Source organism: Blastopirellula marina, assembly GCF_002967715.1.
Lineage (GTDB): Bacteria > Planctomycetota > Planctomycetia > Pirellulales > Pirellulaceae > Bremerella > Bremerella marina_B.
Map to the genome: position 1 here is coordinate 115,343 of NZ_PUIA01000026.1, position 115,343 is coordinate 230,685.

Consider the following 115,343-nt stretch of genomic DNA (forward strand, 5'->3'; position numbering starts at 1 on the left):
TTGCCGTATCGCAACGAGCGTTTTTGCTGTTTTACGCAAAGTCGGCAACGATCAGATCGACCGCCCGGCGGAAGTCATCCTCTCTTCTTCGAGCATCTTCTTGGCGACGGCGTCCTCACGACGTCTAGGTTCGTCTCCAGGTCGCGGCCCACCAGGTTGATCTGGTCGCGGGTCTCGACGGTCGAGCACCTCGAGAAGTTCTTGATTGGTCGTGGGAACTTCGTCAGCCAGCAGATTCACACGGGCATCAATTCCCGCTTCAACCTCCACGTTATCGTTTGGATCGTTGGAGAAAACAACAATGCGTTCGATGCCGCTGTAGGTGATCAACTGGTTGTTCCATTCAATGGTGCCCTCTCCGATCACGATCGAATCGACACCAGGCCCCGTGGCCAAGACCAGCACGTCACCTCGTCCTGCTTGTCCTTGAATCACAAAACCACCATCCATCGTGGAAACAAGTTGACTCAAGTCAAGCACGAACACATCGCGTTGAAAGTCTTCGCCGACCACTTGGATCTGACCAACGTCGGTGACAACGTTGGTCTCGCTGGTGGTCCCGCTACGGTCGGTCTCCTGAATGGTGATTTCATCTCCCGTACCAGTCACCCAGGTCACTTCCGATCGTCTCTCAGAGGCATCATGGATCCAAACCGCAGCATCAAAAAAGACATTCTCCTGTAAGGAAGTGATGCCGGTGTTGCGAGTAATGATATCGCTGAGCGACGTCTGCTCGATTGCTTCCAACGGGCGTCCCGAAAACAGGCTCTGATACCAGAAGCGGTCTCCGTCACGCAGCCGCGTGAACTGATCTGCAATGATTCTGCGGAAGAGTTCCCCCATGCTGGCCCCGGTAACATGATCTTCGGCCAGCCCTCCAACCCACAAGTCGATGTCATCAACGGAGTCATAGGTTGCTTGAAGCGCCGCGATGACATCCGGGTTCGATGAGATCTCATCAAACGAACTGACGGGGTCTAAACCATAGGCAACACGTGTCGTGTTGTAATCGGCCAGGCCGTGATCGCGACCTCTTTGAATGTTGAGCGACGCCAGATCAAACCCGCCTGCACCTGGAGGGCCAAACAGGAAATTTCGGACATCGTCGACCAGCATGTTATCGATTTCCTGGGCCTGTTGTGAGGCAAGTCCCAAAAGCAGCGAATCAATTCCGTTGTCGATGATCTCTTGCGGGTTGAAAAACATTTCTCGTAGCGACAGCGAGCCTTCCTCGGCAACGGTTCCATCGTTGTTGAGTCGCAGCACTTCGCCTGACAACATGCTGTGTCCAAACCGATAGGCGGCCGTTGCAAACTCATTGGCGATACTTGGATCGACCGTCGAGTCGTAACCTTGATAAGGCGCAATGGCATCGGGACCGAGCAACGCAGGCAGAAACTCGTTGAACGTAATTGCCTGGATCTCGGCAATGACAATCGCACGGGCCTGTTGATAGATCTGTTCATCGGTTAGATCAGGGTTTGCCGCTGTGATTTCATCGGCCAGTCGATTGTGCTCCCGCAGAAAAAGGGTGTGCATCGCGGTCAAACCAACTTGCTCGTTGGCCCTGACATCGCCTGCTACGAAAAAGATGGAGCCTGCCGCATCTTCGTAGACGTCCCCTTCCATTGGCAGCAAGTCTCCGACGCTCGTCTTCAGGCGTCCACTTTCAAAAGTTCGCAGTGCTGCTGCCCGCGAATCATCGGAACCGTAAATCATCGAACCATCGATGAATGCGGTGATCGAGTTGATCTGTTCACGAGGGTTATCCACCGAGATCCCCGTCGCTGGGTCGTATTCGCTACGACTCAGCGAAATGGTTGCCGTGCCGGTTTCGTTCGGATCAAAAAAGATATCCCCAGTCGGCACCTCAATCGGCAACGACTCGTGTGGACTCGCTTCGCCTGTCAGGTCGATATCGTGATCCAGAAACTGCCCCCACTGCCACACGAAGTCGGTCAGAAATCGATCGTTCTCTATCGAAGTCGACTGTGCTGCGATGTTGTTACTGATTTCCCGGGCACTGAGGCGATCTTCGCCGGAAGCTTCCGAAATGCCATCGGCATAGTCTGCGCCTACAAAGCGAATGAACGCCGTCTCCGTACTTCCCAACGTGGGGACGGCCAAGTTGTTTCCGGTCCCATCGATCGATCTTATCTCCTCGAACACCGAGTCGATAACGACCGAGAGATCACTTGCCAACAACTGACGTTGTTCTAATTGCTCTCCACCAAATCGATTCTTTCGCGCATCTCTTTTTAGTCTTTTGAAGTTTCTCATTGTGCTCTCTCTGTTCGTAGTTGCCCTGCCATGATGAGTCAGGCTATGCAGAAAAGTGGCTGGCATCGTGGCGACAAAGCAAACGGGAACGCTCCGTATTTCCCTACTCGCCTTGAAGTACTGCTTAAACAGTAGATAGCGATTTCAGAGATGACAAGCAATTTGCGAAAGTAGAAGGCGACATCAGAATGTCCGCCAAATTTCGACAAACAATTCCGTCTTTAGAAGGCCATTAGGATGGTAAGAAATCGGCCCGAACGAGCCGCCCGCCTTCGACCTTCCAGTAGTAACAGTAAAGATCTGGTGCAGGCTCATCGACGCGAAACACTAACTCTAATCGGTTGGGTGTCACCGATTGAAGAAGAGCCGAATTCAGCAATTTGTGTTCGGAATTGATGCTGAAGCGATGCAACGGTTCGTGATTTACATCTTCTAAGAGGATCTGAACACCTGGGCTAAACCCACGATGCATCGAAGTCGTTTCGAAGACATAGACGAAATACGTTTCGCCGTTTTCACATTGCCAGCAGTGCTCGGAATGAAGTCGGTAACCAGGCTCACAGAAATCATTCGTTTGGCGTCGGAGCCATTCTTTTCCGCCATCAGCGATTTTGCGGAGCGACGATTCATAAATTACCCCAAAGGCAATGAGAACTGCACACACGAGTGCAATTGACTTGATACTTTTGGCCATAAAGCCCCCCTATCAGCCAAATTCTCTGTCCCAAATCTACGGTGCTTTGTTACCGTAAGCTAATTCTCTGAATGCGCCCATTTATTTTACAAAAAAGGCATTTTCTCTCGCATTTATTCGCATAGGGACCTGGGAACCCGGGCGCACGCTAGCCTGGCCATTACCAAATTTCCACGGAGTTAGCGTTCGATTCGACCTTGAATCGATACCGCTTCCCCGGTATTACTCTCCAGCCCTCGCCTGAGCCTCTAATGCAGGCACCAACAGGACGATTGAGAGCACTTGATGGTTCTCAAGTTTCTGACACTGCCAGAATGTAGAAATCGGAAATCAATGCTACGCGACGACTTACGACCGCTGATTTTGCCAGAACTCGGCCTGACCGATATCTTGGTTCGTACCAGTCTTTGGCTTGTACCGCGTGGTTCGTTCGTCCGTGAAGGAGATCGAGTTCTAGAAGTGCTTGCTGGCGAAGTAACCTTCGACGTCGTATCCCCAGCCTCTGGCGTGCTTTACGATCTGCACACCGAAGAAGACGACATCGTGAGCGAAGGCCAGGTTCTGGGCCATATTCGTGTTGGCGCTTAAGTCGTCAGAAGTCATTGACAGAACACTAGTTCTGCGAGAGCGTATCAATCTTCTCGATGCGACGCTCATGACGCCCACCCTCGAATTCAGTTGCCAGCCAAGCATCGACAATCTTCAGGACGTCTTCTTCGGCGGTCATTCGCTCGCCGATGGAAATCATGTTCGCCTTATTGTGTTGACGTCCGAGCTTAGCCGTCTCGACATTCCACGTCAGAGCGCAACGAATGCCGTGGATTCGGTTTGCGGCGATGGCTTCTCCATTTCCCGAGCCCCCCAGAACAATACCGCGCTCGCACTGCCCTGCAGCAACCGCTTTTGCTGCTGGAATGATGAAGTCGGGATAATCACATGCCTCGGCAGAATCGGTCCCAAAATCGACCACCTCGTGCCCGAGCTTTTCGAGATGCTCGACGATGATGGTCTTGTAATGATACCCAGCGTGGTCCGAAGCAATGGCAATCTTCATGGGAACAGCAAACGCAGAAAGTGTTCTACGATTCGAGTGGAAAACTTAGGAGGTCCACATAAGGGAGGCGGACCGACCGAAAAACCAAGCGATTCATGATACTCAATCCGTTTGCGTTTGCCATGTCCCTGCGGACTGAGGGAATTTTCATGCTTCCTGCCGATATCACGCGGATTAGCGCATCGGTAAGACGTCGATGGCTGGGAACCACGGCGGATCGTAGTCAAAAAGTCTCGTGGCTACATTTGCCGCAACTTGAGTGGACGCCACTAGTTGACCTTGCTGAAGCGTTTGTTGGATAGGCAAATCACCAAGGATTAAGCGGACAAGTTGGGCATGCGTTAGCTCCAAATAGCTACGTCCCAGCTTTCCATCGCTGAGGGAACCTTTTCGCTTACCCAAGTGAATGCAGAATTTCTCTCCTTCAATCAACAGCCCCAAATCGAGTGGCAGCTCAAGACCGCGCGACTTGGCCCGCTGATGAAGCGTCGCCGCCAACTCTGCCAACTGCTGGATGGGATTGGGCATACGAACGAGAATTTCTTCCCCAGGCAGTGTACTCTTGGCCTTGGGAATATCCTTCAAAAGGTCGTGTACCGGATCGGTTGCCGGTGCCTCGAGATGAAATTCCGGATGGCCCGTCTCGTAGAGATCGCTACAAATCCGATTGATCAGTGGAAGCTTCACGCCTTTTTCGTTTGGCTGAGTAACTACCTCTAAGATCTTCTCGTCTTTGACGACCGCATAGCCGGCGATTCGGTCGATGGCATCATCCAAGGCCAGCTTGTTGCCGCCTCGAATGGCGACATACAACGCATCGAAAGCCTTGCGTCGCAATAGCCAATCCCACATCACTGCCGAACGAGGCGTGCCGATCTGGTTGGATTGAAATGAATTTTCATACAGCGACACCAAAGCTTCCGCTTCGACTTGCCGCATCAGGCGAATCCAGAGACCCGATTCACTGCGTGACGGCAGCAACGGCGCTGGTTCAATCGATGCGCCGCGAACGGAGGCCAAATAGGGTTCCGTCGCCGCTTTGCTGCGGAATTTGCTCGACAACGTTACCCATCCAAACCGGGCCAGTCGCTGGGCCATTGCCGCACTCGTGCGGTGCATCATGAAAGCACCAGGGTAACGATCAAACGTCTCATCGAGACAGCTGAAGAATGCATCGACATTCTTCAGGTCGACGTGTTCAGGGGCCAACACGAATTCACTTGCTCGCAGATATGGCACCAAGGTTCCTTGCAGCCAAACTTGCTGCGGCACACAACGAATGTGGCCGACAATCTGATTGCCAAGTCGGAACGTGAGCCGTTCACGGGCATCGTAATCGGGGCGTTCCTGCTGGGAATGAAACTCGTTTTCGTCGTAAGCGAAAAGACAATGCTTCATCAATTGCAAGATGGCGAACTGTTCGCCTTCCTGACTAGATGTGAGACAAAATTGGGCCGCATCTCTGCGAGAGAGACTCGCATGAGAGGAAGATTCGGGCGGCTGAATCAGGGGCGAATAGGTCGATGATACGACGCGACGCATTCAATCCGACTCCGTTCAATAAAGACAAATCCCTTTGCGAAGTGAACTCTCCCCTTAGATTAAATCTCTTTTTCAGCAAGGTCCAGTAGCAAATTTCGCAATCCCTCCTTAGAGAAGAGCAAAAGCGAGTATTCGCGCGACGTCAGCAACTGTTTCTGATGCAGTTGACCAGCAATCTGTTCGCGCTCAATTCGAAGGCGCGCAACAGGTTCCGCAATTTGACTTCGCAGCTTCGAATTCACTTCTTGTAGCTGTCGATGCCACTCAGCTTTTTCAGAAATTTTTGGAACATTGGTAAGTAAACTCGACTTTTGTTCGAGAAGCAATTGCCAAGAAGGGTCCTTCTCCAGGGCATCATCGATCGCGCGATCAGGATTGAATTCGGCATCGCGCAGTCGAGCATCGATTGCTTGAAGATCGTCATGGCTTACCGGTTGAACATCAATCGGTAACTGCGCCGTCGCTGTGGCTGTTACATACGCTGGCGGATCTAAACTCAACAAACGATGATTGATCTCATCGGTGACCTGATCATATTTTGCTCCACCAATTCCATGAATAAAAAGTTCGGACGCCACCAGACGCAAAATGGTTGTCGTCATCAATGCCCGAGGACGAACACAGATCCCCTGAGAGGTCAACTCTTGCAGATGCAGTGGTAATTCTTGGTCGCAGGATAAGTCGATCTGCCAGCCTGCTCGATCGGAGAGCACCACCTGCGACCTTGAGCCCGAAACCCAAAGCCTGCGCCGACTTGCGTTCTCTTTCGTCCAAACCCAGAACGGCACTTCCACCCAGTTATCATCCATTTCCAGGTCAGGCACCGGATGGGATGCACTACGGATCTTATGAACGTTTCGATATACCTGCACACTCTGGTTGTAGATCTCGCGGTAGTGCTTTGCGTTCGTGAAAACAAAGCCCATGATGCGACAAAACCACTCGGTTTGGCATAGCTTACTGAGCGGAACATCCAGGATCTGAAGCCCGCAAGATTCTTCCAGGCAATTACGAGCCACCGAAAAGGCCATGCCTAGCGGCTGTCCCGCCTCAACTTCTTGAACAACTTGCGGCCAGAACTGCGTTACCAAGGGATGGGTAACAAACGGCTCAATCGTTTCCGCAGTTCGTTTGGCAAAGGATCGCAGCGTTTCCATCGACTCCACATGCGTCATTTCCCAAGCAACACGTGGCCCTGGTTGGTCGTAGGCAATCCGTGTCGGCCGCGGTTCACTTGGCGTGCCGCTAAGTGCCGAAATCGAAGGTGCCGGTGCGACGTCATTGTCGATAATTACATTGATCGCAACGCCTTGCACGCGAGATGCGATTCGGTCTACCAGGAAGTTTTTAAACCATACCCCAGGATGATAGAGCGCCGGCTGGTGCCCGGTCATGATCACCGGGCCTTTCGAATCAGGCACATTCGAAATATCTCGATAAGAGGAAACATGCTCACGAGCGATTCGTAGCATCTCTGCGCGGGCCTGGCTGCGTAGCGTGGCGAGATCGAGACCGCCGAAGCCCAACGAACGCCCCCCAGCCGCGGCCAACCTTGCACGATTCTCGTTTAACAGGGCCTCGACATTCAGGGGGCTGGGCTGAACAAGGACTTCACCGTGACTGCGGGGCGCACGAATTGGTTGATACCGGATTCCAGATTGCTCGGCAGTCATAAGAAGAGCTACTTTGGCGAACGTTTTCAGCAGGAAGCCATCGTCTGGGCATCGTTGCTGGTCAAGCCGCTACGAGCAAGGCTGCGATCCAAGACGAAGTGATAATAGTTCAGACGCGTGCTACCGTCATCCAAAGCACCTCCAAAAGAACGGTTCTCGTCCAGGTAGATCAAAGGAACAGGCAGCTCGACGATATTCAATCCCGCCTTGGCGGCTTCGACCCAAAGTTCGAGTGGCATAGCATAGCCCGTCTCGGTAACGTCGAGCTTCTTCAGAGCCTCGACACGATAGGCTTTAAATCCACAAAACGAATCGGTCAACTGAAAACCAAGCAGGCGATTCAACTCGGAAGTGACACGACGATTGATGAAAAGTCGCTGCGCTGGGGGCTCGCTCTGTCCCTCGAATTGCTTGAGGTATCGGCTGCCTGACACAATGTCGACCGAGCGACATGCCTTGATGAACTTGGGAATCAGCTGTGGTTCATGCTGACCATCGCAGTCCATCGTCACAACGATATCGAAACCATGGTCTTCAGCGTATTGAAACGCGGTAAGCAACGCAGCGCCATAGCCAGAGTTCTTCTCGTGCGTTACGACAATCACGTCGTCGCGCTGCTGAAGAAGCTGAAGCGTATCGTCGGTCGAGCCATCGTTGACCACCAGCACTGGATGTCCGTACCCGACCACTTGGTCTAAGACCGCATTGATGGTGCTCGCTTCATTGTAGACCGGCAGGGCGATGAGTGACTTATCGCATTGTTTCATATAGTTCGCCAATCGTGCGCCAAGTTAATTTACCAAGGGGCTTTGATAACCATTTTGTGAGGAAGTCAACGCAAGTCGAATCCTTCGATGGATCGCCCCTCAGACTACAGACAATAATTGCCAGCTCATGGTTTTCCCTAACCATTGTTACCTAAAGGCGTTAGATCGACAAACCCTCTCGCCGTAATCGACGTAACTTGGGTTGTAAAACGCATTTGAGGACACAACGGTTGTGGCAACGTTAGTTTGGATGCCGATTATTAATTGACGTTGCACAGCCAAGGGCAGATTTTTAGGCGAAGTGAATCGGGTCCGCTTCTTGCCGACTGCTCCACGCATTAACCGATGGAAATGCTTCCGCCAGAATCGTCGCTAAATTCTCGACGGCAAATCGCTCACTGGCATAGTGCCCTACGAGCACGAGAGCGACGTTTTGGGCTTTTGCTTCCAGGCATGTGTGGAAACTGGTTTCCCCCAGGATCAGGCAATCGACCTTATTCTCGATCGCCGCAGAAAGAAGTTCGCCGGCCGATCCGCAGCCAACGGCGACCGTTTCGATCTCGGCCGTCCCCCGCCCCACAACCTTGACCATGGAGGCCCCAGTCACTTGCTTGGCCGCCTCAGCAATGCGTGCCAGGGGCATGCCTCCTTCGGCAAACTTCCCCCGGCGCCCCGTGCCGACTTGGGATGTCAGTCCCGAATCCCCCAAAAGGTCAACCGGAATCAGCGGCTGGATATCGGTCAAGCCGATGCCCTTTGCCAGTTGAAAGTTAATCCCTTCGGCGCATGAATCAAAAGCCGTGTGCGGGCTGTAGACCGCAATGTTGTTCTGAATCAGCTTCAAGAGCATCTGCCCCACGGTGCTGTCCGTAGTAATCTGCTTGAGAGGGCGAAAGGGCATTGGGTGGTGCGTCACGATCAAATCGGCACCTGCCTCGACGGCTTCTTCGACAACTTCCGGCGTGACTGTCAGGCAAGTCACGATGCCTTCGATAGACTGTTCCGAGTCCCCTACAAGCAGACCAACATTGTCCCACGATTCGGCCAACTGCCTGGGGGCGAATCGCTCTAAGAACTCGCAGACGCTCGTTAGATTTAGTTTTTCAGCCACGGGACGCTCTTGCCTGGATAGTTAAGGGAACAAACGGATCGACCCCTTAATCGTCAACTTCCACGCGGTGATTGAAAACCCGGGTACCGCCGATTTCTCGCAGTCTCAGCAGGATTGTACTTCCCTTCAGGTCTTCCGCATCAGGAATCCGATAGACAATCGACGTACGCCCCAAGCCGAAGTTCATCACACGTTGACGCATTTGCCGGCGGCCTGTGGCATACAACAAACAGTCGAATGAAATGAGCTGCTCTTCCAGATTATGGATAGTCGCCTCGATAACCAGTTCACCAGTTTCTTTGTCGAATGACGCCGTTGATTCGACTTGCATCATGCCGCTGCCGACAAGGATATCGCGATACACGCTGAACTCGAATTCCTTGTCCGCACTGACCTGAAAATCAATTCTTACCGGCTGAAGACCACTATCGGCATCCGCCCGTAGCAAGACCTTGTAAGGGGACTTCAATTCGCCCCCGCGAGTCAGTTTGAATCGGAGGATGCCAGGGTTCACATTCCAGACGTCAGGAGCTACTAGCCGTGCCACCCCGCTGATCGCCGTGGGGAAGGTGTTCAGTACCGTCGCATCGATATGTTGGGTACGCCCAAAGTCGCTCTCTAGCTCAGACGGCGAGAACTTAAATGCGAGTCGCATCTTGGCGACGCTGTCATTCAATCCAATCAGAAACTGTGGAATCGGTCCGACTGGAATGACTTGCTTGTTGCCCTCTTGCTGGGGCGAAACTTCGCGTCCCCACAAGTCAATGATTTTGACGTCGTCCCCGAGATACAACGTTTCGTTCGTCTCGCGCGAGTTCCACACGAGCATGACAGTACGATTGCCCCGAGCAAACACATGATTATGACTTTTATTGGGTAACTGGATCGCCCCCAGGTATTCCGTTCCCGAAATCAGGCGAGCAGTCGTTCGCCATGGCAAGAGCAGTTCCGACGGCGAGCCGTTCTCGTTCATCAGACCGTATTCGCTATCGAACGGCTTGGAAATAAACGCGGCATCTGCTCGGTGAATCTTGGCGGCCACCATCTTTTCAACCAGATCGCGTGCGCGTTCCTCCGTGGTGTACTTAGAGCGAGGCAAAGGATAGATCGTGGCGAAACGCGTGGTCTTGCCTTGCGACTTATCGAGATAGATGCCAAGCTCGTCCTTAGTCATCGGCAACAAGTCGTCCAAGCTTCCGCTCGGAGGCAGAATGGAGTAGGCGAGAAAGCCGTAGGGAGCATCTCTTCCCTCAGGCGTTTCGGCCATCCATCGCCACGGAATCCCCAGTTCAATGTCTTGGCCGCTGGTACGAAGTTCCTGGCGAATTTGCCGAAGCTTGTCCTGCAGGTTCGTATAGCCGACAAAGCTCACGTCGTCATCGGCACCCAACTGCCAATAATGTACGGTGAGCGAAAGCCGCGTGAGAATCGGCTCGACGTAGGGTCGCCAGAGCAAAGGTTCAGCAAAGACATTTGCCACCAACATTGTTTCCTGTTCGCCGAACAAGTTTCGGATGTCAGCCGGTGGTTTATCAATCACCGCCACCACGTTGATATTGTGTTTATTCAAACGCTCGGCAAAGCGGGCAATGTTGTTAGCCCGCTCAAAGTCGTCATCGTTATACCACACGGGAAATTTCACCCAGTTCACACCGGCGGTAACCAGAAGATCAAACATCCGCTGAAAGTCGAGCGGCTGTTCACCATCAGGAAGTGACCAACCGAACTCGCCTTTTTCTGGTACCGTATCGTGAGAAACGACGGCGACCGTCATCACGCGGCGATGCATGAGTCCTGAACTACCCATCATTGTAGCGCGAATTTCGTAGTATCCGTTCTGGTCGATGGGGGGCTCCCACTCGATGTCGCCTGCGTAGCCGACATCCCAATTCTCGTCCTGGTATGCCTTCTTACCGAACAGCTCCGATATTTTTTCCGTCTTGCGTGCTACAACCTTCCCTTCCAGCTTGCTCTCTTGCCGCGCAAGGGATTGACGGCCAACGTCTACGAGTTCAAAGATCACCGTTGGATCGCGTTCCAGAATTCCAGAAACATTGCACTTCACTTTGATCTTTTCGTCGTCATGGTAAACGCTGCCGCCATCGGCCGTCTCCAATGTCATCTTCGGGAGACGAGCAAACCACAGATCGTCGAAGTGGACATTTCCCGTCAGATCCTCATCAACCTCTCCTTGTGGTCCTACGTGCAGTCCGATCACGGCCAGGTCGAGGTTGGTGTTCTTTGGGGCAATCGGTCCGATTCGGACTTTCACCCAGCCACCAGTCTCCTTGAACTTTTCCGAATAGTACGTCTCGACTGGTTGCTGTTTGTCATTGAAGAAGGTGAGCGAAATGTAAGCCTTGTCGAATTCGAGCCCCTCGGTTTTGATTTGCCCTTCGAGCACGTAACTGAAGATATCCCGCACGGCGATGGGGGGGCTATAAGCCGTGGCTGCACCTCCATCGAGTCGGATATTCAGTGAACGGTCCTTACTGACCGCATCCTGATCGGTGATTTCCACATCCACATAGCGTGGATAACCCGGACCAGACCGGCGAGTCCATTGATCGGGCCACAGATCGTAATTGAGATCGGTATCTTCTTCAAAATCACACTGAAACAGCTCGATCGCCTCGGGATGACGCTCTTCGATGGGCGCATCCTTCCAGCCTGCGGCCAGAACCATCAGAGGTATTAAAGCGAACGACATCATCGGCGAAGTGCCAGGCAAGTGGTTTCAGCGAATATTATCCCGCGCATAACCGAGCGCAGTCCGCTAAACTCTTGCTCATCAATAAGTGATCGCTGGCACACCTTGCGAAAACTACGATTCACCATCACGATAAAAACCATACAACCGTCATAATCATCACGTTGAATCGTTCCGTTCCCTGTTTATCTCAGCCAATAACTGTCCATGATTCCACTGAGCGTCCAACTTCGCAGTCTTCGACAACCTCTGCGCAAGGCCCTGCAAACGGCTGGCGAATTGAAAGCCAATGCTGTCGAAATCGACCTCCGCAACGAAGTTCGCCCGGAGGAACTCACCCAGACCGGGATCCGCCATCTCAAAAAGATGCTGGCGGACTACAACCTGAAAATTGCCTCGGTCAGCTTTCCGACCCGTCGCGGTTACAACGTCCTGGACGATCTCGATCGACGCGTCGCCGCCACCAAGGCCGCAATGACTTCCGCCTATGACCTGGGTGCTAAGGTGCTGGTCAATCATATCGGAGGCATCGACCCCGAGATCTCGGCCGAGAGCAACTCTCGACTGCTGGAGGTCCTGCACGATCTGGCACGCCATGCGGATATCTGCGGCGTGACTTTTGCCACCAAGACCGGACAGGTCGACGGCACTGCCATGAAACAGTTCCTGGACCAACTTCCTGAAGGTTCGATCGGAGTCGACTTTGACCCCGGAGCCCTCATCATCAATGGCTTCTCGGCCGACGAATCGTATCAGGCTCTTGCCAAGTATGTCGTCAATGTCCGCGGCAAGGATGGCGTGAAAGACTTGGCTCGAGGGCGAGGCATTGAGGTCCCGATCGGGCGAGGCACGGTCGATTTCGCGATGTTGATCGCCTCTCTCGAGGAAGCCCGTTACCGCGGCTTTATCTGCGTCGAACGCGAACATCCCGAGTATCCCGTGCAGGAAGTCTCTGACGGGCTCGAATACCTGCGAAACATTCAGATCCCCTGATCTTGTTTGGCGGACGTCTCAGATAACGCTACGATTAACCGTATCGAATCCTCGTTCGCCCCACTTCGGAGATGTCCTATGTCGCGTCTTGCCTGCCTGTCGCTACTCATTGCCGTGGTTCTTAGCCCAACCCTTTTTGCCCAGGAAGAGAATACGCCGAAGGAGAGTGACGTCCAAGCCAAGCGTTACGCACTGTTCGAGAAACGGCTCAACAATGTTGCGTTGATCGGCTCGTTTACCATTTCCGGTAAAGAAGATCAGGCACCTAAACCGGAACGCTACGAAATCAAAAGCGTTCGCAAGCTGGAAGAAGGAGATATCTGGCTGATCAATGCTCGGATTAAGTATGGGGACAAAGACGCTCAACTTCCGTTGCCATTGGAAGTGAAGTGGGCCGGAATGACGCCGGTTATCTCGCTCGACAAGACAACCATCCCTGGCATGGGGACGTTCAGTGCGCACGTTATCATTGAAGAAGACAAGTACGCAGGCACCTGGACTCACGGCGAAGTAGGCGGAGCACTATTTGGTCGCATTGAAAAGCTCAGCAGTGAGTCCGACGCCCCCTAAGGCCTCGGTAAAGCCGTCACCAGCGTCGCCATTGCCAGTGCTGCTGTCTCGACACGCAGAATTCGCGGTCCGAGACTGACAACCTGGCAACCATGTTCGGCGGCTGCTGCGACCTCTTCATCGGTGAAGCCCCCTTCGGGACCGATGATCGCCAAGACTTCACTTGCCGGCAAAATTGCATCGTGATGTATTGTTTCACCACTGGGGTGAAGCAGGAAGGAAGCTGCTGGTCTCGAGACCAACAACTCTGCCAACGATTGCCCCTCTTCGACGACCATCAGGTGATTTCTTTCACACTGTTTACTGGCTTCGATCACCGCGCGTCGGAGCCGTTCGATGGCCTTCTCGACCGGCTGGGCGACACCTCGTTTGGTAAGTAGTGGAATCAATCGAGCCACCCCCAGTTCGACACACTTCTCGACCAGCCAGCGCTGACGATCTCCCTTCGGAAGCGCAACGGCCAGGGTCAAATGACGTGCCGCTTCACGCGAAACCTCAGCTTGGTTTCTAACCGTTCCGACAACCTTTTTCTTGCCGACGGTAGTTAGCTCGATCTGATATTCGATTCCCCTGCCGTCAAAACCAATAACGATATCACCTGCATTGGCCCGCATGACTTTGGCCAGGTGCTGCGATTCGGCTTCATCGAAGGTAACTTCCGCGGCCGTCGGTGGATGCTCGATAAAAAAACGTTCTGACATTGCGGGTTTGCGTGAGCGAGGATCAGGAATGCATGAAGACTGCGGGCGGATTCTACCGAAACAATCCCAAGGCAGGAATGCCCTGCGCGTTGGTGCTAGCATCGACGCGAACAGCTAGCAGCCCTCAATTGATTGTCGCCCGTATGAGTCCATTTTTCGAGAGCCCAGCTTACCTGGAAGCCGTCGCACGACTGGAGTACGCTCTGGCGCGCCGCGATCGCGTGGCGGTACTGACCGGGCCTCTGGGAAGTGGCAAATCGTCGCTCCTCGAAAAGTGGACCACCAAGCTTCGCCGCGACGGATCGATCGTCCCCTATTTGCAGACTCCTGGGACGTTCGAGCAAGACTTCCTGTGGGAACTTGCCATCCAGCTAAAAGCCGATGTTGGTTTGGCTACGACACCAACGGAGCTATGGTTCCGGATCCGCGAACAGTTAACGACTTACGCACTCGAAGAACGCTCGGTCGTGATCGTGGTTGACCATGTGGAAGAAATGGCCCAGGAAACAGCGGATATTTTGCTGACCTTGGCTCGCTTGCACTGCGGTTCAACGGCTGGCGGTTCGCTAATCTTGTCGGTCGATAGCGCGAAACTCCGCTCGTTTGACGTGCGGCTTTTGAAGATGGCCGATCTGAAGATCGAACTCGAAGCATGGACCTGCGAAGACGTCGCTCACTTCACACGAACCTATCAGGCCGCTTTCCCGAACTCTCCCCTTACGCTTGACGAAGCCACAATTCAGGCAGTCTCGCAGCATTCGGAAGGGCTACCACGGGTTATATCGCAGATTCTTGATCTCTCGCGACTTGCTCTCGAAGCGAGTGAGTCCCAATCGGTATCGCCAGAGACGGTCGAGGCAATTCGCGAAGAACTTCTTTGATTCCCTGGGGCGTTCAACACTAGCCCTGGCTCCTAAAGCCTTTGCCTGTACTCACTTTACGTAGGCTCCTTGCCGAAACTCCCCCCACAACTGGCCTGGAATCCAGGGCGTATTCGGCTAAGATTGGGAGATTACCTACGTAGAAAATTCTTACCGGTTTAACTCTATGTCGAATGATGCCGGGTCTGCTTCCCCAGCAGCGGACCAAGATCCTTTCGCCCCTATCCCAGTGGATCTGAAGAACCCCACGACCGCCATCTTCCTGGCATGGTTAATCCCCGGCGCGGGACACCTTTATCAGGGTCGCCGCGGTAAGGGGATTTTGTTCTTGGTTTGCATTCTTTCGATCTACTTCCTAGGCCTGTCGATGGGCGGAGGCCGGGTTGTTTACGCAAAATGGGACAATGAAGAAAAGCGACTTCCCTTGATCTGCCAGCTGGGCGTTGGTCTTCCCACGCTTCCGGCGTTGGCCCAATCGCTTCTCGTCCGCCAGAAAATGGATCCAATCGAGATCGCCGGCGTCCGCTTCATGGCACCACCGATCGATGGCGAAATGGCCGAGCTACATCGTACATACGGCTACCTGTTTGAGATGGGTACCCTGTACACAATGATCGCAGGGCTACTGAACGTGCTGGTGATTTACGACGCCGGAGCAGGGCCTGTGTGGATGGTGCCTGATTCGGAAAGAAAGAAGAGAGCCAAGGACGAAGACGAAGACGATAAGTCCGAGCCTGGTGTGAAGAAATCCGAGTCGAAAGAAAGCTCCGCGTCCGCCTAAAACGCCTACCGCAAGAGAGTGTCACCCATGTTCGATCTCATCCTGTTTGCCATGTTTCCAGGCGCTCGGATGCTGCTTTACGCCTTCCCTTTGATTGTGGTGGTGAGCCTCGTTTATGGTGCCACACGCCACGAATTGTGGCCGGCCATTCTGAAGCATGCCTGGGACACCGCCGTGTGGATCCTTGGTTTTATGGGGGTGGTATTTGTGGTGATTCTTCTGGCAGGCTGGTCTCTGTAGGTTTCCACCTGGGAGCAAGCTTCTTGTATTCCCCATCCATCCAAAGCGGCACGTCGCTCTTGTAGTACCAAGAGAAGCGACTTTCACATGGCCCGCCCGGCAAATTTGTCCAGGCTTCGTCCGTATTCATATCGGTGACGAAGTGGTAACTAGGTGCAAAGGTCGACTCGCGAGTCGCCGTTTGCAATACGTGCCCCTGGAACACCGTCGCATGGCACCCAGGCATCGGATACCTGGGACTATCAAATCCCAGCAATCGTCCTACCTGACCGCCGCCAAAGAAACGATCGGTGAAGTGAAAGTTATTGAATTCGCCCCAGTTCATTTCTGGTTCTAACAAAGCCTTCTCGCCAGCCGTACGAATCATCTCTCCCTTGTCACGCGTCTGCCACCAGAGAGAAGTCTCCTTCTTCAGTATCTGGTCGCAAGCCGCGATAATCATGCTCGAAAACCCCGCGCGTGTGACCAGATACAACGTGCGCCGCGGCCCCATTCCTCGTTCATGGCCGAAGATCTCCAGTAGCGTGTTTCGATAGAATCGCTGAAATAAAACCGCTTCGGTGCTATCGGGTTCATACCGGTAGTCCCAACCAGCCAACTTTTCTTTGAGCGTGTCGGATGCGTAAGGCAGCAAAATCGGAAGGATCTCACGTGCCTGAATACTCAACAGATCGTATTGCAGCGTCTGCATTTCTTCTGGGGTGATTTCACTCAGTTCCTCTAATCGTTCGACAATCCGCCGCTTCCGATAGTCAGGCAACGTCTGGCTGACAAACTGCGGCTTGCCCGGCTCATTAATGTTTTCATTTGCCGTAGCGATAAAGCCGCACTCCGGATTGTAGATGCGCGGCAACTTATCCGTGGCAATCGCGCCTTGCCAGTGATTGCGAGCATCCCACGCCGCTACGGGACCAAGGCCAGACACCTCGTTCCGGCGACGGGGGAATCGTCCGTTGCCTTGCATGCCGATGTTGCCGTAAATGTCGCTGACCACCCAGCAAAGTGTCGGCTGAGGACACTCCCTGGCAACATCCAATGCCTCCGCGGCATTTCCGGCCTGCAGCATATCGAGCCACGAGGCGATCGCCATACCAGAGTGCGGAAATGATCCGGTCCACGCCAATGAGAAATAGTACCCATCGCCAAACTTCTCTGGATCGACCTCCAGGGCACCTTGCGGGTTCTCGAACACACGCATCGTTTCCGGTGGCTTACCCTTGCAACCGATCGCCTCTTCACGAATCTGATAGTCAATCCAATCGTCTTCGCGACGGTACTGCCAGTTTCCATCTTTCGACTTGCGAACATCTTCAATGAAGAAATCGGTCGTATCTCCTTTCATGTAGGTGACACCCCAACTGACCTTCTTCGTGCGTCCTACGGCAAACAACGGGCAGCCTGGCAGCGTTGCTCCGATTGCGTAGTTTCCGTTCCATTTCAGTACCGCTTCGTACCAGATCGCCGGTAGACGATTGGTTTCTAAATGCGGATCGGAGCAGAGCAGGGGACCTCCACTTTTCGACTTGGAGGGCCCGACGACCCAAGCATTGCTTCCAGCCAAACGCGGCAGATCCATCAACACTTCCAGTGCTTCGTCCGACATGCGGCGCACGTGATGAACTTTCTGCACCAGATCGAAATCGACGTGTTCTAACCGGCCAGGAAAGAGCTCCCGTAGCGCCGCCTCATCACCGCGGGCCTGGATAAGCTCGATAACAATCCGCTCGTTTTCTAGCTGGCTAACCGCCAAGCCACCAAAGCTGAGCAAGTTGCCAATGTACAAAACGGAAACAGGCTCCCAGGGACTGGCCTCAAACCCGATGGCCCACATCGGCAAAGTATGCCCCACAGCTTTCATCGCGTCGTTCACGCCAGAGCAGTAATGCTGGACCTGTCTCTGCGTTTCTTCGGGCCAATAGTCACGCTCTCGTGGCTGATTTCGGTGCAGTCCAACACGACGAAAAAAACGATCGGTCTCCAATAACTCGTCACGGGCCGCAATCGTTTCCGCTGCCTGCCCCGAGGCGATTGCCCGGGCAAAAAGAATCTGCGTTAGCCGATCAGTGGCATGCATATACCCCAGGCCGTACAGGGCGTCATCGAGGGTCTTGGCGCTTACATGGGGTACGCCCGCATCGTCACGCTCAATCGAAATATCTCTCGCTAAACGGGGGAATTCCATTCGTTCTCGATCCGTTTCAACTGGCCCAGCCGCTGATCGCGAAAAGTTCATGAAACCAATAGCGGCCTACTGACATCGTAGCATGGTTCTGCACCCCGTTTGTCGCCGAGGCCTAAATGTGGCATCGTAAGGGATACGTCACTCACGTATGTTCGGAATAATCCGACACAGATTACCAGTACGACGACAGGGAATCCAGAAATTCATTCCCCTCTGAAAAACGGCACGAATTAAGTTTTGCGACATCAAGCGGACACCTCCGGTAGCGCCGAAACGGCATCGCGAGAATCGCGTCGCCGATGGCGTTCATGGTTTACCGCAGCCGGCTTTGCAGGTCCCTGGTTGTTGGGACTCTTAGCATTGTTCATCTATCCCTTTGTCGTTTCGCTGTATTGGAGCTTTTGCCAGTACGACTTAATCAATCCTCCACGATTCGCAGGGCTCGATAATTACGAGCAGTTGGCTAGTGAATTCGCTACCGGCACCGGTATTGCACATGCATTGTGGAATACCAGTTACTACGCCCTGATCTCGGTGCCACTGTCCATCGTTTTGGGGGTAGGCTTGGCGACGCTTCTTTCGTGCGATATCCGTGGGCAATCGATCTTTCGCACGCTGTTTTATCTGCCATCGGTTATTCCGGTAGTCGCTGCCAGTATCTTGTGGATGTGGCTGCTGAATCCGGCCGATGGGCTGGTGAACTCGGTCCTGGGCTCGCTTGGACTTTGGCAACCGCAATGGTTCGCCTCGCCGGCCGAGCTAGTTTCGCCTGATTCCTTTACGGAAGCGGCGTGGGCCAATAACTCTGCGCCAATCGGCTCGAAGGATGCCCTCATTCTGATGAGCTTGTGGGGTATGGGCAATTTCATGGTAATCTACCTGGCGGCAATTGGTGACATTCCGAAATCGCTTTACGAGGCAGCTCGGATCGATGGAGCTGGCCCCATCCGTCGATTCATCAATATTACTCTGCCGTTATTAACGCCTATCATTTTCTTCAATCTCGTGATGGGCCTGATTCAATCGGTGCAAGCTTTCACGCAGATTTATATCGTTAGCGAGGGACGCGGTGCTCCGGCTGACTCGACCCTCGTCATTAGTTTGCACCTGTTTCTCAGTGCGTTTCAGCACTTGAACATGGGTTACGCTTCGGCAGTGGCGTGGCTGCTGTTTGTCTTGCTGGGGATTGCAACCTGGTTCTTGTTTACAACATCGCGGCGCTGGGTCTACGAGGGGGTACGCTGATGAATACCTACTCGTCGATTCGCGGGATGCTTGTCATCGCTTCACTTTTCGTACTTGCGATTGGCCTTTTAGTTTCTCAGCAACTTCTGACCGCGAGCGATACCCAGGTACCTGACGAGCGTGAAGAGGTCGTCTTCTGGCACTTCTGGGGCGGGGCCGACCGGGCGATTGTCGAAGATGTCGCCAGACGATTCAACGAGTCGCAGAACGACTACTTTGTGCGTCCTATCGCTATGCCCGGAAATAACCTCGACCTGAAGTTCTTCCTAAGCGTCACCGGTGGCGATCCGCCTGACCTGCTGAACATAGACGACCCCGTGATCGCCGACTGGGGACATCGCGGGGCAATCCTGGCACTAGATGAAGTGGCCACGCCAGATGAAGTCGAGCGACTTGAGGCGTGGCTTTTCCCGGCCGCGCGCCGGCTAGTTACCTATCAAGATCGCCTGTACGGCGTACCTAATGGCCTCGATATCCGAGCGCTGTATGTCAATAAAACAATGCTCGCCCGCTACGGACTTTCTCCACCGAAGACGATCGCGGACCTGGACCATATCGCTGAAACGATTGCTCCGCCTGGACAGCCTGCTGCCTTCCAGCATCATGGCTACCTGCCGGACTCGCGACGCATTTGGGCTTGGGGCCCCGTCTTTGGCGGTCAATTCTACGATTCTAGCGATGACCACGTCACGTTAACGACTCCCGAGATCGAGGCCGCGCTGAAGTGGATGGTCAGCTACCGTGACCGCTACGGCCCTTCCGAGATTGCGCGCTTTCGACATGGTGACCAATCGCTTCCAGGAAAAACTTTCCCGCTGTTCGCCGAGCGATATGCAATCGTCATGGATGGGCAGTGGCGCGTCCGCGATATCCGCGCGTTTCAGAAGTCGCAGGCAGACAGGCGAGAAGAAGTCGCTCAGTTCGATGCAATTCCATTACCGATGCCACCTGGTGGCAAGCCAAACGCCGGCTGGGTGAACGGTAACAACTTTGTGATCCCACAAGGAGCGAACGCTTCACGTGGGGCCTGGGAGTTCATCAAGTTCTGGTGTGGCTTCGATGGACAAGAGGCATCCGCAGCCCACACTTGCGTGGCCGGCGGCTGGATTCCCGTTTCTCAGCACGTGGTGGATGAGCCATCGTTCCAGGAGTTTCTGGCCGAGGAACCCCTCTTCCGCACGTTCATCGAACTCGCCGGCAGCGAGAATCAATATCCGGTTCCTGTCATCCCTGGGGCTCCGTACTTCAACAACGAGATCAAAAATTTGGCCGAATCCGCGATGTCGAGTTCGACCGAGCCTGATCTTCCCCAAATGCTGAAAGAGGCAGAGACCAGGATCCAATCGCACATAGATCGCGCGAGGAACGAGCAATGACCTGGCTGCAGAAGTCGACGATCTACGTGCTACTGATCTTCTTCGCGGCGATTTACAGTCTGCCGCTGCTGGTGATGCTCTCGGGGTCGCTCAAGTCTCCCACCGAGATTCAGGCAAACCCCAACCAATTGATTCCGCAGTCGTGGCAATGGGAAAACTACGTGGCGGCGATCGGGGCGATGCCTTTCTGGCAGTACCTTTCCAACACGCTGGTGCTTTGCCTGGGATCCGTCGCCGGAACGCTCCTTTCGTGTTCGATGGCGGCCTACGCGTTTGCCAAGCTGAAGTGGTGGGGACGCGATAAGCTATTTGCCGTGCTGATTGGAACAATGCTGTTACCCTGGCACGTCACGATGATCCCTCGCTTTTTACTCCTCCGAGAAATCGGTCTCTACAACACTCTCGGGGCGTTGATCGTGCCGACATTTCTGGGAGATGCATTCTCCATTTTCCTGCTGCGGCAGTTCTTTCGCACGATTCCGGAAGAGATCAGCGAGGCTGCTCGGATCGACGGGCTCTCGGAATGGGGCATCTATTGGCGGATTATCCTGCCCATGTCGGTGCCTGCCCTGGCGACCGTTGGCCTGTTTCAATTTGTGGCCGCCTGGAACGACTTCAGTGGTCCGCTCTTGTTCTTAAGCAACAAAGACAAGTTCCCGCTGGCATACGGTCTCGAGCAGTTTGTCAGCAGCTACGCCGACCAGACCCACCTGCTGTTGGCAGCGGCAACACTATTCACACTGCCAATCGCGGTTCTCTTCTTCTTCGCCCAGAAGACGTTCCTGAAAGGAATTGCCACGACAGGGCTGAAAGATTGACGCTAGAGAAGATGGTTCAAACCACCCAATGCACGCACAAGCCTTCAATTCGCTTGGGCGCGCAGAAAGAAATGCCGCTGCCCGATTAACTTAGGCAACGGCGGAATTGACGGGGTGGGCAGTTGTAGGGGAGACACGTCCTAGGACGGCTCACCGCAATTACTTCTTGCGATGACGGATCTTTGCACGCATACGTCGCTTCTTGCGTCCAATCTTCCGTCGACCCTTACCAGTTTTCTTCGTTCCCACGAAACTCTCCGTTACGTATCCGCTATTAAACTAAGTCAAAAATCCCCAGACGGGGAAATGAATTCAGGTGGAAACCGCGTATTCTACCAGAGAGTCCGCCACATTGGCAAGCAAGCCCCGGCGAATCGACTAGATGAAACCGATTGTTGGCAAATCAAACCTATGATTCGGTCCGTCCGATCACCAGGAGCTTGATCGATAGGGGCAAGATAACCAGGTTTCCGACAAGCCCCCCCAGCATGGTCAGCCCTACCAGCACGCCGAAGTAAATGGTAGGCACAAAATCACTTACGCACAGTACGCTGAAACCAGCGATAAGCGCAAACGTGGCGAAAATAACCGCTTTCCCTACGCTTTGCTGCACCTCGACCAGCGCCTGACTGGGGGTCATCCCACTGGCAATGCTACGCTGGAAACCATAGATGTAATGAATCGATGCATCGACCCCTAGTCCCATCGAAACCGCCGCGATCATGGCTGCTCCCATATTGATTCGGTAGCCGAGTAAACCGAAGACCCCGGTTACCATCAAAATGGGGAGCACGTTGGGAATCAGGGCCAGCAAAGCCATCTTCACGCTACGAAACGCGAGCGTCATTGTTATTCCGATACCCACGATCGCCAACGCGAACGATTGCCACTGGTCGCGGATCAGGCTGTCAATGAGATGGGTCAGTAGCACAAAAAAACCGCTGACAATCGGCTCGCCGTTGTGGACGGCATTCTCTTGCTCCTTATCCACCGTCTCGGCTGCGGTTTGCTTTTCTGCGTAGTATTCCGCCACAACACGTCGCACGGCCTCAATCGTCTCTTGTTTGGTCTGAGCGTCTTGCCGTTCCTTCGAGAGTAGCATGATTCGGAACCAATACTCGTCTGGGTTTTCGGGGTCCTGGGCGTAGAGCGAATTGAGCGTCTCCGGCAACTGGGCATGCAGCGATTTCATACCGACTCGCATCAGAGCGAATTTTGGAAGTCGGATGAAACTCTTCTTCTCGGCAGCTTCCATCATCGCCGAGACCACATCGGCCAGACTTAACACCTTCGATAGTTCTGGAACTTCCGTTCGAAGGCGATCTTCTAGGTCCTGGACTTCCTGGATGTACTCCCAGGTCAGGTGCTCTGGAGCCGGAATAGCGACATCCCACACACCGGCACCACCCAGTTCATCCTCGACAAACGCATACGCCTGGACGATTGGCGTGGTATCACGGAAGTTCTTCGTGAAATCACTTTCGACTTGCAGCCAAGCAGCTCCTCGCAGCGAAACAGCAAATGCAAATAAAATCACACAGGTGAGGATCACATGCTGATTCACGATCGAGTTGATCGTTCGTGACAAGCCGGAACTCAGCTTCGCATCTCCCCAGGGACTAGCCGGATCAACCATCCAAGGACTGCCAGCCAGGACAAGCCCTGGCAAAAACACCAAAACGGCTGGCAATACGAGCATGGCTCCTACGGCCATCATGATGCCAAAATCATGCACTGGTCCAACGCTGGTAATCAGCAGTGCTGAGAATCCAACCGCGTCGGTCGCACATGCCCAAAATACGGGAACCAATAAGTACGAAGACGCAGACGCCAAGGCATCCTTCGGGTCTTGCCCTTCGTCGCGATACTGACGGAACCGCAGGATATAGTGGACGACCGTAGCGACGCCAATAACAGTCACAATTGCCGTGAGCATTGAACTCACCATGCTCAGTTGCAAACCACTGATGGCCAATGCTGCATGGGTCCATTGCAGCGTTACCTGAACGACGACGATCGCGATTACCATCCAGCGGAGGTTGCGAAATACAAGCAGGATTACAGCCGCTAGCAGCAGGGATGTTGCCCATCCCAGTCGATCCCCATCCTCCTCGACGTACTTGAAACCATCGACAACCATAACTGGCTCGCCGGTAATCATTCCTCCAGGAAGCTGATCAAAAATCGCCCGAATCTTACTGATCAGTTCGATGCGACTGTTGGTCGATTCACTTTTCGGGGTCAGTTGAATTGGCAAAGCAACGATGTTGCCTTGTTCGTTGTGTGTATAGCCTGCGAAGAGTTCCTTCAGCTTAATGCCCGCGTCGGACGCAGGATCGAGCACGAACCCTCGTGTCAGATCGCGATCGAGGGTTAGGACTTCTTTCACGCCGTCCAGTTGTTCGATCTTTTTACGCACCTCGCGCACGCGATTCAGGCCGCTGCCGTCCTCGGCAAACAAATGGTCGTCCTGGTAGACGCCAAGAATGACCTCGTTGCCGCCGAAGATTCGATTGAATCGCTCGTGCGCTTGAATGAGGGGATCTTCCGCGGCAAACATGTTCTCGATAGAACGATCAAACGAAAGCCCTTGCCCGAGATAGACGGCCCCGATCGTCAGGGCAATTCCGATAGCCAAGAGCAGCCAGCGTAGGGCGATCCATCTTTCGAATAGTTTCTTCACTACGATTCCTAGTTGGGGGCCCTCATCGTCATCCGGGTGCCGCGTCTGGTATATTCTACGAAGTCCCCCTGATCGTACGAGTCGGCTTCTAATGATCGGTCACCGAGATGGATTCTACGAGCGATGCCTCTCCTACTTCGCCTCGTCGCGAAAGCGTCTGGTTTGATTGGCAATGGTACGCCATCCTGGTCGTAGCGTTGCTGATCCGGGGCGGTATCGGGTATCTGCAGTACGAGAATTTTTCTCAGGATCCCGACAGCTATCGACGGCTGGCCGACAATATCGTGCGCATTCACTCTTTCACACTGGACGACCCTGCCGAACCAACCGCATTTCGGCCTCCCCTTTATCCGCTACTTCTGGCGATCACTAGCATTTCTCGCCATATTTTGCCCAGTGAAGTATTGCTGCTGCACGTTGTCTTGGGTGTTGTTACGGTGGGCCTCACCTTCTTTTGGGCTATTCAGATGGGCCTGGAGAAATGGCGAAGCATGGCCGGCCTGCTGGTGGCCATCGACCCCATCCTGCTGAATCAATCGACCCTTGTGATGACCGAGACGCTGGCAGCCTGCCTGGCAATTTTGGCGTTGGTTGCTGTTTCGTCGCTGACCGCGAAGAACCTCTCCAACGACTCCCAACGAGGTAGCCGCGATGCCACCATTAGCGCCGTGAATATCGCCGGAGCGGTCGGACTTGCCATATTTTGTCGCCCTACATTTCTAGTCTGGGCGGCACTGCTGCCCATCGCGATTTGGTTTTGCTGTCGCGGTTGGAAACTCCGACTGTCATCGGTGCTGGCCTACGGCTTAACGCTTATGTTCCTACTGGCACCCTGGGTCGTTCGTAATCTACTTGTGTTTGAAGCTCCCGTACTGGGGACCACCCACGGCGGACACACGCTGCTTTGGGGAAATAACGAGTCGTATTACGAATACCTAAGAAGTGGCAGCTCGCCGGTTTGGGACAACACCGAGTTCCATCAGCGATTTGCCCGTCGCAACCCCAATCTGGGGACTTCCGCTAGCGAGCTAGCTCGCGACAGAGCCGCGTACCGGGAAGCGATCGACACGATGAAACAGAGCCCGGACATGGCCGCTTATAGCGCGTTGGTTCGTTTCACTATGTTTTGGCGATTGTTACCCAATGCCCTTTCTGAAGATGAAACTGGTAAGCAAACGCTCGTCCGTTACACAATCGGCGTGTGGTACCTGGTACAGCTTGCCCTGGTAATCTCTGGACTTATTGCCCTGGGCAAGGACCTCTCGAAGCCTGGCTGGATTGCGGCATTGATGCTGCTAGCAAGCTTTACGCTGGTGCATCTCTTCTTTTGGAGCAACATGCGAATGCGTTCGCCACTGGTTCCGATTCTAGCCGTGCTAGCTTGCGCAGGAATCGAGTTGATCTGGAATCGGCTGGCTAAGCGGTAATCAGGCCGAAGCTGGCTTGCTCTGGTCTGGACGCATCCCTATAATCCGCCCCGCTTTAAACCCTCGGGTTGCGAAGGATTACCTCGCACGCGGCCTGAGAATTACCTACAAGTCAGAGTCAACCGGCAAGGAAGCCAGGACCCTGTTTCCCCCTCACAGGACAAGTCCGAAGACGCGCCAGTCTAGTACCTGGTGCGGTTTTGCGTGCTTCACGCGTGCGCTGAAGATGTGCGCTGCGTGGATTGTGCTTGGGCTCTTATCGGCAACTTCCAGCGCCGAAATTCACCTCCCTCAATCCGACGCGACACGCCCGATCTACGTCCGAGCCAACGACGCACGGCATTGGCAAGATGGCGAACAAGAGGTTTGGATCCTTCGCGGCGATTGTGAGATTGTCCAAGACAAAACGGTGCTAAAGGGAAAAGACGCTGTCCTGTGGATCGAGTACGCGCAACCATTTCGTCTGGTCCCGCACAAAGTCACCGTTTACCTCGAGAACCAAGTCAACGTTTCCTACCGCGATGCCGATACCGGCCAGGTTCAACTGCAAGACGCCTCTTGGCTAGGCCAACTTTATACGACCTCACGCATTCAACTGCCTGTCGATCCGACCAAGGCTCCTCCAGCGGTTGCTCCAGCTATCTACCATCGAGGCCGTAACGCACAGCCCTTGGACGAAGGTTTCGCCCCCAAAGAACCTATCCAGGCACCGATCCAGCAAATTCAATTCGAAGCTGGTCAGCCGATGCCGCCTGCGATTTCGATTGCCCAGCCGCAAATTCGCGTTCGTCTCCTGCAGCGATACTCGAACGGCTACCAGCTCGAAGTCGATACCGATCCCAACACAGGCGAAACGATCGCCAAGTTCGACGCCGGCATGAACTTGATCGTCGAGGGACTCGGCGAACTGGATACCGTTAGCCTTCTTGCCGACCGAGCCATTGTCTGGTCGAAAAATGGCATCGAAGGGCTGACCGGCCCCGAGGGGGTCACAGGGGACGGTGCTTATGAACTGTATCTGGAAGGAAACGTTGTCTTCCGCCAGGGCGAGCAGGTCGTCTATGCCGAGCGTATGTATTACAACGTCGCCGAAGAATACGGCACGATCTTGAACGCCGAACTGTTGACGCCAGTTCCGGAATACCAGGGTCTGGTTCGCTTAAAGGCCGATGTCCTGCAACGCGTGAATCGCGAGCGATACCAGGCGTTTGGTGCGGCCATAACGACCAGCCGCATGGGTGTACCTCGCTATTGGTTTCAGTCGAATCTAATCGAGTACACCGACCAACAGTCGACCGTCATGAATCCCATTACCGGCGAGGCCCAGATCGATCCCCTAACGGGGCAACCGAAGATCAACCACAAACGCCTCGCCACGTCGCGCAACAACACCCTGTATTTCGGTGAATACCCAGTCTTTTACTGGCCGGTGCTTTCCGCCGACATCAATGATCCCGTTTTCTATCTGAATAAAATCAGCTTCAAGAACGATAGCGTCTTCGGGTTCCAGGTCCGCTCCGAATTCGACAACTACGAAATCTTCGGTATCGACGAACCCTGGGAAGGTACCGAGTGGGTCACCGACCTCGACTATCTATCGGAACGAGGGGTGGGTGTCGGCACTCGTTTCAACTTCGATCAGACCTATTTCCCATTCTTCAATAATCCCGCAACCGGTTTCCTGGATGCCTGGGGCATCTACGATACCGGCACCGACAACCTTGGGGCCGATCGGCGCGACCTCACGCCCGAGACGGACCTTCGCGGCCGTGTCTGGGGACGTCACCGCCAGATGACCTTTTTCGACTGGCAATTCACCGGCGAACTCGGACTGATTTCCGACCGCAATTTCCTTGAGTCTTACTACGAGAAGGACTGGGACACTCAGAAGGACTTTGACACGTCGTTCGAGTTGAAGAAGCTGGTCGACAACCAGAGCTTTAATATCTATGGCTCGTCGCGCGTGAACGACTTCTTCATGCAGACCGAGTGGATGCCTAAGCTCGATCATTACATGCTTGGACAACCGCTGCTATTCGATCGATTAACTTACTTCTCGCACTCTTCGGTCGGCTATGCCCGGCTCAGACCTTCGACCGCCCCAGAAGACCCAGCCGACGCAGCCACCTATGCTCCACTTGCCTACGAAGTGGATGTGGAAGGCCTGGTAGGCAGCACGCGGCAAGAAATCGATCTGCCCATGGAATTGTTCGGATCGAAAATAACGCCGTATGCGTTAGGGGACGTCACCTATCAAGGACAAGACATCAACGGCAACGACCTGCTTCGTGGATATGCCCAAGGGGGTATTCGTGGCAGCATCATGGCCTGGAGTGTCAATCGAGACGCACAAAGCCAACTGCTGAACATTAATGGCATCGCCCATAAGGTCACGCTCTACGGCGATCTCTACTACGCCGATTCGAGCCAGGACCTTTCTCGCATGGCAATCTACAACAATATCAACGATGACTCGCAGGAGGCCTTTCAGCGTCGGTTCAAGTTCAACACTTACGGTCTACCGGCTGGCACGCCTGTGCCTGACGCCGTCGATCCGCGCTACTACGCGTTTCGCACCAACCAGCAGGGCTGGGTGACATCTCCGGTGGGTGAAATCGCCGACGATGTCTCAGCAGCCAATCTGCAGTTGCGGCAAACCTGGCAAACCAAACGCGGCGGCCCCGGAAACGAGAAGATCATCGACTGGATTCGGTTTGATGTCGGCGGCACCGTCTTCCCTGATGCCGATCGAGACAACTTTGGCGAGACCGTGGGCCTGTTGAACTACCAATTCAACTGGCAAGTCGGTAATCGCTTGAGCGTTTTCTCCAACGCCTTCTGGGACCTGTTTGACGATGGTCTGCAAACCGTTACCGTCGGCAGCTATATCAACCGTACACAGATTGGCAATCTATACGTCAGCTACACTAATACGATCCAACCATTCGAGTCGCAGTTGATCATTGCTTCGCTGCAGTATCGCCTAAGTGAAAAGTGGTTCGGCGGCTTGGGCACTGCCTATGACTTGAAAGATAATACCAACCTGGGTCAGAACATCTTCCTGACGCGAATTGGCGAGTCGAGCTTGTTTACCTTGAACTTCAATGTCGACAACAGCCGTAACAATGTCGGCATCGGCATCAACTTTGAACCTCGGTTCTTCGCGACCGGACAATACAGCAAGATCAACGGCGAGCCCCTGCCACCACTGGGTGCCTACGGGCTCGAGTAATACGTTCGCCAGAGGATCAGATCCGCGATGAAGAACGAAATGACCCTTCGCGGCTGGCTTCGCAAGTTCGGCCTGGCTTTCTCGGGACTCGCATGGGCCATTCGCAACGAAGGCAGCTTTGCCGTTCACCTACCAGCGGCTGCCCTTGCCTTCTCAGGAGCAGCACTGCTGCAATTTGATTACGGCCGCTGGGCGGTCTTAGTACTGACGATTGGTGTGGTCATCGTCGCCGAACTGTTTAACACGGCCCTTGAGTGCCTGGCCAAAGCGGTTGATGACCAACCAAATGAGCACATCCGCTTGGCATTGGATATTAGCAGTGCGGCTGTGCTGAGCAGTAGCCTGTTCGCCGTTGGTATTGGCTTCTTTCTGTTCTGGCAACCGTTCTGGTTCTGGTGGAGTCCACCGCTGCCAAACTAACCAGTGGTCAGTATCACCTTCAAGAAAAACAGTACCCTGCAGTAGGGTGAATACTGCAGGGCACTGTCTAAGTAGCAGTCAAGCAATAGATATTTGCTAAGCCGAGTCCATCCCCAAATAGTTACCTGACTGGTTTCAACATCCTGCTGGATATCGCATGGTTGCGTGTGGGCTAATGCGACACGGTCTGCCGGTGACCTGTCGAAAAACTAAATCCATCATGTTTTCGATTGCTGCCCCAGAGGAAGTTCCCTCTCGCATGGGGAACAACTTATCGATATTGATTTGATTTGCCTAGTCTTTTTCTGAAAATTCTTAACTGTAGCTGCATCAAGTCTTTCGAATCACCAGAACCTACCTAAAAAGCGCATAAAGAAAGCCGCAAGGAACATACCTGCGGCTTTCTTATTGATGCTAATTCGCGTAGTTACTTAAGCAACGATCTCGTTGATCTTCACTTTGGTGTAGAGCTGGCGATGGCCAGTCTTACGCTTGCTGTTCTTACGGCGGCGGAACTTTTGAATGGTCAGCTTTTCGCCTTGTACGACGCCCAGCACTTCCGCTTTGACCGAAGCGCCATCAACAGTTGGCTTGCCGATTTTGACACCGTCTTCGCCCGACACCAACAGAACGCTGTCGAACGTCAACGCATCGCCTGCGCTTGCCTCGAAGCGGAAATCGATCCGCAACTCTTGGCCTTGTTCGACTTTAATTTGCTTACCGTCTTCTTGAATGATCGCGTACATCCGATTGAATCCAATCGAGTTTTATATTTCTGAACGGCCCCTAGCGGGGCGAATGACTTCAGGGGAAACCACACAATTTACCGGGCGAAGTGGTAACTGTCGAGGGCGCGGAGGCCGATTTCTTGGAAGTTGACCTCAATGCTTGTAAAGCCTGCTATCGCTCGGTCATATCAAGGCGAGGCAAACGAACCATGCCTCACCCTTAACTTATTGCAGCAAATGGACTTACCGACGTCCATTCCGGGAGGCATCGTGCGGGTCGGTCATGTAAATTCGGCGACCTTCCGCATCCTTGCATTCCACTTCGACATGCTCAGGGAAGACCGATTCGCTGCCGATGATATGCACAACCACCCGGTTATCGTCTTCGATGACCGCTATCTCTCGGCGCTTCTTATTGTTTAAGTAAGCCGCCACTTCCTCGTTTACCCGGCAATTGATCTGGCTGGCCTTGGGCTGCTGGGCGGCAGCAATCAGGACGCGGGTCACCTCAATCGCCATGCTCTCAGACGACTTTACGACGCCGCGGCCGCTGCAGCATGGGCAATCGCGGAAGATGCTTCGCTTGAGGCTTGGTCGAACGCGTTGACGCGTCATCTCGATCAAGCCAAACGGGCTCGTTCGCAGGATCTTTGTCCGGGCTCGATCTCGCTTGACGGCATCCTTCAGGGCTCGCTCGACGTTGGCCCGATGCTTTTCACGTCGCATGTCGATAAAGTCGTTGACGATCACACCACCCAGGTCGCGTAGGCGAAGCTGGCGAGCGATTTCTTTGGCCGCCAGCAGGTTCAGCTGGTAAGCGGCTTCTTCCGAGCTGCCATCGTAACGGAAGTTACCGCTGTTCACGTCGATGGCCACCAAAGCTTCCGTCTGATCGATGACGATCGAACCGCCACGAGACAGGGGAACCTCGCGCTGGTGAATCTTGGCGATTTCCTCGTCCAGGTTGTATTTGCGGAACAGAGCTTCCTTGGCATCGTGTCGTTGCAAACGGTCGACAAACCGCGGCATAACGAGCTGTAGGAACTCCTTCGCGGCTTCGTATTGCTCTTTGCGATCGATATAGATCGCATCAACATCCGCGGCGAAGATATCGCGAATGGTGCGAATGATCATGTCGCTTTCTTCGTAGATCTCGCACGGGCCGGTCGACTTCTTAATACGGCGAACAATCAATCGCCACAGGCGAAGCAGGTAAGCCATGTCGCGCGACAGGTCTTTCTTCGTTCGATCTTGCCCAGCAGTGCGGACGATAAAGCCCAGCCCCTTCGGTGGATCGAGATCCAAAAGCGTGCTACGCAAACGACGACGAACCTGGTCGTCTTCGATCTTGCGAGAAACACCAACCCGACCAAGGGCCGGCATCAGCACCAAGTAGCGGCCTGGAATGCTGATATAGGTCGACAGGGTTGGCCCCTTGTTACCGATCCCTTCCTTGATGACCTGTACGAGGACTTCGTCACCTCGCTTGAAGATCTCTTGGATCGGCGGTTTGACTCGTGGGCGAGCGCCCGGACGCTGCCGACGACCGCGTCGCTGCTGAGTTTTGGTTCCGCCACTTGATGGGGCATCCTCGTCACTGTCGTCAACGTCAGCGTCATCGTCGTCTCCGAAGTCACTGCCGAATCGCGATGCGGCCAGATCTTCGGGGCGATCGTACTGAGCAGCCGGATCGTAACCGCCTTGGCGGAAGTACTGCGGCTCGACGTCGCTGATGTGGAGAAAGCCATTCTTGCCGACACCAAAGTCGACAAACGCTGCCTGGATACTTGGCTCGAGATTGACGACGACACCCTTGTAGATGTTGCCGACAAAATTTTCCTGGCTGGTCCGTTCCAGATAGAACTCTTCCAGAATTCCATCTTCCACGATCGCAATCCGGCATTCCTCCGGCTGCGATACGTTGATCAGCATCTCTTTTTTCATGAAAAGCTCGCTTTGGTGCATGGGGCCCTGACCGCGAAAGCTTTTTCTCGAAATGGATGGTATCGACTGAGGTTGCCTCGACGGTATCTTACGACATACGTCGAGCCCGGTCCGGATCTTCTACTGCGGCGGCTTAAAAGCTACCTGGAGTGTTTTCACGCGGCTTGTCGGGTTGTCCAACAGTGTGTTCCTTTTGAGGCAACGATTCAGAAACGGCGATCTATTGCAAAGTGACCGCAGGAAAAGGGATCTCGCACGATTTACTTTCCACATCTTCGCTGGGGAGCTGTTGTCTTACTTCGCCCTGTGTTGGCGATAGTTGGCTCGGGCGGTTAGTGGCTATTTCGGCGTGTCCTCTTCTCACTGACTTTCAGCATCTTGGCTTGGGTCAAATACTTGTCGCTGGTCTCTTGGAATCGGCTCGTTCCCGTGACAGGCTTTTTAAAAGTCCCTGCGACGGGCGCGGTTGCCCTAGTTTCGATAAAAGCGTTCTTGCCTTGGACCTGTGTCAAGGGATCCGGCGAATTACGATTCACCGGAAAATTATTCTTCTGTGATTTGTCTATCTGGCCCTGATTAACAGAACCTTCTCATTCGGGCAGTCGAGTGCATCTCCACCCAACGGCTTTAAGCATCATCGGGAAACAATTGCCGTAAGTGCTCTCGTAGCAATCGTTTAATTTCCCACGCGTTGTCCATGTCTCGTACCCGAGTCGCCAACTCTCGACATTTCTGAGCGGAGACGGTACGGCATATTTGTTTGATTTCAGGAATCGCGCTCGGCGTAACACTCAAGCTACGCAAACCCATGCCAATTAGCAACATGGTGTAAACAGGATTCCCCCCCATTTGGCCGCACAGGGTGACACCGATATTCCCTTCATGAGCCGAATCGACCGCCATCTGAATGAGTCTCAGAACGGCCGGATCACAGCTATTGTAAAGGGTTGCCACGTCTGGGTTATTGCGGTCCACCGCTAATGTATACTGAACCAAATCATTGGTTCCAATACTAATGAAATCGATTTCCTGAGCGAATCTGTCCAACATGACGACGCTCGATGGGACCTCAACCATAATGCCGACTTTGAGGTCTCGATTGAAGGCAATCGACTGTTCTTCGAGATCTTCCATCAAGTCCGATAGAAGCATCTTTGCCTGGCGAAGCTCATGCAGGGTGCTCACCAAAGGGAACATCACGGACACGTTACCCAGCACGCTGGCCCGCAGGATCGCCCTGAGCTGGCGGCGAAACTGGTCGGTGTTTCGCAACGAGAGCCGAATGCTTCGCAGACCAAGAAATGGATTCTGCTCTGGCGGGTGTTCGTCGCCAAAGATCTTATCCGCACCTAAGTCCAAAGTACGAATAACGATAGGACTTCCCTGCATGTCGCGAATGACCTTGGAGTAAACCTGATAGTGGTCTTCCTCGGTAGGCTCGCTATCTTGTCCCAGGTAAAGGAACTCGGTCCGGTACAGCCCCACACCACTGGCACCACGCTCGATACAGGCATCGGCCTCGTGCGGAAACTCGATGTTGGCCATCAGCGTGATCGTCTCACCATCGGTCGTTACCGCAGGGAGATCACGCAGGCCACGAAGCTTGATTTTGGTCTGGCGCTGCTGCTCGACTTCTTTCTCGTACCGTGCGATCGTCTCTTCGTCAGGCTGGACGATCACTCGCCCTTGATGCCCGTCGATGATCAAGGTTGTGTCGGTTTGAATCTCGCGAAGATGGGCCCCGACACCGACCACCGCCGGCAATTCCAAAGCCTCGGCCACAATCGCAGAGTGACTACCTGGCCCACCCACTTCGGTGACGATGCCCCGAATGTTAACCCGGTCCAAGTTGGCCATTTCGCTGGGGGTCAGGTCGTGCGCAATCACGATTGATGGCTGCTTAGCGGCCAGCTTTCGCTTGGCATCCGCTCCGAACAGCACGTTGAGCAAACGCTGTTCAATATCGCGAAAGTCCCCGGCCCGTTCGCGCAAGAATGGGTTCGGAACGCGTTCGAAGAATTGGATATAGCGAGCAAACGACTGCGAAACTGCGTATTCCGCCGTGTAATGACGATAGCGAATCGAATCGATAAGTGATTCGTTCAACTTTTCGTCGCGAACCATCTGCAAGTGGGCGGAGAAGATCGCCCCATACTGATCTCCCAGTTCCGTGGCGACTTCATCTTGGCTGGCCTGGATTTGTTCGGCAACCAAGTCCATCGCACTTGCCAGACGCTTGAGCTCCGCGTCGACATTTGCCCGCGAGATAAAGCGGCGAGTCACCCTCGGTTGCTGGTCGTCGACCACCATGGCCTTCGCGATGGCCACGCCGGGTGAGACCGCAATCCCTTGGAAAACTCGCATCAAGATGGACTCGCTTTAGTTAAGATGAGAACGCCTGAGAAGACGTACCGAATCAGGTTTCGTTCTCTTCATCATCCTCTTCGATGAAGCGTTTCACAACATCCACCAGGGCATCGGCAGCGGTTTCCGCGTCAGGGCCGGTAACGATAATCGTAAGCTCGGTCCCTTGCTCAGCGGCTAAAGTCATCACATCGAGGATGCTTTTACCGCTTACCTTCAAGCCGTCACGAGTGATCTCGACCTGGGACTGATACTGCAGCGCAACCTTGACGAACATGTTCGCAGGGCGCGCATGAAGCCCTTGCCGATTAGGTACGACTACTTTTCGAATGATGGATTCATCGCCCATCCGAACATTGCCCCGTATGATGGAAAGTCGCGAGGAATTCGGCCCGATGCCCCGCTTCGAGCCGACTCGACATCTCCGCCAAGGAATGATGCGACTTTTAGCTGCCGAACTGGTTATTGTCCGCTTCGTCCAGCAGCGTCTTGATGTCTTCAACAGACTTCGACTGCTTCAGGAACTTACAGAACATATCATCGCGCAGCTGACGCGAAATGTTTTCCAGGGCTCGGAGATGGTCTCCGGGACGATCCGGAGGAGAAACCAACAGGAAGAACAAGTGAACCGATTCACCATCCAGGCTGTTAAAGTCAACGCCTTCCGAGCTGACACCAACGGTTCCGACCAGTTTCTCGACGCTGGGATGCTTGGTGTGAGGGACGGCGATACCACGGCCGATGCCGGTGCTGCCCAGTTCTTCACGCTTTAAAATGGCCTTGATGATGCTCTCGGCGCTGTCTTCCATAATGTCGCCAGACGCCACAAGGCTTGCCGCCAATTCGCGGATGACGGCCTCTTTATCTTTCGACTCTAATTCCGGCTTGATTGCCTTCACACTGATAAAATCGGCAAACTTCATTAGCTAGGTTCCTTTTCATGGTGGACCGGGCCGGTAACAAGTCGCTGCAAAGACTCGGTGCCGAATGTCCAGCGTAGTTTCGCCAGTGTGGTCGCTGTTTCTATCCCTCGAAGTTCGTTTCCGCGTCGGTGGCGGGCTGCCCCTTGCCACGATGCGCCTTCAGCTTCTCTTTGTGCTTACGGAGCTGCTGTTCCATCTTGTGGATGGTGCTGTCCAAAGCTGCCAGCAGACTTTCCGCTTTATCAGTTGCCACAAAGTCTTCCGTCTTCTCGGCCGTGACACGCAATTCCACGTCAGGCTTATCGGTATGTTCGAGGTCGATCGTCACTTCCACCGCAGTGATACGCTCGAACAATCGATTCAACTTAGAAACTTTCTCAGTGATCGTTTCTTGAGAAGCAGGACTCAAATGACCGTGGCGTGTTGAAATATTGACTTGCACGTATGAAATCTCCTGACGGGACGATCCGGCTAAGTGGGGCTAAAGCTCGACATATCGGTTAGCTAACCAGACGTGACGACGGAGAGGTAGCCCCCGTTTCATCATGGATGCTATAGCGGAAACCTCTCAGTTTACAAGCAAGCGAACTGGCTGACAAATGGAGCCACTACCCGTTTCTGACCAATTTTTGAACGTTTTTCATAAACGGAGGAGTACTAATTGGCATTCTCAGACCATCCGTTCGCTGCCTACGATCCCCCCGAGAAGGCGATAGGAGGACGCAATCAAAGAGAGTTCGCCGCTAATCTCAGAACAACGGTGGGCTTGCCGCCAGCTGAAAATAAGTCAACCACGTCGGCATTTCGCTGGCTGAGCCGGTGCAACCAGCGTAGCCTATCGGCAGACTTTTCCCTTAAATTCTACCGTATTTGCTGCTGAGAGAGCTGAAACTGGGCCCAAGCTTGCACAGCCGGCTCGGGATGCCGTAGCAGTGTTTCCAGCTGCGTACGGGTTTCGTCCGTAAGCTGGTCGTCGGAAAAACCGCAGATCAACCGATAAATCAGAGAAGCGTACTCGCGATTTTGCTCGGCGAGTGTGCTCTTTAGTTCTCCTGCCAAAGATGAGTCTTGTGCCACCAGACGCTGAACGTCAGCAAAGTGCTGTTCTAAGACTTGCCGGTCATGAAGCTGGCACCAGGCATTGGACCACGCATCGACGTGTCCCAACTGGGCCAGTGCCATCGCGGCATCAAGACGATGATTGGATCCGCCCGAGGAAAGCGAATCTTTCAGCCAGCGAACCGGTTCGTTCGAGAGTTGCATGGCGTCAGGCAATGCCATCTCCGAAGACTCATCCATGATGCTCTTTTCGCCGCCACGAACTCCAGAATTCATATTGGCGATGATCATCTGTCCGTCCCCCAGCGGAATAGGACCTCGGCAACCGGGAATCGTTAATACGGCTTCTCCAGAGATACCTTGGAACTGCACTTCCTGATTCTCGGTGGTAGAGGCAAAGTCGAGTCCCCGGGAAGCAACCGCTTTCGTAGATACTGCCAGTCGAACCGGATGGTTCGATGCCGCAACTTTTATCCGCTGGTCAGCAACTTTCAATGTCAACTCTTGGCCCAATTCCATACTTAAAACACAGGAGCCATATCGGAGCCTAATGCTACTGTCTTCATTCCAGTAAATCTCGGAGAGTTGCCCCACCTCGAGTTGCAGACCATCGAGATTCACTCGAAGTTGACCACCAGGGACCACGACAACACGCCCGGTATCGAGTTGCTGAAAGTTCCCTGCGTGCCATGTTTCCTCAAGAGATCCCTTAACCAACGTTCCCTTGGCACTTTCAACGTTCCATCGCGTGACGCTTGCGATGGCCTGATTAGCAGGAACAGGCACATGAAATGCCGTCGTGGCAACTTCCGGCAGCAGGGCAGGCACCTCTTCTTTGGATAGCGCTGACTCAATTTGCGACACCGAGCCGTCCTGGAAGACCAGCGTTTCCGGAGGCTGTTGCCTCAACGGAAGTGGGCGTACGTCTTGCAACTCCGAATCGGTTTGTGATTTGGCTTGCCAATGCTGGGCAATGATCGACTCAACTTTGTCGCGGTTGATCGCGACGAATGTGACCAAGGCCAAAACGCTGGCGGCGAGGAAGGATAGTTGAAATGCGCCACCGATCCAACCTGATTTCGCTGGCGTGGGTGGAGTGGAAACAGCTTTCTCGGCCAATGGCTTGCTTGGCGGTGCTGATTGATAGGCCAATGCCGGGAGCTCGATCGCAAGTTCATCACCTGTATCGGCAATTGATCCTATTGGCCCTGGAATGATTGCGTACAGACGCTGACGCAGGGCTGGCTCGGTCGGGGTTGGTGTCGAGAGCCACTGGGAAATGATCTCATGACAGGAAGCCACTTCCGCGAGCAGGCGATCCGATGCGAAACATTCGTTCTCGAGCTTGACCACCTCGTCAGACGGCAGCGTGTAGTCCAGATATCGCGTTACTTTTTCCAGGCAAACCGTTCCACGTGCCTCGATTGCCAGTGGAACGATTTCACGCCGTGCTGCCCGATCTTTCAAGTGACGCAGCAACTGAGCCACGAACGGGCTTTGTTCGATCTTCTGAGAGATGAGTTCCGCTTGCTGCTCATTCAACAATCCATGCTGATGAGCGAGCAACGTTCGCAATGTCAGGCGCATCCGTTCCCCTGGAATTGGCTGGGCGTGCTCGCAGTGTCTTCCATTTACGCAATAGAACAACCCGGCGAATAGTACCTCGTCGACAACCATTTACCCAATAGCGTTTTACGCGGGGAAAGATGCCGACAGGCTCAGCGAAATCCAACTATCTTTTTCAGCCCGTTTTTTTTGACAAACCTTATTTCGAAGCGTATTTCTTAACATCCAAGTTTTCTGTTCCCATATCTACGGGCAGTTCAGCAGCTTCCATGCATGGCTGAACATGGCTAGCGGTCTAGTGCTAGCGATTAGCAGGGTTCTGCGACGACCATCTACTGAAAAGTCATTTTGCTTTAGAAAACCTGCTATCAAGGTCGCTAGCAGCTGTCGATGAATGCTAACGGTCACACGGTTGTGACCACGTGCGGCACGGTAGCCGCGCGACGCAGGAAGCCAGAGTGTGGAACGGAAGCCAGTAACTCCGCATCGTTTGGCAGCTTTGAGGTTCGTCACCTCGACGGGTCCAAAGCAAAGTCGTGGAGCATTTTGTCATGAAGACGTTTCTTTTAGTACCTGGTACCTTAGCTGGATTGCTAAGTGCTAGCGCATTGTTCGCCCAATCTCCTGGCGAAGCCTATCAATCGTCGGCATATCGCCCTGGGGCGACCTACTATGCCGAGCCGAGTGCGCCCGCCAAGTTGTGGTCGCAACCAACCGCGAATGTAAGTTACAAACCCGAAGCCAGTCTCGAACCTATCCAGGGAGACAAGGCTTACATGGATGCCCTCGAAGGCAAGCCAGAAGACCTGGGTCCACCTACGATGCCTGGCATGGAGCAGTCGCTCCTTTCGTCTGGCAATTGTGATTCAGGCAACTGCTACGGTGGCGATGTGTACTCCGATTGCTGCATGCCTTGCAACCGTTGGTTCGCTTACGGTGGCGCACTGATCATGAACCGCGACCTCGAGAAAGAGGTTTGGTTGAGCTATGACGACGCTGATTACGGTCGTCAGGTAATGGGCACGCACGATGCCGGCATGGACTGGGCAGGCGGTTACGAAGTTCGCCTGGGCAAGTACACCGGTTGTGGCACCTGGGCCTGGGAAGGTGTGTTTTGGGCAATCCGCGACACCACCGAATTCCAAGTCAACAATACCCAAGTCACCGGCAATTTGAATACGGTTCTGGAAGACGCATTCCAGGGTCTTTCGTACGACAGCGGTGGTGGTCTGGCGAATATTGAAGACTACTACAACAACGCCTTGAATCACCGTCTTCGCCGTACTTCGGATTTCTACAATATTGAACTGAACTTGTTCCAAGATCCAACCATGTACTCTTGCAACTCGGGTTGCAACAGCTTCTCGGTTGGCGTCCTGGGCGGTGTACGCTATTTCCGATTCTCTGAATCGTTGTCTTACTCCGCAGACACCGTCGACTACAGCTATACCGGCCAGGTCGACGAAGTCAACTACGATATTGACGTCTCGAATAACCTGATTGGTCCGCAGATCGGTTTCATCGGCAACCTGACGCACGGCTGCTGGAATGTTCACCTGGGTACTAAACTTGGTATCTATGGAAACATTGTTACGCAAGATTCCGAACTGTATGGTTCCAACGGATACGCTGTTGTCGACAATGCCCTTAGTCCGAACAATGGCCAGGAATTCAACCTGAGCAGTTCGCGTGGTCGTGTTACCTTCCTGGGTGAACTCGATCTGGGTGTCGACTACAAAGTCTTCAACTGCCTGACATTCACTGGTGGTTACCGAGCTCTCGCCGTCAGCGGTGTTGGCCTGGCAGCTGATCAAATCCCGCAGAACTTTGAAGACTTCGCCGTCATCAACAACGTGCAGGCTTCGAGCGACGTGATCCTTCACGGAGCATACTTCGGCGGCCAGTTCGTCTGGTAAGCCACAACGTTCACGACCTGTTATGCCAAACAGAAAAAAGCCGTTCCCACGGGAACGGCTTTTTTTAGTTCTTGAACCAACCTAGGTACTTACTGGATCGGGGGCGACCAGAAATGAAACTAAGTCATTGTGCGATGCTTAGGTCGCGGCCTTTTGCAGGCTTTGATTGTACAGTTCGACAAGCGTGACCGACGGGTTGGCCAGCTTGAGAACCGGAGCGAACTCTTCGTAATCGGCATCGACCTTTTCCAGGGTTTCAGAGATCGACGGACCGCCCTTCATGACTTTCTCGTAAGCCGACTGAAAGCGTTCCAATTCCTTCCACGACTCATCAGCGGTTGCCGGCAACAACGCCGAGAGGGCAACGGCGACACGGCCGGGGTCTTTTTCAGGTGCGGCCACGTACTCTTCCAAATCCAGATGCGATTCAATCAACTCAGCGAAAGCTTCTGGCAAGCTCCAACCGCGAGCGATGACACCGCCTGCCTCTGCATGGGTCCAACCGAACGTTTCTCGTTCCAGGTCGGAAATACGTGCTTCTCCTTCGCCTCGGCCTTCAATCAGTGACCGGTACTTATCACCGAGTTCTTTCGCCAGCAGTGGCACGGCCATGTCTTGTAGCAATGCGGCGGCAAACAGGTCTTCGGCGTCTTTCAAACCTAGATGCTTGCCAACAGCTCGGGCAAACAAACCTCGGCGGAGAGAATCTTGCCACAGGCTCTTGAGATCAAATGGCCCACTCTTTGGGTTGGGCATCAAACTGAAGACGGCACTCCAAAGTGCGAAATTCTTGATCGTGCGAATTCCAACGAGAGTAATGGCAAGCTTGACGTTGGAAATTTCCCGCGAGAATCCGAAATAGGACGAATTTACGAATCGCAATACCTGTCCAGTCAGTCCTGGATCAGCCTCAATCGGTACTGCAAATTCCGCTGGGCCGTTCTCTGGGTCTTGAGCGAGTTCGAGAAGGCGAATAGCACTTTGCGGCAAAGCTGGCAATTGGGCCCCGGCCAGCAGGTCTTTCAGAGAAGTATTTTGAGTCATCGTGATTCTCATCCCGTCATTTCTGGAAGCGAAAAGTTCCCCCGGTCGCTCTGTTTGAATGCAGACCGCACGTGAAATAAATAGGTCACGGCACACCTCGGGGCAACTTTCGATTCGGGAAGATTGAGCTTTCATGGAAATCCGTCGGTATCAATGACGCATCGTGTTTCCATAAAGCAACATCCAGCGACGATCCCATGTGGCGAGAACACCACAAAACGACTGGTTCCGGCAAACCGCCGCATACCGTAACCACCTAACGGCAAAGGAATTAGAAACACCACCTAGCGAATCGAAAGTCTGCGGCACATCCCCTGCAAAACAGAAAAGGGACAACTTCATCCTTCTCCTGATTTTGCAGAAACGAACTTCCCGTGATTCGCATGATTCTCTGGTTTTTTCTGGTGCTTGGGGCAATCTGGATTGCAACATCCATGGTTCTGCCTACGCCTGGCCCAGCTGCCCAGCAGGAAGTGACGGTCGTCTGGCGACGAACCAACCAAGGATGGCTACGTGCCGAGAGCTGGCTCGTAACAAAAGACTATCTCTATCAAGAGCCGAAGCCACCGCTTTATCCGATGACGCTTCTGCCGATCATCGTTACGCTGAGCGTGGGAGCTTTGGTTCTAGGCCAGCCCCGAGATTAAAGCGTCACTTCTGACATTTACTCTTCTTCCGGATCGTCGGCTGTGTCCGCATTCGATTCGATCTCAGCGCGAAGCTCGTCAATCTTCATTGCCAGCCTGGTCAAATCTGGAATATTATCGACGTTCATCTTCTTGAAGACGTTATGCCGCCGCGCCTCGACCGTTCGAAGACTGACGTCCAGGCGATTGGCGATCACTTTGTTTGCCTTGCCGATCATCATCAACTTCATGACATCGCGCTCACCGGCATTCAACTTTTCGTAGTTCTCTTTGGCCTCAGTCGACTCTCTCGACTCTTGTCGCCAACGCGAATCCAAAGCGATCGCTTCGTTCACCGCGTCGATGATTTCCTGCTGCTGGCAGGGCTTCTCCAGAAAAGTGATCGCGCCATTGCGCATTGCTTTAACGGCAATCTGCATGTTTGCATGAGCCGAAATCAGGATAACCGGAATCCGCTCTCCCATCTCGACTAATTGCTCTTGCAGTTCTAAACCGCTGAGCCCCAACATGCGCATGTCGGTAACAACGCAACCGGGGCGGTTTGCGTCGAACGTTTGCAGATACTGTTCAGCAGATGCAAACGTTTCGACTTTAAGTCCAAGCGAACGTATGAGCATCCCAATCGATTCACGTGCCGCAGGGTCATCGTCAATGACAAACACGGTCGGATTCGTCGGCATAGCCAGTTACCTGTTGGAGGGAAGTTGGAAGCGTGAAGAAAAAGATCGTACCGCGGGCAGAGCCGGATTCAACCCAAATCTTGCCCCCATGCGACTCGACAATTGTACGACTAATGGATAAGCCCATCCCCATCCCTTTTTCCTTAGTCGATTGAAAAGCCTCGAACACGTCGAAGCCGGGAGGAAGACCGACACCATAGTCACGTACCGAAACCTGAACCATTGGTTCATGCTTGGTCTCAACAAGGCTTGTCTTAATCTCGATGATACGTTCGGCATTATTGTCGTCAATCGCATCAATCGCATTGGTGATCAAATTGATCAAGACCTGTTCTATTTGAATTCTATCGACAAATACACTAGGGGTCGAAGGTTCTATTTCCAGAGAAATCTCAATTGCCTTTTCTTCCAACAGTGGTGTCAGAAGCGCGATCGAGTCCCCCAGCAAGTCTTTGATCTCGGCCGATTCGGCTTTGGGAGCCGTGCGGCTGACGAAATTTCTTAGGCGGCGAATAATCTCGGCAGCACGTCGAGCTTGCTGGCCAATTCGTAAAACACACTGCTGGAGACTCGACTTATCGATTCCGTCTGGCGATTTCAGGAGGTTTTCGCACGTTCCGGCATAGTTCGAAATCGCGTAGAGCGGTTGATTCACCTCGTGAGCAAGCCCCGCGACCAGTTCTCCCATGGCCGTTAGCCGCAGGAAGTGGGCAAGTTCCGCGTTATGTCGGCGGATCTCCTCCTCTGCATTGACTTTCTCGGTGATGTCATGAACGACACCTACCACGTGCGAGTTCTGGCTTTCCGATACTTGAACCGGCGAAATCGAGATCTCAACCCAGCGGAACGCGTCATCCTCGGCATTGATTCGGATGGTATCTCGAACGGACTGCCTGGTTTGGATTCCGGTGATTATCAAACGTAATCTGGCATCGTATCGCGAGTCACAGCGAATCACATTCAACCCTACTTGCCCTACCAACTCGCGATCGCAACCAACGATCTCGAGAAAGGCCTGATTGCAGTCGACGACTTTGATTTCACCCTGCGAAAGCTGAACGATAAAGATCCCGTCACCGGCTGAAGCGATGGCCCGGTCGCGAATACGCATTTCCGTTTCGGCTGCCTTACGCAGGGTAATGTCTTGAAAAACATATTGCGTCGCATTCTGGCCGTAGTAATCGACAGCGGTCGTCATCAGTTCGACATCGAGCAGCGTTCCGTCAACTCGTCGCAAGACATATTCGTTCAATTGCGTTGGTGAACGCGCATCAACATCTCTTCCATCGGCTCGGCCTAGAGCCGCGTTGTCCGGTATGTCAAAGGTACCGATCGACTTTCCTACAACTTCAGCCGTGGAATTGGCCCGCAAGCACGTCTGGGCCATTCCGTTGGCGAGAACAATTTTCCCTTCACATGCCACGACGATGGATGTCGGAGAGTGATCGATCAGGGCACGATAACGCTGTTCGCTATTACGAAGCGCTTCCTCCGCTTCCATCTTCTCACGTTGAAGACGCCACTCTCGAATCGATCGCTTGGCCAGCCGCGGCAATTCCGCGAAACCTGTTTCGGACTTGACGACATAGTCAATCGCACCGCGTTTCAACACGTCGACAGCCGTTTGTTCATCACCTTGGCTGGTAATGATCATGACCGGGTATCGGCCTGCTTTGCCTTGCGGTTCGATCAGATCAGCCCCTAACCCGTCAGGCAGCGAGAGATCGACAATCACGAGATCGGGAACCGCCTGTTCGATGCTTTGGCGCGCATCCTCGAGCGAGAACTGTGTCGTTAGCTCAAAGTCGTCTATCTCGGAACGAAAGCCACGCATGATAAGTCTCGCGTGTGCGGGATCGTCTTCAACAATCAACAAACGCAACTTACCAACCATGGCTATTCCGCAGATAATTCAGGGGACAAGCACTGCTTAATGGCTTCGGCAATGGCAATGAACCTGGAACGCACCTCTAAGAGGAAGGCATGTGATTCAACTCGGTCCAATAAGCGCCAACCGAACGCATCAACTTGACGAACTGCAAGTATTCAATTGGTTTTACCAGATAGCTGTTAGCAAACCTATCCGTAGCTCCACGGACATCGGCATCGGCGTCCGAGGTAGTGAGAATGACAACCGGAATTTGTTTCAGATTCGGATCTTGCTTGAGCCGGCTTAGCACCGTCAAACCGTCGAACTTAGGGATTCTCAAATCAAGCAAGACTAAGTGAGGCAGCTTTTTCTTGTGTGCGAATTGACCGGTCTGATACAGATAGGCCAGGGCGGCTTCGCCATCGGAGACGTGATCGATGGCCAGCGATTCGCCAAACTCGCGGAGAGTCCTCAGCATCAGTTTCGCATGGGCCGGATTATCTTCGACCAAAAGAACGCGACTGATATTGCTGACCATCCTGTTCCCCTGCTGACTATCACGTGACCGTCATCCCTGGCAAACTTCGATCACGATTGCTCGGGATTCTCCTGGAGTGTCTTTACGTATTGGTCGCCGCCCTGCGGGTTACCGCAGCGGCGTTCAATCAGTATGGTCCCGAATGTCAGCAAAATCAACGAGATGAAGATCCAAGTCAAATCACATAAGGCAGTGAGCGCTGCAGGAACACCAAGAAATGGCGTGCAAACCGCACCAATTACACTTCCGAGCACAAAACCGACCACAGCCCCCGGCCAAAAGTATTCTCGAATCCAACCAATAAAAAAACCGACGACGGCACCGGTAAACACCATTGCCGCGCTCCACGAAATCCACTGATCCGTTGCCACGGCTGAGCCATAAACATCGTGCGTCTGAAACGACTGCACGATCGGCATAGCGATACGAGCCAGAATCGCGGAGAACGCGACTAGCAACATCAAAAAGATCAGTGGAAAGGATTGGCCTTTTAACATGACGATTTCCGTTTAGTAATCACTCACTCGCAATTGTCCGTCGGAACGATGCCCCATCTGATGAAACGGGACTGGTCCAATGGTTTCCGATATGAAACGGACACTACCGTCGCCGAAAGCCGTGTTGACTCCACCAGGATGGTAGCTGCCAATGCCTCCGACATAAAGTGTTGGATCATTGGGAATCACGCCGAAAACCTTTGCTTGAAAGAGCGGAACATTCTTCCCCTCGAAATCCATGAAATCGGCTTCCGTCATGTTCTTCGCCTCTTGCTCTCCTTCTGTGGCTTTCCCTTCGCCTGCCTCATCCTCTGGCAACGTTGGGGCATTGTCAAAAGCTTCAATAGGCTGCAACTCAAGCGTGTTCAACCACTCGGGATCTGTGTAAACATTAGGCAATGGAGTCGCAGGGCCATTTTTTGGCGAAACGCCCGTATTACGCAGAGTTGCCCTCGTACCGCTCATCCATCCTAAATTGCTGGTCGGCGTAATATCGGCCTCGGCCAAGAATAGAGTGAAGGCAATTCCATCTTGGAAGTCTGCCGCCGAAAGAGGCTTGTTCAAAATGAACGCCCCTGTATTCGATTCACTAATCGGCAGTTCACAGTGATTGTGAATGCCGACATAGTGAGAGGCCCCGACTCGGTTGTTCACTCGATTCACAGGGCTGGAAGGGCACTCTAGCATTTCCAAGCTCAAAGCTCGCGGGCCATTTTGCGCCTTATCGTAAACGCCTTTACTGAAGTCGATATGATCGTAAGTCGTTGTGTCTCCCAGATAGGGCAACGTCGCCGAAATCCAATTGTGATGGTACCCTTTGGGAACGTTTCGGATAGGGCTCGTATCGTTAATGGTGCCGGCGGGAAAATGCTGATTGGCAGACTCGTAGTTATGCAAAGCCAGAACCAACTGGGCAAGATGATTCATGCATTGCATCCGCCGCGCGGCCTCGCGTGCCTGTTGCACGGCAGGAAGTAACAAGGCGATCAATACGCCGATAATGGCAATAACCACCAACAATTCGACCAACGTAAATCCGCGGAATGTTCTCGCGTTCATTTGCTTTGCTCCGTCGCAGGGAGTGAAATGGTCCATGTTCTTCGATCACGAATAGTCGCCGAGGGATCCTCTCCCAAATTGACGATGACCTCCAGGTCACGAAGTTTCGGATCGGTGTTTGCTTCGACGTTGATGACGACATTCGCTGGCTGCCGTAGCCTGCTGTCTGCTTTATCAAGCTGCCATGTTTCGCCGTCGTATTGTGGCTGGGCCGCCAAACGCGACTTTGCCAGATCGAGCGCCGCCTCGAATAGTAAATCGACTTGCGGTTGACTAACGCTATTTGCTGTCTGCCGTGACTGCGACGCGACCCGCATCAGCGAGGCCATGGCGATCAACACAGCCCCAACCATCGCCACCAGAACGAACACACTGATGAAACCTTTCGGCTTACCTAAACGCGGCTGATTCATGGTCGCCTCCCGATGGCTTGCTGGATGACATATTTTTCGGAAGATGGCAGCCCATGATTTGCTTCAATCAACACACGCACCTGCTGGGGTTCGTCTTGTGAAATAACGACGCGGGTTTTCGGTATTCGAAACCCTTCCCGTTGCACATGGTCGGAGTCTTGGGATTTTGCTGCTCGCTCGACCAGGCCGATCTTGTTCGTATAAGAAACCAACGAGCCCTGCTGTTGAATGACCAGTGTCTGATCATCTGGCAGCTTGACTTCAACAGCTTCCCGCAAATCCTGGCGAAGCTGGGTTTCTAATCGTGTGACTCCTGTCTGCAGCTCAAGCCAATCCTGGGCCTGGCGAGCATTCAAATGGCTTTGATGCAGAAGCTTGATTGCCAGCGTGGCGATAATTCCACCGACAGCAATCACCACGAGTGTTTCAATCAGGCTCGTTCCCCTAACGCGTCGCGATCTCATGGTTGTTCCTCCGCGACTTCCCCAGGCACCTGCTTGAACCGCCAGGCGACCAAAGAATACTCCGGAAAATACGGAGACTTTGCTTTCCACGTAAGAACAATTCGTCTTCCAACGGCTGGCTGGGAGACCACTTCCGTATCGACTTGAATCACGGGTTGAGGCAAGCCTTGCTGCTGCTCCAACTGCCGAGCCCAACCAGCAATCATCTCTTCACTCAATTCGGCATCGTCAGCCGCAACGATACGCTGGGCAAGGTTACTCAACGTTTGCTCTGCGGCAAGCTTTTGCTTGGAAAGCCCAATTCGAGCCGACTGGACAACCTGTATAGATAGCACCACGGACAACATGGCTGCCAATACGGAAAGCGCAACAACGCATTCGATAACTGAAAGTCCGTGTTTGCTGGTATTTCGATACATCATTGGCTCGTCGGTTAGTAAACGGACAAGTTAGTTACGAGATTAATAATGGGAAGAAATATCCCAATCGCGGAAAACAACACCGGCAGCGCGGCCAGCATGACGAGAATCGGCAATGCTATTTTCATGGCCGGTGCCATGCGTTGCAAATGACGCCGGCGTTTGCCAATCGAAATCTCTTTGAGTGCCCAAGCCAGGTTACCGGCGTCCTGTGCCGAACTGGCCAAAGCCGCCTCGCCGCGATTCAAAATCCCCTCTTTGCGAAGCGATTCAATCCAGTCGGATCCTGCCTTCATCTCTTTGCATACGTGCCGAGCCACCTGGCGGATTCTTCCGGCCGGAAATCTGGCCTGCACGACCTCCAGGGAACTTTGCACCGGCAGGTCCGCCGCAACCACCACCGACAGCACGTTTAAAAATCGACATTCGTTCAAGGGACCGTGTACCCACCGCAACCCCCAAGGCAGTTCGCTAAACACGCCACACTGCACCATCACCATCAGTACGAACAGCAAAAAAGCAATGGGAATAATGAAATACAAGCACCACAAAATGATATCCGTCGACCTTTCGCTCCAAGCCCACAGTGCCGGAAAGCCGCTGCCCCCCATATCAAAATCGTCGATAATCATCGCCAGCACAGGTTTAATTTTGATCTCTGTAAACGTCAGCAGCGCCAGCTGAAAAAAACCGACCATTACCACCGTAATCAGGCCACCAAGGATCAGGTCGAGATTGCCGTAGTTGGTCGTATCGTCCCGCACAAACTCCTTGGACTGCTTATTGATCACTTCGACGTTACCCATCGTCCGTCCAAGCTCAAGCATCATGACCGTTTCGGCAGGAAGAAAAACGCGAGCAACCCGGGCCGCATCGACCAGGGTCATGCCGGCACCAAGCGCCTTGGCAAACCGATCGGCTCTTCGTTCCTGGAGTCCCGTCGATTCCTGCCGATACGCGACCGCGCTGGCAACGGGAGGAATGCCTTTCTCGATTCCGGCAATCACAATCGAAACCAAGCTGCGGTTTTCCATTACGCGATAACGCTGCATGCCGATGCCGAAGAGGACAAAACAAACGACAGGAATCAAAACGACAGCGACAAAACCGGAAACACCAATCCACCAACCGATCCCGCCAATACAGATAACCATCCAAGCGATCAGACGAAGCGAACGTCTCAGCAAGGAGGAATCCTCATGGGTTGTGCTGTCCCACTGATTTGACAGAACGAGCAGAACAACGCCCAGAAGGACGGCCATCCAGAGGTTCTGCAGGTGGTAGAGAAAGTCCATTGGCTCAGCTCAACGCCTCTATCAAGTCAATCAAAGGGGAAACCAATACAACAAGACGAATAGCCGCCCAAAACAAAGCTCCCAACACAAGGATAGTGATCACTGGCGGTCCAATCTTGCGGATTAATTCTCGCCGAAGTGCAAGTCTCTCTTTCAAAAGCCGTTCGGCGCTCTCCAATGCTTCCGCAAGAGAATTGTGCGTTTCCCCCCAACGCACCAAGGGAAGAATCGAAGGAGGAATATCGGGAGAAACCTGCCAAACCTCCCCTAATTGCTTGCCTTGCTCCATTTTCTCCGCCCAAACGGGTAATAACTCCGCATAGCGACGGCTGGCAACTGCGTCCTCCAAGAGTCGCAGTGCGGCAGGTATTGGGATGTTCTGCGCCACCACAAGCCGCAGTTTGATGATCAAGTCAAGCGATTCGTACCACCAGAAGATTTTTCCAACCACCGGCACACTTCGTTTCAGCAAAGAAGTCTGGGCCGGTGTCAGGAATGCCGGAATCAGGAAAACACCCACGCCGCCAAGTAGAAAGAAACTGGTCCACGATATTATCGGGGCTCGAAAGATATCGGGATCGAAAGGCAAATCCAGTTCAAATTCTTCGTAGATAGAAAGAAACTGGGTTTGAATCATCGGCATAATGAACACGTTCAAAAAGTCGACGATCAACAGCGTTACTGTAGCCAACAGCAATGGGTATGAAAGCGCAGCCCATAAATCGCGCCAGTATTCATTCCTCCAGTTTTCTTCTTCCAGTAACTCGTAGAGCGTCTCGCCGAGTCGATTCGATTGAATGCCGGCCACCAACACACTTTGGTGATACTTGGGAAGCTGTACGAAACTCAGATCGTGATCGACTAACGGGTTCCCACCGGCGCGAATCTCTTTTGCTAGTTGCCGGAATGCCAGCTTGAGCTTTCGCTGCGAAACCTCCTCCGCAAATGCTTCCAGTCCGGCATCCAGAGGCATGCCTGATGCGGAAAGCTCGCTAATGCAGCGGAGAAGTTCGGCCGACTCGGCCGGAGTAAGTGAAATGGGGGTCGGTGTGATCTGACGCTCCGCTTTCGAACCGTCCACGGTCTCCGCACTGTCGACCAGAGGGCGATCTAACTCAGATTCATGGTTCGAAGAACTGAAGGGGGACTGCATGAACGAAACGCGGAAACAACGGGGCTAAGCAGGAAGGACCAATACGTAGCGCAGAATTCCAATCCAGGGAACGAAAAGCATCAACGAATAAAGCACAACGACAAAGCCGCCAATCACAAGTGTGGAATAAATGGGAAGCTGGTTTTGAATCCAGAGGCTCTGTCGCCGAGCCTTGGAGTAGTAGCGTTCGCCTGTGTGTGCCAAGCTGTCCGCTAACGCATCCGGCTCTAGCTGCGATGCGAGAAGCCATCGACTCAAGGGGTTCAATTCGGGAGGTGCTGATTTCAGGTCTCCCATCTCGATACGATCGGCCCACTGACGACCGCTCGCCGTCAGTCGACGATTACATGTCGCTGCGGTCGCCAACCTCACCGCTTCAGGCAATGGACACCTATGACGAATCAATAATCCCATTAGGTCGAACACCATCGCCCACTGACAATTCCGAGCCGCTTTCTTTGCCCCAGGAAGCAGCCACGTTACGAAGCCATCTCCCAAAAACAAAAAGGATGGCCAGACTTGTAGCAGTGTGATGCAAAACAACATCAATCCCCCCAGGGGAATCAATGCGATGAATAGCGGCTTGAGCGAGGCGAAGAAATCGATCGAGCGAATAACGACAGACGTCTCGGGTACAAACGAATCGACGCAGATCTCACGCATCATCCGCAACTGCTCCATCCCGACGGTCATTCCGAAGATGCCAGCGAGGATCAACAAAATCGCCGGGTAAACCGAGGCGGTGAGGTATGAGATTCGCATCTTTTGGACGCGTCTGGCAGTTGCAGCGATATCCTCCAAGGCCGACGTCAATCGTCCACTGCGAACCCCGGCTGTCACCACCGCGCGATACATGGGCGGAAAACCGGTACCCAATTCTCCGATCGCATCTTCCAGTGACTGCCCGGCAGCAAGACGCTCAGAGAGGTCTTCACCTAATCGACGAAGACGTCCCGTAAGGTCTTTACTCATCCGTCCCAAATGGGGATCAAGAGGCAATTCGACTCGTGATAGCGATATTATCTCGGCATTGAGGGCGAGAATATCTTCCAAACGGTATGATGGACGAGTCGAAGCCACACACAGTCTTTCCAGGGACAAATACAGAAAAGCCTTCGCTGCCTCATTCTAACCACCAATCCCCCTCGACGGAAGAAAACTGACAACTTGTCCAAACTCAATTTTCACCTGACGCTGTTACTCTTTGGTCTTTGCCTTGGCTGTAGTTGCTCCCCGCAAACAAACACACCGCCGCAATCAAACGCAATTAGATCCGCGTCGATCGATCCTGAGACCAACATAGATTCACCCAATCCTGCTCCCCAGACACTTCCGCCAGCGGTCTACCAAGATTCGGATGGCTCCGTCCGCCTGTCACCCCTGACGGCGAAATTACAAGGAGAAGGCCTCGATCTTGATGAATGGGACCAGATTGCCGGCTTCAAGACTCGAGACCAACGGGCCCTCTGGCAAATCCAACTTTCTGCGCCTGGTACCTACCAGATCGAAATCGATGCGATTTGCACAGGCCCCACGCAGGAAGCACGAATGCGTGTTAATGTAGGGGAAAACCACTTTGTAGAAGACCAGATTCAACTCAGCGAAAACGATCAATCGCTGACGACAACGAGCCTGGGAGAGATAACGCTCGACGCCCCGAAAACCTATCAGGTCGAGATCGAGATGGTTGGACTTCCGCTCATTGGGAAGTTCGTTGTCAGCGAACTCCGTCTGGTTCCGGCTGGGGAAAGCCCTTCGACCTTGCCCAGGTTTAAGACCGATAACGGACTAACCGAAGGTAATTAGCTGATCAGAATCGATCGCTATTTCTGCTTCCGCTGTTGTTGCAGAATGGAAACAATGAAAAACATAATTCGCCTCTCGCAAAAAGTTCTGTGCCTACACTTATTTTAGGCAGAACGCATCCACGTTCTCTGTGGTTTGCCGAATATCGACGAAAGCGGGTCTCTTTAGAATTCATCGGCCAAGTTGGATATGGTTGATTGGGTAAAACGGAAAGAATTCTGAATCCGATTGGCTTCCAACCCATCACGGAATTTGCCTTCGGCCTGTCATCCTTGGCAAATCGACCTGAATAGCGATCCCCATGGCGGGATTGCATCAGGCGTTTCAATATCGCAAAATTTCTCAACACTCATTGCACTTTTCTCATTGCGTTGAGTCGCGTACGGGTTAACCTCAACGGTTTCCTCACTCATCATGCCCCCGCAAATAATCACAGGCAGCCCCATGCTTGAAACGGCTATCATTCTCGGTTCGTTCATCTTCTTCACGGCACTGGTGGGTTTTATCACCTGGCTGCTAACCCGAAAGGACGACCACGATTCTTCGGCAGGCTACTTTTTGGCAGGCCGAACGCTGACAGGGGGTTATATTGCCGGCTCACTCATGTTGACCAACCTGTCGACCGAACAGTTGGTTGGATTGAACGGGGCCGCATTCCGAGACGGTATCTGCGTGATGGCATGGGAAGTCTTGGCTGGTGCCTCCCTGGTGGTGATGGCGCTGTACTTTCTGCCACGCTATCTTAAGAGCGGAATTGCAACCGTCCCTGAATTCCTGGAAGAACGCTTTGGCGATTCAACTCGAGCGATCACTTCACTCATTTTCATCGTTGCCTACGCTGGTATTTTGCTCCCGATCATTCTTTACACCGGGGCAACAGGCCTGACTGGAATCCTGGACGTTAAAGGGTTGCTGGGAATCGAGAGCGCAGAGGTTGCCGCAAGTGCACCGGCGGACGCGATGGGAACGGCAGATTACGCGATCCTCTGGGGAGCCGTCTGGCTGATCGGTATCATCGGTTCGCTCTACGCGATTTTCGGTGGTCTGCGAACGGTTGCCGTTTCCGATACGCTCAACGGCTTCGGCTTGCTGGTGGGCGGTTTCCTGATCCTGTTTTTCGGGCTCAACGCGATCAACAGCGAAAGCATTTTCGGAGCCGTTGAAGAACTGTACAAAGCCAACCCTGAGAAGTTCAACTCGCTGGGCGGCCCCGAATCTTCGGTCCCTGTTTCCACCCTCTTTACCGGCGTTTTGCTGTTGAACTTGTTTTACTGGTGCACGAACCAACAGATCATTCAACGAACGTTCGGTGCCAGCAGTCTGAAAGAAGGGCAGAAGGGCGTTCTATTGGCAGGCGTCCTGAAGATCCTTGCTCCGCTGATTCTCGTGATCCCCGGCTTGATCGCATTTCATCTTTACGGTGACACGATCGCCAATGACAAGGCCTACGGAACGCTGGTCAGCAACGTTCTGCCAACCTGGCTGGCTGGCTTCTTTGCGGCCGTGATGGTTGGGGCTATTCTCAGTTCGTTCAACTCGGCACTCAATAGCACAGCCACGCTATTCAGCTTGGGTGTCTACAAACAAATGCTGCACCCCACTGCGACCGATGAACGCGTTATTCACGCCGGTAAAGTCTTCGGTACGATCCTGGCCATCGTCTCGATGACGATCGCTCCGCTACTTGTCGGGCAAGACAGTATCTTTGGTTATCTCCAAAAGATGAACGGACTGTACTTCATCCCGATCTTCTCGGTGGTTCTCGTCGGCATGCTCTCGAAGCGGGCCCCTAAGATTGCCGCTGATGCCGCTTTGATCTTCGGGTTTATTGCGATCGCTGTCTTCTACTTTGTCATTCAGCCAATGACCAAGGACGCGGCACTCGACCTGAACCAGCCGTTCTACGACTTCCACTTCCTGGGACTTATGTTTGCCTTGCTGGTTGGTTTCCAACTACTGATGGCGCAAATCGCTCCTCGGGAAACCCCCTACGAACAAAAAGATGCGGGTGCGGTTGATATGACCAGTTGGCCTTTAGCGAAGCCGCTGGGCATCGGCCTGATCGTGATTGTTTTTGGCATCTATGCGTTCTTCGCCAGCATCAACACCATCTTCCCGGTCACTCCGGCGGAATCGGCTGAGGCAAGCGCGGCCCAAGTCGACTAACCGCTGCCATCCACCCAAGAGGGCTTAGGTCAGACGATCTGGCAGGACGTCATGGCTTAAGTCCTCTTATTTTTTGCTCCAAGCCAACCTACGATCGATGAGAATTGCGGCAGCACCACTCAGGCAAAGCTTAAGGGATACCGCGTTCTGACTGCGCGATCATTACTTCAAGACACTCTTTCAAATGAGTTCGCGCGCGATGCAAGCGGCTGCGCACCGTCCCCACCGGAAGCTCCAGCACATCGGCAATTCGATCGTAGTCCATGCCTTCAAGCTCTCGCAGCACCAGAACATCGCGATGCTCTTCAGAAAGCTTCTCTAGCGCGGTATGGACCTGGCGAATGCTTTCCTGCTGCTCCATGCGGTGCCCAGGCCCCTCGCTGCGATCGACTGGCTCGTTGCCAACGTCTTCTCGTACTTGATCGATCGAGTGAACCTTCTTTCGCCGACGGCGGTGGCTGATCGCGATATTAAAAGAAATGCGATAAAGCCAAGTGTAAAACGCGCTGTTTCCCTGAAAGGTCCCCAGTTTGAGATACGCCTGGACGAACGACTCTTGCACAACGTCTTCTGCATCTTCCTTTGAGCCGAGAATATGCACCATTGTGTTGAACAATCGCTGCTGATAACAGCGCACAATCTCCTCGTAGGCGGACGTATCGCCTTGGAGAATGCGCTGAATCAGGAGCGAGTCGTCAGACACGAACGATGTAGCCGGGGTGGAATGAGTCGAGGAGAAACGGAAGTCAGAAGATTCCCCGAAGAGCAACCCTTTACCGCGCGTCTGCGCTCGTCGGAGAATGCGAAAGAACAGTTCTATCGTAGCTGAAATGATCCCCTATTTCGAGGATACGGCAGCCTGTAATCTTACTCGGTATCTCGCTGGACGGTTTCGGGGGAGAATGCCGGCAAACAAACGGCGATATATTCCGCACCATCGGAATGAGGACTACTGTAGCGAATCCATTCGCCTTTTTTTGTAATTATTGCCTGACCAGCCGAAACCACCTGGACACCTTCTTTCGACTCGACGGTTAACGCCCCTTTGAGCACCACCGTGTATTCATCAAACTCAGGCGTCTGCCCCGGCTCGCCCCAGCCGCACGGACTGACCATTCGCGCGATACTAACCGAGTCTGTTTTCGAGTTGACACGACCGACAAACTCCTGAATGACCTTGGGCTTGTTCCCCGCGGCCTGGATAACGGCAGGGGCAGGAATATGAATGGGCATGGTTGGGGCACCCTTCAGCAAGTTTGTTGGTATCGATCTTCAACTGCCCCTTTAAACCCAAGGGGTCCTAAGATCCTGCATTAGGCACCGCTTCTCGCGGCCAGGCAAGTGGCTGCTTGCGAAACCGTGCGAAAATGAACAGGACGATCGCCAGCACGAAGATGACCACGCTCACATTCTGGGAAATCGTCAGCCCCGTCCCACCGATGGCGTACTCGTCGGTCCGAATCACTTCCAGCAGAAACCGGGCAATCGAATAGAGCCCCAAGGTAATTGCAATTACCTCCCCATCCGCTTTGCGGAAAGGGTAATAAGCTAATACCAACAGACACAGAATGAGGCCGTTCAGACTGCTATAGATTTGCGTCGGATGTATTGGCAACGAAGCCTTGGGCATCTCGTCGACATGCAGCGCCACGTCCCCTTTGCCGGCCAACGTAATCTCCAGGGTCCCTTTACGAGGGCCTTCTTTCATCCACGAGGCCAGGAATCGATTCTTCAAAAGATCGAGCGGCTTGTACTCTTCACTCTGTAACGGATATCCGTCGATACTTTCGACGACGTCCCCCACCGCGAATTTGCCGGTCTTGCTGGCCGCTGAGTCGGGTAACACATTGGCGACAACGACCTGCCCTTGGTCGTTCTCGACAAATAGCAGCCCGTAGAACGCGCCGTTCTCCATGTGTCGAATGTAAGGAGGCGTATACTGCGGAGGCACGCCCTGGGGAAACTGCACCGCCAAAGGAAGCGTGCAAAGGCCACCGTAACAACAGCCATTCATGAAGCAGCCCAGTCGACCGAAAAACATCCCGATCATCAAACTCGGGGCAATTAAGTCCGCCAGAGCCAACGCATTAATCTGCTTTCGGTAGCAGTACACGATAAAAGCAGCGGCCGCACCAATGAGCGAACCGTAAACCACGATCCCCCCCTCGGTCACCTTGAAGATCTCTCGCGCGGTTGCCTGCCAGTCACCTGGACGATAGAAGTTTTCCCAGTACTGAATCACGAAAAAGAGACGTGCTCCGACGACGCCACATACAATCATGACCATCGCTAGAGAGAAAATCACTTCCGGATTCAGCCCCATCTGCTGCGCGCGATAGGCTGCCAACCCCACTGCGGAAACAATCGCGAACACAAGCAACACGCCGTATCCTCGAACGGGAAATCCGACTTGATCCCCTTCAACGACGCGCAGCATGGGCAATACGTAAACGATAGCCGCCGCGACGATCGCAAACAGCGGCAGGTGTCCTATCAGTTCCTGCATGAAGGTTGGCTTCCTGGAAAGCAGGAAGATCCAGACGGCGACGATGAGGCCCCACACAATCAACAACCATCCCATGCCCACCACCGGCAGGCCGAACAGATCGTCCGGAACGGGAATGAGGAAGAGGGTACGCTGCACGATGGGTTCTTGGGGTTGAAGAAACTATTGGGAGACGGGGAAAGGTACAAGCACGTTGTCGATCAACCGGGTGGTTCCGACCCTGGCAGCCACCAGGATAACGACATCCCCCTCGATTGTCTCCACTGATTTCAGTGTACGGGGGCAGGCAATTGAAACGTAATCAATCTCACCAATCCCTGCCTCGTGAAGAGCCTGCTCTATTTTACCCCGCATCAACTGGGCATCGGCCTCTCCGCCGGCAATCTGCTGAGCGGCCTCGTGTAAACTTCGCGAAATACTCAGGGCAATTTCACGCTCTTCGGGGGACAAATAGCGGTTACGGGAGCTCATCGCCAGCCCGTCCGCCTCGCGAATGATCGGACAGCGGACGATCTCGATCGGGACTAGCAGGTCACGCACCATCTCTTCAATCACCCGAACCTGCTGAAAGTCCTTTTGGCCAAAGAAAGCCGCATCGGCAGGGGCTACTTGAAATAGCTTGAGCACGATGGTCGCGACCCCATCGAAATGAATCGGGCGGAACGTTCCTTCCAGCGGCAGGGCGATCTCGGGGGCTTTCACCACCGTGGTACTTCCCGGTGGGTACATCGCATCCACTTCCGGGACCAGCACCCATACCGGGTCGAACTCTGACAGCAACTGCAAATCCGCATCCAACGTTCGCGGATACTTCGCAAAGTCTTCGCCAGGAGCAAACTGAGAGGGGTTCACGAAGATCGTGACGACCGTCAGATCGCAAGACTTCTGAGACTGGGCAACAAGACTTAGGTGCCCAGGATGAAGGGCCCCCATCGTCGGAACCAGCCCGACGCGTTTTCCGTCGGCTTGCGCCTGGCGAATTTCAGCACGCAGCTGAGCTGGATCATAGAAGACGCGAGGTTGAGACGTCATAGGTACGTTGCTACTGGGTGGAGGAGACTTTTCACGTAGTCGAGCAGATAACATAACAAAAAAGGGCTGCGCGAGATGCACAGCCCTTTTCGTGATTTTGCTTGCTACTCGGTACTAAACCAAGCTGGCTTCACGCATCTTCGAGGCCTGTCCGGCTTGGCCGAACGCAACCATGCGATCGATGCAGACCTGCTTCATGGCGTCGCGAGCCGGGGTCAGGTACTTGCGAGGATCGAACTCGGCTGGGTTCTCGAAGAGCACCTTCCGAATGGCACCAGTGATGGCCATACGGTTGTCGGTGTCGACGTTGATCTTACGAACGCCGTGCTTGATACCCTTCTGGATTTCTTCGACTGGCACGCCGTAGGTCTGCTTCATCTGACCGCCGTACTTGTTGATGATGTCTTGCAGTTCTTGCGGAACGCTGGAGCTACCGTGCATCACCAAGTGGCAGTTTGGCAAACGCTTGTGAATTTCTTCGATACGACCCATGGCCAGCACGTCGCCGGTTGGGGCCTTGGTGAACTTGTAAGCACCGTGGCTGGTACCGATAGCAACTGCCAATGCATCGACGCCCGTTTCGGCGACGAAGCGTTCGGCTTCTTCAGGATCGGTCAGCAACTGATCGTGGCTCAGTTCGCCTTCAGCACCGTGGCCGTCTTCGGCTTCACCGGTACCCGTTTCGAGCGAACCCAAGCAACCCAGTTCGCCTTCAACGCTCACGTTCTTGGCGTGGGCCATTTCGACGACCTTCTTGGTGACGGCGACGTTGTAGTCGTAGTCGGCCGGGGTCTTGCCGTCTTCCTTCAGCGAACCGTCCATCATCACCGAGGTGAAGCCATTTTCGATAGCGCTCATGCAGGTTTCAGGGCTGTTACCATGGTCCTGGTGCATGACGATCGGAATTTCCGGGTACAGTTCCGATGCGGCCAGCATCAGGTGACGGAGGTAGTTGTCTTGCGAGTAGCTACGTGCACCACGCGAAGCCTGAACGATCACTGGGGAATCCGTTTCCTTGGCGGCTTCCATAATCGACTGGATCTGTTCCATGTTGTTGACGTTAAAAGCAGCCACGCCATAGGAATTTTCGGCTGCGTGATCCAGCAGCACCCGTAGGGGAATCAAAGCCATGAGGTATCTCCCGAGTTAAAGCATTAACACGGCTGCGTGAGGATTCCAAAAGCCCCTAGGGCAGCCCGACTAATTTATTCAAAGTCGTTATTATCAGAGAGTTTGCGGCGTGGGGTCAATCCCCTGTCGATGGCTGTTCCGCGTCGTCAAAATGGGAGGGAAGCAGACCTTCCGTAGAGTCCTCATTAAGGGGCAAATTTTCCTTGACCGACGATTGTGGCTGAAAAAGATCGTCGAATTGTGAGCCGGCCAAGCGAATTAGCAGCAATTGCCGGCGAGGTGAACCCCCGATTTCTCGCTCGAAGAACGACTTACCCACCCCTTTGACATCCTTCGTTCCGCTGAGAATAAGCGTCTGGCCTGCCTCGAGCATGGCAATGAATTCGACCTGCTCGAACACCTTGGTCTCTTTCCGCGTTTCAAAGCGGAACATCCCTTGCCCCGCTTCCACGCGCTGACGCGGCTGGCCATGGTGGATTTCTGGTGTCACGACAATCTGCACACGACCGTCGTTTTGGGGGAACGTCTTCAAAATGAATTTGCATTCGGCGTTGTAATAGGTCTCGCCACGCAGCGAGCCATTGACCGTTTCCAGAAGCGACACCTCTGGTTGTGCCGGCACCATGACATATTCACTGCGTTTGCCACGCGGGAAACGGCGAGAGTTGATCGCCACCTTTTCGTCGCCGGTGACACGCACCATGTCTCCGGCCACTGCTCCTGCTTTGCCTTCGTTCTCACTGAGGATCTTTCGCAGGGGAGCCGGCAAGTGGAAGTCTACGATACCCACACGAAAACCGTTGGCAACAAGCTCGCGACGTTTATCCAAGGGGATCGCCTGTTCGTCGATCTCTTGCCAGATATCGCCCAGTTCCTGCTGATCGACGCTGTTTAGCGACAACCGGGCAATCTCCAACGAGACCGTATCCGCAGCCATTGGGGCCTTGGGCAATTCGCTGGGGGGCGTGTCTTCTTCCGAATGCCAAAGCGCGCGACAGCCGCCTGCGAACAACGTCGCAATCAGAATCACAGCGGCTATCCTTCGAGCATCCATGCCAGAAGCGTTTTAATCAATGATGAAAAACAGAGAGGTGCCAGCGCAGATCGCCGGGCAGGCAGATACTAGAGAAACCGTCAACTTGCGGCAAGCGATGTTTGTCACGTGCTAGCAGTGGGGCAGGGGATGCCCCGCTGTCTGTTTTCACCTTAGCTAGTTTTTCTTCGGCAGTGGGACCTGAGCTGGGTTCTTCAAGTAGGCAATCAAATCGATGAACTGCTCATCGCTTAGCAGGCCGCCTGGTTGATTGGGTTCTGCCCCCAGCTGAAGATCTGGCATTGGCGAGAGGGCCGTTTTCTTCTGGGCTTCGATCCCATCTTTCTCGACAGTGACCCGATCGGTTGGCGTTTGCAGCGTCAGTGTGCGATCGGTCTGCTCGGCGACAATCCCGCTGAGCACGCGCCCGTCGTCCATTTGCAGAACCGTCATCCGGTAATCCGCACTGACGATGGCACTGGGGTCGATAATGTTCTGCAGCAGGTAATCGAGGTTGCTGCGATTGCTGCCGGTCAGATCCGGCCCAATGTTGCTCCCCTCGCCATACAGGCGGTGGCACTTGGCGCACAGTCCTTCAAACACAACGCGGCCTTGGCTCATATTGGCGTGCGAGAGCGTCTCATCGGTAAGCCGGCCCTTCCAGTAAGCCATCGCTTTCTGCTTCTCTTCGCTCGATTCGCGAACTTCTCCCCACACCTCGTTGACTCGTTTCGAGAGTGCCTCGTCTCCCAGGTTCCGCATCTGACGGACATGAAACGCCGTCACATCCGACTTGCGAACCTGATTTTTTTCCATCGCATCCAACAGCACGTTGGCCGACGTCGTACGCGACAGCAAAATTGCTAATACTTCGGGACGTTGTGGCTCGCGGAAGCGGCGGTAATTATCGACCAACAGTTTGGCGGCCGTGGGGTCGTCGTATAGTGCCAAGCCCCTGGCCGCGACAATATTCAGATTGGGCGTAGTGACCAACTTCTCGCAGATCTCACGCAGATCATCCGGCTTGGCTTCAATCAGCGAAGCGAGCGCCGACTGGCGAACTTGCATGTCCGTATCGTTACTCATGGCCAGTTTGCGAAGTTCGTCGAGTGCCCTGCCGTCGCCAAAGAGCGCACCCAATTCTCGCAACTTTTGTTGAATCGACTGGCTCTCGAAATCGTTCAGGCTCGTAGCCAAAGCATCCCAGTCTTTCGGCTTGGGGGCCTTCGACCAGCCGCGAAGTGCCTCACTCATTCCGGTAAGAACATCATTCGTTTTGGCCGCATCGAAGCCCTTCGTTGCCGCGACCAGCTGATTCGTAGGAGCCGGATTTTTCTCGACTTCTTCCGATAATCGCCGAGCAATCAACTTGGTTGTTGTGGGCCACTGCGAAGCGATCGCAACGGCTACCAAATCGCTCGGTTTCTGATCGCCAACGGGCATAAGCCCATACCAAGTCATCAGCGGCAGGTTGTGATCGTCGGCGTACGCTTCGTGCTGCACCAGTTCCACCGCCACGGCACTTCGCATGCTGACCGGAAGCCGATTCAAAGTCGATGCAAGCGTCAGTAATACCAGCCCCGATGAATCCTCCTTGGCCATCTCAATGAACTTGGGAAGAAGCTCTATTGCCTCTGCTCTAACTTTTCCCGAATCTGCGTGTGGCACTGGGCCGAGGATACCATCAATTGGCCATTTTTCCGTCAACAAACGAATTGCCCATGCACGGAGATGCTCGTTCTTGTCATCTAACAGCTTAACGAGCATTCCATTGTCCGTGCCTCCAATAACATGCAATGTCCATAGGTAGCGCAATCGATTTCGGTCGTGTTTTTCTTGCGAGGTGAGTGCCTGTTCAGGCGTCTTTTCCAGCACCATTGGCTTCAATAGTTCAGCCAATGGCCCCATATCTTCGCCAGCGAGGGATTTCTCCTGTAGCACCAAGCGTGCCATCCGGGGAGCCCAGTTGTTATCGAGTTGCTGCACCATGGGATTCAAAAAATACGAGACGCCTGCAGGCGGGCGGGGGACCTTGTTGGCGGCGTTGTATGCAATGCGATAAATGCGGCCGCTGGTGCGGTGAACGCCAGTATGGTCGTGGCACTCGCCGGTGTCGCTCCAGTCGATCATGTACACGCTGCCATCGGGGGCGGTGTTCAATTCCATACCGCGAAAGAAAGGATCGCCACTGATCAGGATGTCTTTGCCATGTTTGCCGACGTAGCCGCTTCCTTCGCGCTCCAAGATTTCCTGATTCACTCGCATCCCATGCATATTGACGGTGAACAGGTTACCTCGATACGACTCCGGCCAATTCGTGCCCTGGTAAATCATCATCCCCACATGGGCATGGCCACCGCCGAACTCGTTGGCGGCTCCGGCCCGCGAGTCTTGCCATTTCCCGGTCGTGTCGAAGTGCCAGTGGTCGGCGTGGTGATCGATCAGCTCGTAGACATGCGGATTCTTGTCCAGCGTGAAGGCCTGCTTGAAGTGGGCCCCAGGAATGGTATGCCACAGATGGCCATTCACCGTGTTGATGAAGAACATTTCGCCATGTTCGTCCCAGTCGTGTCCCCATGGATTAGTCGTCCCGCAAGTCAGCACTTCCACGTGCTTTGTCTGCGGATGGTAACGCCAGATGCCGCCGTCCATCGGCTGACGCCGTTCGTCCGGAGTACCAGGCACTCCGATCAGCCCCGGACACGAGTGCCCACACCGGCCGTACAGCCAGCCATCAGGCCCGAAACGCAGACCATTGGCGAAGTTGTGGTAGTTGTCCTTCGCCACCGTGAAACCATCGAGCACTACCTGAGCAGGCCCATCCGGCTTGCCATCGTGATCAGCATCGGGGACGAATAGCACTTGGGGCGGGCACATGAGCCATACCCCGCCGAGGCCGACCTCGACGCTGGTCAGCAGTTGGACGTCATCGACAAAAACGTTTCGCTTGTCGAGCTTTCCGTCGCCGTCGGTGTCCTCGAAATAGAGGACCCGATCACGCAAGCTCCGGTCGAAGCGCATGCTGGGCTGGTCGTAGGTGTAGTTTTCAGCCACCCACAGCCGTCCCTGGGCATCCCAGGTCATGGCGATCGGGTTTTGCACGTCAGGCTCAGCAAAAACGACCTCGACACTAAAGCCTTCAGGAACCTCAAAGCTGGCGGCCGCTTCTTTCGGTGGCATTGGCTGGGCATCCTTGTCCCGTTCCGAGTTATGAATCTCGGGAAAATCGGCCAGAACGGGAGCGGCAAACAGCAGCAGGAGGATCAGGCTACGCATGGAATAAGCTGGGGGTAGGGGAACGGGATAAAGAAATAGGAGGAATCGATCCGGAGAACTCGTCAAGGGAAATTCTACTTTACTCCAAGGAACTTAGGGCCTGCAAACATGGGGGCCAATTCCCCCATCAGGGATCCCCTGAAAGCCATAAAGCTTCTCGTCAGCAGGACATATATTTGTTACCATCCGAGTTTCCCTGGAAACATCTCCGCCTGACTGGGCGGCTGACGAATACGCAATTGCGAACCATCACGAATACTCACCAACGGAAGTCGGCATGACTATCGACGCTTACGCCTATCCCCCGTGCGGCACCAACAAGAAGATCAAGTTCTATTGCCCAGACATGGTCGCCGATATCGAAAAAATCGAACGCATGCTGCAAGGCGAGCAGCGGGTGGCCTGCCTGGACTTCGTGCGCAAGATGCTGGAAAAGCACCCTGACCACTCGGTGCCGCTGTTCTACAACGCCATCTTGAACCTTCAGCTTTCCGACGAACACAAGGCTGAAGAAGCGGTCAATCTGTTTCTGGAAAAGCACCCTGAAAACCCAGCTGCCCACGCCTTAAAAGCCACGTTGGAAGCCTCGCTGGGCAAAGGGGATGAAGCCATCGACGAGCTTCAAACGGCCCTCGAAAAGACAGAGGAGCGTCTGCACCCATCGCTATACGATGCCTTCGGCGCGGTCGGCCAGATGCTATTGATGACCGGCAAGGTGCTGGGTGCCCGGAGCCACTTCACGCTGCAGTCGAACCTTGCTCCCGACGACGACAACATGCCCATGCAGATGCTGATGCGTCTGAACAACGCACCCGAGATTCCGATCTTCCTGAAGCAAGATCTCTCGTTGGCCGAATGCCCGGCTGACTTCCCACGCAAAGACGAGTTCAACAAGGCCCTGCAAGACGCCGCCCAAGGTTTGTGGCGCAAAGGGCTCAAGCAGTTCGAGGACCTTCGCGCCGGCGCCCCGCGCAATCCGGCCATCCTGGAAAACATCGCGGCTTTGCAGTTCAGCCTTGGACAGGACGATGTCGCCGCGAAGACGCTGCACACCTATGCCGTAGCCGAACAGCGCAACGACTTCGAAACCGCGACTGAAGCGGAAGCATTGGCCAAAGCACTCACCGATCAGGACGAAGCTCAGATCGATGTCGTCAACGCGTCGATGTCCATTCACGAAATGGAACCGCTACTAGAAAAACTGCGAGTAGACGAACGTTGCGAGCACCTGCCGATCGACCTTTCGCAGCTGGGCACCGAAGAATCGCCACCACCGCGAGCCGCCTACCTGCTGTTGGACAAACCACGCGCAGCATCCGGCGTTGACATCACGCTGGAAAATGTCTCAAGCGTCCTGGGCGAACTTCTCGTATTCGGTAAAGAAACCGACCGACCGGCACGAATCGAGTTCACCTCGGCCAAGGGACCTTCGTTCGACGAAGCGATCAGCACGCTCAAGGAGATCTGCGGCGACACCATCGATTCGACGGTCAGTGAAGACGTGCAAGGACGCATCTTCGCCCTGCAAGACCTGATGAACTGGCAGTGGCGTCTGCCGGATGACACGCCCAACGAAGTCCGCACTCGCCTGATGACCGAAAAGCGGCGAGAGGTCATTCTCGAAAACTGGGTCAACTTCCCCCTCCAAACGCTCAATGGCAAGACGCCTCTCGAAGCCTCGAAGGATACCGAACTCCGCCTGCCACTGGCCGCCGAAGTATTGACCTTAGAGATGGTCGGTCAACAGGAAAAGTGGAAGTTTGATTTCTCCGAGTTGAAAGAAAAGCTAAGTCTGCCAACCGCCGGGACGCTGCCAATCGAAAACCTTGACGTGCTCAACTTACCGATCACGCGCCTGCATCGCTTGCCAGTTTCCGAGCTTTCGGATCAGGACTTGATTCAAGGTTACGGTCGTAGCGTGATCCGCGGACTGAACAAAGCAGTCGAAATCCTGGCCAACGAATTACTGGTTCGAGAATCGCTGAAGGGTCAGATCGATCGTTCACAGCTTTACGGCGAACTTGCACGAACAGCCACCGACAGCGATCAGGCTCTTGCGTACTTGAAGAAAGCCCAGGAAGAAGCCGTCCAACAGGGTCGATCCCCTGGCCTGTGGATGGTGGCCGAACTATCGATGCGGTTCGAGCGGCGCGAAATGCAGGAAGCTCAGATGCTGATGCAAACGCTGATGTCCAAGTACGCCCAGGAACCACAAACGGCCCAGGCACTGTTTGGGGTGCTGCAACGCTTCGGCTTGATTACGCCAGACGGTCGCATGGCTGGCATGCCAGCAGGACCACCTCCGGCACAAAGCGGACCAGAAGCAGGCGGTGGCCTCTGGACGCCTGGTGCCCCAGCCGGCCCGCCGCCACAAGCAGCACCACAGCAAGCCGCTGGCGAAGAGAAGAAGTCGGGTCTCTGGCTGCCAGGAATGGACTAAGCCTATGGCAATCGCCGACGACGACCAACGATTCATGCGGCGAGCGCTAGATCTCGCCGAGCGGGGACGCGGCTTTGTTGAACCCAACCCCATGGTCGGTTGCGTGATCGTCAAAGATGGTCAAATTGTCGGTGAAGGTTTTCATGAACGTTTTGGCGGCCCCCACGCGGAAATCAACGCGATAGCCAGTGTCGGCGGTGCTTCGCTCGAAGGAAGCACTGTCTACGTGACCTTGGAGCCATGCTGCCATCACGGCAAGACGCCTCCATGCACCGATGCTCTGCTGAAAGTAAAACCGGCGCGGGTTGTGATTGCCATGCAAGATCCCTTCCCGAAAGTGCAGGGAGGTGGCATCCAGATTCTCGCCAGCCATGGAATTCAGGTGAGCGTCGGAGCTTGCGGTGACGATGCGGCTCGCCTGAATGCTCCGTTTGCCAAAGTCCATCAAAAGGGAAAGCCATGGGTGATCGCCAAGTGGGCGATGACCCTTGATGGCAAGCTGGCCACGGCCAGCGGCAGCAGCAAGTGGATCAGTGGCGAAGCAGCCCGAGCGGAAGTGCACCGGATCCGGGGCCTGTGCGACGGAGTGATGGTGGGCAGCGGCACGGTGAAGTTGGACGATCCTTTGCTGACGACTCGCCCGCATGGTCCTCGGATCGCGGCTCGGATTGTGATCGACAGCCAAGCTACGCTCGCTACCTCGAGTCGATTGATCGAGACCATCGCCGAAGCACCGGTAATCGTCGCGGTCGCCGAATCGGCTCGTTCGGAACGCCTGGAACGTCTGGCACATGCTGGCTGCGAACTGGTCGTTTGCCAGGGGAGTGACCACGCTGACCGGATAGAGCACTTTCTTCGCCAATTGGCTTCCCGCGGCATGACCAACGTGCTGGTCGAAGGAGGAAGCCAGTTGCTGGGCCTATTGTGGGACACGCAGCAAATCGACGAAGTCTATGCGTTTATCGCACCAAAGATCGCTGGTGGAAGCAACGCGATCAGCCCGATCGGCGGTCATGGCGTATCGAACATGGAAGAAGCGACCAGCCTGGTACGGACCGATCTTCGGTCATACCAGGAAACGATCTGCCTGCACGGGTTCACCGATTTCTCACTTTAATCCTTGGGATTCAACTTCCCTGGGATCATGATCGGCTGCTGCAAACGCGAGCCATCGCTGACAAGCTTGCCGGCCCGAATGTCGGCTTCGGTGAATTTGGCGAAAAGGATATGCCCCTTCTTGCTCCGCTCCCAGTCATAAGAAATGTAGATCGAGCCGTCCGGTGCCTGAAAACCATCGGGGTAGGAAACGCCCGTTCGTTCATCCAACATCAAGCCACCGATCCAAGTTTGCCCCTCGTCGTCGGATAGCCACGCCGAAAGGTGACTGCGTCCGGTGTTCGAGCCGATCGTCTTGCCATGCTTCACCAGCAGCCAACTTCCTGAGGCCAGCTTACGCAGATGAAACCGAGCTGCCGGGTGCTTGATTTGCGGAGGAAACACGGGCTCTGACCATGTGGCTCCCATATCGTTGGAAATCGTGAGCATCGCGCCACGACGCGTTCGTGCCAACATCCATAACGAACCATCTTTCCGCTCGATCGCACGATGTTCGATCCAATCAGGCTCGGGAAACTGGACATTGCCGCGACGCGTCCAGGTTTCTCCTTGATCAGTCGAGACCAGGATATTCGCTCCACGAATCGGATCGAGTTCATGAAAGACGCCTGCCGCAAAGGGACCGATACCTTGGCTCTGCAGCAACTGGGCAAAGACGATCCATTCTCCCTTCGAGTTCACCATTGGCTTGTTCAGCATCGAGCCATCCCAGATTCTTCGCGGCTCGGTCCATACAAGTTGATCGGCATCAGGGTTATCGCAGCGAGTACACCACAACCCCCCTCGCCCATCGAAATGATTCATCGTTTGATCGAAGAAGAGCCACAGCCTTCCCATAGGGTCAGTCCATAAATTGCCGATAATTACGGTCCGCGGAATCGGCAAATGTTTCTTGCGACTATCAATCACCAGAACCGGGTCACTCCATGTGTGCCCATCATCGTCACTTTTGGCAATTAGCATGTATGACTTCGGTCCATCTTCTTCGCCGATCCAGGCCGCGAACAAACGACCTTTCGGCGTGCGTTCAATGCCGATCGTCATTCCATAGTGAAGATTTCGAACGTGATACTCTTCCGCTGGATTCGTATTTATCCGTGGTGGCAAGAGTGCGAGATCTGCGACTTCGCGCAGCGTGGCCAACTCGCGCTCGCGTGCCTCTTCAGGAGAAGCCTTACCGAGATCGACAATCTCGTCCGCGAACATCTCACAGGGCAACAAGAACGAAACCAACAGCGTTAACAGCGCACATTCACGCAGCATAATTCACCGATGCTAATCACAGGGAGGGAGTAAGGCGGGCAACTACTTCAATCAGAATAACTCGTGGATCACTTCGCCACCTTTGACCAGCGCCAATGGCTGGTCCTGATCGGTGACATATTCATCGTGTGGATTCATGCCCAATACATGACAGAAGGTCTGGAATAGATCCTGCACTTCGACGGGGCGGTCAGAGACACTAACCCCTTCTTTATCGGTCGCACCGATCACTTGTCCCATCTTTACGCCACCACCAGACAGACACGTAATCCAACCGTCCGAGTAATGCTCGCGACCACCGTCAGGCTTGAATTTGGGAGTTCGACCAAACTCGCCCATCCAGACAACCAACGTATCTTCCAGCATGCCACGTTGTTCAAGGTCTCGCAGAAGCATCGCGTACCCCTGGTCGACTCCATTGGCCAGTTTGGGGTTCTCGTCCCAGCCGTTCTTATGCGTGTCCCACCCTTGATCGCTGACGTTCCCGGTGCTGAAGACTTCAATAAAGCTGACGCCTGTTTCCACGAGTCGGCGAGCCAGCAAACAGGCCTGACCGAATTCGGTACGACCGTAGGCATCACGGATGCTTTCAGGTTCGTTGTCGAGCCGAAATGCTTCTAGCTTTGGGCTGAGCACAAAACGCTGTGTTTGCTCGTAGATCTCTTGCTTCTCGCTCACACGTTGGGCACCGCCACTGATGGCGAACTGTTCATCCAACCGGGCCGACAAGTCTAAGCGACGCCGCAAACGCTGTTCAGATACGGTCGTTAAAACATCTTCGGGAAGCGTCCCGGCCTGATCGATTTTGAACGACTCGTATCGAGGACCAAGCACGCCGCTATTGATGTCGCGAGTCGTGATACGCGGCTTGCCAATTCTCACGAAAGCAGGCAGGTCGTACGTTGGGTCAAATCGTTCCCGGGCAACGACGCTCCCCCAGGTCGGATATTGAATAGAGGGATTGATTGGGTAGCCGCTTCGCACGAGCTTGATGGCCCGGAAGTGGTCGCGTTCGCCGCTCTTCATGCTGCGAATCAGGGCGATCTTGTGCATCATCTTTGCCGTTTCCGGCATGTACTCGGCGATGTGCACGCCTGGAAGGGAGGTCGCTATCGATGTCGCAGGGCCTTGGTACTTCGAGCCAATCTTCGGATTGAATGTTTCGAACTGGCTTGGCCCACCATCCATCCACAACAGGATCATTTTCTTGCCGGTCTTACGTAATTCGCTCGCCCGGGCGATCATCATATCGCGCCACGACAAGGTCAACGTTCCGGCGGTGGCACCAATCATCAACTGCTTGAGGAATGCACGGCGGTGCGAGACACCATCTCGTCCGGCAACCAGATTCCAAAATGGGCGAATCATTTCTTATCCCTCAAGATCATTTTCGGTCTTGCATCAAACGTTGGGCCACCGCAGCAGAGCAATGCCTATTTGCGTGTGGTAAATTCAGCCGTATTCAATAGCGCCCACAGAAGGTCCTCGAAAGCTTCGTCTCGCGAAACTCCGCCCTGAACGTAATCGTAGGCAATCTCCAGCTCTTTATCCGCAGGAGCCCGCCCCAGAACGTTGATGTAAAGACGCTGAATCGCCTGGCGATCGTCAGGGGTTTCGTTGAGTAGCTTGGCCAGTTTCGTCTTTTGATCGTCCCCTGCTTTCACTTGATCTTGGAGCTGACGATTGTTCATCAGGAACATGGCCTGCTGCATCGTTTGGGGACGGAACTGTTTGCCGAGGGATGGATCATAGCCAAACACATCGTTCACAATGTCCTTCGTGCTTTTAGGAGGCGGAGGGAAACGCATCTCCGCAGTCGGCTTCATCTGCTCCCCTTTCACGTTGGGAAGTTCGATGGCCGTTTCCAAATTTTTGAAGACCACATCCCCCCGCATCTTACGCAACTCGGCCGATGCGAGTTGCCCGACGACTTCATCCGCCGAATCGAGCTCGCGCTGGTAAGCTTTGGTGTTCAGGATCAATCGGAACAATGGCTTGGCGTCGTACTCGTTGGCCACGAAGTGCCCCGCGACCGCGTCATGAACCGATGGCAAACTCGGGAAACCTGCCTCTTCCGAGATCTCGTCGATCGGATCGCAGAAGGGTTGATCCATTAGGCGTTCCCAGGCTCGGTTGACGTAAGCCTTGGCAAACAGGGCGTTGTCAGGGCTGACAACCCATTTCGCCAGCGTAACCCGGCGAGAGACGTCGCTGATACCTTTTTCAAGCTGATCGCCTGCGAACACGGCAGGCATCATTGTCTTGTTCGTGTCAGGCATCTTATGCTCGCCGGCATCCTTGCTGCCAACTTCGATTTCGCCGCTATCGTTCCAGGGTAGTTTGGCATTGGTACGCACGAAGAAAGCCGCCATTTGGTGGAAGCGTTCCTGCGGGATGTCGACAAATGGGTGATCATGGCACTCGGCACATTGGATTTGCGTACCGAGAAAGATGCGAGTTGTTTCACCGGCCAGACGCGAGGTACTTGCCTGATGGAAACCTACGAAGAACGCAGGGGGATTGTCTCCGACCTTTCCGGTGGCAGTCAGGATGCGATAGGAAATCTCGTCCCAGCCCGTACCTTCGTTCATTTGCTGGGCCATCCAGTCCTGGAAGATCTGATAATCCAGAAAGGTCAGCTCCGGCTGAGGAATGCGATAACTGAAGACGTCGCTCCAGTAATTGCCCCAGTTCTTGCCGAACTCCGGACTTTCCAACAAGCGATCGATCAGTAGCGACCGCCTAGCGGGGTTTGTATCCGCGAGGAAATCGGTACGCTCATGCTCGGTCGGAATGCGACCAATCACATCGATCGTCACGCGGCGCAGAAACGTTTCGTCGTCAACGATATCGGTTGTTTTGTTCAGATTGGCTTCGCGATCGATTAACCGATCGAGTTCATCCGAGGTCAGCAATCGAGCGTCGGTATCTTGGATGCGAACGAATGCCGGTGCGGTTTCCGGCTTCGGCTTTTCCTTCTCCTTCTTCTCCTGCTTGGGCTCAGGATCTTTCGTGGCAAGCTTCTTTCCCACGGCATCGAGCTTGGCAATCTCGCTGACGGGAACAAACAGTACCGCATCGACAATCACGATTCCCTGAGCATCTTTATCCGAGATCGCAACGACCGCGTCTTTCTCAGAATCGAAGTTGAATTCACCGAGCGAGTGAAATACCGACGGCCCTTGGGGTGCTTGCCGTTGATTCACCGTAAGCTTGGCATCTCCTTCCGCATGTTGAATTTCAACGGGAGCCGATGCCGCTCGATTGCTGTTCGCGTTGTAGGCCAGATAAACGCCATACTTCCCGGAAGCAGGCAGCTTCTGGCGGAAGGTGATCGTTTTGCTGATCGCGGCTTCCTCTCGACCGGGAACTCCACTGTGTACATAGCCTTCGCCTATGTACGGCTTGCTATGCACCGACAACTGCCAAGGCCCCATCAACTGTCCGGCAGAGTTATCCAGCAGAATGCCAGGTAGCGGCTTTGTATCCAGCGAGTCGGCCGCGCACAGCACGACCGGTAAAAGGAGAAGCAGGGTGATACTCGCGATGCGAATCCGGTAACCGTGAGGTGGCAGCCGCATAGGTTCGCTTTCCCATCAACAGTGGTGTGAAGGTATTCGTCCCCGAAGGAGGGAGAAAGGTAGGAACTGTTGAGTGTAAGAAAAAAACAAAAGTAAGGTCAATCTAAAAGTGATAGAGAATCTTTAGCATTCTTCATAAGGGGGCATCATGACCCTTTATTTCAATCGTAGTTACGACCAGTGAGGAGTTGCAGCGACTTTAACGACAAAAGCCCAGAGTCATGGCCCATGACTCCGGGCTTCCATCGGGGGATAGCCCCCGTGTTCTCCACCAATCGCGTGGTTCGAAAAAGCCAAGCCTTGAGGGAAAGCATTCGAAGAATGTCTCCCCCAAGGCGTTGGCCCAACAACCACTTCGCAAATCCATCTCAGGTGTGGTTAGTAAGTACGTCCATGCGAATCGTTCCTCCGCTGAATTATTCAACATCCACTTCAGCATCGATTCCGTTTCCGGGGACATCGTCGTTAACTTCAATGTCTACACCAGGAGCTTTGATGTCAGCATCGATGGCCGGACGACTGTCATCGCCCGGGCGGCGGTCGTCGACTCGATTCGCCTGGCCATCGAAGTTTGGGTTTGCCTGCTGTGGCCAATTGTTCTGGTCAAATCCCTTGGCCTTCTCCAACGTTTCGGGATTGGCATTGAGAACCAATTGATTGGTGTCTTCCTGGGCATTGTGTTTCAAACGGAAGTTCTTCCAAGCCACGGCGTGCAAATGATCACCGATACCTGCGATGCCACCAACCGAAAGGGCAGCGTAGCGGATATCGCCATTGGACATGTCTACCATCAGGTCATTAATCGTTCCCAGCTTCTCGTTGGCGTTGTTGACGACGGCCATGCCAATCAGATCGTCTGCACGATGGACGGCCATCGAGTTGTCCTGGCGGTCGCTACTGCGATCTGCGTCGCGGTTTAGATTCACGTCGACATGGACTGGACCAGCTTTGATGTTCACTCCACCTTCCCGATCGGCATAGTGCTTATCGATGGCTTGAGTAAATTCTTTCGACGCCATATTCGGCCAGTGGTCGGCATCGAATCCTGGTGCCTTACGAAGCATCTCCTCGTTCAGGTTCAATAGCAGAACTGCGTCTTTGTCCTGGGTAGCTGGGCGATGCTCGAAAGCTTCAAACGGAACCGCAAAAAGCTTAGACCCGAGACCGAGAAACCCACCATAGGAGACGGCAACGTACTTAACGCGGCCTCGATCGGTATCGATCACAATGTCGCGAACACTTCCTAGTTCTTTACCAGCCTCGTTCTGAATGCTCATGCCTTGAAGTTGGCTGGCCCGCTGTGCAAACGTCCTCTGGGAGGCATTGTCCACGGTTGTCTTGTCAGAATTGATGTCGGCAGAAATCACCGGCTTCTTTGCTTCCACGTTGGGTGCCGGAGCTTCGGTATTCGGTTCCGCGAAAGGATCGGCAACTGGATTGTCATCAGCATGTACGAATGAGGTGATGCTTCCAGCGGCCATTAGGGCAGCAGCAACGACTGCAGGAATGGTGCGCAACATAAAACCTCTCCTTGAACTGTTGTGGCAGATGGTTGAAGGAGCGTCCGCTTACTTCTGCCAAACGTAAAGCGACGTGCACTGGGGAAATCACCTGACGAGGGCCTGACAGTCTCAAGCGTTACCGCCTCCTCGACAAAGCGTTTCGATAGAAACATAGCCATGCACGTGCCGTTCCAACCTGATGAAAACTTTTGATTCACTGGGCAACTCGTTGCCAATTCGGCAGATGGCAGCCAGGATTTGATTGCGTGAACTCTCTGCAAGTCAGACTTGCTCGATTGAGTTGGTTCGAACGACAAAAGCCTGGTCGCTGAACAACCAGGCTTCTGCCGTTTTCGTGTGAATTCTGTCGCAGGCAATTACCAACGCCGTCGGATAACACAAATAAGTTCTTCTTTGTGCATCAGCTTACTACGTCCCCGGATACCCAATTGGCTCGCTAGTTCACGGAGTTCTTTGACCGTATGTTCTTCCAGACGCTTTTCCGCGGTTGCCATGGAAGAATCTTCAACTTCCATATTGGCGGTTTCTGAATGTTGCATCGCAGTTGTTGACATAACGTGTTCCCAGCGAGAGTTCGTGATACAGGCGTGAGCGACTACGGTCGCGCTACAAGATCACCCAAATTCGAAGCGCGATGCCGGTCAGCATGAGCAACCCAATTGAAAGCCAAAAGATACGGTCTAACGTCATCGATTCTCGGTGACGATCGACGGCTTCTTCGGGGTGTCGTTCCGAGTGGATCGCATCGACTGGATCATTCACAGGAATCATGAAGGATCCGTCCGGCAAGGGCGGTTGAATCTGGTTCGCTCTCAAGCAAGCGGACTCGGACGTGCGATGCATCTCGAGGTTACTCATGATGACAGGCTCTAGCGCTGTTCTATGTTCCATTTCCCGACTAAATCGCGAGCGAGCCCGCTTCGGGGAAGATCCGTGAATCACGGCTTTGAGGAAACCATAGAATGCAAGCACTGTGCCAATTCACGGCAAGTTGGAAACAAGCGTGCTACTGGGGCAAAGAACACCCGCCAGGCACCTAAATGAGGAGTGCCTGGTAAGACAAAGAGATCTGAGCGGTTCGCTTTCGCTCAACGTGAGCGTTCGACGTGCAGACTTTGTCACGCTTCTTCTTTGCGAAGACGCCCTACGCTCGACTGAAAATACTTCCTGCGGCGGGTAGACTGATTCTCTTGTTCCGCCTTCTGATCCGATTCTTCCGATGCTTTAATGAGATCCGCTAAATTTGCCGCACAGATTCGGCAACCGATTTGTTCCAGATGAAACGTGACGTAAGTGGCTTCTTCTTCGGAAGCGATGACCCCCAAAAGATATTGCTGAAGCTGTGAACGCGTGGGACAGGTAATCCGGTGACGCCGCCAGATTTCGCCCAGACTATGCACCCCGGCATCACGACGCGAAAGGATCTCTAACAATTTCGCTTTGAGTTCCGGCTGGTCACGGATCTGTTCCTCTACCAACGAGGCCTCTTCGACCGCCAACTCTTCGTTCAGGTACGCCTCTAAATCGGCATTGGTCAACGTTCGCATGAATCCAGTCTCTTCCCAATTTGAACTGTGGGATACGTTGGTTGAAAGCAATTCGTATCGATGGCTATCGTCCAACCGCCCCGGCTGCCGGTAACTTGGACCGGCAGCCATTTTTGTACAACTTCCAGACAATCGAAGACTAACCGTCGACGTGGTATACCTCTTCAAACGGCTGCACGACGACGAATCCGTTGCCGATGAATTCCATCTGAAACGATTCGCCGCTGGACCGACCGATCAGCGTACGGAACGAGATGTCGGTCTTGAAATTTGGCTGCAGGTTACCACTCCAAGCGACCGTGGCATTCGGGTCGGTATAAACGGGCTGGTCTGGGGTAACGACCAATGTCAGTGGCTCGTAATGGGTTGTGATGGCAACCATGCCGGTCCCCCTAAGAGTCATCTGAAACAGACCGCCGGCCAACATCGATGAGATCCGCTTCATCATCTTGATGTCCCAAGTGACGCTGTCCTCAAAGGCCAGAACATCGTTGGCATTGACAACGATCTCTTGATTTTCCAAACGGAGGATCTGGATCTTCTTGCCGAAGTCCGCCAGGTAAACTTTGCCCGTTCCACTGACCTTGGTCAGGCGTGCACCTTCCCCTGTGACAGCCTTTTTGAAGAAGCCCCCCAGCCCCTTATCGAACATCCCTTCTCGTTCAAACTTCATGTTGCCCAGGTACGAGATCATCGACCCCATCTTGGTCCAGGCAAAGTTGCTCTTGAGGTTCACCTCCAGAATCCGTGGGCTTTCCATCTCAAAGAAGCCTTCGCCACGATCCCGTTGCTGGGTCTGCTCGACAAACTCACGAAGCGTGTAACGATTTTCTACTGCAGCCATCGTTGGTATTTCCCCCAGGTTCAGGTTTTGATGAGAAGATTTCGAGTCACCGTTTGCCTCGCGACTCTGTCACAAGTGTCTTGTTAAGTTGAGTATAGCTCGGGAAAAACTTCCTCACTCAGTTGTTGATTCTTGACGCTGCCACGAAGTTTGTTCGTAAAGTCGTGCTTGTAATTCGCGACATGCTGTTCGCTGATATTCAGTTGCGTGGCGACATCCTTATTCGCCCATCCACGCACAAACAGCAGTTCCATGCATTGGATTTTCACCCAATCTCCCCGTTCCTTCCAACGCGAGATCTGTTCCTGGATCGCTTCGACCAGGGCCTCTTCTTCCATCCGACGTCGTTCGCCGCTGCGTACCAGGCTTGAAGCCGGGCGGGCTGGGCCTTCGAGTTCCCAAGTATCCGAACTCGATTTCCCGCCCCCAGCAGAACTCAACGGAAGGGTTGGCCGTCGGCCTTCGCGACGCAGATGATCGGTGAGCTTGTAAGCACAGATCGCGAAAAGATAACTTTCCAGGCTGCGACGGCCGTCGTAGTTGGGCAGGCTATTCAGAAAACCGATGAATGTCTCTTGAACTACATCCTCGCTATGGGCTCGGCGGCGGAGGCGACTCTCGACGAATGCCAGCAAACGCCCCTCGTAACGGTCGATTAAATCCTGCCAGGCGTCTTCCTCGCCGTCACGAATGCGGCCAATGAGCAAGGCATCGGTTTCTGATACTCGTGTGGGTGACAAGGGGATACGGTTCCTTACGTAGCCGTGAAAAGTGTTCCAGTCTGCACAATGCGCGGCGAACCAAGTCGAGGTCGCCGCAACAAGCCGTTACGCCAGGGCGCACCGGCAAAGCCAATGGCATCCGTCGGTTACGTCAAATGCAGCTATTCCACTTTATAGCATGGGAAAGGATCGGACGAAAATCACACCTGCGGCAATCAAACCACCCAAAGCAGCCACACTGCCAGCAGAGACCAGCGCGGGAGAGATTCGCGAACCTTGACCGGTAAGCGACATGCCAGCGTAAAAGATGGACATCAGCCCTAAAAGGAACAGAAAGCCTGTCCCGATGTAGACAACCCTGCTGATACGCTGCTGAGCATACCAGAATTGGCGAATCTGCTCCTGAATCGCCGGATCGAATTTGAGAAGCGAATGCCACTGATGCATAACCCCAAACGACGGCGTTAGCTCTTCCTGATACGATTCCATGGCAACGGCCTCCTTGATCGTAGCGAGATCGTCGCCGATCAATGTCGGGGCATCATCGCTTCCGGTCAGTTCAACCGCAAACTGGTCGATGGCCTTGCTAATCTCCAAATCCAACGCGCGGCGGCAATCCATCCCCCGATCATACGGACCAGAACTTACCGCGACGTAGTACGTTTGGTCGTGTCCCCAATGAGGCTCCTGCTCGACCCAACTGGGACGACCAGGTGGAATGATCTTCGACGGATCTAAATCGAGCTTGCCCGATTTCAGTTGATTACGAAACTCTTGATAGACGGAGCCAGCGAACTGGCCAATTGTTTTCCCGGTCGAAGCCGTTACCTCTTCAGGCGTCAGCGGAGAATCGATATGGCTCTCTGCCGAGACGGGCATAGGTCTGTCGATCTCGCCAGACATTTCAGTGACCGTTTTCTTAACACTTGGCCAAACCAGACTTTCCTTGCGAGCCGAGTTAGCGCCTATCGGTGCTCGCGCAACGGTCTCGCCATATTCCACTTCGCTATACGCGGGAACTTCCATGGGAAGTGTGGTCGCCGATTGGACTGTGGTGTGGCTAGTTCTAAGCATCCAGAACCCGCTACACAGTAGCATCAGCCCCAGCAGAACGGCCGCTCCTAACCCGGCAGCGATTTTTCCGCCATGCTTGCCAGCCAAAGCGATCAGCAGAATCATGATGCCGACGAAGCCGGCAAACAGAACGCCCAATAACAAGAGTGCCAGAGGACTGATCGACATGTCAGGTGCTGTTTGTACCATGGGATTCACTTTACCTAGAGGCTAAGCGTTATTCGCCGTGCCTCATCGATTATTGGCGTCCCCGTGAGAAAATTGCGGCGAACACAATCACCAGCAAAAGTGCTCCAACCACCAGCACGCCAGCGCCGGCCAAGATCATGACCCAACTCATGGACACGTCCATCATCTTTCATCTCAGGTTCAAGGCAAAAAACAGAGCCTAGGGAGCTCTGCTGACCGTCGTCTCCTTCAATTCCTGTTCATACCGCCGTCGCTCGCTATCGCGTCGTTCCTGGCTTAGCCACGGAGCTGAAAGCTGAATTGTCGCGGCCACCGAACCGATCAACATGATGGCCCACGGTTGCAGGAAGGGCCAAAACGCCGTGAGGATACTCGCCCAGATGACGAAGACGCCGGTGTTCCAGATACTCAGCCAATTGCTTCGCAGCGGGTCGGCCAGTTTCCACCAGCGCGGCACCAGGAAGGCCAGCCCGAAGAACATCATTAGCGCTCCGATCGACGACTGCTGGCCCATCGCAAACCACGGAGCCTGCATATCCATCGCTCCGGGGCTACCAGTGAAGACAAACATCGATCCGAACCAGGCTGCAATACCCAAACTCACGCCAATCATCATCATGATGATGCGGCGGCGCGTCGGATCGCCACTGCGGTCTTCCCAGGATTTGGAAGCGATCAACACCGCCCACGATGCCAGGATCGTTAGTCCCGTAAAAAACACGTAGGCCGGGCCAATCGTCAGGATGGCTGTCTTGGTAAACGCTGACTCACCGACCGAGATGGCCAGCAATACAAACGACACCAAGATTGCCGAGACACCACTGGCAATCAGTGAGCCCAGCAGTTCACGCACTTTCTCACGAGTCGGGCGGACGGCAATCGCGGCTCGCTCGCGATCCTTTCGCTTGGGATGCCAAACGGCATCTTCAGCAGCACGATGCTTACGCCGCATCGCTTCGGGATGATAGCGACCGCTGGCCCCCTTCTTATCCGGTGCAGTTGAACCGCCAGGCGTTTCGTCCTGCGTTGTGTTTACCAGCAAACGGATCAGCAGGTAGGCCATGTAAACCGCTCCACCCACAAACGCGAGTGGTACGATGAAGTGCAGGTTGGTCACGATGCCGAAGGCGATCGCCGCCAGCACGATGACTTTCACCGGCAAGCTGGTGTTGTTGTGATTCCACCAACCGCGAAAACGATCGACCATACCGGTAACGGCCTGGGCAATCGGTTCGTCATCCAAGGTCCCCTTGGCGGACGGAGCTTCGACGTAGCCAATCTTCGCTTTGACTTCCGACTGAGGAGCAGCCGCCGGCGACTGGCTCTTATTGTTCATAGGACGGGACGAGTCGACCGTCGACACGTAACCGACATTCTCCTTCAGGCCCAACTGCTCGAGCATTTCCTCGGCGCTGCTGGTTCGCTTATCAGGGTCCTTTTCGAGAGCCTTGGCGACAACACTTCGATAGGGTTCTCCCAGGTTGCCCAGGTCAGGACTCGCTGTGAGATGCTTCATGATGATCTCCTGGCTGCTTTCCCCCTCAAAGGGAACGCGACCAGTAAGCATCTCGAACAAGATAATCCCTAACGCATAGACATCGATCTCGCGGCCATAGCGTCCCTTGCCAATCTCAGGAGCCATGTAGTGGAACGTACCGACGCTCTCGGTTTGCCCACTACGACGACTGACCGAGATGAACTTTGACAGCCCGTAGTCACCTATTTTGACGGTGCCCTGATCGTTAAAAATGTTTCCCGGCTTGAGGTCACGGTGCACGATTCCATGGTCGTGCAGATAGTTGACGGCAGAAGCGATGGCCTTGAACCACGACAAGGCTTCTTCCTGCGGCATACCATCGGGATGACGTTCGACAATATCTTGCAGGCTATCGCCATGGACAAACTCCATCACGATCCAACCTTCGCCATCTTTGTCGTAGCGGATATCGTACAAAGAGACGAGGTGTGGGTGCTTGAGATTCAGGCAGTGCTTGGCACCACGCATTTCGATTTCGAGATTTCGCTGAATGTGCTTCAGCGCGACTTCTTTGCCTGACTCGGTCGTCGCGTAATAAACTTCGCCGAAACCGCCAGCCCCCACGCCCCGTTTGATGGTGTAACCATCTAACGGCGAGGATCCGCTTTTATAAGTAAACCGCATGGGGCTTTCTTTCGGTCTGGCAAATTTCGCAGGGCCGACTTCATCGTCCCCCGGTTGGTTCTCCGGGGTAATGGCGGCTGCCGACTGGTTCATGGTCTAGTCCCTGGCCAACGGAATTTGATAAGTATGCAACATCCTGTTCCCTCTCATCTGCAAACGAAGGAGAGGGGACAAGACGTTTCATTTCATGCCCGGCCTAGTGGCTCCAGGCAAAACGAAACCTCTTCTCCCTGGACCGTTTCTCCTATTCTGATCGAAGTCGCCGCCTGGGTCGAATCGCTCTGGAATAGGGGTGTCTTCGATTTCAAAAGTAGTTTACTTCCCTGCCGGTAAACGACCACATCGTGCTGCCACTGTGGACACACGATATGGTTGTTCGACTTGGGCCCCATTAGCAGCGAATCCGCTAACAGAACCACTCCATCGCAGGCCGGCTCGGTACGGTGCCGGCTAACGATCTTTAGCACGGCCGACGTGCTTAATGGGTGCGGCTGAGTGAACTGTAGCTTCACTCCTCGCCCCAAGGTCATCACATCGCGGTTCTTCAACAGCGACGGGCTGTCGACCCATTGGTCGTTGAGCTTGACCTCGGACAATGGCTCGACGATGTACTCGTCTCCGCTTCGTTTAATCGCCGCGTGGCGGCGACTGATATCTCCCATGATAGGAATATCAACCTGGGCGGAAGCCATGGCCTGGCCAATATTTATGCGATCGGCCAGCAGCAGCATATAGCCGCCGACCCCATCGATCCACATTTGCAGGCGGTCGCTCACATTCCCTCTTCGATACGCGAAATCTGGCTCAACTATGGACATTCGCTTTTGCTCGTGTTGGCTAATACTAAGTTTATCACACAAGCCCCCGCCCCTTCTGTATTCGCAAATCCGTTCAGATTCTTGCCCCTTTGCCCCTTTGGGGAGAGGGAACAGGAAAGCCGCGCGTGCTGAGATGGCTTGCAACTTGGGTAAAGCTGAAGCCATCTCAACGTCGCTGGAGATTTCCAAGGGTCAATCCGTGCCCTAGCCTAGTTCAACTGAGAAAGCTCAATTCGCTTGGTCAGCTTCTCGGCAGCCTTCGTGTCAACTTCGGCGAGTTCTTCTTCGTCCAATTCGATTTCCAGGCCGAAGTACGAGGCGACTTCATTGCTGATGTCGGTATCGACCTGTTCGTCCAACTGGATCTCGCCGGCCAGTTCGCCGTCGACATCGACCATTCGCTCTGCCACGTCGATGCGGGTCCGGATTTCGTCAACCAGACGCTTTGTCTTGGAAAGGTGACTGTCATCAAACGCGAATTTGCTCGACGTTTGGGCCACTTCCACCATCTTTTGGCGTGCTTCCAGGTTCTCGACATCGACTTCCAATTGTCGGCGAGCGGTCAGCATGCCGTCTAGCTTGGCACGGGCAGCTTCCAGGCCTTGTTCCCGAGCTCGTAGAATGCTTTCGAGTTTCACACGGGTAGCATCCTGCGTCTTGAATCGCTCGAAGCGGCCGGCAAGGTCGGTTTGCACGGCATTACGCGAGTACTCGTGGCCGGCGTAGGTGAAGTAGGTGCTGCCGGAATCGAGATCGTTCTTCAGGCGAATGATGTCCGCCTTGCTGGAGGTCAGCTTCTCTTCCAGATCGCCGACGCGCGATTGAAGCTTTTCGACTTCCACTTCTTCTTTCGCAATCAAATGCATGTTGCGACGAATTTCAGGAGTCAGGTCCTGAATCATCTTGCGAGCACGGTCGAGCTCAAATTCGACTGGCACGCTGTTTTTGACATTGTCACTCACACGACTAGCCGTCGTGGAGATGTAACTGTAAGCATCGGTCCCAAACACGAGCCCAGCCAACAGTGCGGCACCAACTCCGGTGCATGCGAGTTTCTTGATCATCACTCAACCCTCTCTGAAATAAACGGAATGACCCTCGAACTTTTCCTGCCCGGTACGGCTTTCCGGATCGTGAATAACGGCCATGACCGAGCGGTTAACTTGCAGGCATAGATAGGACTTCGCCGCGAATTTGCCGATCTTTGGTTTTTTTTCCCGTTTTTTGACATGCTGTCAGAGGGAACAGTGACGAGAGCAGAATTAGGCTAATTTGCTCCTTTCTCGATCAGCTCTAGCGAGGGGCAGGGCAGCTGGGCTCCGTCGGAATGACTTCCCTTAACGCGAGTGGTAAGTTGCAGTTCCCAACTGCAATATGCAATCGTTCGGAAGACAGTTAGGATGGCAGCCCGTGTGAAACTTGTTGATGAAAATGGCAGCCGTTGCCTGAAGACCACACAACTCACACTTCGGCTGCCCGCAAAGTGAATTGGCGCTGAAAAGCCCCAACTAGTTGATAAATTTCACCTTAGGAAAGAATCGCGACGCCCCATTAAGAAATTGTGCGAACTTGGCACCACGGTTGCGGTGTCATGTTGTGACCAGAAGCCGTCCACCTAAACGAGCACCTCTTCTTTCGAATTGCGGCTCGATCGGATAGGAGAAATTTCAATGGATCACTCGACGCCATTCAAGCTGGTTCAACAGCCACCGAAGACCCCGACCGGGAATTTTGTGGTCTACCAGTCTCTCCCCGCAGATTCCTTGGCACAGCTGTCTGATTGGATGGATCACGCGTTAGAGATCCTTGAAGAAGAAAACGCCCAATTCGTCTCGCCCAATTCGAGCCGAAAGCATTTGGTCAGCAGCCGTTAGGCCATCGCAACCATCTCCTAATAAACAACTATCGGCCGTCGTCGACGACGGCCGATTTTATTTCTTGCCCCTCTTCGGCCGGCTCAGGCCGCGGCCTGTCTCTCAGGCCCATCATTACCACGCCTAGCACCGTCAGCACCACGCCGAAGATTAGATTGATGCTGTACGCTTCATGAAACAAGACGACCCCAGCCAGCGCTGAAAGCGGATTCTGAAGCGAGTTCGCGGCATTCCCAATAATGACCGGAGCGTATCGAAATGACAACGTAAGCGCGACAAACGCAGCCGCGTTTAGAAGTCCCGCAATCACTAAAACGACATATTGGGACGAAGTCGTAAGAGAGATTTCTTCCAGCCCAGCCGTATAGAGGCTCAGCGGGCCAAGGATTGCCATCCCCACAGCGCAAATCACCGAAGTGGTCATAAACATGCTGACTTCGCCCGAAACACCCTTTCGAATGACCACACTCAGGAAGGCGTAGGAAATACCTGCCAACATTGGCGCTACGATGCCCGCGCCGATCAATAGCCAGCCAGACGTGTCTTCCACAACCGACTGAACGGCTCCTCGTCCGGCCAGGCTAAGAATGATCAGGGCCAGCGTCAGGGACGCTGTTCCCCAGCTTTGCCAACGGGTTAGCGATTCCTGCAGCAGCCATTTGCTGATCATCACACCGACCACGATCATCGTGCCCAGGCACAGTGGGACGCTCATCGCCACCCCCACGACACCGAAGCTCCATTGCAGCATGGCGTTGCCCAAAAGCTGGCTGATAATTGCTGCCACAATCAGAATGAAAATGGACGACGCCTTAGGCATAGGAAATCGCCCGCTACGAACCTGCCAAACGGCAATCGGAGCAAGCAACACCACCGTGGGTATCGCCTTGAAAAAAGAAACCCAAATCGGGTCGAGGTCGGTGAGCCAGCGCAAACAGATGTTCGCCAGCGAGTATCCCACCGCGGCAAGAACACCACAAATTAACCCTAACCAAGGATTCGGAGCAGTTCGCTGCGTCATAAACTAAAGAAGCAATCGGTCATGTGCCGCCTAAGTGTGGTCGACAGCCTTAGGTTTGCGGTCTATTCTTGCGGGGGTATGGGATAGGGAATGGCCAATGAAAGACACAATTACCCATCAACTGATTCGCCAACTTCATCGCTCACCATGGCGATTGGCAGCCGTCGTCACCGGCGGCGGAAGTGAAGCGTTGAGCCAACTGCTTAGCGTCCCAGGTGCGTCGGACACCGTTCTCGAGGCCGTCGTTCCCTACTCGAGCGTTTCCCTCGAAGACTTTCTGCACTTCAAGCCCACTCATTATTGCAGCCGAGCGACAGCCCAGGCCATGGCGATGAGGGCCTTTTTCCGTGCTCGCGACTTACAAAGTCGGATTTCTCCGGCAGATCTCGATGACATGCACCTTGTGGGGATTGGATGCAGCGCCAGTCTGCGGAGTCTACGCCCAAAGAAGGGGCAACATCGCGTTCATATCGCCGTGCAAACCGCCACCAGCAGCAGTATCGCCTCCCTCGTTCTAACTAAAGACTCACGAGATCGGGGACGTGAAGAAGATGTGGTTGCCGCACTGCTGCTGAACCGCCTGGCCGATGCCACCGGTTTTTCTGATCGAATCCCGCTGGATCTCTTGCCCGGGGAACACGTCGATGAAACGACGGCCAATGCCTGGCCTACCTGGACAGATCTACTGCTGGGAAAACGAACGGCCGTGTGCGTCCCCAAAGCTCAGCAGGATGCATCACTGGATTCGTTCAGTGGCGTCTTATTCCCCGGGGCATTCAATCCGCTGCACGAAGGGCATCAGACGATGGCCGAAGTGGCCGAAGAGATTACCGGTCACTCCGTAGATTTCGAGATTTCGATTGAGAACGTCGACAAGCCACCGCTCGATTTCTTCCACATCAAGTCTCGGGCAGAACAATTCGAGGCTCCACAGCGATGCTGGCTGACAAAAGCCCCGACCTTTCTCGACAAGTCGAAGGTTTTCCCGGAAGCGACGTTCGTCGTCGGTGCCGACACGATCGTGCGCATCGCCGAGCCTCGTTATTATCAAAATTCCACACAGCTTCGCGACGCGGCGATCAGTGAGTTTACGCAGCAGAATTGTAAGTTCCTCGTCTTCCCCAGGGTGGTCGGGGAAAGCTTCTTGACGTTCGATCAACTGAACCTGCCACCGGGGCTCGTCAATCTCTGCCAGCCTGTTTCTGCTTCTCAATTTCGCATGGATATCTCATCCACCGAGATCCGCACCGGCAGTTTCTAGCGAAACATTTCTCAATTCAGCCAAGCTTTGCAGCCGCAATCAGGAGATCTACCATCCCCCTGGAACTTGCCATCGTAATACTGTTGGACACCTGCGAGGGACTATTATCCGACCTGTTGAACCAGAATCACCTTAGGTGCTTATTAAGGGAAACAATGGAGCGGATTGCGACTGTAAGCTTGCTTTCATATGATTAAGGACGCGCCCCCTACGGTCTTTCGTTCGTCCACCGTTACAGAAAAGCCAATTCCATGACGTCAGTACCACACATTGATCCTGGCAAAGAGACACTGCCACTTTTTTGCGGCGTGGATGTGGGCGGCACCAATATCAAAATTGGGCTCGTGGACGACCACGGCAACACGGTCGAGTACAAGAAGATCCCGACCAACGAAACCGAAGGGCCCCAGCGCTACATGGAACGCACCACCGAAGTCATCCGAGAGATGATGAACGCGATCGGGCGGCCCATGGATAACATCGCCTCGATCGGCTTGGCCACGCCGGGCACGATGGATATTGAGGGGGGCATGCTCCTCGAGCCCCACAATCTTCCGAACTCGTACAACTTTCCCATTCGTGATTGCCTGTCGCAGCTTACGGGCCGACCGGTCGTTTATGCAAACGATGCCAATGCGGCCGCATTCGGTGAATATTGGCTCGGTTCCGGTAAGGAATTCCGCAGCATCATCATGTTGACCTTGGGAACTGGTGTTGGCGGCGGGATCATCGTGGACGACCTGCTGATCGACGGCGAACATAGCCACGGCGGAGAACTGGGGCACATCATCATCGATTTCAGCGAGAATGCCCGCACGATTCCCACCGGACAGCGAGGTCATCTCGAGGCATACGCCAGCGGAACGGCCATAATAAAACGCACCCAGGAAGCCCTGGCGATGGACCTGAAGAAGGAGAGCTCGCTCCATGCCCGGATCGACGGAGGCGAGAAGCTTTCTCCCCTGATGGTGGCCCAAGAAGCAGAAAAATCTGACAGTCTTTCCTTACACATCGTGATGGAAACGGCTCGATACTTGGGAATTGGGATCGTTTCCCTGATGCACACGATCGATCCCGGGGCCGTAATTCTGGGCGGTGCCATTAATTTTGGGGGGCACGAAACCGAATTGGGGCGGAAATTCCTCGATCGGGTCCGCCAGGAGGTCAAGGCCCGGGCATTTCCGGTTCCCGCCAAGTACACCGTGGTCGATTTCGCCCGACTAGGTGGTGATGCTGGCTATTTGGGCGCTGCTGGCAAGGCCCGCGTTGTCGCCCACCGCGATTCCCTGACAACCTAGTCCTAATGTATAATGGGGCGTTTACCCGAAGCATTCGGACATTCGCCGGGTTCATACGAGAACCACCTACCCCCAGGGCATCTTCATCACGATGGCAATCATCGACCAGAAGTACATTCGGAATTTCTGCATCATCGCACACATCGACCACGGCAAAAGCACGTTGGCCGATCGCCTGTTGGAGAAAACGGCAACCGTCAGCTCTCGGGAAATGAAAGAGCAACTCCTCGACGATATGGAAGTTGAGCGAGAACGCGGCATTACGATCAAAGCCCGTGCCGTGGTGATGAAGTACAAGTACCAGGGAAAAGATTACGAGATCAACCTGATCGATACCCCTGGCCACGTCGACTTCCAATACGAAGTGGGGCGTTCGCTTACCTGCTGCGAAGGTGCCGTGCTGCTGGTAGACGCTTTCCAAGGGGTGGAAGCTCAGACCGTCGCTAATGCTTTCATGGCGATGGAACACGATCTGGAAGTCGTTCCTTGTCTCAGCAAGATCGACCTCAACCATGCCCGCCCTGAGGAAGTGGCCGAGGAAATCGAACATACCCTGGCTCTCGATGCAACCGATATCTGCGGGATCAGCGGCAAGACAGGGCAGGGGGTCGACGCGCTGCTGGCCCGCATCATCGAACGCATTCCAGCCCCCAGTGGCGATCGCCAGGCGACGCTGCAAGCGATGGTCTTTGACTCGCACTACGACAAGTTCCGCGGCGCGATCACCTATGTTCGCGTGATGAATGGCTCGATCAAAAAGGGGGATCGAATTCGTTTCGTCAAAGGGGAAACGAATCACGACGTACTCGAAGTCGGCCAGTTCACGCCTCGCCCGGTTGCTCGCGATGAGCTCGCTGCCGGCCAGGTAGGCTACGTCATCTGCAACATCAAGTCACTCGAACTGGTCAACATCGGTGATACGATCACTGTTCAAGGAGACAAAGGTGCCAAGGCGTTGCCAGGCTACCAGGAGCCGAAGCGGATGGTCTTCTGCGGACTGTACCCTTCCGACGGCCAGGATTTCGAACAACTGCGAGACGCGCTCAAGGGCCTTCGCATCAACGACCCCAGTTTTACCTTCGAGCCCGAAACGAGCGACGCTTTAGGCTTCGGGTTCCGCTGTGGCTTCCTTGGACTGTTGCACATGGAAATCGTGCAGCAGCGTTTGGAACAGGAAGCCGACATCGACCTGGTGCAGACCGCACCGAACGTGACTTACCAGATCATTAATCGCAACGGCGAAACGATCGACATCCACAAACCACAGGATGTGCCGGACGCTGGCGAGATCGAAACGTTCCTGCAACCGATTGTCCGTGTGAGCCTGATCCAGCCGTCCGACTACATCGGTGCGGTGATGCAACTGTGCAACGAACGTCGTGGGATCCACGTTCGCACCGAGTACCTGTCGCCCACTCGCTCAATGCTAGTGTACGACATTCCGCTGGCGGAAGTGATCTACGACTTGCACGACAAGCTGAAGAGTGCAACACGCGGCTACGGTACCATGGACTACGAAATCCGCGGCTACGAGGAAGCGGACCTGGTTCGTATGGATATCCTGGTCAACGGCAAGCGAGTGGATGCCCTCAGCATCATCTGCGACCGTGCCGACTCTGATCGTCGCGGACGAGCGGTCGTCAAAAAGCTGAAAGCCGAGATCGACCGGCACATGTTCGAAGTGGCTGTCCAGGCTGCCATCGGCAACCGCGTGATCGCTCGCGAAACGGTGAAGGCCCTCCGCAAGAACGTGACCGCTAAGTGCTACGGCGGTGACATTTCTCGTAAGCGAAAGCTGTGGCAGAAACAGAAGGAAGGTAAGAAGCGGATGAAGTCGATCGGCTCGGTCGATATTCCGCAAAAAGCGTTCATGGCGGTTCTGGAAACTGGCGAAGATCGCTCATAATTTCTCTCACTACCCCACCGGCGCAATTAACATAGAAGTATCGCTCGGCATGCCCCACCCGCCGAGCGTTTGCGTCCGTTTCGTTTCATTTTGAAGCTGGGGTCGCCAATGCGATTTGGCCCACTCTTGATTCTGCTGATCTTCACGGCATGCGTGGCCGGCTTCGCGGTGGCCACGGCAACGCCGGAACCCGTTTATCGCGTTGCCAGCGGATCGATGGCACCGGCATTACTTGGTCCGCACTATCCGCTGACGTGTGAACAGTGCCAGTTTTCGACAGCACTCGATGCGACCGGTCTTCCGGAACGTGTGACGTGTCCGAACTGTGGCTTTCAAGAGAATCCCGTCGACGCATCGAAGCTGCGTCCAGGGCATGCGTTGGTGTGGGAAGCAGTCGAACCAGATCAGCTCAAACGCTGGGACATCGTCCTGCTGGAGAATCCTGAATCCAAAACGTGGCAGGTAAAGCGAGTCGCCTTTCTGCCTGGCGAAACGCCTGAGATCCGCCAAGGAGAGTTAGTTCAAAGGGAACAACTCATTCGAAAGTCGCCCCAGCAACGAGAAGCACTGAAGTTGCTGGTCTTCGATCAATCGCATGAGTCGCCAGATAGCCCTCGATTTCGTAGCGCCCGAGTAAATGGCAGCGGTTGGCATATACACCGCGGATCGATTGGCTTCGCACCCATCGGCGACGCCGAAGCTAATAACAACGACTGGTTAATTTACGATCATCAACGCTGCCTGCCACCACCGAGCCCCGTCAACCATGCTGCCTCGCCGCTGGACAGCTATGGCTACAACCACGGTGTCTCCCGCGAACTTTTCCCCGTTTCGGATCTTTGGATTGAGTTCACTTGTCACCATTGGCAAGCCGATGGGCTTACGGTGCGTCTCCAGGGAGAGGACAAATCTTCTACGATTGAAGTCGATCTGCGGCAGGGAATCGTGCGAGGCAGCACCCCAGAACAAACCATCGAGTTGCCACTTTCCATCGATAGCCTGATAGGCACAACGGTCAGGGCAGGGGAGTGTGACGGAGAACTCTTTCTGGAACTGCAGCGAGATCGTCGACATTGGTATTTCCCGCTGGGAACCTCCAGCACGCCACTGGGGAGCCAGCCCTTCGCGCTGAAGATTGGGGAGGGACAAGCGATCCTCCGCCATGTGAAGATCTATCGCGACATTGTCTGGCTAGGTCGCCAGCGTCGTCCAACCCCGTGGTCTTTTGATCGGGAGCTGTCTCCGCATGAGATCTTCGTTCTCGGAGATAACGTACCAATCTCGGATGACTCGCGTTTTGAACTAGGGCTGATCGACGTCCGTAAGAAACTACGCGGCAAGGTCTTACGGGTGCTAGCAGAATAGACCAGGATCCCTGGTTCGGTTCCACGACCAGCGCTGCGTTGAATCTCCGGATTGGGTATAGTGGATAGTCCAGGCGTCCCTAACGGTCATCCGCCTATCGCGTGATGTCCCACTACTTTCGAGGACGGCTTGCCGATTTTCAGCGAGATGTAGCGGATATATGGCCAAGAAGAAACGCAATCAATCGATTTCAGGCTCGCACACGACAAACGATTCGAAATCCTCCGATCATTCGGGTGACACCGATCACTTTGCCGTCACGCGCGAGTTCATCGAATCGCTCGTAGTTGCTGTGATTCTTGCCCTGTTGTTTCGCGCGTTCGAAGCAGAAGCGTTTGTCATTCCAACCGGGTCGATGGCCACCACGCTGTTGGGGCGGCACAAAGATGTTGTCGACGAGTATTCCGGCTACGAGTACACCGTGGGTGCCAGCGGTGAAATGGACCGTACGACGAATCGACAATTTCAAAACGTCGTCGAAGCAATCGATCCCCTTTACCATCGCCTGACGGAAATTGGGGACAACCCATCGTACAGTGGCGATCGAATTCTGGTGAGCAAGTTCGCTTACGACTTTGCGGCACCGGCACGCTGGGACGTGATTGTTTTCAAGTATCCGATCGAACCGCAAACCAATTACATCAAGCGTCTGATCGGCCTTCCCGGCGAGACGGTACGGATCTTTCACGGCGATATCTACATCCAGAAGCCAGGCGAAACCGGGTTTAGCATCGCCCGGAAACCTCCTGCCAAGCAGCTAACACTGAATCGCCTGGTGTACGACACCAATTACCCTTGCCCCATTTTGGAGAAGGCCGGTTTCCCGGATCGGCTTGAGGCTCACCCAGCCGAAACGCGTGCGGACTGGGTCAAAGAAGAGAATGGTGCCTGGACTTGCCAACCAAGTGGTAAGCCGACGTGGCTGCGTTATCGACATGTGCTGGCCGACAACGGACGGACATTCAGCTATTGGGCCCTGGCCGAGCACAACGATCCGATCGATACCGAGAAAGCTCGCCAGGAGTGCAGCCAACTGATTACCGACTTCAGCGCCTATAACACCGATACGGTGACGCGTTATCGCAATCACCGCACCTCGTCCGGCCTGCACTGGGTTGGCGACTTAATGCTGGAATGCACCGCTACGGTCAAGTCGCAGCAGGGGATTCTCTCGCTTGACTTGGTGGAAGGGGGAACCCATTTCCGCTGCGATATTGACGTCGCTACCGGCAAGGCCACCATCGATACCAACAAGCCTTCGGTCACCTTTGATCACGAGGGAGCCATCGAGGCCGACACCTCCGTTCGCGGGCCTGGTACCTATTCGCTGCGTTTCGCCAACACCGACGACGAACTTCGTTTGTGGGTGAACGATAGCCTGGTGAAATTCAATGCCCTGGCCACCTACAGACCAAATCAACCGGTTTCTCCAAAGTGGAGCCCCGAAGATCCCGGCGACTTGCTGCCGGTTGGCATCGGAACCGATTCGGTTCAGATGACGCTAGACCGCGTGCGCGTGCTGCGTGATGTCTATTACATCGCCGACGGCCGGCAGTACCGTCACGGTCGCGAAGCCAGCACGCTGATGGATTACGAAGTCGCTGGACACCCAGGCTGGAACGCTCCGCCCGATGATCAAATCATGGAGACGTTGACCAATCCCGAAACCTGGGCCAAGACCGACATCTTCAACAAGCGTCGCGAAGCAATCTTCACCTTGGAAGAAGGCCAGTATTTTCCCTTGGGTGACAACAGCGCCGAAAGCCAGGACGGCCGACTATTTCCGGTTGGGCAACAGTTTGTACCAGAGCACATGCTCATTGGCAAAGCACTGTTTGTCTATTGGCCGCATTCCAAGAATACGCCAGTTCCGTTTTTCCCCAACTTCAGCAGGATGAAGTTCATTCAATAACGGTAGGACCTAACGATTCATGGACGAATCAACGATTCTCTCCGCTCAAAATCTCGTGAAAACCTATGGCCGACGACGTGTCGTCGATGGCGTGAGCTACGAAGTCAAACGTGGCGAGATCGTCGGCCTGTTGGGTTCCAACGGTGCCGGGAAAACGACCAGCTTTCGCATGACCTGCGGCATGGTTACTCCCAACGAAGGTCGCGTGGAACTCGGCGGCAAGGATGTCACGCTATGGCCAATGTTCAAACGCTGCCGTGACGGCGGCATGGGTTACCTGGCCCAAGACAGCAGCGTGTTCCAAAAGCTGACCGTCGAGCAGAACCTGCTAGGCGTGATGGAACTGCTGCGAATCGACTCGTATCACCGCAAAATGCGCTGCGAGGAACTGCTGGAACGATTCGACATCACTCACATTCGCAAATCGAAAGCCAAGAGCCTTTCCGGTGGTGAACGCCGTCGCCTGGAAATTGCCCGCTGCCTGGTCTCTGATCCCGAGATCATCATGCTCGACGAACCTTTCACCGGTATCGACCCGGTAACGGTCGACAGCATTCAGCTGGTGATTCGCGAACTCCGCGACAGCGGCATCTCCATCCTGATTACCGACCACCAGGCAGAAAAGACACTGGAAATCGTCGACCGCTGCTACGTCGTTCACCGCGGCAATATCCTTTGCCACGGCAAGCCTGATGAGGTGGTACGACACCCCGAAGCTGTGAAGTATTACTTTGGCAACTTGTCGCGTAATAACTTTGGCGACCGCGGAGATTTGGATGCTGCGGCCTAGTCGCTACCGATAATCAGGAACGGTCCATGACACACCGAGTGTTTCACGCTTGGGATGGTTTGAACGGCGAGATCGGAAAGCAGATCGACGCCCAGGCTCCCTGTCCGATTTCTGGCCAGCACGCCGCCATCGTGCTTTGCGATCGCGACCGATACGGCTATCCATTGCGTACGGTCATATCCCAGACAACGGGGCTGGTCTATGCCGATCCGCGTGCCGATAACGACGCGATCGATGACTTTTATCGCAGCACCTATCGTCGCTTCTACAAGTCGGCATCTAAGCCCAAATGGAAACATACGGCTCGCAACGCTTTTATCGCCGGCCAGCGGGTCGAGATGATCAAGACGCTTGCAGCTAGGGGAGCGGCCGTTCTTGATATTGGAACCGGTTCCGGGGAGTTGTTGTACGTCGGCCGAAGAAATGGCTTCGACATGCAGGGAATCGAAGTCGATCAGGCATATGCCCAATTCGGCCGTAAATGTTACGGCGTAAAGATCATCAACGAATCGCTACGAAGTGCCTTCTTGCCGGAACAGCACTTCGACGTCGTCACGATATTTCACGTCCTGGAACATTTGCCGGACCCCAAGCAGGCACTCAGCAAGATCGCTGCGACGCTGAAACCAGGCGGGTACGTTCTCATTGAGGTCCCCAACATCGAATCACTCGATACCCGTTTCCGTCAGAAATGGCATCCCGGGCACCTGTTCCACTTTAACTGCTGTACCCTTCCAGCCTTGGCAAGTATCTGTGGCCTGGAAACGCTCTCCGTGCATACCTGCCCACGCAGAAACGTGGTTGGTGCGACGCTGACCAAGCCCCATACTCCGATCGAGACGGACTGGAAGACGCTGGTGGCCGACAACTTCAAGAACACCTGGCAGTTGCTCCAAGGCCAAGCTAAGCAGAACTGGTATGCAAACTGGTACGAGCGTCTGGGACGAGCACGGCAGAAGCTGAAACGCAACCTATGCGAATGGACCATTTCGCTTTCTGAGGGAAATCGACGCAAACTCGTCGACAAGGTAACCAGGAACCGAGCCGCTTAATCGGCTTTCGTTTGCTCGCTCGACACGCGGTCGATATCATCAATCGTTGCGGCTGCAACCAGGTATCATTCTGCCTGGCCGCGCATCTGACCTCGTGGTGGCTATGAAATGCCTACAGCCCAGAATATCCCGAATCCCTACAGCAGCCCGGCGACTGAACCGTCTCCGCGAACGTTACCCCGGTCTCAAGCCGCCCATGGGCTGGGTATTGCCTCGACGGTGATTATTACGTGCGGTGCGTTTTATCTTGTCGTCGTCGTAGTAACTATCCCGATATCTATATTGATGTATCGTGAAGTTACGGCAGAAAGTGAAGCGTTCGCGCAACCATCGTTTTATCTCGATAGTGCGCTAAAAGCGCTGACCTATGAGGTTGCCTTTGCTGTCATTGGCAGCTTGCAGGTTTTTGCCGGGCGGTCGATACGCAAGCGAAAAAACTACTGGGTGAGTGTGATTGGCTGCATCGTTGGCTTATTGCCGCTCCCACTTGTCATCCTATCGTTCTTTCCATCCGCCTGGGCTCTGTGGAACTTGTCGCGATCTGGTATTCGCAATCAATTCCAAAGGCCAATCGATCGGAACTAGCTAGGGATAAACCCAGTTGCACCGTATCTTTTTCACCCCTGCAGATGGGTTCGTTGGAACTTAAACCTATGCAAGTGTGTCAAAGATTCTGGTATGTTTTATGACATCGTTTCGGGGGCGAAACTTTCTACTACTAGCTATGGTTCCAAACCAACTCCTGCCAATTAGTCATGAAAGCATTTCGATTGAATTCACGCGACTCTGATTCAAAGTAGATACCTAAATAAAATGGCAAGGCCTAAGCAGGAAACCCCTACGTCCGGTGAACTTGAAGTCCTCAAAGTCCTTTGGAAACGAGGCCCCAGCACCGTACGTGAAGTTCTGGAAGAACTGAACACCCAAGAACGGACGCGTGCCTACACGTCTGTGATGAGCCTGATGAACGTCATGGCAGACAAAGACCTGTTGGATCGCGAACCTCTCGGACGAGCATTTCAATACTCGGCCCGACGCCCCCAAGAGAAAACCCTGGGCGGTATCGTAAGCGATATTCTCGGCCGCGTCTTCGAGGGCTCGGCCCCTTCCTTAGTTGCCCATTTGCTGGAAGAATCGAAACCCAATGCGGTAGAATTGGAGCAGATTCGTAAGGCGTTGGAAGAGTACGAGGAGGAGAATCACGTTTAATGTGGAGCGTGCTGCAGAGCCCCTTAGGGATGAAACTGACCTTTGTCTTGCTGCACTTTGTTTGGCAAGCGACGGTTCTTTACTGTGTCTGGCGGCTGATTAGCACGCTCACTCCATTCCGCTCGCCGCAAACTCGATACTGCGGTGCCTTGGTCACATTGCTCCTGATCCTTCTTTGTCCGGCCATTACCTTTGGACTGCTCGACGTCCGCGATATGCCAACCATCTCGCGGATGGAATTTCTTACGGAAGAAGTTTCCGTACCAGAGATTGCCCTACAACCGACAAGAGAAACTGAAGCGATTGTCGCGGCAGAGGAAGTAAACGCTACTCAAGATCTGCTTCTCGAAGCACGTGAAGACGCGGGCGACTCGCTTTCGAGCGTGGCCTTTCTCATGGTACAAATCCAACCCTACCTCATGCTGATCTGGACTGCCGGCGTAATCGTCCTGGGCTTTCGGCTTTGCGTCAGCTACTTGGGCACGGTTTGGCTTCGACGCGCTGGCCTGATTTCCGTCGATTCGGATCTTCTCGTGCGTTATGCCGATTTGGCTTCTCGCTTGAACGTGTTGCAACTGCCGCCGATGGCATTCTCGCGTCGCATCAGTCAGGCAATGACTGTTGGTCTGCTTCGTCCGATGGTGCTTCTGCCGGCGGCATGGATGACCGAGATTTCGCCGGAGATCCTGGAAGCAGTCCTATCGCATGAATTGGCGCATATTCGCCGTCAAGACTTATGGATTAACTTCCTCCAACGTGTCGCAGAGACCATCTTTTTCTACCATCCCGTGGTTTGGTGGATCTCGACAGAAATTCGACGTGAACGCGAAGTCTGCTGCGATGAAATGGCGATTGAAGCACTGGGGCATCGTCTCAATTATGCCAAATCACTAGAGCAGGTCGCTTCCTGGCAACTCGATCACTCTAGTGGAATGCTGGCCGCGCACTACCTAGGAGACGGTCAAAGACAGTTGCTTGGTCGGGTACGTCAAATCCTTGGAATCTCCACTCCTCAAGCAGGAGAGCGGTCGTGGCCAGCCGGTCTTGTCTTGATGGTCATTCCCCTGTTGCTGTGGGCTATCTCGGCAATCTTGTTGCCAGAATCGGCTTCGCAAGCCAATGCCGAAGACATCGAAGCCGCTGCCAGTAAAGCCGTAGATAGTGAGGGACTTTCAGCGACGCTACCACCACGCCACCTTCCGCCACTTCATCCCCGTCACCCACATCAGCATCTTGATCATCCTCCGGGACGTCGTCATCCGCTGCAGCATCGCCATCCTTTGGAATGCCTTCTTGACGACATCGAGCGCGACCTGCCTGTTGACGACGATGCCCAACCTGACAACAAACAAATCCCGGAAGATCAATCGGTCATCGAAGTGCTGCACGAGCTTCGAGAGGAAGTTCGCCAGTTGCGTCTGCAAGTGAAAAAACTGAAAAACCATCGCGATCGTCAGCCACCGCCGCATCATCACCCCCCGCACGGTCGCCCAGGTCATCCACACTCGGAAGACGACATCGACTGGTGAGTTTTGTTTCTAAAATAGCCAGTCGCACCCATCGTCTCTAGACAGTCACCTGCATTTCATGAGTTCATCCTCTTCCAAGCCTTCCTGGCAACTTCCCACCGGTGTTACAAGAGGCTCGCTAGACTACATCGAGTCGGCAGCGATCGCTGATGGCTACGATGAAGACATAGCCTTCGGCAGCGACTTTCAATTTGACGAACAGGTTGTGGCCGACTTTATTCCAGCAATAGGTCTTGTGGCGGACCTGGGCTGCGGTACCGCTCGAGCACTGATTCCACTCGTGCGTCGCGGCAACCAAGGCCTTGCCGTCGACCTTTCCGAGGAAATGCTGCGTATCGTTGCCGAAAAGGCTCAACAGGAAGGCCTCGATATCCAGTGCCTTCAAGCTAACCTTGTCGAACTCGAAGCGATTGCAGACCAATCGATCGACCACGCCATTTGCATGTTCAGCACGCTGGGGATGATCAAAGGAGCAGCGTACCGAAAGCAGTTCCTCGACCACGTGCATCGCATCCTCAAGCCGGGCGGAAAGTTCGTCGTGCACGTCCATAATTTCTGGTTCAATTTCTTCGAACCAGACGGGGCGATCTGGCTCGCGACTCACTTAGTCCGAGCGAAGTTTACCCGAGGAATGGAGCGTGGCGACAAGTACTATCGTTATCGCGGAATCCCGAATTTTTTCCTGCATGTATTTAGTCGCAGCGAGTTTTCCAATGCACTTAAGTCGAGCAACTTCAACGTGTCTCGACTGGTCCCGCTAAGAATGGATCGCCAGGCCGAGCTTTCTCATCCTTGGTTTTTCGGCAAATGGCGGGCCAGCGGCTGGATTGCTTTATGCGAGAAGCCGTCGTAGCGACAACGATCATTTTTTCCGGCGGCGGGAATCAATGTCTTCGTACTGATGCGGGCCTGGGAAATCGACCAATCCACGGCGTTCGTTAGGCATTGGCAAGGGACCGGCAATCTCTGCGGCAGCTCGACGCCCTGCTTCTTCAGGCAACTCTTCGGCTCCGGTAAATGCCTGAGGTTCTTCCTTGTAGAGATGAATCGTCTGCGTGGGAAACGCGAACTGTACGCCCAACCTTTTCGCCAGGCGAACGATATCGACGAACAAGCGATGGCGTTCACGCAGTTCGATGCTCCAGTCGTTGCAGTCGAAGTAGAGGTTCACCAGAATGTCAAGCGAACTGGTGGCAAACTGATTGAGATAAACCTGGTAGTAGTCTTTTCGCGTGTAAGGCTGCCGTCGGATTAACTCTCGGATCCCTTCGCAAAACGCGTCGATCTGTTCTGGTGTGGTATCGTACTGCACCGACACCATCGTCTTCACGCGGCGGAACGTTCGCCGCCCCATGTTATCGACCTTGGCCGTGATTAATAAGCTGTTGGGTAACGTTACCAAACTATTGTCGAACGTGCGAATTTTAGTACTTCGCATCCCCATTGTTTCGACCGTGCCTTCCACCCCCTCGGTGATGATCCAGTCGCCAATCTCAAAGGGGCGATCGACCATAACCGTCAACGAGCCAAAGACGTTGCTCAGCGTTTCCTTGGCCGCCAAGGCGATGGCGATACCGCCGATGCCTAACGAGCCCAACAGACCAACAATCGGCAGCGAAAACGATTCCGCAAAGATCAAAATGCCAATACAGACAGTAAATGTCTTGAGCGTTTTGCTGACCGCAGGCAGAAGAAGATCGTCGTACTTTTTTCCTCGCTTCGCCGCGGCATGAATCAAGTGCACTATAACCAGATCGATGATTCGAAAGATGAACCATGTGCCTGCGACGATGCCGAATAGCTGCACGCCGTAGATAATGATCGCTCGGAACAAGTCAGGCAATCGAAAGAGCCACAGACCGTAATACCAGGTCAGCGCCATGGCCGTTAGACCGATCGGGGTCCAGGCCTTTTCAAAGGCTTCACGCAGGTCCTCATCTTGTGCCGTCTTGGCAAATCGTACGCGGCGAATAAAGCGTAAGATCCACTGTACGACAACATCCACCAGGTAACCCGCAACGATAAGGGCCAGCAAACATATCCATTGATACGTGGGAAGAACGAAATGCTCTTCCCGATAGAATGGCGGAACCTGGGATTCCAGCCAGAGAGCGAAAGTTGGCTTTGGCTTAGGAACACTACTTCCGCTGCCTTCGTTTCGTTTTTCTTCCGCTTCAATGTCCGGCGTGTATTTCTTTGCCAGGTCACCAATCGCCGCGACCGTTTTCGCGCTGAAGCTCCAGAGCCCTTGAGGCCCTTTCGTCAGCGTCATTTTATCGGCATCGTCTCGCTGATCTGGATGAACTCGTCCGTCTCCATCACCAAAAACGGCTACCTCCAACTGCTCGGCCTCGGTCTGCGTGGGAACCAACGCAGGATCGATGCTCCATAAGGTCGAAAGCAACTGATACAATTCGTAAGCCAGGTCCTGCTTGGACTGCTTGGGGATTCCTGTTCGTTCGCTGAAATCCATGCATGCCAGAGCCGTGTCGTAGTCGCCATTCTGCATCGCCTCGAGAAACGTACGAACGGCTACCTGGGGATTTCCCTGCTTCAGAAGCAACTTGGGATCGATCGCTGGTGGCTCAGGCGGTTTGTCCGTTGTCCCCGCTTCTGGGGTAACGCCTGGAATAGCCTGCGCATAGACTGGTGCTGCCAATGCAAGCTGACAGAGCAGAATGCCGCCGAGCGCGAAGCGAAATAAATTGCTGACCATGGTTGAAGGGGGATCGAACGGTTGACGTTAGTGCGAGATCGCGATCCATTGCTAACGTTCACTCACCGCAAATCAGTGCGGGAAGTCATCCAGAGACCAACGATGCTATTCGTTTGGTTCGAAATAAAAAAGGCCCCCGGAAAGCTCGGATCCCAGGGGGGCAAAGGATTCCGTTCTTCTCCGGGAGCGATTGGTCGGTTCAGGGAATCGACATCCTGTCGAAACGAGCCGATTCTTTCGGTTGCATTATCGAAGAGTTATCAAGCCAGCCTGCTCGACATCCGTGTCAAACATCCAGCTCACGATCCGCGAAAAACCCGTAAAATGGCTCTTCTTATGCAGGAAACATCTCTTGGATACGCAAGTCCGGATGACAGCCTCATTGCTCCGCAGCGAGGGCATGTCGTCCGTGTGAGGCGGTAAATTATTGGTTTTCAGAAAACGGATCAACCCCGCTTTCTTGAAAAGAATTCGACGGAAAGAAAGATTTTATCCGCTTGCTATCACGACTTCTGGCGTGATACGTAGCGGCGACTCCCAATCCATTTCATGACGCAGTAAGTAAACGGCATTCCCATTCTTGCTTTGAGCATATCCGAGAGCCGACTCGCTTCGCGAAAGCATGTGTTCAGCTTCATCTCCTTCCAACGCGTGAGAGACGCCGCACGAAATCGAAATGCGAATCACATCGGTTGGCGTTTTCAGGTTCAAACGCGAGATCGCGTCACGAGTTCGCTCGGCAACGATCGCCGCCTCCTGACCATCTGCCGCCGGCAGCAGCGCTCCGAACTGGTTGTCTGCCAATTGACAGACATGATCCATGTCCCGCAGTATCGCTCCGAAGACCTGCATCACCGCGTGCTGAATCGCGATGAAGTCGGGGTGATCTTCTACCGGCTTGTTATCAATCTGGTCAATGCTCGCGACAATCAGCGAGAGTGGTTGCCTCTTACGATGAAAGAGCGCCAGTCGTCGATTCACATCACGATTGAAAGCTTCGCGTCTTGCAATCGCGCTACTTCGTTCATCTACCTCGGCTACAGGATCCGCATTTCGCCGCACGATCGCATGGCTGGCTTGTCCATCGTGCCAACAACCACGGTTACGTCCCTCTCGCTTGGCTGCGTATAAGGCCCGGTCGGCGCGTCCCAGCCATTCAGCGGCCTCGCTATCGCGATCGATTTCAGCGACACCAAGACTTGCCGTGACAGTCAGTTCTTTCTGTTCGAAATCGACAATCAAGCGTTCGATATTTCGATTGAGACGCTGCGCGGCAACCTTGGCATCGAACATTTCTGTGCCAGGCAAGAGCACGGCAAACTCTTCACCACCATATCGCATGACGATTCCACCGATACCTCGCACCGTCTGGCGAATCTCTTCGCCAACTTTCTTTAAGCAGAGGTCGCCTGCTTGATGTCCATGACGGTCGTTGAAGTCTTTGAAGTGATCGATATCGACCATGATTAGAGACGAGGCACGCCGCGCATTCCGTTTTTCCTCAAACAGGCGTTCAATCTCTTCGTCGAAGACACGACGATTGGGAAGGCCCGTCAATGCATCGGTGCGAGCTTCCACGCGGTGCGACCGCAGTAACTGCGATTGTTCCTGGAGACGTGCCTCGGCCAGATTTAGTCGCGAATCGAGATGTCGATTGGCATCGATCAAACGCAAGATAATGCGAGACGCCGCTTCAGGATCGGAAACGTTTGCCGACGCAAGCAGATCGTGGTTGAGCTGTTCGACCGATTGGGAGTGTTCGTGGACTTCCGTACGTACACCATCGGCCAAACTGCGAACACGGTCAACCACTTCGCTGATCGCTTCCGCTACCGCCACTTGATCTTGCTGCGGATCAACCTCGTGTTGCAAGGAACTATCCGCTGAATTGTCCTCTGTAGTCGCGGAAATGCCGTCGGACGCCGTCTCTAAATTCTTATCTTCCTGCTTCGCCGGATATCGCAGCCATTGAGACGCGATGAATCCGATTCCGAAGAACGTCACGCAAAGAAGTAAGTGGATCAATGTAAACTCTGACATCTCTGACTACACGAATATCGAGACAGATGTAACGATCGTAGGGAATGCGCATGGCAATCCAGTGCGATCGCAGAGGTCTTCAAGTGCGCAGTCGCACTTAGGGGCAGCAACCTCTATTTCTTTCATATGTCATGGCACGCATCGGTCAAACAAAACTGCCAAGATAGACTTCGAAAAGCAAAGCTTCTCAGTTTTGCGCTTTTTGAAACGTTTTGCGGAACAACCGCAACTCTCCCAAAAGGGTCCTATACTTGCTTGGAGCATTTTTCTCCCGGCACGAGTGCTGCGCACCCACGGAATAAGTTCGCGCGAAAGATGGGCGACAATCAATGAATTTTCAGCTTGTAGATTCAGGGGTAGTCTGATGATGCTTGCCAAGAGCAACCCGAAACCTTCCTACCCTCGCGTATTGGTCGTTGACGACGACGACGCGATTATGCGCGCCGTAGCACGCGTTCTTGATTCCGACGAATCGATTCAGATCATCGGACAGACGACGCATGCGCAAGCGGCCCTAGCCATGGTTGAGTCGACCAATCCCGATGTTGTCCTCATGGACATCCACATGCACGGCCTCGACCCATTCCTGGCATGTAAGCAAATCACCAAAGTAAGTCGAGGGCAAGCCAAGGTCCTGTTCTACACAGGGTTCCCCAAAGACAACTACCTGGACCGCTGCCTGGAAGTGGGCGCAGCCGGAATCGTTTCCAAGCACTCGGAATCGCTACGCAATCTCGCGTTTGCGATTCGTCACGTGGCTGCTGGTAACACTTATTTTTCACCAGAGCTCGACAAGCGATTGGTCGAACGGGAAGACGGCATCCCCTCGTCCCGCCTGGCAACGCTAACCGATCGAGAAGTCGGCGTGCTCCGTGAATTGTCCCTCGGTCGCACACAATCCGAGATTGCAGAAGCCTTGGATATAAGTGAACGCACCGTCAACAAGACGGTGGGCGATCTGAAATCGAAACTGCAGGTCCAAACAATCAACGAGATGCTCATTTTCGCCGTCAACGAAGGGCTCGTTCATCCCGAGTTGCAGTTCGTTCAGCGGAACGAAACCCATGAGGATGCCTAGGGTACTAGATGTGGTATGATGGTTTTCGCTGCCCCGATGACCATCTTCCTCAAGTAGTACACCATGCTAACCCCCTCGCAAAAAGACCGCGCCCTCAGGCTTGTTCAAGACCTCATGGCAATCCCTGGCGTCAGTGGAGAGGAAGCCGAGGTCGCCGCACGAGTTCGCCGCGAACTTCTAGCCGTTGGCGTACAGGACGAAGCCATCACGCACGATTCTGCACATAAACATTGTCCTGTTCCGCATAGCACCACCGGCAATCTGATTGTCTCTCTCCCGGGAAGTCGCCCAGGACAGCGTCGCTTGTTGATGGCCCACATGGATACCGTTCCGATCTGTGTCGGCTCGCGTCCGAAACTGCAAGATGACATGCTGGTCCCTCAGGATGCTCATACCGGCCTGGGGGCCGATGACCGAGCAGGCGTCGCCACCGTGCTGTTCGCCGTAACCGAACTTCTGGCTCAAAAGATACCGCATGGGCCTTTGACTCTGCTCTTTTCCGTTCAGGAAGAGATCGGTCTGCAAGGAGCGAGAAACCTGGAAGTCGACAAGCTCGGTAATCCGGAACTGGCGTTCAATTGGGACGGGGGAGATCCGGCCAAGCTTACCATTGGTGCCATCGGAGGGTACCGTATGACGATTGATATTCACGGCGTGGCCAGTCATGCGGGAGTCGCCCCCGAGAAAGGGGTCAGCGCGATCACCGTTGCCGGCCTTGCGATCAGCAAGCTACACGCACAGGGGTTACTCGGAAAGATCTCGCAAGGAGAACTGAACGGGACAAGCAACATCGGCGTCATTCATGGTGGCAACGCAACGAACGTTGTTGCGGATCATGTGCAACTTCGAGCCGAAGTTCGTAGCCACCAGAAGGAGACGATTGAAAAACTTGTTGACCACTTCCATCAAGCATTCCAACAAGCGGCCGCCGAGGTACAAAACAACTCAAACCAGATGGCGAAAGTCGAGTTTGATGGAGATCTAAATTACGAACCCTTTGTAATTTCAGCAGAGACACCAAGTGTCCAGGTCGCAAGCAAGGTCCTCAACGGGTTGGGGATCAGTCCGTTTCATGCGATTGCCAACGGTGGGCTCGATGCCAACTGGCTCTATCGACACGGAATACCTGCGGTGTCCCTGGGGTGTGGTCAACACAACCAGCATATGACAAGTGAGATGCTGGACATTCAACAATTCTACACGGCCTGCGAAGTCGCGCTTCAAATCGCATCTGGAAAGGATGCCGTCGAATGAATCCCGATGACGAACTGTGCTTGTGTTTCCACGTGACCAAACGCAAAGTGCAGAACTTTTGTCGTATTGAAAAGCCACGCCGAGCCTCTCAACTCTCTGAATGTGGAGGCGCGGGAACCGGATGTGGTTGGTGTCGGCCGTTCCTTGAGAGAATCTTCGAGAACCAACAAAAGGCTGAAGCTGACGAACTTCCCAGCGCGGAAGAATATCAAGCCAGTCGAGCGGTATACATTCGCGAAAAGAAGAACCGCGGCGGCGAAGTTAAGTGAACCACACGAGTCGACTTTATTCTTCAACCTTTAGCGCTTCGGCCGCCGCTTCGCGGGTAGGATAACGCTGCCAAAGCGATTCAATCTTCGAACGCTTCAAGACGTTCAAGCATTCATCGCTGAGCCCAGCGATGACCAGTCTTCCTCCACGTTTCTTGATCAGCTTCCAGATACGAATCAGAAACTGGATAAAGAACGAACCGATCGATTCGGTATTCGAAAGATCGATGACAACCAGAGGAGGGGAAGTGTGCTTGGCCACTTCCACAATCTGCTGGACGACGTTACCCAGACTGGCTTCGTCCAGATTGACATACTCTGGCCCGAAGTCGAGTATCGTGATGTCTTTCTGGCGCAGGATGTTAACCATTACGTTGAATCGCCTAATGGCGCAAACCGGAACTACTGGTTGTTGTTTTTTTTGACTTGAATTGGAAACAATTCGTCAGTCGGAATGTGGTAGATTTCCGCGGCTATGAGTGTCAAACGCAAAACCGGAGAATTAACAAAAAACACTCATTTGGGTAGTTTATCGGTCAATCTCCGTAACAACAACCCCTGAACTTTTTAAATATTTCCGCACTGATTTCGAAACAATTGTATACTTGGATACCACCCATAACCATCCTTGCCTTCAGAGGGATATGCTATTATTCGCACGGGTGCCCTTCCCGCAGTGGGTAAGTAAGTACGGGTTTCCGTTGACTTTCGGTTAACCGAAGTGGGAATTCTCTCGAGAAGGAGATGGAGCGTTGAGTCGATTTGAAGAAACGGATGCGGAGGATATCTCGTCGGACAAGGATGAACGCCGTGAGATTGAGATTAAGAACCTTCTCGATCAGATCCGCCAGACTGCGGACAAACTGCAACGCGATGCCGCAACCCGCGGTGATCTCAAGCTACTATCGCGTTCGCTGAAAGAACTACGCTACGCGTTTAAAGTCTTCACACCGTTTCGAGGTAAACGCAAAGTCACCATCTTTGGCTCTGCACGAACTCTGCCGGATCACCCCACCTATCAAACGGCTGCCGACTTCGCTCAGCAGATGGCCAAAGACGATTGGCTGGTGATCACCGGTGCCGGAAGTGGCATTATGGAGGCAGGGCATCGTGGTGCAGGGCGTAACAACTCGATGGGCTTGAATATCATGCTCCCCTTCGAGCAACAAGCCAATCCTGTGATTCATGGCGACGAAAAACTCGTGAACATGAAATACTTCTTCACACGCAAACTGATGTTTGTGAAGGAGTGCGACGCCGTAGTCTGTCTGCCAGGTGGGTTTGGCACACTCGACGAAGCCTTTGAAGTGCTCACGCTGGTACAGACCGGCAAACGCGATCTCTTTCCAATCGTTCTGCTGGATGCTCCAGGCGGCAACTACTGGAAGTCGCTCGACGTCTTCATTCGTACGGCCCTGCACGAGAGCGGCATGATTTCGCCGGAAGACTTCGCGCTGTACAAGGTAACCGATCAGATCGACGAAGCGGTCGGCGAGATCGAGCAGTTTTACAAGGTGTACCACAGCATGCGGTATGTCCGAAAAAAGCTGGTCATCCGTACCGTTACACCGATTGACCAGTCGCTGCTAAGTTCCATTCAAACGGAATTCCGCGACATCCTTAGCGAGGGCACTTTTGAAGTTGGCGACCCACTACCAGAAGAAGACGAGCCGGAACTGGAAGAGATGTCCCGACTCGTGTTTACATTCAATCGCCGCAACTTGGGTCGCTTGAGAATCTTGCTCGATTGTATCAACGCCGGCTCCATCGAACCGGCGTACCGAGACTTCGCGTAGCTTCCACTAGCGAACCGAAGTACCGGTTGGCTGAGTGGCGACCTGGGTCTTGGACGAAGCTTTGTTCGCTTTCAGGTACGTCATCAGGTCACCAATCTCTTCAGCAGTCAGCTGATCCAGCAGGCCGCTAGGCATGATGCTGGTCTTCGATGGCGATAGTTCGTCGACGTCTGCCTGAGGTACTTCGGTCTTATTACCCTGGCTGTCAATGACAACGTAATCCCCGCTCGGGCTCGTTGAAACCAACCCCGACAAGATCTTGCCGTCGACCGTCAAAATCTGCTTGGTCACGTACTGATCGGAGATCACGTGCGATGGGAACAGAATCGATTCCAGGATCTGCTTCTTCTGGAAACGTCGGGCGATGTCAGTCAGGTCAGGCCCGATCGCTTCGCCGGCCCCCCCCATGCGGTGACAGGCAGCGCACTGAGCCTTCTTGAAGATCAATGCCCCTGAGGTTGCGTCGCCGCCGTGGTATTCGTCGTTGCCCAGGAACTCGAGCAGTTCTTTCAGGTCCCAGTTGCTGGCCTTGTTGTCGACCAACTTCGCTTCCGGCAGATCCGGATAGCTTTCGGTAAACCACGTTTGCCACGACTTGATCTGCTTCTCGAATGGATCGGCCGGCGATGCCACAGACTCGCCGGTCCATTTCACCAGAAGCTGATTGACGGCTTGCTTGCAGGTATCGTCCGAACGAAGTCCCAGCAGAATGAGTTGTCGAATCGTTTCCGGATCGTTCTCGGTTTGCGTTCCTTGGGTTAGCTTCTGAACTACGTTGGTCGCGAAATCCCCTTCAAGGACAGGAATCGCTTTGACCAGGTACGCGAAGTTCTTTCCTTCGGGTTGCTGGGCCAGACCGAAAGCGATCGATGCGCGGCGTTCCGGTTCACGATCAAACGCTTTTCGCAGATATGCCATATTCTCGGGCGTGCCGTTGCCAGCCAGAATCGCGACGATCCCCTTACGCATACGAGTCGCGACGGTGGTCTCGTTGCCGATGAGTTCTTCATCGATCATGCGGAGTGTTGCGAGAACTTGTTCGTTGGGGTGCTCCGGCAATTCAAACAGAACTGCCAGGGCCGCATTGGGCCACATGTGCCCCAAGGTCAACGCAACATACTGCTCTTCGGGAGTCAAGCACTTCACAAACTGCTTGGTGCTCGTTTCGATGTAACCGCGAAGCCCTTCACCACCTTCGATCTTCAAACCGCTTTCCAGGTGTCCCAGCAACTTCAGCTTCTGCTCGCTCGTCCATCCTTCTTCGATGAACGACATATGCATGGCCAAATTCAATCGCTCTGCCGCCGGAATCTTACTATCAAGATGGGCGATATAGCGGTCGGTGATATCCGATACACGGAAGTGTGCCAGCGTGCGGATCAGTTCACGATTCATCTTATGATCCGCAGCAGGGAATTCACTGGCCAACCGCGGTGCTAAACCCGGTACGTCACTTTCGTTAAGGCTGCCACGGTCGATCGCCAACTGAATGACACGCAGGATCGACAGGAACTCTTCATCGCTTAAATAGTCGTCCAAACGCTTCTGAGCATTCAATGCAATCTTCAAGGCGACATCGTGCGAAGGCTGCGACACGAGCGCTGCGATGCTGGCCGAGTTGAACAACGTCGCGGAGTCCGCGATCAAAGCATCTTCAATCCAATTCTCAACCGGCTGATTCTCAAGCAGACGGCGAGCGGCATACGCTTCGCGTCGATCGGAAGCAGACAACAATGGCCGCAGTTCTTCGTACGTAACTGTACCGCGAATCTCACACAACGTTTCGCAGGCCTCGCGGCGAACCGCTGGGCTCTTGTGCTTCAGCAGTTCTCGCAAACGCTCGGTCGATTCGTTGCCTGGGTAATTTACCAGCAGCGTGATCGCTTTCTGGCAAACTTCGGCATTATCGTCCTCGGTAAGCTCTAACAGCATGCTCTGCGTCGGAGTCGGACCATACAGCTGCATCAAATCCAAAGCTCGCGTGCGATAGTACGAAGGGTTCTCTTTCGCAATCGCAACCCCTTGGATTTGCGGATTCCATAAGTCGCCCAAGTCGGACTGGATCTCGGCGATCTTCTGTCGTCCCCAAGCACTTTGCGGCTGTGGATGCCGAATGGCCTGGGCGATACCTTTGCCTAGGTCATCGCTTCCTTCAGGGATATCTCCCTTGTAGACAATACGGTAGAGGCCCCCTTCGGTGCCGCGGCCACCAGTGGTGAAGTAGACCCAACCATCCGGGCCAACTTCCAAGTCGGTCACGTTCATCGGCTTGCCTTCGAGCAAAGCTTCGCTCTTGGCAACATAACCGGCCCCTTCTGGGGTCAGCGAAACCGTGCTGATCCGACCATTGGCCCAGTCGGTAACAAACAGGCGATTCTGATATTTGGCTGGGTATTTGAAGTGATCGTAGACAACCAACCCCGTGGGAGAACCGGCTCCGGTCTCCAGGATCGGTGGAACGCAGTCAGGATAGTAGTTCGGCCACTTCGCCCAGCCGCTACGCCAACCGAAATCAGCACCAGGCGAAACCTGGTAGATGCGGGTCGGACGGTGCCATACCAGGCCTTCGTCCCATTCCATGTCACTATCGTGAATAAACAAGTCGCCGTTGCGATTGAACGCCAGGTCGTACGCATTGCGGATACCGCCAGCAACGATCTCGACCTTCTGCCCTTCAATATCGGTACGCAAAACCATCCCGCCTGGGGCTTTCACACCTACGGCATGGCCGCCTGGATCTTCAAACCGTGGGACCAGGTCCCCTTCGTAGAAGTGTCGATGAGGACTCTTCTCATCAACATCGGAGTCGAGCTTCGTGTCGTTACCAGCCACCAGGTAGATCAGCCCGTCGGGACCCAAGGCCAAGCCGTGTGGGCCGTGTTCGCCGATCGCTCCGTTGAACTTGAACAGCGTGGCAACCTCTTCCACGTCACCGTCGCCGTCCGTATCGCTCAGCTTATACAGGCCAGTCCCTTCCGAGCCTTCCCCGACGACGAACACCTCGCCGTTGAGCGGCAGGATACCTTGCACGTTCTTGATCGTGTCGTTGTACACACGCTGCGTATCGACAACCCCATCATCGTTGGAATCGTAGATCAGCATCAGATCGCCCCCTTCTTTCGAAGCGATGATGTTGCCGAATTCGTTGAATGTCATCGAGATCAGCGCGCCCGTCTTCTCTGCCGAGATCACTTCCTGAATGGCGAAGCCTGGCAAAATTCGGAAGCGCGACTCTGCCGTCGGTGCGGTCTCTTGTGGAGTCGACACCACCTCTGGCTGAGTTTCCTGAGGCTTCTTAGCAGTCGAGATAGGCTTCGCTTCGATCGGACGCTGCGAAGGACGTGGCTTTTCGGCAAACGAAGGTTCCGGTGGAACCGGAGGACCACTCTTGGTGTTGGCGGCTACCTGCGGTTGGCCAACATTCCAGGGGGTTGTTCCGTTGGCTGGCCCCAGTTCTTGAGCTCGCTGCCAACGCGAATCGCTGTAGAACGTCGACTGCCATAGCGGGAAGGGACGCAGGTCCGATTTCCACGACGAGTTCGAGGGAAAGCTCACCTTCTGATTGTTCGAGCCAAAGATCGTAATCTCAGCCAACAGCCCGGCGGCGTTGCCCTGGGTGTTGCGGACTTGAACGGCGAAAACATTGTCGCCGATCGTCAGGTGGTTCGAAATATCGAATTGTCGCCGATTTCGCCAGTTATTATCTTCTGCGATTTTTTTTCCGTTTATCCACAACTCGTATTCGTCGTCCGCAGTGATCATGATTTGACCACCTGTCATTTGCGAGATGTTGATGCTCTTGCGAAAGAAGCAACTGCTCGCAGGAACCTGATCCTTTTGGTGCTGCGGGGCCCAGATCCATTGCGGTTGCGTGGCCTGAGCATACGCGAAGCTGGGGGCTCCGGTGATCAGCAGGGTAGTGGCTATCAGCAACAACCAATGAGTTTTGGGGGTAGTCGACATCTTCAATCTCATACCAATGACATAACGTTTGCTCGCGATCGGCAGTTGATGAGAACCCAGCGCGAGCGCAATCAAGTCTCATCCTTCATTTGGAAAGATCGGGCAAGGAGACCGACAAAATCAGCAAAATCGCGCCAAACGGCAAATTTTGCCCCGAGTCGATACGCTAGCCGTCGATTCCCCCCAAAAAGTGCATAGAGACAGCCATGACAGCAGCGGTGGCCAGCAGTGATCCCGCGGTGAGCCGTTATTGACCCGTTTTTTTGATACGTTTACGATTCCAAGGGGATTGATTAGGAAAATTGCATCAATTGGGTCAGCACACAGCTTTGCTAGCGGTGGATTGCCTCATGGTGCCGTCTCGTTAAGAGGTTGCGTAATGACAAACATCCGCGGCGCCCTGGGCATCCATCTCTTCTTGTTTCTCGCCATTCTGGCCCCCTTGGCTGGTTGCACCGGAGGTTCCTCGGACCTCTCGCCTGAAGAACTAGAACAAGCAATCAAAGACTTCAACTTCGACGAAGGTCTTCCTTTCCCGGAATTCGTTCCGCCTGCGACCCTCGAAGAATTGGATAGCTCGATAACCTGGACCGACAAGCCTGTCGTGGCACCGCTTCCTCACCTGCGGCAAGAGATGGCGGACTACAAACCGCCAGTAACTCCGCAAGAAGCCTTGGAAATTCGTCCGAAGTCGGACGAAGACTACGAAAGGATCCTGGCGGCTATGGAAGTTCAACCTTCCGATGAAACACCTGCAGACATGAACGCGACTTGGGTTCACCACGAAGGCGGGGATGTCAACAGCCTGAATCCACTTCGCATGAGCTCAGTAGGTGACTTTTTCTACGTCTATCTGACTTCCGCTCAGGCCGTCACTTCTAATATTGATATCGAGTCGATTGGAGATGGTCGGTTCATCAAGTCATGGCAATCGAATGAAGACAACACAATTCAAAAAGTTGTGCTCCGCGACGATATCGTTTGGTCCGATGGCCAACCAATCACAGCCCATGACTGGGAGTTTACGTTCAAGGTCCTTCATCACCCGAAATTGCTGACGATGTTTCCAGCGCTTCCCAGTTCGCTTGAGCATGTCAAATTGATCAAAGCCTACGACGACCGGACATTCGTTGTCTTCCACGAGCTATCCAGCCCCGTGAACGATATGAAGTTGGAATTTCCGATCGTTCCCAAGCACGCTTACGAGCCAGCAATTGCCGAAGATCCTTCGCTCACCGACAGCAATTTCTTCCTAGAACAAGAACAGACCCCGATTGTCGGTGGCCCCTATAAAGTCACGCAGCGCGATCGTAACCAACGGATAGCACTTGAACGCCGTGAAGACTTCTATATGCACAACGGCAAGGAGGTGCGAGAGAAACCCTACTTTGCCAAGATCCGAATCGAAATCATCGAAAACCCGACCCAGGCCCTGCTCGCTCTGACCGCCGGTAAGCTAGACGATTCGGAGATCTCGGCGACTAAATGGGATACGGAGGCAAATACCGATGAGTTCTTCGAGAAGAATATCAAGGTAAAAACATCTTCGTGGAGCGAAGGGCATATTACCTGGAATATCGGAACGCCCTACTTCGATGACGCCCGCACACGACGGGCCATGAGTTACGCCATCGACTACGATGCCATCATCAACGGCGTGCTTAAAGGAATTCATCCGCAAGCGAGTGGCCCATTCCACCCAGATGCATGGTTTTCTCCTGATCCATCTTTGCCGTTATTTACCCAAGACCTCGAAAAAGCACGCGAGCTTTTGGAAGAGGCCGGATGGAAGGATACCGACGCTGATGGAATCCTCGACAAGAAAGTGGACGGAAAGAAGGTCTCGTTCGCCTTCCAATTGATGCACCCTCCCAGCCCTGTTTCCGAGTTAATGGCTGCCCAGTTTGCGCGAGACTTTGGAAAACTGGGTATCAAGTGCGAACCACGTCAATACGAATGGACTGTCATGCAAGACAAGGCTCGCCAACACACTTTTGATGCCCTCATGGCTGGCTGGGGATCGGGTGGCGATCCATTCTCGAATGTGAATATTTACGGCACCGGTTCTTCTCGAAACTATGGGCAATACTCCAACAAGAAGGTCGATGAGCTGTTCGACCTGGGTCTACGCGAGCTTGACCACGAAAAACGGACCAAGCACTACCAGGAGATTGCCAAGATTCTCTACGAGGATCAGCCCTATACCTGGATTTACTACCGCGCCGAACTATATGGGTTTAATAAGAACATGCGAGGTTATCGGTTTAGCCCAACTGGTCCCTGGTTTTACCAGCCAGGATCAAGTTCCGTTTGGAAAGCCAAAGCTCAATAACGTGCCAAACCCAAACTTTTCCTACGCTCGTTCTTCCGGCCAACCAGGAGCCTTGGTGGCATGCTGACCTATATTGCTCGCCGCATATTCATCGGATTCTTTACCATCCTGGCGGTGACCTGCTTGGTGTACGGGCTGATCCGTAACATGCCCGGTACCCCGTTGACTATTCTGAGTGAGAACGCCGGCGCTCGGAACATTCTGGACGATCGCCAGCAGAAAGAGATCGAGAAGCAGTACCATCTCGATAAGCACTGGATCGTAGGTTACGGCTACTGGTTGTCAAACCTCGCACAAGGGGACCTCGGACGGGGCATCAACTTTTCCGATCGACGCCGCGTCACGACTATCATCGCTACGCGACTTCCCAACACGCTGTTGCTGACGGTGACTTCGCTGCTGTTAACCTATCTGATGTGTATTCCGATGGGGCTCTTTTCGACGGCGAAGAATGCCACGACCGGTGAACGCGTCCTCAGTATCTCACTGTACGTGCTTTACGCGTTACCCACATTCGTCGCGGCTATTTACCTCAACCTGCTCTTTGCGGTGAAACTAGGTTGGCTTCCCTTAAGCGGAATGACCAGCGAGTACTACAACGAGCTCGGCTCGTTTGGCAAAGCCTGGGACATCCTCAAACACATCTTCTTGCCAATCGTTTGCCTCACGTATGGATCGCTTGCTTATTACACGCGATTCATCAAAGCCAACATGCTTGAGGCCATTCAGCAAGATTATGTTCGCACGGCCCGCGCCAAAGGTGTCAGCCCAACGAAAGTTCTCGTCAAACATGCATTCCGCAATTCTCTCATTCCATTAGTTACTTTGATTGGGCTAACCCTACCCGCACTACTCGCCGGCTCTGTCATCCTAGAGCATATCTATCAATGGGACGGAATCGGCAAACTGTTTATCGAGAAGATCGGCCAGCGTGACTATCCCGTCATTATGGGTCTTGTCCTGATGTTTTCCGTAATGACACTTATCGGGCAATTGCTGGCAGACATCTTGTACGCCATTGTTGACCCTCGGATCACCTATTCTTAAACATGAGTGCTATTCAAGAGACAGCCAAATCACCGGCGAAATCACCTTCGTCGCAGGGTTTCTGGGCAACTAGCTGGCGCTACTATCGTCGTCGTTTTTTTGCGATGGCGGCGTTGTACTACGTTATTTTCCTAGGTCTGGTGGCCATCTTTTCACCGGCGATCGTCGGCACCAAGCCGATCATCTGTTACTACAAAGGCAACATCTACTTTCCGGCGATGGGTTACTTCCACCCTTCGTGGGAGAACGCCATCTTTACGACCGGCGATTACTTCAACAATCGCTACGAAGCCAACCTGAAAAAGAACGATCCTGACAGTTGGGCCGTTTGGCCCCTCATTCGACAAGACCCAATCGAACGCGTTGGGGATGACTGGTTCGAGGGAAGGAAAGGGAATCCGATCAGCACGGAAGGAACTCCCAGCTCCCAAAACTTCTTTGGTACCAGCAGCGTTGGAGTGGATGTTTTCGCCCAACTGGTTCATGGTACACGGATCGCTTTGCTGGTCGGCTTTGTCTCTATGGGGATCGCGTCAGTAATCGGCATCGTGATTGGGGCCGTATCAGGCTATTTCGGTGGCTGGATCGATTTCGTCCTTTCGCGATTCATCGAAGTAGTCCTCTGTGTGCCTACATTGATCCTAGTCATCGCGCTCTTGGCGGTTGTCGTGTCACCCAGTATCTGGCAGGTCGTGCTAGTCATTGGCTTGACCGGCTGGACAGGCATTGCACGGCTGACTCGAGCCGAGTTTTTAAAGATTCGACAGATCGAATATGTTGCCGCCGCCAAAGCCATGGGCGCAGGTCCGTTTCGAATCATGTTCGTACACATTCTGCGAAATGCCCTGGCACCCATTCTCGTTCCGATCAGTTTCGGTATCGCTGCCGCAATTTTTACGGAAAGTGCCCTCAGCTTTTTAGGTATCGGGGCGGACTCTCAAACTCCTACCTGGGGGCGTGTCCTGAAAGAGGGCCAAGATCAAATCCGCTCGATGTGGTGGCTTAGCTTCTTTCCTGGCTTGGCAATTTTCACCACCGTGTTGGCTTACAACTTGATCGGTGAAGGCATCCAGGAAGCCACCGACCCACGTACCCGTGACGCTTAACTCCCTTGTCCAATCCGACCATGACCAAAACCCTGCTCAAAGTCGACAACCTGCGGACCTACTTCCATGGCGAGGAAACCGTCAAGGCCGTGGATGGTATCTCCTTTCAACTCGAAGAAGGAGAAACACTAGGCATCGTCGGTGAGTCTGGCTCCGGCAAGTCGGTCACGTCCCTGTCGATCATGCAGCTACTTGCCCGTAGTGCGAAGATCGAAGACGGTACGATCTCGTTTCTGGGAACCGATCTCGTTCGACTTCCCGATCCAGCGATGCGGAAGATCCGCGGCAAAGACATCAGCATGATCTTCCAGGAACCTATGACGTCGCTGAACCCGGTCTTCACGGTCGGTTCGCAGGTCATGGAAGCGATTCGCCTGCATCAGGATCTCAGCAAGAAGGAAGCCCGCGAGCGAACGATTCAACTGTTCGAAGAAGTGGGCATCCCCGATCCCCACAAACGCGTCGACTATTACCCCCACCAGATGTCGGGCGGGCAGAAGCAGCGGGTGATGATCGCGATGGCCCTCAGCTGTAATCCCAAGCTGCTGATCGCCGACGAACCAACGACCGCCCTCGACGTCACCATCCAGGCCCAAATCCTCGACATCCTTCGCCAGCTGCGCGACAGCCGGGGCATGTCGATCCTGTTCATCACGCACGACCTGGGGGTGATCGCCGAGATCGCCGACCACGTACTGGTCATGTACCGCGGTAACATCGTCGAAAACGGCAACATCCGTCAGATCTTCGAGAATCCAAAGCACCCGTACACCAAGGGTCTGCTTGCTTGCCGTCCCCGCCTGGATACGAAGTACCGCCGGTTACCGACCGTCAGCGACTTCATGGAATCGAAGACGACCGAAAGCGGGATCGAGATCGTCGAAAAGGAAATGTCGCAAGAGAAGTTCGATCAGCTGATGGTCGCAGGACGAGGGCGACTTCTGCATCCCAAGCCTTCCCTGAAGCAGATGGGGCACCCCTGGGAAGAAGATGCCCACTCGCCCGATGCCAAGTGTGTCGCCGACAACGAGCGACCGCTCCTCTCGGTGCGAGACCTGAAAGTTCACTTCCCGATCCGCAAAGGCATCTTCTCGCGGGTTAGTGGCTACGTGAAAGCGGTCGATGGGATCGACTTCGATGTCTATCGCGGTCAGACCTTGGGCCTGGTCGGTGAATCAGGCTGTGGTAAAACGACCACCGGTCGGGCCATCCTGCGGCTGATCGAACCAACCGATGGCGTCGTCGAGTTCGAAGGGATGAACGTCCGCGGTCTGCATGGTCGCGCCCTGCGTGAGATGCGGAAGAAGATCCAGATCATCTTCCAAGATCCCTACGGCAGCTTGAACCCACGTATGACGATCGAAGCCGCCATCTGCGAGCCGATGGTCATTCAGCAGATCGGCAAGACGAAACAGGAACAGCGCGACCGTGCGGCCTACCTCATGCAGGAAGTCGGGATGAACCCCGATCACCTCCGCCGTTACCCGCACGAGTTCTCCGGCGGTCAGCGGCAGCGTATCTGTATCGCCCGGGCCCTGGCAGTCGAGCCCGAATTCCTCGTCTGCGACGAATCGGTCTCGGCACTCGACGTATCGGTTCAGGCCCAAGTGCTGAATCTACTGAAAGACCTGCAAGAGAAACGGGGCCTGACGTACATCTTCATCAGCCACGACCTGAGCGTGGTCAAATTCATGGCCGACATGATGGCCGTGATGAACGAAGGAAAGATCGTCGAGTTCGGCCCCGCCGAAGCGATCTACGCCGACCCGAAAGAAGAATACACACGCAAGCTCATCAACGCCACGCCGCGCGACGACCTCGAGCACATTAACCAGCGACAAGCCGAACGCCAAGAGGCCAAAGCGGCTCGTCTGAAGTCGGTGGCAGCGGTTTAGGACCGAGTCGTCTAATTCTTCCCAGGCTGGTGCCGCAGATAGGCCCACAGCCCATAGGCGAAGATTGCCATGCCGAGAACCAACGTCCCTATTCCGGCCGACGCCAGCCACGATGTGGTGTAGGGGCTCAGATAGTTCGTCGACAGCATGAAGAACCCCAAAGCCGCAATCCCGCCGCCAACCAGGGTGAACTTCCAGTGGTGATAAGTGTTGACGTTCATGGTGGACCTCACTTTCAAATGGAGTTCGATCTACTTCTAGTTTACCTCGAAAACCGGTATGAAATCAGCCTCTGGCGACCAATAAAGTACATAGCAGCAACTTCTCGCCCAGCTTCGGGTTCACCTGTGCGGCCTGGTCGTTCAGTTGAGCGATTGTTGGCTCCCAAAAGCCCTGCTGGACACTAAAGTCGTCCGGGCGAGGGTCGGCTGCATCGAATGCAT

The 115,343-nt window shown here is 54.1% G+C and carries 94 protein-coding genes (1 of these 94 cut by a window edge); 38 read left to right on the forward strand and 56 right to left on the reverse strand.

Translation table 11 applies throughout. The features are described 5' to 3' along the window. Positions 1-51: 51 nt before the first annotated feature. Complete coding sequence (locus C5Y96_RS08720; protein WP_233198886.1) at positions 52-2,280, reverse strand: peroxidase family protein; 2,229 nt, start codon at positions 2,278-2,280, stop codon at positions 52-54. Positions 2,281-3,307: 1,027 nt separating this feature from the next. On the opposite strand from C5Y96_RS08720, the gene C5Y96_RS08730 reads away from it, so the two are divergent. After that, entirely contained in the window at positions 3,308-3,562 is a 255-nt protein-coding gene (locus C5Y96_RS08730; protein WP_158261142.1) for a lipoyl domain-containing protein, read from the forward strand. A gap of 25 nt (positions 3,563-3,587) precedes the next feature. On the opposite strand, the gene C5Y96_RS08735 is transcribed toward C5Y96_RS08730, so the two are convergent. The 6 genes from C5Y96_RS08735 to C5Y96_RS08760 all read right to left on the reverse strand — a co-directional run bounded on the left by C5Y96_RS08735 (position 3,588) and on the right by C5Y96_RS08760 (position 11,834). Next, positions 3,588-4,028, reverse strand: a complete 441-nt coding sequence (locus C5Y96_RS08735) for a ribose-5-phosphate isomerase (protein WP_105352122.1) — start codon at positions 4,026-4,028, stop codon at positions 3,588-3,590. A gap of 174 nt (positions 4,029-4,202) precedes the next feature. Then, positions 4,203-5,426: a hypothetical protein gene (locus tag C5Y96_RS08740; protein WP_105352124.1), complete on the reverse strand. Its 1,224-nt coding sequence runs from the start codon at positions 5,424-5,426 to the stop codon at positions 4,203-4,205. A gap of 203 nt (positions 5,427-5,629) precedes the next feature. Next, on the reverse strand, positions 5,630-7,042 hold the full coding sequence (locus tag C5Y96_RS08745) for a hypothetical protein (RefSeq protein ID WP_146115578.1): 1,413 nt from the start codon (positions 7,040-7,042) through the stop codon (positions 5,630-5,632). Positions 7,043-7,269: 227 nt separating this feature from the next. Further along, positions 7,270-8,010 carry a glycosyltransferase family 2 protein gene (locus C5Y96_RS08750; RefSeq protein ID WP_105352129.1) on the reverse strand — a complete coding sequence of 247 codons (741 nt, stop codon included), beginning with the start codon at positions 8,008-8,010 and terminating at the stop codon, positions 7,270-7,272. 292 nt (positions 8,011-8,302) lie between these two features. Continuing rightward, positions 8,303-9,121 carry a Nif3-like dinuclear metal center hexameric protein gene (locus C5Y96_RS08755; protein ID WP_105352131.1) on the reverse strand — a complete coding sequence of 273 codons (819 nt, stop codon included), beginning with the start codon at positions 9,119-9,121 and terminating at the stop codon, positions 8,303-8,305. A 46-nt stretch (positions 9,122-9,167) separates the two neighbouring features. Next, positions 9,168-11,834 carry a hypothetical protein gene (locus C5Y96_RS08760; protein WP_146115579.1) on the reverse strand — a complete coding sequence of 889 codons (2,667 nt, stop codon included), beginning with the start codon at positions 11,832-11,834 and terminating at the stop codon, positions 9,168-9,170. A 204-nt stretch (positions 11,835-12,038) separates the two neighbouring features. On the opposite strand from C5Y96_RS08760, the gene C5Y96_RS08765 reads away from it, so the two are divergent. Next, positions 12,039-12,824 (forward strand): sugar phosphate isomerase/epimerase family protein, encoded by a 786-nt coding sequence (locus C5Y96_RS08765; protein ID WP_105352136.1) that lies wholly within the window; start codon positions 12,039-12,041, stop codon positions 12,822-12,824. A gap of 78 nt (positions 12,825-12,902) precedes the next feature. Beyond that, entirely contained in the window at positions 12,903-13,394 is a 492-nt protein-coding gene (locus C5Y96_RS08770) for a hypothetical protein (protein ID WP_199188659.1), read from the forward strand. Here C5Y96_RS08770 and C5Y96_RS08775 read toward each other — a convergent pair. Next, positions 13,391-14,095: an RsmE family RNA methyltransferase gene (locus C5Y96_RS08775; protein ID WP_158261143.1), complete on the reverse strand. Its 705-nt coding sequence runs from the start codon at positions 14,093-14,095 to the stop codon at positions 13,391-13,393. The two genes, C5Y96_RS08770 and C5Y96_RS08775, sit on opposite strands and share 4 nt — an antisense overlap. A gap of 143 nt (positions 14,096-14,238) precedes the next feature. Here C5Y96_RS08775 and C5Y96_RS08780 point away from each other — a divergent pair, with 143 nt between their 5' ends. From C5Y96_RS08780 to C5Y96_RS08790, 3 genes are all read left to right on the forward strand, one after another. After that, positions 14,239-14,976 (forward strand): ATP-binding protein, encoded by a 738-nt coding sequence (locus tag C5Y96_RS08780; protein ID WP_158261144.1) that lies wholly within the window; start codon positions 14,239-14,241, stop codon positions 14,974-14,976. Positions 14,977-15,142: 166 nt separating this feature from the next. Next, positions 15,143-15,757 carry a DUF6677 family protein gene (locus tag C5Y96_RS08785; RefSeq protein WP_105352145.1) on the forward strand — a complete coding sequence of 205 codons (615 nt, stop codon included), beginning with the start codon at positions 15,143-15,145 and terminating at the stop codon, positions 15,755-15,757. Positions 15,758-15,784: 27 nt separating this feature from the next. Then, entirely contained in the window at positions 15,785-15,997 is a 213-nt protein-coding gene (locus tag C5Y96_RS08790) for a hypothetical protein (RefSeq protein WP_196782201.1), read from the forward strand. Here C5Y96_RS08790 and C5Y96_RS08795 read toward each other — a convergent pair. Beyond that, positions 15,948-18,179, reverse strand: coding sequence for a penicillin acylase family protein (locus C5Y96_RS08795; protein WP_158261145.1), 2,232 nt, complete (start codon positions 18,177-18,179; stop codon positions 15,948-15,950). The two genes, C5Y96_RS08790 and C5Y96_RS08795, sit on opposite strands and share 50 nt — an antisense overlap. A 237-nt stretch (positions 18,180-18,416) precedes the next feature. Between C5Y96_RS08795 and C5Y96_RS08800 the strand changes: the two genes are divergently transcribed. The 3 genes from C5Y96_RS08800 to C5Y96_RS08810 are packed head-to-tail and all read left to right on the forward strand — an operon-like array spanning position 18,417 to position 21,618. Then, a complete protein-coding gene (locus tag C5Y96_RS08800; RefSeq protein WP_105352150.1) occupies positions 18,417-19,424 on the forward strand; it encodes a carbohydrate ABC transporter permease in 1,008 nt (335 codons plus the stop codon). Next, positions 19,424-20,800: an extracellular solute-binding protein gene (locus tag C5Y96_RS08805; protein ID WP_105352152.1), complete on the forward strand. Its 1,377-nt coding sequence runs from the start codon at positions 19,424-19,426 to the stop codon at positions 20,798-20,800. The genes C5Y96_RS08800 and C5Y96_RS08805 overlap by 1 nt, the downstream gene beginning before the upstream one ends. After that, positions 20,797-21,618 carry a carbohydrate ABC transporter permease gene (locus tag C5Y96_RS08810; protein WP_105352155.1) on the forward strand — a complete coding sequence of 274 codons (822 nt, stop codon included), beginning with the start codon at positions 20,797-20,799 and terminating at the stop codon, positions 21,616-21,618. The genes C5Y96_RS08805 and C5Y96_RS08810 overlap by 4 nt, the downstream gene beginning before the upstream one ends. A 409-nt stretch (positions 21,619-22,027) precedes the next feature. Here the strand turns inward: C5Y96_RS08810 and C5Y96_RS08815 are convergent, their stop codons facing one another. Then, positions 22,028-24,301, reverse strand: a complete 2,274-nt coding sequence (locus C5Y96_RS08815) for an efflux RND transporter permease subunit (RefSeq protein ID WP_105352157.1) — start codon at positions 24,299-24,301, stop codon at positions 22,028-22,030. Between the two features lie 107 nt (positions 24,302-24,408). Between C5Y96_RS08815 and C5Y96_RS08820 the strand changes: the two genes are divergently transcribed. The 3 genes from C5Y96_RS08820 (at position 24,409) to C5Y96_RS08830 (ending at position 29,380) form a co-directional block, all read left to right on the forward strand. After that, positions 24,409-25,728 carry a hypothetical protein gene (locus C5Y96_RS08820; RefSeq protein ID WP_105352159.1) on the forward strand — a complete coding sequence of 440 codons (1,320 nt, stop codon included), beginning with the start codon at positions 24,409-24,411 and terminating at the stop codon, positions 25,726-25,728. A gap of 226 nt (positions 25,729-25,954) precedes the next feature. After that, positions 25,955-28,960 (forward strand): hypothetical protein, encoded by a 3,006-nt coding sequence (locus C5Y96_RS08825; protein ID WP_105352162.1) that lies wholly within the window; start codon positions 25,955-25,957, stop codon positions 28,958-28,960. Positions 28,961-28,987: 27 nt separating this feature from the next. Continuing rightward, positions 28,988-29,380 carry a diacylglycerol kinase gene (locus C5Y96_RS08830; RefSeq protein WP_105352165.1) on the forward strand — a complete coding sequence of 131 codons (393 nt, stop codon included), beginning with the start codon at positions 28,988-28,990 and terminating at the stop codon, positions 29,378-29,380. 431 nt (positions 29,381-29,811) lie between these two features. On the opposite strand, the gene rplU is transcribed toward C5Y96_RS08830, so the two are convergent. From rplU to C5Y96_RS08865, 7 genes are all read right to left on the reverse strand, one after another. Then, positions 29,812-30,126, reverse strand: coding sequence for a 50S ribosomal protein L21 (rplU, locus tag C5Y96_RS08835; protein WP_105352167.1), 315 nt, complete (start codon positions 30,124-30,126; stop codon positions 29,812-29,814). 225 nt (positions 30,127-30,351) lie between these two features. Then, on the reverse strand, positions 30,352-32,052 hold the full coding sequence (locus C5Y96_RS08840) for a ribonuclease E/G (RefSeq protein WP_105352383.1): 1,701 nt from the start codon (positions 32,050-32,052) through the stop codon (positions 30,352-30,354). Positions 32,053-32,679: 627 nt separating this feature from the next. Next, entirely contained in the window at positions 32,680-34,416 is a 1,737-nt protein-coding gene (gene ptsP, locus C5Y96_RS08845) for a phosphoenolpyruvate--protein phosphotransferase (protein ID WP_105352169.1), read from the reverse strand. A 52-nt stretch (positions 34,417-34,468) separates the two neighbouring features. Then, positions 34,469-34,765, reverse strand: a complete 297-nt coding sequence (locus C5Y96_RS08850; RefSeq protein WP_105352172.1) for an HPr family phosphocarrier protein — start codon at positions 34,763-34,765, stop codon at positions 34,469-34,471. Between the two features lie 97 nt (positions 34,766-34,862). Beyond that, positions 34,863-35,339 (reverse strand): PTS sugar transporter subunit IIA, encoded by a 477-nt coding sequence (locus tag C5Y96_RS08855; protein WP_105352174.1) that lies wholly within the window; start codon positions 35,337-35,339, stop codon positions 34,863-34,865. 100 nt (positions 35,340-35,439) lie between these two features. Continuing rightward, positions 35,440-35,781, reverse strand: a complete 342-nt coding sequence (gene hpf / locus C5Y96_RS08860) for a ribosome hibernation-promoting factor, HPF/YfiA family (RefSeq protein ID WP_233198888.1) — start codon at positions 35,779-35,781, stop codon at positions 35,440-35,442. Positions 35,782-36,200: 419 nt separating this feature from the next. Continuing rightward, complete coding sequence (locus C5Y96_RS08865; protein ID WP_105352176.1) at positions 36,201-37,985, reverse strand: hypothetical protein; 1,785 nt, start codon at positions 37,983-37,985, stop codon at positions 36,201-36,203. A 530-nt stretch (positions 37,986-38,515) separates the two neighbouring features. Between C5Y96_RS08865 and C5Y96_RS08870 the strand changes: the two genes are divergently transcribed. Next, entirely contained in the window at positions 38,516-39,880 is a 1,365-nt protein-coding gene (locus C5Y96_RS08870) for a BBP7 family outer membrane beta-barrel protein (RefSeq protein WP_105352178.1), read from the forward strand. 138 nt (positions 39,881-40,018) lie between these two features. Here the strand turns inward: C5Y96_RS08870 and C5Y96_RS08875 are convergent, their stop codons facing one another. Next, the gene (locus C5Y96_RS08875; protein ID WP_105352180.1) at positions 40,019-40,924 is read right to left on the reverse strand and encodes an HDOD domain-containing protein; all 906 of its coding nucleotides are present in this window, start codon (positions 40,922-40,924) and stop codon (positions 40,019-40,021) included. Positions 40,925-41,298: 374 nt separating this feature from the next. On the opposite strand from C5Y96_RS08875, the gene C5Y96_RS08880 reads away from it, so the two are divergent. Beyond that, entirely contained in the window at positions 41,299-41,571 is a 273-nt protein-coding gene (locus tag C5Y96_RS08880; RefSeq protein WP_105352182.1) for a hypothetical protein, read from the forward strand. A 17-nt stretch (positions 41,572-41,588) separates the two neighbouring features. Here C5Y96_RS08880 and C5Y96_RS08885 read toward each other — a convergent pair whose 3' ends face one another. The 11 genes from C5Y96_RS08885 to C5Y96_RS08935 form a co-directional block, all read right to left on the reverse strand. Continuing rightward, entirely contained in the window at positions 41,589-42,251 is a 663-nt protein-coding gene (locus tag C5Y96_RS08885) for a response regulator transcription factor (protein WP_105352184.1), read from the reverse strand. Continuing rightward, complete coding sequence (locus tag C5Y96_RS08890; protein WP_105352186.1) at positions 42,220-44,145, reverse strand: PAS domain S-box protein; 1,926 nt, start codon at positions 44,143-44,145, stop codon at positions 42,220-42,222. The genes C5Y96_RS08885 and C5Y96_RS08890 overlap by 32 nt, the downstream gene beginning before the upstream one ends. Before the next feature lie 76 nt (positions 44,146-44,221). Continuing rightward, positions 44,222-44,659, reverse strand: coding sequence for a response regulator (locus tag C5Y96_RS08895; RefSeq protein ID WP_105352188.1), 438 nt, complete (start codon positions 44,657-44,659; stop codon positions 44,222-44,224). Between the two features lie 50 nt (positions 44,660-44,709). Continuing rightward, positions 44,710-45,156: a hypothetical protein gene (locus C5Y96_RS08900; RefSeq protein WP_105352191.1), complete on the reverse strand. Its 447-nt coding sequence runs from the start codon at positions 45,154-45,156 to the stop codon at positions 44,710-44,712. Positions 45,157-45,168: 12 nt separating this feature from the next. Then, complete coding sequence (locus C5Y96_RS08905) at positions 45,169-46,215, reverse strand: DUF1559 domain-containing protein (RefSeq protein WP_105352193.1); 1,047 nt, start codon at positions 46,213-46,215, stop codon at positions 45,169-45,171. Beyond that, the gene (locus C5Y96_RS08910) at positions 46,212-46,628 is read right to left on the reverse strand and encodes a hypothetical protein (RefSeq protein WP_105352196.1); all 417 of its coding nucleotides are present in this window, start codon (positions 46,626-46,628) and stop codon (positions 46,212-46,214) included. The genes C5Y96_RS08905 and C5Y96_RS08910 overlap by 4 nt, the downstream gene beginning before the upstream one ends. Beyond that, positions 46,625-47,092 (reverse strand): type II secretion system protein J, encoded by a 468-nt coding sequence (locus C5Y96_RS08915; RefSeq protein ID WP_105352198.1) that lies wholly within the window; start codon positions 47,090-47,092, stop codon positions 46,625-46,627. The genes C5Y96_RS08910 and C5Y96_RS08915 overlap by 4 nt, the downstream gene beginning before the upstream one ends. After that, on the reverse strand, positions 47,089-47,514 hold the full coding sequence (locus C5Y96_RS08920; RefSeq protein WP_146115581.1) for a hypothetical protein: 426 nt from the start codon (positions 47,512-47,514) through the stop codon (positions 47,089-47,091). The genes C5Y96_RS08915 and C5Y96_RS08920 overlap by 4 nt, the downstream gene beginning before the upstream one ends. 11 nt (positions 47,515-47,525) lie before the next feature. Next, positions 47,526-48,518 (reverse strand): type II secretion system F family protein, encoded by a 993-nt coding sequence (locus tag C5Y96_RS08925; RefSeq protein WP_158261146.1) that lies wholly within the window; start codon positions 48,516-48,518, stop codon positions 47,526-47,528. A gap of 292 nt (positions 48,519-48,810) precedes the next feature. Continuing rightward, positions 48,811-49,959 carry a type II secretion system F family protein gene (locus C5Y96_RS08930; RefSeq protein WP_105352206.1) on the reverse strand — a complete coding sequence of 383 codons (1,149 nt, stop codon included), beginning with the start codon at positions 49,957-49,959 and terminating at the stop codon, positions 48,811-48,813. Between the two features lie 24 nt (positions 49,960-49,983). Then, on the reverse strand, positions 49,984-51,039 hold the full coding sequence (locus C5Y96_RS08935; RefSeq protein WP_261341385.1) for a type II secretion system F family protein: 1,056 nt from the start codon (positions 51,037-51,039) through the stop codon (positions 49,984-49,986). A 468-nt stretch (positions 51,040-51,507) separates the two neighbouring features. Here C5Y96_RS08935 and C5Y96_RS27305 point away from each other — a divergent pair, with 468 nt between their 5' ends. Both C5Y96_RS27305 and C5Y96_RS08950 read left to right on the forward strand, forming a co-directional pair. Beyond that, the gene (locus C5Y96_RS27305; protein WP_158261149.1) at positions 51,508-51,765 is read left to right on the forward strand and encodes a hypothetical protein; all 258 of its coding nucleotides are present in this window, start codon (positions 51,508-51,510) and stop codon (positions 51,763-51,765) included. Positions 51,766-52,209: 444 nt separating this feature from the next. Then, complete coding sequence (locus C5Y96_RS08950; protein WP_105352215.1) at positions 52,210-53,931, forward strand: solute:sodium symporter family transporter; 1,722 nt, start codon at positions 52,210-52,212, stop codon at positions 53,929-53,931. Between the two features lie 130 nt (positions 53,932-54,061). Here the strand turns inward: C5Y96_RS08950 and C5Y96_RS08955 are convergent, their stop codons facing one another. The 7 genes from C5Y96_RS08955 to C5Y96_RS08985 form a co-directional block, all read right to left on the reverse strand. Continuing rightward, the gene (locus tag C5Y96_RS08955) at positions 54,062-54,634 is read right to left on the reverse strand and encodes an RNA polymerase sigma factor (RefSeq protein WP_105352218.1); all 573 of its coding nucleotides are present in this window, start codon (positions 54,632-54,634) and stop codon (positions 54,062-54,064) included. Between the two features lie 164 nt (positions 54,635-54,798). Further along, positions 54,799-55,164 (reverse strand): cupin domain-containing protein, encoded by a 366-nt coding sequence (locus tag C5Y96_RS08960; RefSeq protein ID WP_105352220.1) that lies wholly within the window; start codon positions 55,162-55,164, stop codon positions 54,799-54,801. Between the two features lie 67 nt (positions 55,165-55,231). Beyond that, the gene (locus tag C5Y96_RS08965; RefSeq protein ID WP_114322168.1) at positions 55,232-56,575 is read right to left on the reverse strand and encodes a prolipoprotein diacylglyceryl transferase family protein; all 1,344 of its coding nucleotides are present in this window, start codon (positions 56,573-56,575) and stop codon (positions 55,232-55,234) included. Positions 56,576-56,599: 24 nt separating this feature from the next. Then, complete coding sequence (panC, locus tag C5Y96_RS08970) at positions 56,600-57,469, reverse strand: pantoate--beta-alanine ligase (RefSeq protein WP_105352222.1); 870 nt, start codon at positions 57,467-57,469, stop codon at positions 56,600-56,602. Positions 57,470-57,583: 114 nt separating this feature from the next. Next, positions 57,584-58,600, reverse strand: a complete 1,017-nt coding sequence (gene fba / locus C5Y96_RS08975; protein ID WP_105352224.1) for a class II fructose-bisphosphate aldolase — start codon at positions 58,598-58,600, stop codon at positions 57,584-57,586. A gap of 115 nt (positions 58,601-58,715) precedes the next feature. After that, positions 58,716-59,630, reverse strand: a complete 915-nt coding sequence (locus C5Y96_RS08980) for a hypothetical protein (protein WP_105352227.1) — start codon at positions 59,628-59,630, stop codon at positions 58,716-58,718. A 180-nt stretch (positions 59,631-59,810) separates the two neighbouring features. Then, positions 59,811-62,909, reverse strand: a complete 3,099-nt coding sequence (locus tag C5Y96_RS08985; RefSeq protein WP_105352229.1) for a PVC-type heme-binding CxxCH protein — start codon at positions 62,907-62,909, stop codon at positions 59,811-59,813. 277 nt (positions 62,910-63,186) lie between these two features. On the opposite strand from C5Y96_RS08985, the gene C5Y96_RS08990 reads away from it, so the two are divergent. Both C5Y96_RS08990 and ribD read left to right on the forward strand, forming a co-directional pair. Then, complete coding sequence (locus C5Y96_RS08990) at positions 63,187-65,349, forward strand: hypothetical protein (protein ID WP_105352231.1); 2,163 nt, start codon at positions 63,187-63,189, stop codon at positions 65,347-65,349. 4 nt (positions 65,350-65,353) lie between these two features. Further along, the gene (ribD, locus tag C5Y96_RS08995; protein ID WP_199188660.1) at positions 65,354-66,466 is read left to right on the forward strand and encodes a bifunctional diaminohydroxyphosphoribosylaminopyrimidine deaminase/5-amino-6-(5-phosphoribosylamino)uracil reductase RibD; all 1,113 of its coding nucleotides are present in this window, start codon (positions 65,354-65,356) and stop codon (positions 66,464-66,466) included. Here the strand turns inward: ribD and C5Y96_RS09000 are convergent. From C5Y96_RS09000 to C5Y96_RS09060, 13 genes are all read right to left on the reverse strand, one after another. Continuing rightward, complete coding sequence (locus C5Y96_RS09000; protein ID WP_105352233.1) at positions 66,463-67,728, reverse strand: sialidase family protein; 1,266 nt, start codon at positions 67,726-67,728, stop codon at positions 66,463-66,465. The genes ribD and C5Y96_RS09000 overlap by 4 nt on opposite strands. A gap of 51 nt (positions 67,729-67,779) precedes the next feature. Continuing rightward, a complete protein-coding gene (locus C5Y96_RS09005) occupies positions 67,780-69,096 on the reverse strand; it encodes a DUF1501 domain-containing protein (RefSeq protein ID WP_105352235.1) in 1,317 nt (438 codons plus the stop codon). 65 nt (positions 69,097-69,161) lie between these two features. Further along, complete coding sequence (locus C5Y96_RS09010; protein WP_105352237.1) at positions 69,162-71,309, reverse strand: DUF1549 domain-containing protein; 2,148 nt, start codon at positions 71,307-71,309, stop codon at positions 69,162-69,164. 416 nt (positions 71,310-71,725) lie between these two features. Next, on the reverse strand, positions 71,726-72,829 hold the full coding sequence (locus C5Y96_RS09015; protein WP_105352239.1) for a PRC-barrel domain-containing protein: 1,104 nt from the start codon (positions 72,827-72,829) through the stop codon (positions 71,726-71,728). 359 nt (positions 72,830-73,188) lie between these two features. Then, positions 73,189-73,326, reverse strand: coding sequence for a Rho termination factor N-terminal domain-containing protein (locus C5Y96_RS09020; RefSeq protein ID WP_158261150.1), 138 nt, complete (start codon positions 73,324-73,326; stop codon positions 73,189-73,191). 112 nt (positions 73,327-73,438) lie between these two features. Continuing rightward, complete coding sequence (locus C5Y96_RS27310) at positions 73,439-73,603, reverse strand: hypothetical protein (RefSeq protein ID WP_158261151.1); 165 nt, start codon at positions 73,601-73,603, stop codon at positions 73,439-73,441. Between the two features lie 347 nt (positions 73,604-73,950). Continuing rightward, entirely contained in the window at positions 73,951-74,379 is a 429-nt protein-coding gene (locus C5Y96_RS09030; RefSeq protein WP_105352246.1) for a hypothetical protein, read from the reverse strand. Positions 74,380-74,518: 139 nt separating this feature from the next. Beyond that, positions 74,519-75,223, reverse strand: a complete 705-nt coding sequence (locus C5Y96_RS09035; RefSeq protein WP_105352247.1) for an AIM24 family protein — start codon at positions 75,221-75,223, stop codon at positions 74,519-74,521. A gap of 83 nt (positions 75,224-75,306) precedes the next feature. Beyond that, positions 75,307-75,963, reverse strand: coding sequence for an RNA polymerase sigma factor (locus tag C5Y96_RS09040; RefSeq protein WP_105352248.1), 657 nt, complete (start codon positions 75,961-75,963; stop codon positions 75,307-75,309). A 153-nt stretch (positions 75,964-76,116) separates the two neighbouring features. Beyond that, entirely contained in the window at positions 76,117-77,208 is a 1,092-nt protein-coding gene (locus tag C5Y96_RS09045) for a hypothetical protein (RefSeq protein ID WP_146115582.1), read from the reverse strand. 199 nt (positions 77,209-77,407) lie between these two features. Next, the gene (locus C5Y96_RS09050; protein ID WP_105352250.1) at positions 77,408-79,462 is read right to left on the reverse strand and encodes a serine/threonine-protein kinase; all 2,055 of its coding nucleotides are present in this window, start codon (positions 79,460-79,462) and stop codon (positions 77,408-77,410) included. Positions 79,463-79,554: 92 nt separating this feature from the next. Continuing rightward, entirely contained in the window at positions 79,555-80,145 is a 591-nt protein-coding gene (locus tag C5Y96_RS09055) for an FHA domain-containing protein (protein WP_146115583.1), read from the reverse strand. 251 nt (positions 80,146-80,396) lie between these two features. After that, complete coding sequence (locus C5Y96_RS09060; protein WP_105352253.1) at positions 80,397-81,251, reverse strand: hypothetical protein; 855 nt, start codon at positions 81,249-81,251, stop codon at positions 80,397-80,399. A gap of 606 nt (positions 81,252-81,857) precedes the next feature. On the opposite strand from C5Y96_RS09060, the gene C5Y96_RS09065 reads away from it, so the two are divergent. Then, the gene (locus tag C5Y96_RS09065) at positions 81,858-82,061 is read left to right on the forward strand and encodes a hypothetical protein (protein WP_105352254.1); all 204 of its coding nucleotides are present in this window, start codon (positions 81,858-81,860) and stop codon (positions 82,059-82,061) included. A 28-nt stretch (positions 82,062-82,089) separates the two neighbouring features. Here C5Y96_RS09065 and C5Y96_RS09070 read toward each other — a convergent pair whose 3' ends face one another. Further along, positions 82,090-83,082 (reverse strand): DMT family transporter, encoded by a 993-nt coding sequence (locus C5Y96_RS09070; protein WP_105352257.1) that lies wholly within the window; start codon positions 83,080-83,082, stop codon positions 82,090-82,092. Positions 83,083-83,179: 97 nt separating this feature from the next. Between C5Y96_RS09070 and C5Y96_RS09075 the strand changes: the two genes are divergently transcribed. The 11 genes from C5Y96_RS09075 to C5Y96_RS09125 all read left to right on the forward strand — a co-directional run bounded on the left by C5Y96_RS09075 (position 83,180) and on the right by C5Y96_RS09125 (position 96,257). Further along, entirely contained in the window at positions 83,180-84,343 is a 1,164-nt protein-coding gene (locus C5Y96_RS09075) for a CinA family protein (protein WP_105352259.1), read from the forward strand. Positions 84,344-84,594: 251 nt separating this feature from the next. Beyond that, a complete protein-coding gene (locus C5Y96_RS09080) occupies positions 84,595-85,641 on the forward strand; it encodes an ROK family protein (RefSeq protein ID WP_105352261.1) in 1,047 nt (348 codons plus the stop codon). A gap of 91 nt (positions 85,642-85,732) precedes the next feature. After that, on the forward strand, positions 85,733-87,547 hold the full coding sequence (gene lepA / locus C5Y96_RS09085) for a translation elongation factor 4 (RefSeq protein WP_105352263.1): 1,815 nt from the start codon (positions 85,733-85,735) through the stop codon (positions 87,545-87,547). 108 nt (positions 87,548-87,655) lie between these two features. Continuing rightward, positions 87,656-88,912, forward strand: a complete 1,257-nt coding sequence (locus C5Y96_RS09090) for a S26 family signal peptidase (protein WP_146115584.1) — start codon at positions 87,656-87,658, stop codon at positions 88,910-88,912. 160 nt (positions 88,913-89,072) lie between these two features. After that, positions 89,073-90,824 (forward strand): signal peptidase I, encoded by a 1,752-nt coding sequence (gene lepB / locus C5Y96_RS09095; protein WP_199188661.1) that lies wholly within the window; start codon positions 89,073-89,075, stop codon positions 90,822-90,824. A gap of 19 nt (positions 90,825-90,843) precedes the next feature. Next, entirely contained in the window at positions 90,844-91,614 is a 771-nt protein-coding gene (gene lptB, locus C5Y96_RS09100) for an LPS export ABC transporter ATP-binding protein (protein ID WP_105352269.1), read from the forward strand. A 26-nt stretch (positions 91,615-91,640) separates the two neighbouring features. Further along, on the forward strand, positions 91,641-92,666 hold the full coding sequence (locus C5Y96_RS09105) for a class I SAM-dependent methyltransferase (RefSeq protein ID WP_105352278.1): 1,026 nt from the start codon (positions 91,641-91,643) through the stop codon (positions 92,664-92,666). A 108-nt stretch (positions 92,667-92,774) separates the two neighbouring features. Next, on the forward strand, positions 92,775-93,251 hold the full coding sequence (locus C5Y96_RS27050) for a hypothetical protein (RefSeq protein WP_146115585.1): 477 nt from the start codon (positions 92,775-92,777) through the stop codon (positions 93,249-93,251). 228 nt (positions 93,252-93,479) lie between these two features. After that, positions 93,480-93,875 carry a BlaI/MecI/CopY family transcriptional regulator gene (locus C5Y96_RS09115; protein WP_105352282.1) on the forward strand — a complete coding sequence of 132 codons (396 nt, stop codon included), beginning with the start codon at positions 93,480-93,482 and terminating at the stop codon, positions 93,873-93,875. Positions 93,876-93,904: 29 nt separating this feature from the next. After that, on the forward strand, positions 93,905-95,404 hold the full coding sequence (locus C5Y96_RS09120; protein WP_158261152.1) for a M56 family metallopeptidase: 1,500 nt from the start codon (positions 93,905-93,907) through the stop codon (positions 95,402-95,404). A gap of 58 nt (positions 95,405-95,462) precedes the next feature. Next, complete coding sequence (locus C5Y96_RS09125; RefSeq protein WP_105352287.1) at positions 95,463-96,257, forward strand: class I SAM-dependent methyltransferase; 795 nt, start codon at positions 95,463-95,465, stop codon at positions 96,255-96,257. A 9-nt stretch (positions 96,258-96,266) separates the two neighbouring features. On the opposite strand, the gene C5Y96_RS09130 is transcribed toward C5Y96_RS09125, so the two are convergent. Together C5Y96_RS09130 and C5Y96_RS09135 are read right to left on the reverse strand one after the other, a co-directional pair. Beyond that, a complete protein-coding gene (locus C5Y96_RS09130; protein WP_105352290.1) occupies positions 96,267-98,120 on the reverse strand; it encodes a mechanosensitive ion channel family protein in 1,854 nt (617 codons plus the stop codon). Positions 98,121-98,609: 489 nt separating this feature from the next. Further along, positions 98,610-100,160 (reverse strand): diguanylate cyclase, encoded by a 1,551-nt coding sequence (locus C5Y96_RS09135; protein WP_105352292.1) that lies wholly within the window; start codon positions 100,158-100,160, stop codon positions 98,610-98,612. A 364-nt stretch (positions 100,161-100,524) separates the two neighbouring features. Between C5Y96_RS09135 and C5Y96_RS09140 the strand changes: the two genes are divergently transcribed. The 3 genes from C5Y96_RS09140 to C5Y96_RS09150 all read left to right on the forward strand — a co-directional run bounded on the left by C5Y96_RS09140 (position 100,525) and on the right by C5Y96_RS09150 (position 102,761). Further along, a complete protein-coding gene (locus C5Y96_RS09140) occupies positions 100,525-101,238 on the forward strand; it encodes a response regulator transcription factor (protein ID WP_105352295.1) in 714 nt (237 codons plus the stop codon). Between the two features lie 114 nt (positions 101,239-101,352). Next, a complete protein-coding gene (locus C5Y96_RS09145) occupies positions 101,353-102,492 on the forward strand; it encodes a M20/M25/M40 family metallo-hydrolase (protein WP_233198890.1) in 1,140 nt (379 codons plus the stop codon). Next, the gene (locus C5Y96_RS09150) at positions 102,489-102,761 is read left to right on the forward strand and encodes a (2Fe-2S)-binding protein (protein WP_105352300.1); all 273 of its coding nucleotides are present in this window, start codon (positions 102,489-102,491) and stop codon (positions 102,759-102,761) included. The genes C5Y96_RS09145 and C5Y96_RS09150 overlap by 4 nt, the downstream gene beginning before the upstream one ends. Positions 102,762-102,777: 16 nt before the next feature. On the opposite strand, the gene C5Y96_RS09155 is transcribed toward C5Y96_RS09150, so the two are convergent. Further along, positions 102,778-103,131 (reverse strand): STAS domain-containing protein, encoded by a 354-nt coding sequence (locus C5Y96_RS09155; protein ID WP_105352303.1) that lies wholly within the window; start codon positions 103,129-103,131, stop codon positions 102,778-102,780. A gap of 382 nt (positions 103,132-103,513) precedes the next feature. Between C5Y96_RS09155 and C5Y96_RS09160 the strand changes: the two genes are divergently transcribed. Continuing rightward, complete coding sequence (locus C5Y96_RS09160; RefSeq protein WP_105352305.1) at positions 103,514-104,557, forward strand: TIGR00730 family Rossman fold protein; 1,044 nt, start codon at positions 103,514-103,516, stop codon at positions 104,555-104,557. 6 nt (positions 104,558-104,563) lie between these two features. Here the strand turns inward: C5Y96_RS09160 and C5Y96_RS09165 are convergent, their stop codons facing one another. Further along, positions 104,564-108,520 (reverse strand): HEAT repeat domain-containing protein, encoded by a 3,957-nt coding sequence (locus C5Y96_RS09165; protein WP_158261153.1) that lies wholly within the window; start codon positions 108,518-108,520, stop codon positions 104,564-104,566. Between the two features lie 379 nt (positions 108,521-108,899). Here C5Y96_RS09165 and C5Y96_RS09170 point away from each other — a divergent pair, with 379 nt between their 5' ends. The 4 genes from C5Y96_RS09170 to C5Y96_RS09185 are packed head-to-tail and all read left to right on the forward strand — an operon-like array spanning position 108,900 to position 114,900. After that, positions 108,900-110,852 (forward strand): ABC transporter substrate-binding protein, encoded by a 1,953-nt coding sequence (locus C5Y96_RS09170; RefSeq protein WP_105352310.1) that lies wholly within the window; start codon positions 108,900-108,902, stop codon positions 110,850-110,852. 60 nt (positions 110,853-110,912) lie between these two features. Continuing rightward, a complete protein-coding gene (locus C5Y96_RS09175; protein WP_105352313.1) occupies positions 110,913-111,899 on the forward strand; it encodes an ABC transporter permease in 987 nt (328 codons plus the stop codon). 2 nt (positions 111,900-111,901) lie between these two features. Further along, complete coding sequence (locus C5Y96_RS09180; protein WP_233198891.1) at positions 111,902-113,005, forward strand: ABC transporter permease; 1,104 nt, start codon at positions 111,902-111,904, stop codon at positions 113,003-113,005. A 20-nt stretch (positions 113,006-113,025) separates the two neighbouring features. Beyond that, positions 113,026-114,900, forward strand: coding sequence for an ABC transporter ATP-binding protein (locus C5Y96_RS09185; protein WP_105352315.1), 1,875 nt, complete (start codon positions 113,026-113,028; stop codon positions 114,898-114,900). An 11-nt stretch (positions 114,901-114,911) separates the two neighbouring features. On the opposite strand, the gene C5Y96_RS09190 is transcribed toward C5Y96_RS09185, so the two are convergent. Then, the gene (locus C5Y96_RS09190; protein WP_105352316.1) at positions 114,912-115,121 is read right to left on the reverse strand and encodes a hypothetical protein; all 210 of its coding nucleotides are present in this window, start codon (positions 115,119-115,121) and stop codon (positions 114,912-114,914) included. Between the two features lie 64 nt (positions 115,122-115,185). Then, on the reverse strand, positions 115,186-115,343 hold the end of the coding sequence (locus tag C5Y96_RS09195; RefSeq protein WP_105352317.1) for a hypothetical protein. Its footprint extends 595 nt past the window's final position; 158 of the gene's 753 nt are visible here — the last part of the coding sequence; its start codon lies beyond the right edge, outside the window; it ends in the stop codon at positions 115,186-115,188.

What these genes read in the sequence shown, in the direction of transcription:
- C5Y96_RS09035 (WP_105352247.1), bottom strand. Translation starts at nt 75,223, where the DNA reads ATGGCTGCAGTAGAAAATCGTTACACGCTTCGTGAGTTTGTCGAGCAG.
- C5Y96_RS27310 (WP_158261151.1), bottom strand. Translation starts at nt 73,603, where the DNA reads ATGATTCCTGTGAATGATCCAGTCGATGCGATCCACTCGGAACGACAC.
- C5Y96_RS09170 (WP_105352310.1), top strand. Translation starts at nt 108,900, where the DNA reads ATGACAAACATCCGCGGCGCCCTGGGCATCCATCTCTTCTTGTTTCTC.
- C5Y96_RS08780 (WP_158261144.1), top strand. Translation starts at nt 14,239, where the DNA reads ATGAGTCCATTTTTCGAGAGCCCAGCTTACCTGGAAGCCGTCGCACGA.
- C5Y96_RS08890 (WP_105352186.1), bottom strand. Translation starts at nt 44,145, where the DNA reads ATGGTTGGTAAGTTGCGTTTGTTGATTGTTGAAGACGATCCCGCACAC.
- C5Y96_RS08795 (WP_158261145.1), bottom strand. Translation starts at nt 18,179, where the DNA reads ATGGAATTCCCCCGTTTAGCGAGAGATATTTCGATTGAGCGTGACGAT.
- C5Y96_RS09050 (WP_105352250.1), bottom strand. Translation starts at nt 79,462, where the DNA reads ATGAACCAGTCGGCAGCCGCCATTACCCCGGAGAACCAACCGGGGGAC.
- C5Y96_RS08785 (WP_105352145.1), top strand. Translation starts at nt 15,143, where the DNA reads ATGTCGAATGATGCCGGGTCTGCTTCCCCAGCAGCGGACCAAGATCCT.
- C5Y96_RS08775 (WP_158261143.1), bottom strand. Translation starts at nt 14,095, where the DNA reads ATGTCAGAACGTTTTTTTATCGAGCATCCACCGACGGCCGCGGAAGTT.
- C5Y96_RS08770 (WP_199188659.1), top strand. Translation starts at nt 12,903, where the DNA reads ATGTCGCGTCTTGCCTGCCTGTCGCTACTCATTGCCGTGGTTCTTAGC.
- C5Y96_RS08875 (WP_105352180.1), bottom strand. Translation starts at nt 40,924, where the DNA reads ATGACTCAAAATACTTCTCTGAAAGACCTGCTGGCCGGGGCCCAATTG.
- C5Y96_RS08730 (WP_158261142.1), top strand. Translation starts at nt 3,308, where the DNA reads ATGCTACGCGACGACTTACGACCGCTGATTTTGCCAGAACTCGGCCTG.
- C5Y96_RS08950 (WP_105352215.1), top strand. Translation starts at nt 52,210, where the DNA reads ATGCTTGAAACGGCTATCATTCTCGGTTCGTTCATCTTCTTCACGGCA.
- C5Y96_RS08820 (WP_105352159.1), top strand. Translation starts at nt 24,409, where the DNA reads ATGGATTCTACGAGCGATGCCTCTCCTACTTCGCCTCGTCGCGAAAGC.
- C5Y96_RS08805 (WP_105352152.1), top strand. Translation starts at nt 19,424, where the DNA reads ATGAATACCTACTCGTCGATTCGCGGGATGCTTGTCATCGCTTCACTT.
- C5Y96_RS08760 (WP_146115579.1), bottom strand. Translation starts at nt 11,834, where the DNA reads ATGATGTCGTTCGCTTTAATACCTCTGATGGTTCTGGCCGCAGGCTGG.
- C5Y96_RS08905 (WP_105352193.1), bottom strand. Translation starts at nt 46,215, where the DNA reads ATGAACGCGAGAACATTCCGCGGATTTACGTTGGTCGAATTGTTGGTG.
- C5Y96_RS08740 (WP_105352124.1), bottom strand. Translation starts at nt 5,426, where the DNA reads ATGAAGCATTGTCTTTTCGCTTACGACGAAAACGAGTTTCATTCCCAG.
- C5Y96_RS08870 (WP_105352178.1), top strand. Translation starts at nt 38,516, where the DNA reads ATGAAGACGTTTCTTTTAGTACCTGGTACCTTAGCTGGATTGCTAAGT.
- lepB (WP_199188661.1), top strand. Translation starts at nt 89,073, where the DNA reads ATGGCCAAGAAGAAACGCAATCAATCGATTTCAGGCTCGCACACGACA.
- C5Y96_RS09115 (WP_105352282.1), top strand. Translation starts at nt 93,480, where the DNA reads ATGGCAAGGCCTAAGCAGGAAACCCCTACGTCCGGTGAACTTGAAGTC.
- C5Y96_RS09190 (WP_105352316.1), bottom strand. Translation starts at nt 115,121, where the DNA reads ATGAACGTCAACACTTATCACCACTGGAAGTTCACCCTGGTTGGCGGC.
- C5Y96_RS08895 (WP_105352188.1), bottom strand. Translation starts at nt 44,659, where the DNA reads ATGGTCAGCAATATCAGTCGCGTTCTTTTGGTCGAAGATAATCCGGCC.
- lepA (WP_105352263.1), top strand. Translation starts at nt 85,733, where the DNA reads ATGGCAATCATCGACCAGAAGTACATTCGGAATTTCTGCATCATCGCA.
- C5Y96_RS27050 (WP_146115585.1), top strand. Translation starts at nt 92,775, where the DNA reads ATGCCTACAGCCCAGAATATCCCGAATCCCTACAGCAGCCCGGCGACT.
- C5Y96_RS09075 (WP_105352259.1), top strand. Translation starts at nt 83,180, where the DNA reads ATGAAAGACACAATTACCCATCAACTGATTCGCCAACTTCATCGCTCA.
- lptB (WP_105352269.1), top strand. Translation starts at nt 90,844, where the DNA reads ATGGACGAATCAACGATTCTCTCCGCTCAAAATCTCGTGAAAACCTAT.
- C5Y96_RS09180 (WP_233198891.1), top strand. Translation starts at nt 111,902, where the DNA reads ATGAGTGCTATTCAAGAGACAGCCAAATCACCGGCGAAATCACCTTCG.
- C5Y96_RS08735 (WP_105352122.1), bottom strand. Translation starts at nt 4,028, where the DNA reads ATGAAGATTGCCATTGCTTCGGACCACGCTGGGTATCATTACAAGACC.
- C5Y96_RS09135 (WP_105352292.1), bottom strand. Translation starts at nt 100,160, where the DNA reads ATGTCAGAGTTTACATTGATCCACTTACTTCTTTGCGTGACGTTCTTC.
- C5Y96_RS08825 (WP_105352162.1), top strand. Translation starts at nt 25,955, where the DNA reads ATGTGCGCTGCGTGGATTGTGCTTGGGCTCTTATCGGCAACTTCCAGC.
- C5Y96_RS09045 (WP_146115582.1), bottom strand. Translation starts at nt 77,208, where the DNA reads ATGGTACAAACAGCACCTGACATGTCGATCAGTCCTCTGGCACTCTTG.
- fba (WP_105352224.1), bottom strand. Translation starts at nt 58,600, where the DNA reads ATGGCTTTGATTCCCCTACGGGTGCTGCTGGATCACGCAGCCGAAAAT.
- C5Y96_RS09155 (WP_105352303.1), bottom strand. Translation starts at nt 103,131, where the DNA reads ATGGTTAACATCCTGCGCCAGAAAGACATCACGATACTCGACTTCGGG.
- C5Y96_RS09005 (WP_105352235.1), bottom strand. Translation starts at nt 69,096, where the DNA reads ATGATTCGCCCATTTTGGAATCTGGTTGCCGGACGAGATGGTGTCTCG.
- C5Y96_RS08745 (WP_146115578.1), bottom strand. Translation starts at nt 7,042, where the DNA reads ATGCTACGAATCGCTCGTGAGCATGTTTCCTCTTATCGAGATATTTCG.
- C5Y96_RS09020 (WP_158261150.1), bottom strand. Translation starts at nt 73,326, where the DNA reads ATGGCAACCGCGGAAAAGCGTCTGGAAGAACATACGGTCAAAGAACTC.
- C5Y96_RS08865 (WP_105352176.1), bottom strand. Translation starts at nt 37,985, where the DNA reads ATGCGCCTGACATTGCGAACGTTGCTCGCTCATCAGCATGGATTGTTG.
- C5Y96_RS09105 (WP_105352278.1), top strand. Translation starts at nt 91,641, where the DNA reads ATGACACACCGAGTGTTTCACGCTTGGGATGGTTTGAACGGCGAGATC.
- C5Y96_RS08915 (WP_105352198.1), bottom strand. Translation starts at nt 47,092, where the DNA reads ATGAGATCGCGACGCGTTAGGGGAACGAGCCTGATTGAAACACTCGTG.
- C5Y96_RS09030 (WP_105352246.1), bottom strand. Translation starts at nt 74,379, where the DNA reads ATGCGAACGTTGACCAATGCCGATTTAGAGGCGTACCTGAACGAAGAG.
- C5Y96_RS08985 (WP_105352229.1), bottom strand. Translation starts at nt 62,909, where the DNA reads ATGCGTAGCCTGATCCTCCTGCTGCTGTTTGCCGCTCCCGTTCTGGCC.
- C5Y96_RS08960 (WP_105352220.1), bottom strand. Translation starts at nt 55,164, where the DNA reads ATGCCCATTCATATTCCTGCCCCTGCCGTTATCCAGGCCGCGGGGAAC.
- C5Y96_RS09090 (WP_146115584.1), top strand. Translation starts at nt 87,656, where the DNA reads ATGCGATTTGGCCCACTCTTGATTCTGCTGATCTTCACGGCATGCGTG.
- C5Y96_RS08720 (WP_233198886.1), bottom strand. Translation starts at nt 2,280, where the DNA reads ATGAGAAACTTCAAAAGACTAAAAAGAGATGCGCGAAAGAATCGATTT.
- C5Y96_RS08830 (WP_105352165.1), top strand. Translation starts at nt 28,988, where the DNA reads ATGAAGAACGAAATGACCCTTCGCGGCTGGCTTCGCAAGTTCGGCCTG.
- C5Y96_RS08750 (WP_105352129.1), bottom strand. Translation starts at nt 8,010, where the DNA reads ATGAAACAATGCGATAAGTCACTCATCGCCCTGCCGGTCTACAATGAA.
- ribD (WP_199188660.1), top strand. Translation starts at nt 65,354, where the DNA reads ATGGCAATCGCCGACGACGACCAACGATTCATGCGGCGAGCGCTAGAT.
- C5Y96_RS09130 (WP_105352290.1), bottom strand. Translation starts at nt 98,120, where the DNA reads ATGGTCAGCAATTTATTTCGCTTCGCGCTCGGCGGCATTCTGCTCTGT.
- C5Y96_RS08790 (WP_196782201.1), top strand. Translation starts at nt 15,785, where the DNA reads ATGTTCGATCTCATCCTGTTTGCCATGTTTCCAGGCGCTCGGATGCTG.
- C5Y96_RS09070 (WP_105352257.1), bottom strand. Translation starts at nt 83,082, where the DNA reads ATGACGCAGCGAACTGCTCCGAATCCTTGGTTAGGGTTAATTTGTGGT.
- C5Y96_RS08920 (WP_146115581.1), bottom strand. Translation starts at nt 47,514, where the DNA reads ATGATGTATCGAAATACCAGCAAACACGGACTTTCAGTTATCGAATGC.
- C5Y96_RS08855 (WP_105352174.1), bottom strand. Translation starts at nt 35,339, where the DNA reads ATGAAGTTTGCCGATTTTATCAGTGTGAAGGCAATCAAGCCGGAATTA.
- C5Y96_RS08910 (WP_105352196.1), bottom strand. Translation starts at nt 46,628, where the DNA reads ATGAATCAGCCGCGTTTAGGTAAGCCGAAAGGTTTCATCAGTGTGTTC.
- C5Y96_RS09165 (WP_158261153.1), bottom strand. Translation starts at nt 108,520, where the DNA reads ATGTCGACTACCCCCAAAACTCATTGGTTGTTGCTGATAGCCACTACC.
- panC (WP_105352222.1), bottom strand. Translation starts at nt 57,469, where the DNA reads ATGACGTCTCAACCTCGCGTCTTCTATGATCCAGCTCAGCTGCGTGCT.
- C5Y96_RS09000 (WP_105352233.1), bottom strand. Translation starts at nt 67,728, where the DNA reads ATGCTGCGTGAATGTGCGCTGTTAACGCTGTTGGTTTCGTTCTTGTTG.
- C5Y96_RS09080 (WP_105352261.1), top strand. Translation starts at nt 84,595, where the DNA reads ATGACGTCAGTACCACACATTGATCCTGGCAAAGAGACACTGCCACTT.
- C5Y96_RS08810 (WP_105352155.1), top strand. Translation starts at nt 20,797, where the DNA reads ATGACCTGGCTGCAGAAGTCGACGATCTACGTGCTACTGATCTTCTTC.
- C5Y96_RS09185 (WP_105352315.1), top strand. Translation starts at nt 113,026, where the DNA reads ATGACCAAAACCCTGCTCAAAGTCGACAACCTGCGGACCTACTTCCAT.
- C5Y96_RS08850 (WP_105352172.1), bottom strand. Translation starts at nt 34,765, where the DNA reads ATGGGCGATGAATCCATCATTCGAAAAGTAGTCGTACCTAATCGGCAA.
- C5Y96_RS27305 (WP_158261149.1), top strand. Translation starts at nt 51,508, where the DNA reads ATGCGTGTTAATGTAGGGGAAAACCACTTTGTAGAAGACCAGATTCAA.
- C5Y96_RS09010 (WP_105352237.1), bottom strand. Translation starts at nt 71,309, where the DNA reads ATGCGGCTGCCACCTCACGGTTACCGGATTCGCATCGCGAGTATCACC.
- C5Y96_RS09125 (WP_105352287.1), top strand. Translation starts at nt 95,463, where the DNA reads ATGAGTTCATCCTCTTCCAAGCCTTCCTGGCAACTTCCCACCGGTGTT.
- C5Y96_RS09060 (WP_105352253.1), bottom strand. Translation starts at nt 81,251, where the DNA reads ATGATCAAGAAACTCGCATGCACCGGAGTTGGTGCCGCACTGTTGGCT.
- C5Y96_RS09145 (WP_233198890.1), top strand. Translation starts at nt 101,353, where the DNA reads ATGGCAATCCCTGGCGTCAGTGGAGAGGAAGCCGAGGTCGCCGCACGA.
- C5Y96_RS09140 (WP_105352295.1), top strand. Translation starts at nt 100,525, where the DNA reads ATGATGCTTGCCAAGAGCAACCCGAAACCTTCCTACCCTCGCGTATTG.
- C5Y96_RS09150 (WP_105352300.1), top strand. Translation starts at nt 102,489, where the DNA reads ATGAATCCCGATGACGAACTGTGCTTGTGTTTCCACGTGACCAAACGC.
- C5Y96_RS09015 (WP_105352239.1), bottom strand. Translation starts at nt 72,829, where the DNA reads ATGTTGCGCACCATTCCTGCAGTCGTTGCTGCTGCCCTAATGGCCGCT.
- ptsP (WP_105352169.1), bottom strand. Translation starts at nt 34,416, where the DNA reads ATGCGAGTTTTCCAAGGGATTGCGGTCTCACCCGGCGTGGCCATCGCG.
- C5Y96_RS08765 (WP_105352136.1), top strand. Translation starts at nt 12,039, where the DNA reads ATGATTCCACTGAGCGTCCAACTTCGCAGTCTTCGACAACCTCTGCGC.
- C5Y96_RS08885 (WP_105352184.1), bottom strand. Translation starts at nt 42,251, where the DNA reads ATGCCGACGAATCCGACCGTGTTTGTCATTGACGATGACCCTGCGGCA.
- C5Y96_RS09065 (WP_105352254.1), top strand. Translation starts at nt 81,858, where the DNA reads ATGGATCACTCGACGCCATTCAAGCTGGTTCAACAGCCACCGAAGACC.
- C5Y96_RS08900 (WP_105352191.1), bottom strand. Translation starts at nt 45,156, where the DNA reads ATGTTAAAAGGCCAATCCTTTCCACTGATCTTTTTGATGTTGCTAGTC.
- C5Y96_RS09175 (WP_105352313.1), top strand. Translation starts at nt 110,913, where the DNA reads ATGCTGACCTATATTGCTCGCCGCATATTCATCGGATTCTTTACCATC.
- C5Y96_RS08930 (WP_105352206.1), bottom strand. Translation starts at nt 49,959, where the DNA reads ATGCAGTCCCCCTTCAGTTCTTCGAACCATGAATCTGAGTTAGATCGC.
- C5Y96_RS08840 (WP_105352383.1), bottom strand. Translation starts at nt 32,052, where the DNA reads ATGAAAAAAGAGATGCTGATCAACGTATCGCAGCCGGAGGAATGCCGG.
- rplU (WP_105352167.1), bottom strand. Translation starts at nt 30,126, where the DNA reads ATGTACGCGATCATTCAAGAAGACGGTAAGCAAATTAAAGTCGAACAA.
- C5Y96_RS09120 (WP_158261152.1), top strand. Translation starts at nt 93,905, where the DNA reads ATGAAACTGACCTTTGTCTTGCTGCACTTTGTTTGGCAAGCGACGGTT.
- C5Y96_RS08990 (WP_105352231.1), top strand. Translation starts at nt 63,187, where the DNA reads ATGACTATCGACGCTTACGCCTATCCCCCGTGCGGCACCAACAAGAAG.